Origin of the sequence: Corynebacterium sp. (assembly GCF_030532715.1) — a bacterium.
Classification (GTDB): domain Bacteria; phylum Actinomycetota; class Actinomycetes; order Mycobacteriales; family Mycobacteriaceae; genus Corynebacterium.
Genome location: NZ_JAUNKO010000006.1, coordinates 56215 through 171557 on the forward strand (window position 1 = coordinate 56215; position 115343 = coordinate 171557).

Annotated in this window: 101 protein-coding genes, 9 tRNA genes, 1 other RNA gene and 1 pseudogene (1 of these 112 running past the window's edge); 61 read left to right on the plus strand and 51 right to left on the minus strand. The window is 58.8% G+C overall.

From position 1 onward, the window contains the following. Nucleotides 1-30: 30 nt before the first annotated feature. The 7 genes and pseudogenes from Q4D83_RS10070 to Q4D83_RS10100 form a co-directional block, all read left to right on the plus strand. A pseudogene (locus tag Q4D83_RS10070) lies at nt 31-654 on the plus strand (NUDIX hydrolase); the annotation flags it as partial. Continuing rightward, nucleotides 651-2999 (plus strand): hypothetical protein, encoded by a 2349-nt coding sequence (locus Q4D83_RS10075; RefSeq protein WP_303175183.1) that lies wholly within the window; start codon nt 651-653, stop codon nt 2997-2999. The pseudogene Q4D83_RS10070 and the gene Q4D83_RS10075, both read left to right, overlap by 4 nt. Before the next feature lie 48 nt (nt 3000-3047). After that, nucleotides 3048-5519, plus strand: coding sequence for a murein biosynthesis integral membrane protein MurJ (gene murJ, locus Q4D83_RS10080; RefSeq protein ID WP_303175184.1), 2472 nt, complete (start codon nt 3048-3050; stop codon nt 5517-5519). A gap of 160 nt (nt 5520-5679) precedes the next feature. Then, nucleotides 5680-6216, plus strand: coding sequence for an RNA polymerase sigma factor (locus Q4D83_RS10085; protein WP_303175185.1), 537 nt, complete (start codon nt 5680-5682; stop codon nt 6214-6216). Nucleotides 6217-6256: 40 nt separating this feature from the next. Further along, nucleotides 6257-7174 carry a thioredoxin-disulfide reductase gene (trxB, locus tag Q4D83_RS10090; protein ID WP_303175186.1) on the plus strand — a complete coding sequence of 306 codons (918 nt, stop codon included), beginning with the start codon at nt 6257-6259 and terminating at the stop codon, nt 7172-7174. 4 nt (nt 7175-7178) lie between these two features. After that, nucleotides 7179-7502 (plus strand): thioredoxin, encoded by a 324-nt coding sequence (trxA, locus tag Q4D83_RS10095; RefSeq protein WP_303175187.1) that lies wholly within the window; start codon nt 7179-7181, stop codon nt 7500-7502. 46 nt (nt 7503-7548) lie between these two features. Further along, nucleotides 7549-8715 carry an N-acetylmuramoyl-L-alanine amidase gene (locus Q4D83_RS10100; RefSeq protein WP_303175188.1) on the plus strand — a complete coding sequence of 389 codons (1167 nt, stop codon included), beginning with the start codon at nt 7549-7551 and terminating at the stop codon, nt 8713-8715. Between the two features lie 125 nt (nt 8716-8840). On the opposite strand, the gene Q4D83_RS10105 is transcribed toward Q4D83_RS10100, so the two are convergent. The 7 genes from Q4D83_RS10105 to rpmH all read right to left on the minus strand — a co-directional run bounded on the left by Q4D83_RS10105 (nt 8841) and on the right by rpmH (nt 13495). Then, on the minus strand, nt 8841-9881 hold the full coding sequence (locus tag Q4D83_RS10105) for a ParB/RepB/Spo0J family partition protein (protein ID WP_303175189.1): 1041 nt from the start codon (nt 9879-9881) through the stop codon (nt 8841-8843). A gap of 58 nt (nt 9882-9939) precedes the next feature. Beyond that, nucleotides 9940-10863: a ParA family protein gene (locus Q4D83_RS10110; protein WP_303175190.1), complete on the minus strand. Its 924-nt coding sequence runs from the start codon at nt 10861-10863 to the stop codon at nt 9940-9942. Between the two features lie 45 nt (nt 10864-10908). Next, complete coding sequence (gene rsmG, locus Q4D83_RS10115; protein ID WP_303175191.1) at nt 10909-11583, minus strand: 16S rRNA (guanine(527)-N(7))-methyltransferase RsmG; 675 nt, start codon at nt 11581-11583, stop codon at nt 10909-10911. A 108-nt stretch (nt 11584-11691) separates the two neighbouring features. Beyond that, nucleotides 11692-12648, minus strand: a complete 957-nt coding sequence (yidC, locus tag Q4D83_RS10120) for a membrane protein insertase YidC (protein WP_303175192.1) — start codon at nt 12646-12648, stop codon at nt 11692-11694. A 25-nt stretch (nt 12649-12673) separates the two neighbouring features. After that, nucleotides 12674-12976, minus strand: a complete 303-nt coding sequence (yidD, locus tag Q4D83_RS10125) for a membrane protein insertion efficiency factor YidD (protein ID WP_303175193.1) — start codon at nt 12974-12976, stop codon at nt 12674-12676. Further along, nucleotides 12936-13295 carry a ribonuclease P protein component gene (gene rnpA / locus Q4D83_RS10130; protein WP_303175194.1) on the minus strand — a complete coding sequence of 120 codons (360 nt, stop codon included), beginning with the start codon at nt 13293-13295 and terminating at the stop codon, nt 12936-12938. The genes yidD and rnpA overlap by 41 nt, the downstream gene beginning before the upstream one ends. Nucleotides 13296-13351: 56 nt before the next feature. Beyond that, on the minus strand, nt 13352-13495 hold the full coding sequence (gene rpmH, locus Q4D83_RS10135; protein WP_146325003.1) for a 50S ribosomal protein L34: 144 nt from the start codon (nt 13493-13495) through the stop codon (nt 13352-13354). 744 nt (nt 13496-14239) lie between these two features. Here rpmH and dnaA point away from each other — a divergent pair. From dnaA to gyrB, 5 genes are all read left to right on the plus strand, one after another. Beyond that, the gene (gene dnaA, locus Q4D83_RS10140) at nt 14240-15913 is read left to right on the plus strand and encodes a chromosomal replication initiator protein DnaA (protein ID WP_303175195.1); all 1674 of its coding nucleotides are present in this window, start codon (nt 14240-14242) and stop codon (nt 15911-15913) included. 475 nt (nt 15914-16388) lie between these two features. Further along, the gene (gene dnaN / locus Q4D83_RS10145) at nt 16389-17573 is read left to right on the plus strand and encodes a DNA polymerase III subunit beta (RefSeq protein ID WP_303175196.1); all 1185 of its coding nucleotides are present in this window, start codon (nt 16389-16391) and stop codon (nt 17571-17573) included. Between the two features lie 12 nt (nt 17574-17585). After that, nucleotides 17586-18776, plus strand: a complete 1191-nt coding sequence (gene recF / locus Q4D83_RS10150) for a DNA replication/repair protein RecF (RefSeq protein ID WP_303175197.1) — start codon at nt 17586-17588, stop codon at nt 18774-18776. Then, nucleotides 18776-19315: a DciA family protein gene (locus Q4D83_RS10155; RefSeq protein ID WP_303175198.1), complete on the plus strand. Its 540-nt coding sequence runs from the start codon at nt 18776-18778 to the stop codon at nt 19313-19315. The genes recF and Q4D83_RS10155 overlap by 1 nt, the downstream gene beginning before the upstream one ends. A 128-nt stretch (nt 19316-19443) precedes the next feature. Next, nucleotides 19444-21498, plus strand: a complete 2055-nt coding sequence (gene gyrB / locus Q4D83_RS10160; protein ID WP_303175199.1) for a DNA topoisomerase (ATP-hydrolyzing) subunit B — start codon at nt 19444-19446, stop codon at nt 21496-21498. Nucleotides 21499-21572: 74 nt separating this feature from the next. On the opposite strand, the gene Q4D83_RS10165 is transcribed toward gyrB, so the two are convergent. Together Q4D83_RS10165 and Q4D83_RS10170 are read right to left on the minus strand one after the other, a co-directional pair. Then, nucleotides 21573-22013, minus strand: coding sequence for a hypothetical protein (locus Q4D83_RS10165; protein ID WP_303175200.1), 441 nt, complete (start codon nt 22011-22013; stop codon nt 21573-21575). Nucleotides 22014-22573: 560 nt separating this feature from the next. Beyond that, on the minus strand, nt 22574-22798 hold the full coding sequence (locus Q4D83_RS10170; protein ID WP_303175201.1) for a CopG family transcriptional regulator: 225 nt from the start codon (nt 22796-22798) through the stop codon (nt 22574-22576). 134 nt (nt 22799-22932) lie between these two features. On the opposite strand from Q4D83_RS10170, the gene gyrA reads away from it, so the two are divergent. The 4 genes from gyrA to Q4D83_RS10190 all read left to right on the plus strand — a co-directional run bounded on the left by gyrA (nt 22933) and on the right by Q4D83_RS10190 (nt 26095). Next, the gene (gene gyrA / locus Q4D83_RS10175; protein WP_303175202.1) at nt 22933-25494 is read left to right on the plus strand and encodes a DNA gyrase subunit A; all 2562 of its coding nucleotides are present in this window, start codon (nt 22933-22935) and stop codon (nt 25492-25494) included. Next, nucleotides 25494-25838: a DUF3566 domain-containing protein gene (locus Q4D83_RS10180; protein ID WP_303175203.1), complete on the plus strand. Its 345-nt coding sequence runs from the start codon at nt 25494-25496 to the stop codon at nt 25836-25838. Before gyrA ends, Q4D83_RS10180 begins: the two co-directional genes overlap by 1 nt. A gap of 97 nt (nt 25839-25935) precedes the next feature. Beyond that, a tRNA-Ile gene (locus Q4D83_RS10185) sits at nt 25936-26009 on the plus strand. A gap of 13 nt (nt 26010-26022) precedes the next feature. Then, nucleotides 26023-26095 (plus strand) — tRNA-Ala (locus Q4D83_RS10190). A gap of 91 nt (nt 26096-26186) precedes the next feature. On the opposite strand, the gene Q4D83_RS10195 is transcribed toward Q4D83_RS10190, so the two are convergent. Beyond that, on the minus strand, nt 26187-26777 hold the full coding sequence (locus Q4D83_RS10195; RefSeq protein WP_303175204.1) for a hypothetical protein: 591 nt from the start codon (nt 26775-26777) through the stop codon (nt 26187-26189). Nucleotides 26778-26864: 87 nt separating this feature from the next. On the opposite strand from Q4D83_RS10195, the gene Q4D83_RS10200 reads away from it, so the two are divergent. Further along, complete coding sequence (locus Q4D83_RS10200; RefSeq protein ID WP_303175205.1) at nt 26865-27389, plus strand: peptidylprolyl isomerase; 525 nt, start codon at nt 26865-26867, stop codon at nt 27387-27389. A 145-nt stretch (nt 27390-27534) separates the two neighbouring features. Next, complete coding sequence (locus tag Q4D83_RS10205; protein WP_303175206.1) at nt 27535-28185, plus strand: rhomboid family intramembrane serine protease; 651 nt, start codon at nt 27535-27537, stop codon at nt 28183-28185. 800 nt (nt 28186-28985) lie between these two features. Here Q4D83_RS10205 and crgA read toward each other — a convergent pair. The 8 genes from crgA to Q4D83_RS10245 all read right to left on the minus strand — a co-directional run bounded on the left by crgA (nt 28986) and on the right by Q4D83_RS10245 (nt 38702). After that, entirely contained in the window at nt 28986-29255 is a 270-nt protein-coding gene (crgA, locus tag Q4D83_RS10210; protein ID WP_303175207.1) for a cell division protein CrgA, read from the minus strand. A gap of 127 nt (nt 29256-29382) precedes the next feature. After that, nucleotides 29383-31410, minus strand: coding sequence for a Stk1 family PASTA domain-containing Ser/Thr kinase (gene pknB / locus Q4D83_RS10215; RefSeq protein ID WP_303175208.1), 2028 nt, complete (start codon nt 31408-31410; stop codon nt 29383-29385). Further along, nucleotides 31407-32966 carry a serine/threonine-protein kinase gene (locus Q4D83_RS10220; protein ID WP_303175209.1) on the minus strand — a complete coding sequence of 520 codons (1560 nt, stop codon included), beginning with the start codon at nt 32964-32966 and terminating at the stop codon, nt 31407-31409. The genes pknB and Q4D83_RS10220 overlap by 4 nt, the downstream gene beginning before the upstream one ends. A 7-nt stretch (nt 32967-32973) precedes the next feature. Further along, nucleotides 32974-34410 carry a penicillin-binding transpeptidase domain-containing protein gene (locus tag Q4D83_RS10225; RefSeq protein WP_303175361.1) on the minus strand — a complete coding sequence of 479 codons (1437 nt, stop codon included), beginning with the start codon at nt 34408-34410 and terminating at the stop codon, nt 32974-32976. A 5-nt stretch (nt 34411-34415) separates the two neighbouring features. Then, on the minus strand, nt 34416-35726 hold the full coding sequence (locus Q4D83_RS10230) for an FtsW/RodA/SpoVE family cell cycle protein (RefSeq protein ID WP_303175210.1): 1311 nt from the start codon (nt 35724-35726) through the stop codon (nt 34416-34418). Then, nucleotides 35723-37075: a PP2C family serine/threonine-protein phosphatase gene (locus Q4D83_RS10235; protein WP_303175211.1), complete on the minus strand. Its 1353-nt coding sequence runs from the start codon at nt 37073-37075 to the stop codon at nt 35723-35725. The genes Q4D83_RS10230 and Q4D83_RS10235 overlap by 4 nt, the downstream gene beginning before the upstream one ends. Then, a complete protein-coding gene (locus tag Q4D83_RS10240) occupies nt 37076-37546 on the minus strand; it encodes an FHA domain-containing protein (protein ID WP_303175212.1) in 471 nt (156 codons plus the stop codon). It abuts the gene before it with no gap. Nucleotides 37547-37571: 25 nt separating this feature from the next. Further along, a complete protein-coding gene (locus Q4D83_RS10245) occupies nt 37572-38702 on the minus strand; it encodes an FhaA domain-containing protein (protein ID WP_303175213.1) in 1131 nt (376 codons plus the stop codon). 209 nt (nt 38703-38911) lie between these two features. Here Q4D83_RS10245 and Q4D83_RS10250 point away from each other — a divergent pair. Both Q4D83_RS10250 and Q4D83_RS10255 read left to right on the plus strand, forming a co-directional pair. Next, nucleotides 38912-38994 (plus strand) — tRNA-Leu (locus Q4D83_RS10250). 247 nt (nt 38995-39241) lie between these two features. Further along, nucleotides 39242-39541, plus strand: coding sequence for a hypothetical protein (locus Q4D83_RS10255; protein ID WP_303175214.1), 300 nt, complete (start codon nt 39242-39244; stop codon nt 39539-39541). Nucleotides 39542-39615: 74 nt separating this feature from the next. Here the strand turns inward: Q4D83_RS10255 and thrC are convergent, their stop codons facing one another. Genes thrC through Q4D83_RS10275 form a run of 4 tightly spaced genes read right to left on the minus strand, consistent with a single transcriptional unit; the run spans nt 39616 to nt 42625 of the window. Then, nucleotides 39616-41043: a threonine synthase gene (gene thrC, locus Q4D83_RS10260; RefSeq protein WP_303175215.1), complete on the minus strand. Its 1428-nt coding sequence runs from the start codon at nt 41041-41043 to the stop codon at nt 39616-39618. A 32-nt stretch (nt 41044-41075) separates the two neighbouring features. Then, entirely contained in the window at nt 41076-41744 is a 669-nt protein-coding gene (locus tag Q4D83_RS10265; protein WP_303175216.1) for an anti-sigma factor, read from the minus strand. Next, nucleotides 41741-42310, minus strand: a complete 570-nt coding sequence (locus Q4D83_RS10270) for a sigma-70 family RNA polymerase sigma factor (RefSeq protein ID WP_303175217.1) — start codon at nt 42308-42310, stop codon at nt 41741-41743. Before Q4D83_RS10270 ends, Q4D83_RS10265 begins: the two co-directional genes overlap by 4 nt. 60 nt (nt 42311-42370) lie before the next feature. After that, a complete protein-coding gene (locus Q4D83_RS10275) occupies nt 42371-42625 on the minus strand; it encodes a hypothetical protein (protein WP_303175218.1) in 255 nt (84 codons plus the stop codon). Nucleotides 42626-42906: 281 nt separating this feature from the next. On the opposite strand from Q4D83_RS10275, the gene Q4D83_RS10280 reads away from it, so the two are divergent. Both Q4D83_RS10280 and Q4D83_RS10285 read left to right on the plus strand, forming a co-directional pair. Further along, nucleotides 42907-44565: a cytochrome c biogenesis protein DipZ gene (locus tag Q4D83_RS10280; protein ID WP_303175219.1), complete on the plus strand. Its 1659-nt coding sequence runs from the start codon at nt 42907-42909 to the stop codon at nt 44563-44565. Between the two features lie 10 nt (nt 44566-44575). Then, a complete protein-coding gene (locus Q4D83_RS10285) occupies nt 44576-45091 on the plus strand; it encodes a DinB family protein (RefSeq protein ID WP_303175220.1) in 516 nt (171 codons plus the stop codon). Here Q4D83_RS10285 and Q4D83_RS10290 read toward each other — a convergent pair. Both Q4D83_RS10290 and Q4D83_RS10295 read right to left on the minus strand, forming a co-directional pair. Continuing rightward, nucleotides 45086-46321 carry a deoxyribodipyrimidine photo-lyase gene (locus tag Q4D83_RS10290; protein ID WP_303175221.1) on the minus strand — a complete coding sequence of 412 codons (1236 nt, stop codon included), beginning with the start codon at nt 46319-46321 and terminating at the stop codon, nt 45086-45088. The two genes, Q4D83_RS10285 and Q4D83_RS10290, sit on opposite strands and share 6 nt — an antisense overlap. After that, a complete protein-coding gene (locus tag Q4D83_RS10295) occupies nt 46309-47793 on the minus strand; it encodes a succinic semialdehyde dehydrogenase (RefSeq protein WP_303175222.1) in 1485 nt (494 codons plus the stop codon). Before Q4D83_RS10295 ends, Q4D83_RS10290 begins: the two co-directional genes overlap by 13 nt. 94 nt (nt 47794-47887) lie before the next feature. On the opposite strand from Q4D83_RS10295, the gene Q4D83_RS10300 reads away from it, so the two are divergent. After that, nucleotides 47888-48634 carry an SDR family oxidoreductase gene (locus Q4D83_RS10300; RefSeq protein WP_303175223.1) on the plus strand — a complete coding sequence of 249 codons (747 nt, stop codon included), beginning with the start codon at nt 47888-47890 and terminating at the stop codon, nt 48632-48634. Then, nucleotides 48631-49074, plus strand: coding sequence for an HD domain-containing protein (locus Q4D83_RS10305; RefSeq protein WP_303175224.1), 444 nt, complete (start codon nt 48631-48633; stop codon nt 49072-49074). The genes Q4D83_RS10300 and Q4D83_RS10305 overlap by 4 nt, the downstream gene beginning before the upstream one ends. 8 nt (nt 49075-49082) lie before the next feature. Here the strand turns inward: Q4D83_RS10305 and Q4D83_RS10310 are convergent, their stop codons facing one another. Next, complete coding sequence (locus Q4D83_RS10310; protein ID WP_303175225.1) at nt 49083-50525, minus strand: ATP-binding cassette domain-containing protein; 1443 nt, start codon at nt 50523-50525, stop codon at nt 49083-49085. Next, entirely contained in the window at nt 50522-51715 is a 1194-nt protein-coding gene (locus Q4D83_RS10315; RefSeq protein ID WP_303175226.1) for an ABC transporter permease, read from the minus strand. The genes Q4D83_RS10310 and Q4D83_RS10315 overlap by 4 nt, the downstream gene beginning before the upstream one ends. Nucleotides 51716-51790: 75 nt before the next feature. On the opposite strand from Q4D83_RS10315, the gene Q4D83_RS10320 reads away from it, so the two are divergent. The 3 genes from Q4D83_RS10320 (at nt 51791) to Q4D83_RS10330 (ending at nt 54584) form a co-directional block, all read left to right on the plus strand. Next, nucleotides 51791-52393, plus strand: a complete 603-nt coding sequence (locus Q4D83_RS10320; protein WP_303175227.1) for a TetR/AcrR family transcriptional regulator — start codon at nt 51791-51793, stop codon at nt 52391-52393. Nucleotides 52394-52576: 183 nt separating this feature from the next. Next, nucleotides 52577-53947, plus strand: a complete 1371-nt coding sequence (gene amn / locus Q4D83_RS10325) for an AMP nucleosidase (RefSeq protein ID WP_303175228.1) — start codon at nt 52577-52579, stop codon at nt 53945-53947. Nucleotides 53948-53996: 49 nt separating this feature from the next. After that, entirely contained in the window at nt 53997-54584 is a 588-nt protein-coding gene (locus Q4D83_RS10330) for a nitroreductase family protein (protein ID WP_303175229.1), read from the plus strand. On the opposite strand, the gene Q4D83_RS10335 is transcribed toward Q4D83_RS10330, so the two are convergent. Further along, the gene (locus Q4D83_RS10335; RefSeq protein WP_303175230.1) at nt 54575-55177 is read right to left on the minus strand and encodes a DNA-3-methyladenine glycosylase; all 603 of its coding nucleotides are present in this window, start codon (nt 55175-55177) and stop codon (nt 54575-54577) included. The genes Q4D83_RS10330 and Q4D83_RS10335 overlap by 10 nt on opposite strands. Nucleotides 55178-55215: 38 nt before the next feature. On the opposite strand from Q4D83_RS10335, the gene Q4D83_RS10340 reads away from it, so the two are divergent. Then, nucleotides 55216-55773 carry a gamma carbonic anhydrase family protein gene (locus Q4D83_RS10340; RefSeq protein ID WP_303175231.1) on the plus strand — a complete coding sequence of 186 codons (558 nt, stop codon included), beginning with the start codon at nt 55216-55218 and terminating at the stop codon, nt 55771-55773. Here Q4D83_RS10340 and Q4D83_RS10345 read toward each other — a convergent pair. Further along, nucleotides 55716-56582 (minus strand): MarR family transcriptional regulator, encoded by an 867-nt coding sequence (locus Q4D83_RS10345; protein WP_303175232.1) that lies wholly within the window; start codon nt 56580-56582, stop codon nt 55716-55718. The two genes, Q4D83_RS10340 and Q4D83_RS10345, sit on opposite strands and share 58 nt — an antisense overlap. Nucleotides 56583-56717: 135 nt before the next feature. On the opposite strand from Q4D83_RS10345, the gene Q4D83_RS10350 reads away from it, so the two are divergent. Then, the gene (locus Q4D83_RS10350) at nt 56718-57692 is read left to right on the plus strand and encodes a TIGR00730 family Rossman fold protein (protein WP_303175233.1); all 975 of its coding nucleotides are present in this window, start codon (nt 56718-56720) and stop codon (nt 57690-57692) included. Nucleotides 57693-59497: 1805 nt separating this feature from the next. After that, nucleotides 59498-60226, plus strand: coding sequence for a TSUP family transporter (locus Q4D83_RS10355; protein WP_303175234.1), 729 nt, complete (start codon nt 59498-59500; stop codon nt 60224-60226). Here the strand turns inward: Q4D83_RS10355 and hrpB are convergent. Next, on the minus strand, nt 60213-62489 hold the full coding sequence (gene hrpB, locus Q4D83_RS10360; protein WP_303175235.1) for an ATP-dependent helicase HrpB: 2277 nt from the start codon (nt 62487-62489) through the stop codon (nt 60213-60215). The genes Q4D83_RS10355 and hrpB overlap by 14 nt on opposite strands. A gap of 79 nt (nt 62490-62568) precedes the next feature. Between hrpB and Q4D83_RS10365 the strand changes: the two genes are divergently transcribed. The 5 genes from Q4D83_RS10365 (at nt 62569) to Q4D83_RS10385 (ending at nt 65739) form a co-directional block, all read left to right on the plus strand. Then, on the plus strand, nt 62569-63183 hold the full coding sequence (locus Q4D83_RS10365) for a DNA-3-methyladenine glycosylase I (RefSeq protein WP_303175236.1): 615 nt from the start codon (nt 62569-62571) through the stop codon (nt 63181-63183). Between the two features lie 10 nt (nt 63184-63193). Then, nucleotides 63194-63901, plus strand: coding sequence for an SDR family NAD(P)-dependent oxidoreductase (locus Q4D83_RS10370; RefSeq protein WP_303175237.1), 708 nt, complete (start codon nt 63194-63196; stop codon nt 63899-63901). Next, complete coding sequence (locus tag Q4D83_RS10375; RefSeq protein WP_303175238.1) at nt 63901-64548, plus strand: LysE family translocator; 648 nt, start codon at nt 63901-63903, stop codon at nt 64546-64548. The genes Q4D83_RS10370 and Q4D83_RS10375 overlap by 1 nt, the downstream gene beginning before the upstream one ends. Before the next feature lie 85 nt (nt 64549-64633). Further along, complete coding sequence (locus Q4D83_RS10380) at nt 64634-64924, plus strand: RNA-binding S4 domain-containing protein (protein ID WP_303175239.1); 291 nt, start codon at nt 64634-64636, stop codon at nt 64922-64924. Continuing rightward, entirely contained in the window at nt 64924-65739 is an 816-nt protein-coding gene (locus Q4D83_RS10385) for a VOC family protein (protein ID WP_303175240.1), read from the plus strand. Before Q4D83_RS10380 ends, Q4D83_RS10385 begins: the two co-directional genes overlap by 1 nt. On the opposite strand, the gene Q4D83_RS10390 is transcribed toward Q4D83_RS10385, so the two are convergent. Continuing rightward, the gene (locus tag Q4D83_RS10390) at nt 65740-66579 is read right to left on the minus strand and encodes an alpha/beta hydrolase (protein WP_303175241.1); all 840 of its coding nucleotides are present in this window, start codon (nt 66577-66579) and stop codon (nt 65740-65742) included. Nucleotides 66580-66671: 92 nt separating this feature from the next. After that, on the minus strand, nt 66672-69338 hold the full coding sequence (locus Q4D83_RS10395) for an FtsX-like permease family protein (protein WP_303175242.1): 2667 nt from the start codon (nt 69336-69338) through the stop codon (nt 66672-66674). 263 nt (nt 69339-69601) lie between these two features. On the opposite strand from Q4D83_RS10395, the gene Q4D83_RS10400 reads away from it, so the two are divergent. Beyond that, a complete protein-coding gene (locus tag Q4D83_RS10400; protein ID WP_303175243.1) occupies nt 69602-69766 on the plus strand; it encodes an antitoxin in 165 nt (54 codons plus the stop codon). Nucleotides 69767-69796: 30 nt separating this feature from the next. Here Q4D83_RS10400 and Q4D83_RS10405 read toward each other — a convergent pair whose 3' ends face one another. The 4 genes from Q4D83_RS10405 to Q4D83_RS10420 all read right to left on the minus strand — a co-directional run bounded on the left by Q4D83_RS10405 (nt 69797) and on the right by Q4D83_RS10420 (nt 75720). After that, nucleotides 69797-72418: an ABC transporter permease gene (locus Q4D83_RS10405; protein ID WP_303175244.1), complete on the minus strand. Its 2622-nt coding sequence runs from the start codon at nt 72416-72418 to the stop codon at nt 69797-69799. Next, nucleotides 72415-73104, minus strand: coding sequence for an ABC transporter ATP-binding protein (locus tag Q4D83_RS10410; protein WP_303175245.1), 690 nt, complete (start codon nt 73102-73104; stop codon nt 72415-72417). Before Q4D83_RS10410 ends, Q4D83_RS10405 begins: the two co-directional genes overlap by 4 nt. Then, nucleotides 73101-73631 (minus strand): PadR family transcriptional regulator, encoded by a 531-nt coding sequence (locus tag Q4D83_RS10415; RefSeq protein ID WP_303175246.1) that lies wholly within the window; start codon nt 73629-73631, stop codon nt 73101-73103. The genes Q4D83_RS10410 and Q4D83_RS10415 overlap by 4 nt, the downstream gene beginning before the upstream one ends. Nucleotides 73632-73791: 160 nt before the next feature. Next, on the minus strand, nt 73792-75720 hold the full coding sequence (locus tag Q4D83_RS10420) for a M13 family metallopeptidase (protein ID WP_303175247.1): 1929 nt from the start codon (nt 75718-75720) through the stop codon (nt 73792-73794). Nucleotides 75721-75990: 270 nt separating this feature from the next. Here Q4D83_RS10420 and Q4D83_RS10425 point away from each other — a divergent pair, with 270 nt between their 5' ends. After that, nucleotides 75991-77094 (plus strand): glycoside hydrolase family 25 protein, encoded by a 1104-nt coding sequence (locus tag Q4D83_RS10425; RefSeq protein ID WP_303175248.1) that lies wholly within the window; start codon nt 75991-75993, stop codon nt 77092-77094. Nucleotides 77095-77191: 97 nt separating this feature from the next. Here Q4D83_RS10425 and Q4D83_RS10430 read toward each other — a convergent pair whose 3' ends face one another. The 5 genes from Q4D83_RS10430 to Q4D83_RS10450 form a co-directional block, all read right to left on the minus strand. Continuing rightward, nucleotides 77192-80467, minus strand: a complete 3276-nt coding sequence (locus Q4D83_RS10430; protein WP_303175249.1) for an arabinosyltransferase domain-containing protein — start codon at nt 80465-80467, stop codon at nt 77192-77194. Between the two features lie 16 nt (nt 80468-80483). Further along, a complete protein-coding gene (locus Q4D83_RS10435) occupies nt 80484-82370 on the minus strand; it encodes a galactan 5-O-arabinofuranosyltransferase (protein WP_303175362.1) in 1887 nt (628 codons plus the stop codon). Nucleotides 82371-82472: 102 nt separating this feature from the next. Further along, a complete protein-coding gene (locus tag Q4D83_RS10440) occupies nt 82473-83234 on the minus strand; it encodes a decaprenylphospho-beta-D-erythro-pentofuranosid-2-ulose 2-reductase (RefSeq protein WP_303175250.1) in 762 nt (253 codons plus the stop codon). Nucleotides 83235-83246: 12 nt separating this feature from the next. After that, nucleotides 83247-84713, minus strand: a complete 1467-nt coding sequence (locus Q4D83_RS10445) for an FAD-binding oxidoreductase (protein WP_303175251.1) — start codon at nt 84711-84713, stop codon at nt 83247-83249. A 228-nt stretch (nt 84714-84941) separates the two neighbouring features. Next, nucleotides 84942-85166 (minus strand): hypothetical protein, encoded by a 225-nt coding sequence (locus Q4D83_RS10450; protein WP_303175252.1) that lies wholly within the window; start codon nt 85164-85166, stop codon nt 84942-84944. 33 nt (nt 85167-85199) lie between these two features. On the opposite strand from Q4D83_RS10450, the gene Q4D83_RS10455 reads away from it, so the two are divergent. The 3 genes from Q4D83_RS10455 to Q4D83_RS10465 are packed head-to-tail and all read left to right on the plus strand — an operon-like array spanning nt 85200 to nt 86890. Then, nucleotides 85200-85577 carry a hypothetical protein gene (locus Q4D83_RS10455; RefSeq protein ID WP_303175253.1) on the plus strand — a complete coding sequence of 126 codons (378 nt, stop codon included), beginning with the start codon at nt 85200-85202 and terminating at the stop codon, nt 85575-85577. Between the two features lie 43 nt (nt 85578-85620). Continuing rightward, nucleotides 85621-86427, plus strand: a complete 807-nt coding sequence (locus Q4D83_RS10460; protein ID WP_303175254.1) for a hypothetical protein — start codon at nt 85621-85623, stop codon at nt 86425-86427. A 34-nt stretch (nt 86428-86461) separates the two neighbouring features. Further along, nucleotides 86462-86890 carry a GtrA family protein gene (locus Q4D83_RS10465; protein ID WP_303175363.1) on the plus strand — a complete coding sequence of 143 codons (429 nt, stop codon included), beginning with the start codon at nt 86462-86464 and terminating at the stop codon, nt 86888-86890. 18 nt (nt 86891-86908) lie between these two features. Here the strand turns inward: Q4D83_RS10465 and Q4D83_RS10470 are convergent, their stop codons facing one another. Next, nucleotides 86909-87826: a glycosyltransferase gene (locus Q4D83_RS10470; protein WP_303175255.1), complete on the minus strand. Its 918-nt coding sequence runs from the start codon at nt 87824-87826 to the stop codon at nt 86909-86911. Between the two features lie 200 nt (nt 87827-88026). Between Q4D83_RS10470 and Q4D83_RS10475 the strand changes: the two genes are divergently transcribed. Both Q4D83_RS10475 and Q4D83_RS10480 read left to right on the plus strand, forming a co-directional pair. After that, nucleotides 88027-89097 (plus strand): metal ABC transporter substrate-binding protein, encoded by a 1071-nt coding sequence (locus Q4D83_RS10475; protein WP_303175256.1) that lies wholly within the window; start codon nt 88027-88029, stop codon nt 89095-89097. Between the two features lie 56 nt (nt 89098-89153). Next, the gene (locus Q4D83_RS10480; protein ID WP_303175257.1) at nt 89154-89702 is read left to right on the plus strand and encodes an isochorismatase family protein; all 549 of its coding nucleotides are present in this window, start codon (nt 89154-89156) and stop codon (nt 89700-89702) included. Nucleotides 89703-89768: 66 nt separating this feature from the next. Here the strand turns inward: Q4D83_RS10480 and Q4D83_RS10485 are convergent, their stop codons facing one another. Beyond that, complete coding sequence (locus Q4D83_RS10485; RefSeq protein ID WP_303175258.1) at nt 89769-90611, minus strand: ABC transporter ATP-binding protein; 843 nt, start codon at nt 90609-90611, stop codon at nt 89769-89771. A 20-nt stretch (nt 90612-90631) separates the two neighbouring features. After that, on the minus strand, nt 90632-91576 hold the full coding sequence (locus tag Q4D83_RS10490; RefSeq protein WP_303175259.1) for an ABC transporter permease: 945 nt from the start codon (nt 91574-91576) through the stop codon (nt 90632-90634). A 40-nt stretch (nt 91577-91616) separates the two neighbouring features. Between Q4D83_RS10490 and Q4D83_RS10495 the strand changes: the two genes are divergently transcribed. Then, nucleotides 91617-92852 carry an aminotransferase class V-fold PLP-dependent enzyme gene (locus Q4D83_RS10495; protein WP_303175260.1) on the plus strand — a complete coding sequence of 412 codons (1236 nt, stop codon included), beginning with the start codon at nt 91617-91619 and terminating at the stop codon, nt 92850-92852. Nucleotides 92853-92861: 9 nt separating this feature from the next. On the opposite strand, the gene Q4D83_RS10500 is transcribed toward Q4D83_RS10495, so the two are convergent. Beyond that, nucleotides 92862-93827 carry an NAD(P)H-quinone oxidoreductase gene (locus Q4D83_RS10500; protein ID WP_303175261.1) on the minus strand — a complete coding sequence of 322 codons (966 nt, stop codon included), beginning with the start codon at nt 93825-93827 and terminating at the stop codon, nt 92862-92864. An 80-nt stretch (nt 93828-93907) separates the two neighbouring features. On the opposite strand from Q4D83_RS10500, the gene Q4D83_RS10505 reads away from it, so the two are divergent. Next, a tRNA-Ser gene (locus tag Q4D83_RS10505) sits at nt 93908-93994 on the plus strand. A 10-nt stretch (nt 93995-94004) separates the two neighbouring features. Here Q4D83_RS10505 and Q4D83_RS10510 read toward each other — a convergent pair. Beyond that, entirely contained in the window at nt 94005-95087 is a 1083-nt protein-coding gene (locus tag Q4D83_RS10510) for a pyridoxal phosphate-dependent aminotransferase (protein WP_303175262.1), read from the minus strand. A gap of 81 nt (nt 95088-95168) precedes the next feature. On the opposite strand from Q4D83_RS10510, the gene Q4D83_RS10515 reads away from it, so the two are divergent. From Q4D83_RS10515 to Q4D83_RS10535, 5 genes are all read left to right on the plus strand, one after another. Then, a tRNA-Ser gene (locus Q4D83_RS10515) sits at nt 95169-95260 on the plus strand. A 17-nt stretch (nt 95261-95277) separates the two neighbouring features. Continuing rightward, nucleotides 95278-95350 (plus strand) — tRNA-Arg (locus Q4D83_RS10520). Nucleotides 95351-96142: 792 nt separating this feature from the next. Beyond that, nucleotides 96143-97726, plus strand: coding sequence for a DASS family sodium-coupled anion symporter (locus Q4D83_RS10525; protein ID WP_303175263.1), 1584 nt, complete (start codon nt 96143-96145; stop codon nt 97724-97726). Between the two features lie 121 nt (nt 97727-97847). Continuing rightward, a tRNA-Arg gene (locus Q4D83_RS10530) sits at nt 97848-97920 on the plus strand. A 174-nt stretch (nt 97921-98094) separates the two neighbouring features. Further along, a complete protein-coding gene (locus tag Q4D83_RS10535) occupies nt 98095-99408 on the plus strand; it encodes a hypothetical protein (protein WP_303175264.1) in 1314 nt (437 codons plus the stop codon). A 20-nt stretch (nt 99409-99428) separates the two neighbouring features. On the opposite strand, the gene Q4D83_RS10540 is transcribed toward Q4D83_RS10535, so the two are convergent. Beyond that, nucleotides 99429-100457, minus strand: coding sequence for a prephenate dehydrogenase (locus Q4D83_RS10540; protein ID WP_303175265.1), 1029 nt, complete (start codon nt 100455-100457; stop codon nt 99429-99431). 38 nt (nt 100458-100495) lie between these two features. Here Q4D83_RS10540 and Q4D83_RS10545 point away from each other — a divergent pair, with 38 nt between their 5' ends. From Q4D83_RS10545 to tgt, 6 genes are all read left to right on the plus strand, one after another. After that, a complete protein-coding gene (locus Q4D83_RS10545) occupies nt 100496-101011 on the plus strand; it encodes a tRNA adenosine deaminase-associated protein (RefSeq protein WP_303175266.1) in 516 nt (171 codons plus the stop codon). Between the two features lie 40 nt (nt 101012-101051). Then, nucleotides 101052-101483 carry a nucleoside deaminase gene (locus Q4D83_RS10550; RefSeq protein WP_303175364.1) on the plus strand — a complete coding sequence of 144 codons (432 nt, stop codon included), beginning with the start codon at nt 101052-101054 and terminating at the stop codon, nt 101481-101483. A 100-nt stretch (nt 101484-101583) separates the two neighbouring features. Next, nucleotides 101584-101793, plus strand: a complete 210-nt coding sequence (locus tag Q4D83_RS10555; protein ID WP_303175267.1) for a CsbD family protein — start codon at nt 101584-101586, stop codon at nt 101791-101793. Between the two features lie 66 nt (nt 101794-101859). Beyond that, a tRNA-Ser gene (locus tag Q4D83_RS10560) sits at nt 101860-101950 on the plus strand. A 214-nt stretch (nt 101951-102164) separates the two neighbouring features. After that, nucleotides 102165-104606 carry an MMPL family transporter gene (locus tag Q4D83_RS10565; RefSeq protein WP_303175268.1) on the plus strand — a complete coding sequence of 814 codons (2442 nt, stop codon included), beginning with the start codon at nt 102165-102167 and terminating at the stop codon, nt 104604-104606. Between the two features lie 11 nt (nt 104607-104617). After that, the gene (gene tgt / locus Q4D83_RS10570; RefSeq protein ID WP_303175269.1) at nt 104618-105865 is read left to right on the plus strand and encodes a tRNA guanosine(34) transglycosylase Tgt; all 1248 of its coding nucleotides are present in this window, start codon (nt 104618-104620) and stop codon (nt 105863-105865) included. Here tgt and Q4D83_RS10575 read toward each other — a convergent pair whose 3' ends face one another. The 5 genes from Q4D83_RS10575 to Q4D83_RS10595 all read right to left on the minus strand — a co-directional run bounded on the left by Q4D83_RS10575 (nt 105866) and on the right by Q4D83_RS10595 (nt 109921). Then, nucleotides 105866-106558 carry a queuosine precursor transporter gene (locus tag Q4D83_RS10575; RefSeq protein WP_303175270.1) on the minus strand — a complete coding sequence of 231 codons (693 nt, stop codon included), beginning with the start codon at nt 106556-106558 and terminating at the stop codon, nt 105866-105868. A 62-nt stretch (nt 106559-106620) separates the two neighbouring features. Beyond that, on the minus strand, nt 106621-107514 hold the full coding sequence (locus Q4D83_RS10580) for a hypothetical protein (RefSeq protein ID WP_303175271.1): 894 nt from the start codon (nt 107512-107514) through the stop codon (nt 106621-106623). Nucleotides 107515-107598: 84 nt separating this feature from the next. Continuing rightward, nucleotides 107599-109056, minus strand: coding sequence for a flotillin family protein (locus tag Q4D83_RS10585; protein ID WP_303175272.1), 1458 nt, complete (start codon nt 109054-109056; stop codon nt 107599-107601). A gap of 91 nt (nt 109057-109147) precedes the next feature. Continuing rightward, nucleotides 109148-109654 (minus strand): NfeD family protein, encoded by a 507-nt coding sequence (locus Q4D83_RS10590; protein WP_303175273.1) that lies wholly within the window; start codon nt 109652-109654, stop codon nt 109148-109150. 179 nt (nt 109655-109833) lie between these two features. Then, nucleotides 109834-109921, minus strand: a tRNA-Ser gene (locus Q4D83_RS10595). 128 nt (nt 109922-110049) lie between these two features. On the opposite strand from Q4D83_RS10595, the gene ffs reads away from it, so the two are divergent. The 6 genes from ffs to Q4D83_RS10625 form a co-directional block, all read left to right on the plus strand. Beyond that, nucleotides 110050-110146: signal recognition particle sRNA small type (gene ffs / locus Q4D83_RS10600), an RNA gene on the plus strand. Nucleotides 110147-110328: 182 nt separating this feature from the next. After that, nucleotides 110329-111600, plus strand: coding sequence for an aminotransferase class I/II-fold pyridoxal phosphate-dependent enzyme (locus tag Q4D83_RS10605; RefSeq protein WP_303175365.1), 1272 nt, complete (start codon nt 110329-110331; stop codon nt 111598-111600). Beyond that, on the plus strand, nt 111600-112163 hold the full coding sequence (locus Q4D83_RS10610) for a hypothetical protein (protein ID WP_303175274.1): 564 nt from the start codon (nt 111600-111602) through the stop codon (nt 112161-112163). Before Q4D83_RS10605 ends, Q4D83_RS10610 begins: the two co-directional genes overlap by 1 nt. 29 nt (nt 112164-112192) lie before the next feature. Next, a complete protein-coding gene (locus Q4D83_RS10615; protein ID WP_303175275.1) occupies nt 112193-114478 on the plus strand; it encodes a DNA polymerase III subunit gamma and tau in 2286 nt (761 codons plus the stop codon). Between the two features lie 61 nt (nt 114479-114539). Further along, nucleotides 114540-114869, plus strand: coding sequence for a YbaB/EbfC family nucleoid-associated protein (locus tag Q4D83_RS10620; RefSeq protein ID WP_303175366.1), 330 nt, complete (start codon nt 114540-114542; stop codon nt 114867-114869). 82 nt (nt 114870-114951) lie between these two features. Further along, a protein-coding gene (locus tag Q4D83_RS10625; protein ID WP_303175276.1) for a recombination mediator RecR crosses the window boundary here: on the plus strand, nt 114952-115343 show its 5' portion. 265 nt of this gene lie beyond the right edge of the window; only the first 392 of its 657 coding nucleotides appear in the window; it begins with the start codon at nt 114952-114954; its stop codon lies off the right edge, out of view.

Consider the following 115343-nt stretch of genomic DNA (forward strand, 5'->3'; position numbering starts at 1 on the left):
TGGTTTGATACGATCAGGAAGATGAACGAGAAGGAACGTCAGCAGGACGGAGCTCAGGGTAGGCGCCGTCGCCGTCGGAAGCGTCCGACACAGCAACGACGTCGTTCTCCCCAGTCGCGCGGACGCAAAGCCCAGCGCCGTGCGCCGCGCATGCGCACCACCGACGAAACCTCCGCTGGCGGGCTCGTCGTGTCCGGGCTCGCCGAAGCCGTACAGCCAGACGGTGAGGTTGATCTCAGCCGCATTTATGTTGCCCTCATCGGTCGTCTAGATAGGCGCGGCCGTCTTCTGTGGTCGATGCCGAAGGGGCATGTGGAACCGGGCGAAGGCCGCGACTCCACCGCCGAGCGTGAAGTATGGGAAGAAACCGGGGTTCACGGGCAGGTGTTCGCCGAGCTCGGGGTGATTGATTATTGGTTTGTCTCTGACGGCGTCCGCATCCATAAAACTGTGCACCATCATTTGCTGCGCTACTTAGACGGTGACCTGAATGACGAAGACCCGGAAGTTACCGAGGTTGCTTGGATCCCCGTGAGCGAACTCATCGAACGCTTGGCCTACGCGGACGAACGGAAACTTGCGCGTCGCGCACACAATCTGCTGCCGGACTTGGCGCGCAAGGAACACGCAGAAGGAAGGATGACCCCACAGTGAGACGCTGGATTCCACTGTGTTGTGCGGCACCGTTGCTGGCGTATCCACTCACCGCAGGCGCGCTGCCGGTGCCGACCGCCCCGGAGGACCCCGCCGTTGCCAGCCAGTGGGCGCAACCGAAACTTCGGTCCACGGACGCTGCAGCGAGCGTGCAGGTAGACATTATCGAGGCGACCGTCATTGGCAGCGATGTTCGAATCCATGCGTCGCTGACCAATAGTGCTACCGAGCGCGCCGACGATTTGTCTGTTCGTATCCAGCGCGCCGCCCCGGTACGCAGCGTCACGGAAGCCCGCAAACTGCTGTCCGAACCGGAGTCCAATTACAACGTACGCGCCGGCGATTTCCGCGAGCTGTCATTTTCGCTTGCTCCTGGCGAGAGCAAGGAAGAAACGTGGACGATCCCGCTGACGGATTTGCAGCTTTCGGAACCGGGCACCTATCCACTGCTGGTGAATCTCAACGGACATGTGGGCAACACCCAGGTTTCGTACCTACATTCCAGCCGCGTGTTGTTGACCGTACCTGCCGAAGAAGAGGCTATCGACGCCGCGCCGGGGCTCACCTTGCTATGGCCGATCAGCGCGGATACTGGTCTCGTTGCCGGAGAAACGGGAGAGGCCCCCGGTGCGCCACCGTTGATTCTCAGCGACGAGCGGCTCGCCGGCGAACTCATCGACGGCGGCCGGTTAGACCAATTGATCGACGATGCAATGAGCGCCACCACGAATCCGAACAACAACGGATTACGTGAATCAATGTGCCTCGCCTTGGACCCCGAACTGGTGTCCGTAGTAGATCGAATGAGTAAAGGCTATTCGGTGGGGGCCTCGCGTCCGAGCCCAGTAGCGCAGAAGAAACGGCTGCGGGATAGTTGGACCTCGGATTCAGACACCAACCTCACGCCAGGCACCGCACAGCTGGTGGCGGGGGAGTGGATTGCTAAAGTACGCACCCTCGCGTCGAGCGGTTGCACGGTGGCCTTGCCGTGGTCGGACACAGATTTGGACGCCGTGGCGCGCACCGGCAACCAGTGGCTCATGCGCGAGGCTATCGCCCGCGGCCCCGAGGTGTTAGACAGCATCCTCGGCGTGGAGGTGGAGCGCAACATTGTCATCCCCGGATCTGGCTACGTAACACACCCGAGTTCGCTACTGTATGCGACAACTTCCGACCCTTCGGAAGCGTGGGAACAACAGCAACCTACGGAGCCTACGCAGCCGGTGCCAGAGACCTCGTTAAGCGACCCGCACCTACCTCACCCGATTCCGAGCTTGCCGCCCTCCGAAAAACAGGTGCACGTGCTGGTGGCGGACAATTCCTTACCTCCGGACGCGCCGGGGGTGGCGGCGGTACCGTACCAGGCAGACCTCGCCGCAACCCTTTCCGAAGTGGGCGATAGGCCGCTCACCTTGGGGTTTAGTGAGGAACCCTACCGCTACAACCACGTGGCCGATGGGGAACATGCGCGCAGTGCGATAGCCGCGGCGTCGATACGCTTGGCGCTGGAGCAACAGCAGGCGGTACTCGCGGTGCCGCCGTCCACCCTCGCCTCCCCAACAGCGGGTGCGGCGCTTCTCGACGCCGCCGCCTCAGCGTTGCGGGAAGGCGCGGCGAAACCCCAAAGCCTTCGCAAATACATTGAGAACACGGAAGCGAATACGGGTGAGGGAGTACCGTATTCGGATCCCGGCGCGCCGACCGACACCGAAATTTTGCGGGGTACCCAACAGGCGAACTACATCGACGATTTAACGGGCCTCATGGTCAACGACCCGATGATCGCCATGAGCCGCTATGACTTTACAACCCCGCTGCGGCGCGACATCCTACGCGCGCTGGCCGCCACCACGCGCCGCGAGTCCAGGAACTACCTCGCGGCAGCGGCGCAAGCGGACCTTACGCTCAACGGCAACCGAGACATGCTGCAAGAACTGCGGGCCTCGGTGTCGTTGCTGCCGCCAGGCAATGTGTACACCCGAACCTCGGAATCCTCCCCGCTGCTGATTGTGGCGCGCAACGGGCTACCACTACCAGTGGTTGCGACGATTCAATACACCGGCGACGGCACCATTTTCGTCCCGGAGTCGCTCCGCATCCCGGCGAAAGGTTCCATTACTACCCAAATGACGGCGGACCTTGGTTCCCCGCGGGAACGGGCGGACCTCACCGTGTGGTTAGCCAGTGCCGATAGCGCGGCAATTAGCAACCCCGTGGAAATCAGCGTGCAAACCCGCTCTGGGTTCACTAGCGTGAGCGGTTTGGTTGCGGCGGCGGGGCTAGCAATCGCGTTGGCGGCGCGCATCGTTTTACGCAACCGTCGAAAGTGGCGACGCACCTCATAATGTGCGGGATAATGTGCAAGTCGCCGCGCGATCACTCACAATGGTGGGGTGAACCAGAACGAATCCTGGCGACGTAGCCGCATTATTGCCCCGGCTCCACCAGCACCTGCCGTGAAACCAAAGCCGCAGGTGATTGAAGCGATCGATGAGGTGGAAGAAAATTCCGACGGCGATGTGGTGCGGTCGACCGGCTCAATGGCTATTGCCACCCTGTGCAGCCGTATCACAGGTTTCCTCCGCACCGTTGCCATTAGCTCTACACTGGGCGCGGCGGTTGCCTCAGCATTTAACGCAGCGAACACACTTCCAAACTTGATTACGGAGATCGTGTTAGGCGCCGTGCTCACCTCCTTGGTTGTTCCGGTGCTTGTTCGAGCTGAAAAGGAAGACGAGGATCGCGGCGCCTTCTTTATCCGGAGGCTGTTCACGCTCTCCTTCACGCTGCTGCTCGTAGTCACGGCAATTTCACTGCTCACGGCCCCGCTCATTACCACCCTGCAGCTGGGGTCAAAAGGGCAAGTCAACTTGAGCCAGGCAACGTCGATCGCGTACCTGGTGCTACCTCAGATCCTGTTTTACGGCATTTTCTCCCTGTTTACGGCCGTGCTCAACACCAAGGGGGTATTCCGGCCGGGCGCATGGGCGCCGGTGATCAACAACGTCATCTGCTTGGCGGTGTTTGGGGCGTACTGGATTGTGCCCGGCAAGTTGGACCCGGACCAGCCAGTAAGCATCACCAACCCGCATATTTTGCTCTTGGGGTTGGGTACCACGCTTGGCGTGGTGGTACAGGCACTGATCATGTTGCCTGCAATGCGCCGAGTGGGCATCAGCCTGAAGCCGTTGTGGGGAATTGATGAGCGCCTGAAGCAATTTGGCGGCATGGCGTTGGCCATCGTGGTGTATGTGGCAATTTCACAGGCAGGCTGGATTATTGCCACCCGTATCGCTTCCTTTAGCGATGCAGCCGCGATCACCATCTACCAAGCGGCGTGGCTGCTCTTGCAGGTGCCCTATGGCGTCATCGGCGTGACATTGCTGACGGCAATCATGCCGCGGTTGAGCCGCAACGCCGCCGATGGCGACAACGAGGCCGTGGTGTACGACCTCAAGGTGGCCACCAAGCTCACGTTGATGGCCCTCTTGCCGATCATCGTGTTCTTCACCGCGTTTGGACGGCAGATCGCGCACGCACTCTTTGCGCACGGTCAGTTCGACTCCACCTCGGCGGACTTTTTGGGAGATACGCTCAGCTATTCGGCCTTCACCCTGATCCCGTATGCGCTGGTATTGCTGCATTTGCGTGTCTTCTACGCCCGGGAGGAAGCATGGACACCGACGTTTATTATCGCGGGCATTACCGGCACGAAGGTAGTACTGAGTTATCTTTCGATCTATGTGGCGTCGACGCCGAGCCACGTGGTGATTCTGCTCGGCGCAGCCAACGGGTGCGGTTTTATTTCGGGCGCTGTAATCGGTAGCTTCCTGCTGCGTCGCAAGCTCGGACCACTCGGCACGAGGGAAGTGCTACGGACGTCGCTGTGGGCTATCGGATCCGCACTCATTGGCGCATTGTTCGCTTGGTGTGTGGATTACGGAATTTCCCTGGTGACCACCCCGACGAGCCTGTGGTTCTTTGTGCGTGTTGCGGTCAGCGGCGTCGTGTTCTTGGCGGTAACCGGCGTAGTCCTATCGCGTTCTGGATTGGATGAGCTGAGTTCTCTAGGTGCGATTATCAACCGCATTCCGGGTTTGCGCACCACCTCAGTGGAGGCCACGCAATTGCTGGCACTGGATTCGTTGAGCGCCACCCCAGGCCCCATGTCCGGCGGTCTGGTACACGGCCCGCGCCTCATGGCAGGCGCATTGGTGCTGGGTGGGCGATTCCGCTTGCTGGCCTCACATGGGGAATCAAACGGGGCGCGCTTCTGGCACGCACGACAACAAGACGGTGACCGTGAAGTAGCGCTTGTGTTTGTGGAGGACCCAGACCACGAGATCGCACGGCGCACGGTGGAACTTGGTAACCAAAAGCTGGACGGAGTCGCGCCTATTACGGAGGTATTTACGGACCAATCCACCTGTGTTGTGGTGGCCGAATGGGTGCCCGGTGTGGGATGGACCAGCATTCAGGAAGCCAGCCCACGGGCCGCCGCGCACGCGCTTAAGAGCTTGGCTACTGCGCAACGTCCATTGGGTATTGATAGCCCGAAACGCCTGCGCATTACCAGCGAAGGCAAGGCCATACTGGCGTTCCCTGCAGTGGTTTCTACTGGCCCAGACCAACTAGACAGTGCGCTGCATTCCATCGTGGAAACCGAGAAGTCTGTCCACGAGCTCTTGCAGCTGACCAATGATCACAGCACAATTCACACGGTTGCAGAGCGCACGCCGATGCCGGAAGATCAGGCCGGATTCGGCGATGGATATTCGCGTGTCATGACGATTGTGATTGCAGTAGCTACCGTGCTTGTGGTGTCTATTACCGCCGTTGCAACAATGGTGTTGTTCGGCCCGTAGCTGGGCCGCAACAGCGCCCCCAAAAGAAGGAACAGCTCGAAGTTTTTGGCATCCAGCCTAGAACTCGAGCTGTTTTTCTCGAATAATGGTGGTGTTCGGCAGGGGATAAAAGGTCGGGCACATCATTATCGGGAACAATCGGGGACTCTTTGGGGGACCGTTGAAAACAAATGAAGCAACGTTAATTCGAGATTATTTGGCGGGGGATGAGCAAGCGTTCCGCACGCTGGTGGAAGGACACACCAAAAAGTTGCTTTGCGTGGCTTCCCAGCATGCCCCGCAGCACGTTGATCCACAAGATATTGTGCAAGTAGCGTTGTGGAAGGCTTCGAGGAAGTTGGGATCTTTCCGCCAGGAATGTTCACTAAGTACGTGGTTGTACCGGCTGGTTGTCAATACTGCGTATGACTTCGCGCGGCGGCAGCCGCCGGCAACATGTTTATGCCTTGACAATGTTGAAGATCAAGCGGTTGAGCAAGATATTGAGCTCGGTATCGAGCTGAATCAGGCGTTGTCGTGTTTGCCAGTAGAGCAGCGTGAGGCGTTGCTTTTGGTGGATATCGCCGGCACCACGATCGAACGTGTGGCTCAACGCCAAGGGGTGCGTCCAGGGACCGTGAAATCGCGCCGAGCCAGAGCTCGAAAAACCCTACGTGAGCGGTTGAGAGGGGAATACCAACCCGCAGTGCAACGTTAGATTTTTTAGACACTTTTCTCAATGGACAAGGAAGTATGCGTTGACTGTTCATGACGTTGCAATCATTGGTTCTGGCCCCGCTGGCTACACGGCGGCTATCTACGCGGCACGCGCCGAGCTCAAGCCGATCGTCTTTGAAGGCTATGAGTACGGCGGTTCGTTGATGACCACCACCGAAGTGGAGAATTACCCAGGTTTCCCCGAGGGGATCATGGGGCCCGAATTGATGGAACATATGCGCACTCAAGCTGAGCGCTTTGGCGCGGATTTGCGCATGGAGCTTGTAGACCGCGTTGAGCTGAACGGCAAGATCAAGACCATCTGGGTTGGCGAAGAAAAGTTCGAAGCCCGTGCGGTGATTTTGGCTATGGGTTCTGCGCCCCGCTACTTACATGTTCCTGGTGAACAAGAACTGCTCGGCCGTGGCGTTTCGGCTTGCGCGACCTGCGATGGGTTCTTCTTCCGCGATGAGAATATCGCGGTGATTGGCGGCGGGGATTCCGCGATGGAGGAGGCGCTGTTTTTAACGCGCTTTGCCAAGTCCGTGACAGTTGTGCACCGTCGTGAGGAGTTCCGCGCGAGCCGCATCATGTTGGAGAGGGCGCGCGCCAACGACAAGATTCGCTTTGTCACCAATGCTGTGGTGACGCGCGTGGTCGGCGATTCGAAGGTGACCGGCTTGGAGTTGGACGTGGCTGGAAAACCGGAGACGCTGGAGGTTGCTGCGATGTTCGTCGCTATTGGCGCCGACCCGCGATCCGAACTAGTACGCGACTCCGTAAAGGTAAACGACGCCGGGTATGTTGAGGTGGCGCATCCGTCCACTCGAACAAATCTTCCGGGCGTTTTTGCGGTTGGCGATCTTGTGGATAACCACTACAAACAAGCCATTACGGCGGCCGGTTCCGGTTGCCGGGCCGCGATTGATGCTGAACACTTTCTTGCCACTGAGGAGTAACCCCATGTCCAATGTGATAAATGTCACTGCAAATTCGTTCCGTTCGACCGTTATCGAATCGGAAAAACCCGTGCTCGTTGACTTCTGGGCCGAGTGGTGCGGACCGTGCAAAAAGCTGGCTCCCGTACTGGAGGAAGTAGCCGACGAGCTGCATGATCGCGCACTTGTCACCAAGGTGGATATTCAAACGGAGCGGTCACTTGCGGCTATGTTCCAAATTCTTTCCATCCCCACATTGCTCGTGTTCAAAAACGGCGAAAAAGTCGCGGAAATGGTTGGCGTACAGTCTAAATCTGCGCTTGTGGCGAAGCTAGAGTCCGTTATGTAGCTGGTATCGTAGCCCCCAGTGTGCATGGCAGGAAGAAAGGAGCACCGTGACAGAGGTTTTCAAGGTTGGTGATGAAAACCCCCGCATCGCTGAAGTTCGTGCAGCCCTCGCGAGGTTGGGCTTCATCGATGAATTCAAAGCTGACGCGTCTAGTGTCTGCGACAGGGAATACACTGTGTTCGATGCTCACCTGTCTGAGGCGCTCCGAGCTTTCCAGCAAAGCCGTGGGCTTATCGCTGATGGACAAATTCGGGACGCCACGCTGCGCACATTGCAGGAGGCTTCATACAAGCTGGGCACGCGTGTGCTCACCTACCAACCGCCGGAACTATTAAGCGGCAATGATGTCCTGGAGCTGCAGACAGAACTGCAGGATCTGGGCTTCTATCTGGAACGGTTAGACGGACACTACGGTGAGCTGACCCACCAGGCCGTAGTTGATTACCAATTCAACTACGGGCTAAAAGCCGATGGTGTGTGCGGCCCTGAAACGCTGCGCTCGTTGAGCTATTTGGGCCGTCGCATTACTGGCGGAGCCCCCCATGCCGTGCGAGAGCGTGAAGCTGTGCGTGCCGCCGGCCCGTTTTTGGCGGGCAAGCGGGTGGTCATTGATCCAGGTCCGCATAACAATGTGCCTGGCCATTTGGTGCGCGGACCGTATGGCACGATCACCGAAGAGGACATTTTGTGGGATCTTGCGTCCCGCATTCGTGGGCGCATGAGCATCGCAGGCATGGAGACGATTGTGTCGCGCCCGCGGATGACTAATCCCACGATCAAGGAACGCATTGACCTCGCAAATTCGTTTAATGCCGACTTGATGATTTCGCTGCAGTGCGATTACTACCACAATGAGCGCGCCGCGGGTTGTGCCTCGTTCTATTTCGGCTCGTATCAGCGTTCCGCCCCCATGGGTGAATTGCTGAGCGGGTTTATTCAGCGCGAAATTTGCGCGCGGACGAGTCTGGCCAGCTGTGGCACGATTCCGGCAAAGTGGGATGTGTTGCGTTTGACGCGGATGACCTCAGTGGATGTTTCGGTGGGGTATTTGTCCAACCCACACGACGTTGCGGTGCTGACGGATCCGAAGCAGCGAGACAATATCGCCGAGGCCGTCGTTGTGGCGGTGAAACGTTTGTATTTGTTGGACCAAGATGACCAGCCTACCGGCACCTATAATTTCAGCGAGCTGCTGAAGGCAGAATTGCTCTAAAACATCCCTCAGCGGCCACTAGAAGAACTAAAACGCGCCGCTGAGAGGAAACGTACGTAAGCCCGTTACGGGGGCCAGAAAACGCCAAGTACCTATTGCTTGCAATTCAAGCGATGCTGGCGGCGTCACTCGCGGTCGATGAGCCCTAGGATGCGCTCAAAATCGTCGCGGTCACCGAATTCCACCACGATGCGGCCTTTCCGCTTGCCCATGGTTACAGTGACCTTCGTGTCCAGCCCGTCCGCTAGGCGATCCGCCGCGCGCGTAAAAAACTCTGGGGTTTCCCGCTTGACGGCGGGCTTTTTCTCCTGCGCATCACCGCGGTTTGCCAACATGACGGCTTCCTCGGTGGCGCGCACTGACAACCCCTCGGCGACAATCCGGTCCGCCAGCGCCTCCTGAGCAGGTGCGCCAGCCTTCAGACCGAGGAGCGCGCGAGCGTGCCCTGCGCTAAGCACCCCCGCAGCGACACGGGATTGCACTTTCACTGGTAGCGCTAGCAACCGGATAGCGTTGGTAATCACCGGCCGGGAGCGTCCGATCCGGTCGGCGAGTTCACCTTGAGTCACGCCGAACTCTTCCAAAAGTTGCTGGTAAGCGGATGCTTCTTCAAGCGGGTTGAGCTGCACGCGGTGAATGTTTTCCAGCAGGGCATCGCGCAGCAGAGAACTATCGTCGGTTTCGCGGACGATCGCGGGGATGTGCGTCAGCCCAGCCTTAGCTGCGGCCCGCCATCGCCGCTCGCCCATAATGATTTCGAATCCATCGTCGGCGGGGGAGTGGCGCACAACGATCGGCTGCATAAGACCGAATTCGCGGATGGAGTGCACCAATTCCGCAAGCGCATCCTCATCGAACACTTGGCGGGGTTGCCGCGGGTTTGGCGCGATGAGCGCAATGGGGATTTCTTGGTAACTCGCACCGAAATCCTGGCTATCGTCCGAAACGCTGGCCGCACCGCTTGTCGACGCCGCGGCGTCGTCACGCGGCTTCGTTGCTTCACGCGCTGCAGTTCTAGGTTTTTTCGCTGCGTGATGGCTGCGGTTGCTGCCGCCAATGATGATGTCAGCGGCACCGTCGCCCAACTTGGGGCTTTCGGATGGAGTGCTGGGGATCAGGGCAGCCAGCCCACGTCCGAGGCCGCTTTTGCGCGGTTCTTGTGCCATGAGAGCGTTGAGCCTTTCCTAGCGCAGTGTGTGGAACGAAAGCTCGCGGATAGAAATCCTACGATTGTGGTGCTACACCAATAGTCCCAGATTCTGGGGTGGGCAGGTAATCGCCACGGCGAGCGATTTCCTTCGCGGCGTCCAAATACGCCATCGCGCCGCGCGAACCAGGGTCATACTCCAACACCGTCTTGCCAAAACCGGGCGCTTCGGAGACCTTCACAGAACGGGGAATCAGGGTACGCAACACCACGTCCTTAAAATGCCGACGCACATCTTCGGCGACCTGTTCAGCCAGCTTTGTTCGGCCGTCATACATGGTGAGCAAAATCGTTGAGATATGCAGTTCATGATTCAGGTGTTGACGAATCATCGAAATATTGTTGAGGAGCTGCCCCACCCCCTCCAGCGCGTAATATTCACACTGAATCGGAATGAGCACTTCTCGAACTGCCGTCATTGAATTGATGGTTAATAGCCCCAAAGAGGGGGGACAGTCGATAATGACGTAATCGAAGGCGTTCCGAGCTAAAAACTCCTCGTCGAGAGCGTCCCGCAGGCGGTATTCTCGGCGCACCATGCTTACTAACTCAATTTCCGCCCCAGCAAGGTCAATCGTTGCCGGAATGCAGTACAAGTTTTCGTGCGACGTGGACTGCTGCATAGCTTCATCCGGGGTATGTTCCCCAAGGAGCACCTCATAGCTGGACGGGGTGCCGGTGCGATGTTCAACGCCGAGCGCAGTGGATGCGTTGCCTTGCGGGTCCAGATCAATCACGAGGACGCGGAGACCGTGAAACGCCAGGCCAGCGGCCAAATTCACGGATGTAGTGGTCTTCCCAACGCCGCCTTTTTGATTCGACACGGTAATCAGGCGCGGCCGATCCGGGCGCGGTAAATGCAACGCGTTCGGCGTTTGCACTTGTGTTGCACGCTGGGCAGCTGCCCCGATGGGGGTGTCTTCCCAGTACCGTTCGTCCATGGAGGTCCTTCTCCTTCGTGTTGCTCTGCTTCAACCCTACGGCAGTTATTTCACTCGCGGAATACTCATCAAGGTTGCAGGTTCTTTTAGGTGTTGTTCACCTACTGTAAATATGGTTGCCGCACCGCCACCAGCTTTTCGAATTTCTTTTGCATCGCGGGTGAGTTCATCGGCGACTGATACCCCCTTCATAGCGAGCATTTTTCCGCCTTTACGTGCGAAAGGAAGCGACCAAGTGGCGAGCTTACCCAGGGGTGCCACCGCGCGGGAGGTCACGACGTCGACACGCCCTACCCGGGAACGAACGTCTGGGTCCTCCGCACGTCCGCGCAACACGGTCACGTTCGCTAATCCGAGAGCTGCCACGGTTTCCGTAAGGAAGTTCGCGCGTTTGAGCATGGGCTCGACGAGTGTGACGTGCACATCAGGTCGTGCGATGGCCAATGGAATACCAGGCAACCCCGCACCGGAACCAATATCTACGACCGAAGCTCCCTCGGGAATAGCCTCGCCGATCACTGCGCAATTCAGGATGTGCCGATCCCACAGCCGATCTGCCTCCTTCGGCCCAATAAAGCCCCTGGTTATGGCAGTTTCCAGGAGGCACGAATGGTAAGCGACAGCAAGCGGTGCGCGCTCCCCAAACACCGCCGAAACGGCGGGTGGGACCGGCTGCGGATCTGTAAAAACTCCGTCTTGCTGCGGTTTCACGTGAAACATCCTTCCCAGAACGACATCAGAACAAGCCCCCGATCATTAGTTTCTCACGCTAGCTGACTATACGCGGCAACGAAAAACCCCAACCTTTCCGGTTGGGGTTTTGGGAACTTATTTGCGCTTCCGCTTTTTTGGATTCTGCGGCTTCACGCCCGGCTTCGGAGCGGATGCACGCTTTGCCTCGCGTTTCGCGGCGAGTTCTTCTTCTTCCTCACGGTCCATTTTCGCGAACACATAGTGCTGCTGCGCGTAGGTCCAAATATTGTTCGCGCCCATGTAGCAAAGCAAACCGATGTGCCACAGCACGCCAGTGAACAAAATCGTGGCGGGAAGGAACCACACCATCATTTTGTTCATCATCTGCATTTGCATTGCCATTTGATCGTTGCTGGGGGCGGACGCCTTGCCCGATGCCACCCGCTTATTCTGGCGAGTAATAGCCATTTTCGCGTTGAAGTGCGTTGCTAGCGCAATAATCACAATTAACGGCGCGGCCACCATAATGATGTCAAATTGCGTGAAGTTTACCGGCGCAAAGCCTTGGTACATTTCCTCCGGCATCGTAATGTACGCAGACAACGGCACGCCGAACAACCGCGCATCAAGGAAGGATTGCACGTCCGCAGGGGAGAAAATGTAGTTGGCGGTGTTGCGGTTTTCTTCAATGGACATGCCCAACTGGCCAGCACCGGTACCAGTACGGTTGAAGGAGCGTAGCACGTGGAACAAGCCGATAAATACCGGCATTTGCACTAGTACAGGAAGGCAACCCGCCATGGGGTTGACGCCCATTTCCTTTTGTACTTTTTTCGTCTCCTCCAGCATTTTCATCTGGTCATGTTTATACTTCTCCCGAATTTCCGTCATGCGCGGCTGCATCTCTTGCATTTTGCGCGCCGAACGCATTTGATTCAGGGTCGGGCGAACTAGCAACACGCGGATTGTAAACGTGAGAAACACGATTGACAGCACCCAAGTGATGCCGGATCCCGGGTCCAGCACAAAACTAAATAGTTTGTGCCAAAACCACAAGATGGCCGAAATTGGCCAATATACGAAGTTGAGCACGGTCGGTCAGAACTCCTGATCAAGGTTAAGTTTGGTCATCCTGCGCCGCAGTGCGCGTATTGACGCCGCGCTGAGGCACAGGGTCGTAACCTCCCGGATGCCACGGTCCGCATTTGCTGAGCCGAACTCCGGCCAGCACTACGCCACGAACCGCGCCGTGAAGCTGAACCGCTTGCAGGGCGTATGCACTACACGTCGGTTCAAAACGACAAGTTGACCCCATCTTAAGGGGTGACAAATACTTTTGGTAGCCGCGCACGGCGCCAATGAGCAAGCGCGCAAGCGGACTAGGCGAACGCGTCGAGCCGCTGGAGTGCTCGTTGCACATCACGCATCAACTCCTCGCTGGTTGCCTTCGCAGCGGCGGGTAGTGCCCGCACGACCACATCGAAACGATCTGGCAATTGCGCGGTCAACGCTGCACAAACATGCCGAAGCCGCCGAGATGTGCGGTGGCGCACCACCGCATTCCCGACGGCTTTGGAAACAATAAAGCCGAAGCGGGGACCACCCCAACGGGCGATACCAGCTTCGGCGTTGTGCTCCCACAAGTACACCACCACAGTCCGAGATCCTTTGCGCCGCCCCGTTCGAACCGTGCGAGCGAATTCGCTCGATAAGGCTAACGAATATTGTTGCGGTAACACGCGTAGAGGATTCCTTATTTGGTGATGCCGATGTGTGGGGCACCAACCGCATGGTATTAAACGGTCAGCGAAGCACGGCCCTTACGACGACGAGCCGACACGATTGCGCGACCTGCTCGGGTACGCATACGAGTACGGAAGCCGTGAACACGTGCACGACGACGGTTGTTCGGCTGGAACGTCCGCTTGCCCTTAGCCACGGTGAACACTCCTAGTTGTGAGCGGGTGTGCCGCGCCTGCGAAGCCGCCGAGTACTGGCAGTGTCATCTCCGCTACGGCCACCCTGATTGGATGAATGTGAATACCCAGGCGGCCTTGAAATGAGGCACTCCCTAGGCTCGCAACAGGCGCGACCCGAGCTAGTTTGCGGATCACGCCCAGTGCGAAACAGCACATCTGGGCGACCCTGCAAGGCAAGGCCCCTTTGATGTGCGAGACTCTGCCAGACTACGCGGTCGCGTTATATCAGACAAATCGACACGCCGCCGCTCGCGTAGCACAGCAATAATTACAGCCTTGTAGTTTCGAAAACCTCTACCCATTGCGGAGAAAAGTTGTGCACAGCCCACAGGGCCTGTGGACAACCTAGCCTGTGGATAACTTTGAAGAAACCTCTACCATTTGACTTAATGATCTGCCATTCACGCAGGTCAAGCACTTATGTGGGGAACAAAGAATCTATCCACAGCCTGCCGATTCCACTGTGGATAAGTTTTTTGCGTAAAGTTGTCCACAGCTGTGAGGAACACTGTGAACACGCAGGTTGCTCATGATTCCGGTATTTCACAAGGCCGGTGAAAAAGTTGCGCGGTTTTCCCCAAGCAGATCCCATAACCCCATACCGAGGATGACCTACTCGTTGCGTTTGTGTGCTAGCAACGTGGGTTCGACCCAACGCGGTGGCGAGCCGGCACACAACCACTCACAAAAGGACGTATTCGCGCGTGCAAGATGAAGGACTTCAGGACAACTGGAACCAGGTAATTCAGGAGCTCCAGCGACGATCAGCGCTGCCCGACAGCGGCATTCCGGCATTGACGCATTCCCAAATCGCACAGCTACGCAATGTCCAACCGGTAGCCATTGTCAACGGTTATGCCGTACTCAACGCGAGAAGTTCACAGGCCCGCAAGTTGGTAGAACACGACCTGCGCGAACCGATTATCCAGGTGCTTTCCGCCCGCATGGGCACCCCCTGCAACCTCGCGGTGAGCGTGTCCGGCTACGAGGACCCCCAACCCGAACGCTCGTTTGAAACTCCCGCCGCCGAACCCGCCCCGCCTCACGACGCCCCGCCGCCCCTCGGCACCACCTATCCCACCGCCGAGCCGCAGCCTCGACAGCCCCAGGCGGACCCGCAAAAAGATTCGAAGCCGGTGACGTTTCTGCACGCCCAGGAAGCAACGAGCTGGCGCAATCTCAACATTGAGCAACCAGTCCAGCGTGCGCAGCAAACCAGGGAACACATTAGCCAACACAATGCTCCGTCCGGGCCGCCGCGTTGGTCGATGGGGGCCGGCGTACGCTCAACGGGCAGGCATGCGCTGCTGTCCACGCCGTCGAAAAGCGGCGCTGGCAGCACCGACGAGCGCTCACTCAACGGCAAGTATACGTTCGACTCGTTCGTTATTGGTTCCTCGAATCAATTCCCGCACGCGGCTGCGGTCGCGGTTGCAGAAAACCCCGCGCACGCGTACAACCCGCTATTTATCTGGGGCGGTTCCGGGCTCGGGAAAACGCACCTGCTGCACGCCACCGGCAACTACGCCTGCGAGCTGCAATCCGGGCTGCGCGTGAAATACGTCTCCAGCGAACAGTTCACCAACGACTTCATCAACTCCATGCGCGACGACCGGCAGGAGTCGTTCAAACGCAGCTATCGCAACCTCGACATGCTCATGGTGGATGACATCCAATTCATTCAAGGCAAGGAAAGCACCCAAGAGGAGTTCTTCCACACCTTTAATGCGCTCCACCAGGCAAACAAGCAAATCATTTTGTCGTCGGACCGTCCGCCGAAGGAGCTGACCACGCTGGAGGACCGCCTGCGCACGCGCTTCGAGCAGGGGCTCATTGTGGATATCCAACCACCAGATTTGGAAACCCGCATTGCCATCCTGATGAAAAAAGCGCAGATGGAACGCACGGAGTTGCACCGCGACGTGTTGGAACTCATTGCCAGCCGATTTAAAAACTCCATCCGTGAGCTTGAGGGCGCACTGATTCGCGTCACCGCATACTGCTCGCTCAACCACGTGCCGATCACCACCGACACCACCATGAAAGCGCTCCAGGACATCATGCCGGAGCAGTCCGATGTGACGATAACCACAGCGGCGATCATGGACGCGACAGCGGAGTACTTCAGTATTTCGCTGGAGGCACTGCGCGGTACGTCGAAAACGCGTGCAGTTGCGCACGCCCGACAGTTGGCAATGTATCTGTGCCGCGAACTCACCGAGCTGTCGTTGCCAAAAATTGGGGAGAGTTTCGGCAAAGACCACACCACGGTGATGTACGCGGATCGCAAAATCCGCAACGAGATGAAAGAAAAGCCCGAAACTTTTGGGCAAATCCAAGAATTGACGCAGATTATTAAGGGGCGGGGGAGGGCCTAGCAGCGGCCAAATCGCGAAAACTATCCACAGGCCATTCGAACAGTGACGATGGTCACGTTTTTGGGGGCTGCACAGCTGTGAACAATGGCGTTTCCCCTGTGTACAACTGGGTATCAAGTTGTGGATAGCTTGTGGATAAAACCTGGGGACAAAATTTTTATCCACAACCTGCCCGAGTTATCCACAGTCTATCCACAACGATACTCACAGTACGATTTCGCCCTTGAGCTGCCCGGAAGGCACCTTTTCCACAGTTTCACAGGCCCTACTGCTTTTACTATCTTTTAACCCTTGTAAAGAAAAGAAGAAATAGGGGCTGGGGAAAAATCGGCGAGCGCGGCACGGCACATCGCTGGGATACGCCTCGGCTCGGAACGCGCTAGGTTTAAACTCGGACCCAACTTCGCGGTAGTTTGGTGGTGGTCCAACTACCGAGGAACCCTTCGACGATCAACTTCCTGAGGAGCCCGCGAGCATGGAGTTACAAGCGGTGTCGTTCCGCGTCACACAAGACGATCTGGCGAATGCCGTTGCATGGGTCGCGCGCAGTTTGCCATCTAAGCCCACTCAGCCAGTGTTGCGTGCCATGCTGATTACCGCCGACGACGAAGGCTTAGAGCTCGCTGGTTTCGATTACGAGGTGTCCACCAAAGCTCGAATTCCCGCGGAAGTTACGCACCCCGGCCGCATAGCGGTCGCAGGCAAACTCATCGCTGAAATTACGGCGACGCTTCCGGATAAGCCGGTGGAAGTGGTGGTTGACGGATCCAAAGTGTTGCTTACTTGTGGTTCAGCACGCTTTGAGTTGCCCAGCATCCCGTTGGACGACTACCCCCAGCTCCCGCAATTGCCGGCAAAAACCGGCGAGATTCATCCTCGCCTGTTCGCGGAAGCTGTCACCCAGGTGGCTACCGCAGCAGGCCGCGATGACACGTTGCCGATGCTCACTGGTGTGCACATGGAAGTCAACGGGGATCAGATGCTGCTAGCCGCCACAGACCGGTTCCGGATGGCGGTGCGACACCTGCGTTGGGATCCCGTGGCAAGCGACGTCTCTGCGGAGCTCCTGATCCCCGCAAAAACGCTCCTGGACAACGCTCGCTCGCTTGATGCGGCCGGGTTAGATGTTTTAGACATCGCGGTAGGTTCAGGCGATCAGATCGGCCGTGAGGGGCTGTTTGGCGTTCATGCAGATGCTCGCCAAACCACCACCCGAATGCTGGACGCCGATTTCCCGAATTTCCAACCGTTGTTGCCCAAGACCCACACTTCGCTTGCCTCGGTGGAGATCAGCTCGCTGCAGACGGCAATCCGGCGCGTAGCGCTGATGACGGACCGTAACGCGCAAATCCGCATGGAGTTTTCCCATGGCCAGGTGATTCTGTCCGCTGGTGGCGCAGATGCCGGCCATGCGGAGGAAACGTTGCCGTGTGCGTTTAGCGGTGAGCCCCTGCTCATTGCGTTCAATCCGGGGTACTTGAAAGACGGTTTGAGTGTGATTCACACGGATCGTGTGGTGTTTGGTTTTACCCAGCCTTCGCGCCCAGCAATCCTGATCCCGGAGCCCGCTGAGCTTCCGGAAGCCGGCGAGGACGGTAATTTCCCCACCCCGCAGACGGATTTCACGTACCTGCTTATGCCGGTGCGCCTGCCAGGCTAGCAGAGGGTTGCCATGTACCTCAGGTCGTTGGAACTGAGGGATTTCCGGTCTTGGCCGCAGTTGTCGGTGACGCTGGAACCTGGAGTGACGGTGTTGGTCGGCCGCAATGGGCACGGAAAAACCAATGTGGTGGAGGCGGTGGGCTATTTGGCGCATTTATCCTCCCACCGGGTGTCGCATGATGCGCCGTTGGTGCGCGCGGGGCAGGAAAATGCCCGTATTTCCGCGACGGCGGTGAATCGGGGCCGTGAGCTGACTGCGCATTTGCTCATCCACCCGCATCGCGCGAATCAGGCTCAGTTGAATAGAACAAAAGTGCCCTCGCCGCGGCAGTTGTTAGGCGTGGTGCATACCGTGTTGTTTGCGCCGGAGGACATTGTGTTGGTGCGCGGCGAGCCTGCTGAACGCCGCCGCTACCTCGACGAGGTGCTGGCGATGCGGTTGCCGCGCATCGCGGGGGTGAAGTCCGACTACGACAAGGTGTTGCGCCAGCGTAACGCGTTGTTAAAAACCGCCCAGGCGGCTTTGCGACGGGGCTACGATTCGGCGGATGGGGCGTCTGCGTTGGCAACATTGGATACTTGGGACGGTCAGCTTGCGGCGTTGGGAGCTCACTTGCTTACCGCCCGCATGAAGCTCGTACAGGTGCTCGGACCGGAGGTTGCGGCTGCATATTACGGGTTGGCGCCGGATTCGAGGGCGGCGTCGCTACGCTACCGCTGTACGGTCCCCAATGCAGTGAGTGACGACGTCGCGATCACCGAGGCCGCCATGCTGGCGGAACTGGGGCTACAGCGTCAGCGCGAAATCGAACGCGGAATGAGTTTGGTTGGCCCGCACCGCGACGATCTCGAACTGGTGCTTGGAGATCAGCCTGCGAAAGGGTTTGCCAGCCACGGTGAAACTTGGTCGTTCGCGCTAGCCTTGCGCTTGGCCGTGTTTTCCCTGCTTAAGAGGGAAGGTACGGAACCTGTGCTCATTCTCGATGATGTGTTTGCGGAGCTGGATACCGCTCGTCGCGCGGCGTTGGTAGAAATAGCAAAGACCGCCGAACAGGTGCTTATTACGGCGGCTGTGGGAGAGGATATTCCGAGCAATCTTCAGCAGGTAGTGTCCCGCACTCATACGGTGTCAGTGACGGAGGGTGCGGACGGCCGGATATCGGTGCTCAATGCAGAGCTGGATTCGGAGGTGGAACGGTGATGGAACAACAACCTCGCGACTCAATTTCGAGCGCATTCGAGGCGATTCGCAATGAGGCGCAACGCCGCACCGGAAAGGCCCCAGATCTGTCCAAACAGGGGCAGGTTCGGCGCACTACAACTCCGAAACGTCAGCCGCCACGTGGTCGTGCCACTGGCCCAGACGGGCGCGGCCTATGGCAGCAACCTCAGGCCGCCCCGTTGGGCAGCATTATGTACTCGGAGTTGCAGCGACGTGGCTGGCGGAAGGAGCTCGCTGGCGGTTGGGTCCATGGGCATTGGCACGTGGTGGTGGGGGAAAAGATCGCCGAGCATACGAAAGTGGAGATGCTGAAGGATCAAATCCTGCATATTTCTTGTGATTCCACCGCGTGGGCGACGAATCTGAGAATGATGCAGCGGCAAATTTTGCACACTATCTCAGAGCGGGTGGGGCCGGACGTTGTGACGCAGTTGAAAATATATGGGCCGAAGGTTCCGAGTTGGCGAAAAGGGCCGCTGCACATTCCGGGACGAGGTCCGCGCGATACGTATGGGTAGTGATAAAAACCTCACCCAGCCGTGTGGCAGGGCCGTAGACGCGCCCGACCCCTACCGCCGGTAGGGGGATAAGGGGTGTAAGATGAGTGAGGTCTGTATCAATTCTGAGTGAGGAGTGCTGCACCACCGTGGCTGCCACAGAACATCAGTATGACGCCTCATCCATCACCATCCTGGAGGGCCTGGAAGCTGTTCGAAAACGGCCGGGTATGTACATTGGCTCCACCAGTGAACGCGGCTTGCATCACTTGGTGTGGGAGGTTGTGGATAACTCCGTCGATGAGGCGATGGCGGGGTATGCCGACCGCGTCGATGTGACGTTGCTGGAGGATGGCGGCGTTGAAGTCAAAGACAATGGCCGTGGCATTCCCGTGGAAATGCATCCTTCTGGCGCTCCTACTGTGCAGGTGGTGATGACGCAGCTGCATGCGGGCGGCAAGTTCGACTCGGAATCGTATGCGGTGTCTGGCGGTTTGCACGGCGTTGGTATTTCCGTGGTGAACGCGCTGTCCACCCGCGTGGAAGCGGACATTAAGCGCGACGGGCATCACTGGCATCAGAGTTTTGTAAACGCCGTGCCGGAGGAGCTGGTGCAGGGTGGGCCCGCGCGGGGGACCGGGACGACGGTGCGATTTTGGCCGGACCCGGAGATTTTTGAGACCACCGAGTTCAAGTTTGGGACGATTTCCCGCCGCTTGCAGGAGATGGCGTTCCTGAACAAGGGGCTCACCATTACGCTCACTGACCAGCGCGTCAGTGAAGAGCAGCTGGAGCTGGACGCTATCGCGGAAGCAGGGGAGGAAGCTGAGGCCGTTACCCCCAATCTTGACGACGCCGCGTCCGCCGCCGACCCAGACACCGCCGAGGCTGCGGCGTCGGCGAAGCCGAAAGAGCGCAAAAAGACGTTTTACTATCCCGATGGGCTCAAGGATTACGTCAAGAGCTTGAACAAGTCGAAGTCAATCATCCATCCCACGATTATTTCCATTGAGGTCAAGGGGGAGGACCAAGAGGTGGAGGTGGCTATGCAGTGGAATTCCAGCTATTCGCAGAGCCTGCACACCTTTGCCAACACCATTAACACCGTTGAGGGTGGTGCCCACGAGGAAGGGTTCCGCACGGCGTTGACCTTGCTGATGAATCGGTACGCTCGCGAACATCGCCTGCTCAAGGAAAAAGAACCGAACCTTTCTGGCGAGGATTGCCGCGAAGGTTTGTCTGCGGTGGTGTCGGTGCGCGTGGGGGATCCCCAGTTTGAGGGGCAGACGAAAACCAAGCTGGGTAATTCGGAGGTGCGGACCTTTGTGCAGCGCGCCGTGTTTGAGCATTTCCAGTACTGGCTGGAGGCCAATCCGGCTGAAGCAAAGACGATCATCAATAAAGCTATCGCCTCAGCTCATGCTCGCCAGGCGGCCCGCAAGGCCCGTGATTTGGTGCGCCGAAAGTCCGCCACGGATCTCGGTGGGTTGCCCGGCAAACTGGCGGATTGTCGCTCGAAGGACCCAGTGAAGTCGGAACTATACATCGTGGAGGGTGACTCCGCCGGTGGCTCCGCTAAGTCGGGCCGGGATTCCATGTACCAGGCAATTCTGCCGTTGCGCGGCAAAATCCTGAACGTGGAAAAGGCCCGTTTGGATAAGGTGCTGCGAAATAATGAGGTCCAGGCGATTATTACTGCGCTGGGCACCGGTATCCACGACGAGTTTGATATTGATAAATTGCGTTACCACAAGATCATCTTGATGGCCGACGCTGACGTGGATGGCCAACACATCGCCACCTTGCTGCTTACGCTGCTGTTCCGGTTTATGCCGCAGCTGATTGATGATGGTTACGTGTACCTCGCACAGCCACCGCTGTACAAGCTGAAGTGGGCGAAGGGGGAGCCCGGGTTCGCATTCTCTGATGCAGAGCGCGACGAGGAGCTCAAGACAGGCCTCGAGGCTGGCCGCAAGATCAACAAAGACGACGGCATTCAGCGCTACAAGGGTTTGGGTGAAATGAACGCCAAGGAGCTGTGGGAAACCACGATGGATCCGTCGACGCGTATCTTACGGAAGGTCACCATGGAGGACGCTCAAGGCGCCGACGAGCTGTTTTCCATCCTCATGGGTGATGACGTGGTTGCTCGCCGCTCGTTTATTACCCGTAACGCCAAGGACGTGCGCTTCCTGGACGTGTAACGGCAACGCCCGCCGTCCTGCAAGGTGGAACACGCAGGACGGCGGGCGTTGTTGTGAGCGCCAGTGCGGCTGGGTTAGCCAGCGTGGCGCTGAATGATGCTGCCGATGTTGGCGGCGTTAGCCTCAAGTGCCTGGGCACCCTTGCCGCGGACGCTGCCGTAGATCTTGTTCAGGGTGGCGTTGCCCTCGTCCTGGGCGCGGCGGTCCGTGATTTCCAGGATATCGCTGGCTACTTCGCCTTTGCGGGCATCAAGGAAGGCGCCGAAGTCCTGATCGCCACCGGCGAGGAAGGCCTGCCACTTGGGGTCGAGCGCGTCTGCAATATCGGGCAGCAGGCGGCTAACAACCTTGGAGACGATTTCAGCATCGTACTTCGTGGCGGCTGCCATGGCACCCTTGACGGCGACGCCGCCGACGCCGGACATGTCGCTGACGCTCTTGGTGATCAGGTCGGAAACGTCCGCAACCACGGCGCCTTTGGCCGCGCCCGTGAGCATGGTTTTCAGATCGGTCATCTATTTCTTCCTTTGATGTACGAATGTGTGGATCGCAGACCAGACTATGCGTAACTTCCGCCTACTGGGATATCAATAGTGATTTTCCCAGTTCAATGGGGTGAGAATACACCCTGTTGGGTACCCCACAGCGCGCAAAACGGCCGCCACCAGTCAAGGGAAACATCCTTGCGTGATGGGGGCCGTTCATGGGTTGTGATTCTTCCACCACAGATCACTCTTCACATGAGTTAACTGCAATCACAACAGTAACAGAGTTTACATCTTGTACCGTAATGTCATCAACATTTCGAAGGCGTGTCACGCGTTCAGGCGGGCAAAAACCTCTCCTACCACAGTAGCGAATTCTCTGTTTCTTGCGCTGAGCGGCGCCAATGCCGCTACGGCGTGTTCCAAACTGTGGCGCGCCGACGTGAGGTTTTGATGTACGGCTACCCCCTCGAGTTGCCCCCCTGTTACTGCGGAGGCTGCACAAAATGCAGCAAAGTCGATAACACTTACGCGATATTGGTCACAAAACTCGTCAGCAATCAGCAGTAACTGTTCAGGGCTCAAGTGTCTCACGGGCGTTTCCTCGGTGCCGCCTGCCGAATCCGACGCTCCATTGCCGCGTGCTCGGCGACGCAGGTGCGTGCAAGGTCCCTCACCTCGGCGTCGAGAAGCGAGCGAGTCGCCGCAGCAACAATGGCACGCACAGCTGCCTCGTGCTTACTCGTGCCTTGGGTGGCGGCAAGCAAAGCCAATGCGCGATCCTGGGCGGGGGTCAACCGTAGGGTCATAGCCATGCCGCGATGGTATCACCATGGTGGCACAGTGCGAGGAAAGGGCGGCAAAACGGGCCCCAATGGCCTCTATCTGCCCGCAAAAGCGGCTAGACTGGATAAGTCTCTACAGTGAAAGATCCAACAAAAGGTGAAGAGTGAGCGACGATAATTTTGAGGGCGAGGACCTCTTCGACCGCATTCGGCCGATCGACATCGGCGAGGAAATGCAATCCTCCTACATTGATTACGCAATGTCCGTCATCGTTGGACGTGCCTTGCCAGAGGTGCGCGACGGTTTGAAACCGGTGCACCGCCGCATCCTGTACGCGATGTTTGACAACGGCTACCGGCCGGAACGCAGCTACGTAAAGTCCGCCAAGCCAGTCGCGGACACCATGGGTAACTACCACCCGCACGGCGACTCCGCCATCTACGACACCCTCGTGCGCATGGCACAACCCTGGTCCATGCGCTACCCCCTCGTGGATGGCCAAGGTAACTTCGGCTCCCGCGGTAACGACGGCCCTGCCGCCATGCGTTACACCGAATCCCGGTTGACGCCACTGGCCATGGAAATGGTGCGCGATATCCGCGAAAACACCGTGGATTTCGTGCCCAACTACGACGGCAAAACCACCGAACCGACGGTGCTGCCGTCCCGCGTGCCCAACCTGCTCATGAACGGCTCCGGCGGCATTGCGGTGGGCATGGCCACCAACATTCCACCGCACAACCTGCGGGAGCTTGCCGACGCCATCTACTGGATGCTGGAAAACCCAGAGGCCGACGATGCCACCGCCCTGGAAGCCTGCATGGATTACATCAAAGGCCCAGATTTCCCCACGGCCGGGCTGATTGTCGGTGAACAGGGCATCCGTGATGCCTACACCACCGGCCGCGGGTCCATTCGCATGCGCGGCGTCACCAGCATCGAGGAAGACGGCCAGCGGCAAACCATCGTGATTACCGAGCTGCCGTACCAAGTAAACCCAGACAACCTGATTTCCAATATTGCTGACCAGGTGAAACAGGGCAAGCTGGTGGGCATTTCCAAGATCGAGGATGAGTCCTCCGACCGCGTGGGCATGCGTATCGTGGTAACGCTGCGCCGGGACGCTGTGCCGCGCGTGGTGCTTAACAACCTGTTCAAGCACTCACAACTTCAGACCAGCTTCGGCGCCAATATGCTCTCCATTGTCGACGGCGTGCCGCGTACGCTCCGCATCGACCAGATGGTGCGCTACTACGTTGAGCACCAAATCGACGTGATCGTTCGGCGCACCCAATACCGCCTAGACGAGGCCGAGAAACGCGCCCACATCCTGCGCGGTTTGGTCAAAGCGCTCGACATGCTCGATGAGGTCATTGCCCTGATTCGCGCGTCTGCCACCGTGGAAATCGCGCGCAACGGGCTCATCGACTTGCTGGATATCGATGAAGTTCAAGCCGACGCCATTTTGGCGATGCAATTGCGCCGCCTTGCCGCTCTGGAACGCCAAAAGATCATCGACGAGTTGGCGGAGATCGAGCTGGAAATCGCCGACTTGAAGGACATTCTGGCTACGCCATCGCGCCAGCGCCAGATCATCCGCGACGAGCTCAAAGAAATCGTGGACAAGTACGGCGATGAGCGCCGCACCCAAATCATCGCTGCCAGCGGGGACGTGAAGGAAGAAGACCTTATCGTCCGCGAAAACGTGGTGGTGACCATCACCTCTACCGGCTACGCCAAGCGCACCAAGGTGGACCTTTACCGCAACCAAAAACGCGGCGGTAAGGGCGTGATCGGTGCCGAGCTCAAGCAGGACGACGTGGTCCGACACTTTTTCGTCTGCTCCACGCATGACTGGATCCTGTTCTTTACCAACTATGGCCGCGTGTACCGCCTCAAGGCCTTCGAGCTGCCCGAGGCGGCCCGCACTGCCCGAGGCCAGCACGTTGCGAACCTGCTGGAATTCCAACCGGGCGAACAGATTGCGCAGGTCATCCAGATCCAAAGCTATGAGGATGCTCCCTACCTCGTGCTGTCCACCGCACACGGCAGAGTGAAGAAGACTCGCTTGGATGAGTACGATTCCGTGCGCTCAGGCGGCCTGCGGGCAATCAACCTCAACGAGGAGGATCGTCTGATCGGGGCGGCGTTGTGCAATAGCGACGACGATTTGCTGTTGGTTTCTGAAGAGGGCCAGGCGCTGCGATTCAAAGCCAATGATGAGACGTTGCGTCCGATGGGGCGTGCCACCCAAGGCGTAAAGGGCATGCGCTTCCGCGGCGAAGACCAACTGCTCGCCATGTGTGTTGTGCGCGATGGGGCGTATCTGATGGTGGCCACGACCGGCGGTTACGGCAAGCGCACCCCAATGAAGGAGTACCCCGTTAAGGGTCGCGCCGGCCTTGGTGTGGTCACATTCAAGTACACTCCAAAGCGCGGCAAACTTATCGGCGCGTTGGCGGTTGATGATAATGATCAAATTTTTGCCATTACAACCGCTGGTGGTGTGATTCGGACGTCCGTAAACCAGATTCGCCCCTCGACGCGTCAGACCATGGGTGTGCGTCTTGTTGATCTGCCCAAGGGTGAAGAATTGTTTGCCATTGACCGGAACGTTGAGCGGGAAGAGGAAGGCGACAGCATTGAAACTGCTCCGGAAACTCCCGCTCCACAAGCTCAGGAAGCTGAAATTCAACAAACGCTTGACGAGGGTGAGGATTCCTAATGTCTAGCCGCAATGTCACCGTCCGTAGGGTGTCGCCAATTTCGGTGTTTCGCACGGCATTGGCTTTGTCGTTAGCCGGGTTGGTGGCGTGGATCCTTTGCGTGTGCATTGTGTACTTTGCCATGAGCATCATGGGGATTTGGGCGCAGATGAATGCGGTGATCGGCGGCGCCGGCGGCTCCGAATTCATCACATTCCCCATCGTGTTAGGGGCGGCCAGCCTGTTCGGCGCGATGGCCACATTGTGCACTTCGGTGCTTTCCCCACTGGCGGCAATGATGTACAACGCATTTGTCGATCTCTTTGGCGGCATCGTGGTCACGCTGCAAGAGGACGCTGAATAACGCTCAAAAATCCCTGGTGAATCCCGTGTGAAAACGGAGTTTCACCAGCGGATTTGCCTAAGTGTTGGATGCTCGGTAAAGTTCTATCTCGTTCCCAGGGCCTATAGCTCAGTTGGTTAGAGCGCATCACTGATAATGATGAGGTCGCAAGTTCAATTCTTGCTAGGCCCACTAGGAACAAAAAGGGGCATTAGCTCAATTGGTAGAGCACCTGCTTTGCAAGCAGGAGGTCAGGAGTTCGATTCTCCTATGCTCCACAAGAAAAACCGCCAACCATGTTGTTGGCGGTTTTGTTGTTTCACCCGCGGATCGCGCCGAAACATCGGGCTTGATCCTTGCGGGGAACCGTTACTTGCTGTCCTCGGAGGATGCTGACTCATCGGCGTCATCTACCGGGGTTTCCGTCGAATACACCAGTACGGATTCTTCGACTTCTTCGATGCGGTCATCTTCGTCGGAAGCATCGGGGAAATCATCGACGCGCGGCGGAGTGACCTCAGGTTCCTCGATGGGGGCAAAGAACCAGAACGCCAACGCTGCGATGGCCGCCAATACGGCGAACACGACGCCTGCCTTGGCGGTCTTGGTGCAAGTACCCTTGAGGCGCTTGCAGAACTTTGTTTTCTTGGATTCTGGGGCGACGGGTTGCAACGAGGTCTGCGCCTTGGAAATGACCTTCTGGGCGGCGGCGCCAGCGTCCTCAAATGCGTCGGACAGGGCGCTGTCCAAACGGGTACGTGCAGCGCGGGTCACGGCACCAGCATCATCCATGAACTCTTCAGCGCGTTCAGCGGCGGTGGAGCGGAACTGGTTGGTTGCGGCCGCGGCGTCGGCAAGCGCGTCATACGCCTCAACCGCCTTGCGTTGGCGGTAATCATTGAACGCGCGGACGCCGGCCCGGGAGACCTTAAAAGCGGTCCGAAGCACTGTCGTGTTCATCTAGGGTCCTTTAAGTTGAAGCGAAAAAATGAATTGGTTCACACACAAGCGTAGCGATGTAATGCGGAGTTCACTACGATAGGCGACATGACTCTTAAGACAGCTACCGCGATTCTGCATACGAACCGTGGCGATATTGTCATCGAACTCTTTGGAAATCACGCCCCAGAAACCGTGGAAAACTTCATTGGACTGGCCGAGGGAACCAAAGAATATCGCACCGCTAACGCCGCAGGTGAAGCCACAGGACCATTCTACAACGGTGCAATCTTCCACCGCGTCATTGAAGGATTCATGATCCAAGGTGGGGATCCGACTGGCACTGGCCGCGGCGGCCCGGGATACATGTTTGGTGATGAATTCCACCCCGAACTGCAATTTGACCGTCCATACTTGCTCGCCATGGCCAATGCTGGCCCCGGCACCAACGGCTCGCAGTTCTTCATCACTGTTGCGCCGACGCCGCACCTCAACATGCGCCACACCATCTTCGGTGAAGTGGTGGACAATGACTCCAAGGCAGTTGTAGATGCGATTGCTACGACGGTCACTGACCGGATGGATCGTCCGGTGGAACCAGTGGTGATCGAGAGCATCGAAATCACCAAATAGGCTTGTTTGAAACAACTCTCAGCCCCGCGCCGGCACGCAAGATGCCGGGCGGGGCATTTTTCATGGGGAAAGGTAAACGCAAGTGACCCAATGGTTGCGCAAAGCGCAGCGACAAGCACCAATCACACTCTTGTTGTGCCTGGTAATGATCGTTGTATATCTCATTACCGCGGTGCAGTCAGCATCGCTTTTCCACAACGTCCAGCACAGCCAGCTCGCCGATGATTGGGTGCTTTACCTGCCATATATGGCGAATAGTCCTTGGGGGCCGTTGCGGGCTGTAGGCAGCGCGTTCATCCATATCGGTCCGGTGCATCTCGCGTTAAACCTCATTGTGTTGTTCCTGTTTGGGCGCGAACTGGAACAAGCCTTGGGGCAAGCGGGGCTTGTGCTGTGCTTTTTGGCTGGGACGATCGGGGCTTCGGCCACGATTATTTGGGTGACGCCGCTGGCGCCTACCGCCGGCGCATCTGGTGCGCTGTTTGCGTTTATGGCGCTGTATGTGGCGGTTGCGCGGCAGCAGCAACGAGACCTACGGGGACTGGTGGTGCTGATCCTTGTCAACGTCGGATTTACCATCCTCTGGTCCGATTGGGTGTCAGTGTGGGGGCACTTCGGAGGGCTGGGCGTTGGAATCGCACTGGCGATCGCTACGTTGCTGGTGCGCCCAAATAGGGGGCGTCTTGTGACCTATTTTGTCATGTGCGCAATCAGCCTCGCTGCGGTGTATTGGCGGATTGCGGTGTTATCCACAGGCGCACCGAACTTCACAGTATTGTCAAACCAAATTCTGTGAAAAATGGTCAGGCTGGTTATCCACCGGGGCCGGTGGATAACTCGGGGTTGTGCACAGGGGGTCAAGTAATCCACACAAGTTATCCACATTGTGGATAGTTACATGGGTGTAATTTTTCATCTTCGCACGTACGCCCGTTCGAAATCGAGGTGTAATACGGCGGTAACCTGCGTAATATTCGACGATATGGGCAGTTGGGGATAAGTAGTGCACAGAATTATCCACAGGCTGTGGAAACTGTGGACAACCGAAAAACACGGAAAAAGTGGTGCACGATCCACAGTGTTGTACACAGCCTGTGGATAACTTTTCCCACAAGGGTGTGAGAAAAACTATCCACAGGAAACGCCTCCGCAAACCTGTGAAACTGGGGATTGGCGCAAAATTCACAGGGTTATAAACAGGGGTTAGATAAACTTGTGGAATTCCTGTGGAAAACTCATTGAAACAGCGGTAAACGGGGGTCACTAGTGTTCGAGAAAATCGAACAAACGCGTGATAATCGCAGTTTTCTTCGGTGTTCACTCCGGCCTGTGGATAAAAACCCACAATCCCCCCAGAAACGCAGCTGAAGTGAAACCAAACTCTGATGAAACAACCCCTTCTAGGGGATGCGCGCGCTGTGGATAACTCCGCTCCCGCCGAAATTCACTGGCACGTTTCGGGCCGAAGCTGGTTCGTAGTGGGCCCGCAGCTGTTGCGGGGCGGAAGGGTGCGGCGTCGATAAGCGCATTGCCAAAGTGAAACCCCCAACGGCTGCTGGTCGCAGTGTTGGGGGTTAACCGGTGTTTTGTTCGAGTTTAGCGCCAGCCCATAGTCATGAGGAGGCCAACAATCATCAGGGCAAAGCCGATGGCGTAATTCCACGGGCCGAGATCCATCATGAACGGAATCAGCGGGCTGGCCAGATAATACACAACCATATACAGCAAGCCGGCCACGATGAGCGTAAACATCAGAATCTTGTACCACAGCGGTGTGCTGCTGGTGTTGATTTTTACCGGGGTGCGGTTGGCGGATGCACCCGAGGTAATCGGGGTGGAACTAGGGGAGACCTTTGATTTAGGCAACTTGAGTGCACCTTCCAAAAACTAAAACTACAGTGACGGTCGCGCGGCGAGTAGGCAAGGCAACGAGGCAAGGCGAACCACCACGGGTACTTCCCAACAACTTAGCAGGGACAACCCGAAGTGGAAATTAGTTGGCTCCCAGGAGGTTGAACGTGAACACGCCGACCGAGACCCTGCCGTTCTTTTGCAGGGGGGTTCCTGGCGCCGGGGACTGGTGCGCGATTTTGCCTTGGTCGATGAGGGAATTGGTGTCCACACGTTCTTGCGTGAGGTTGCCGTCCGGTCCTTCCCAACCTGCGGCGCGCAACGCGCCGATCGCCTGCCCAACATTCATGCCCACTAGGTTCGGAGTGGTTAACGCCCGACCATTGGACACCTGTACGGTCAGCTCGGCACCTTTGGAGGTTTGCGTCCCCTCGTGCTCGCCGGCGGGACCGATGACAGAAATTACCGTGCCTTCCGGCTCGGAGGAATCCACATATTCAACGTGCGGAACGAACTCCAGTGCGGTGAGGTTGCTTTCCGCAGTCGCCCAACGGCTCCCAGAAATAACAGGAATGCGCACTTTGGCAATGCCGGTGGAAACCGTCACCGTGATCGTGGTGCCCTTGGTCACTTGGGAACCAGCCGACGGCGACATTTCCACAATCTCGCCCTCGGGCACGGAATCCGACGGCGCCTCCTTAATCACCTCATCGAGCTTTAAGTCGGCCTTTTCCAGGATCTTTCGCGCCTCGTCGGCCTTCTTGCCGGTGACATTAGGAACCTCAGTGACCTCCTTACCGGAGGAAACAAACAGGGTAATGTCGCTACCTTTAGCTACGGAAGAGCCCGCATCTGGGTCAGTATTAATCACACTGCCGCGCGCGATTTCCGGATCTGTTTTCGTCTCTACGGTGACGCTGAATCCGGCTTCCTCTAGGCGCTTCACAGCAGCGGCCTCGCTGATGCCGGTGACTCGGGGAACGGACACTTGATCATTGGCGCTGATCCCGGTGCCGGTGATGTAGTCATATGCGAACACCCCAGCGATGCCCAAGATTACGACTGTGAGTGCGGACACCAGCCACACCACCCACCGGTTGCCTTTAGTATTCGATTCGGCTTCGAGCGGCGCGACCGCAAGATGTTGTGTGGGGGCGTTCGCCGCAAGCGCATGCTCTTCCGGCAGCATGACCGGCGGAATTGACCCTGGCGTGGGCGTCACCGAGATGTCTTGTGCGCTACCCATTTGGGTTGCAGTGGCCGCTAACGTGGGATTGATCGCTATGGCGCTGGTGAGATGCGCCTGCGCCGCGCGGGCTACCGCGTTTCGGCTGACCCGAGAGAAATCCTCCGCCAATTCCATCGCCGTTTGATACCGGTCCGCAGGGTTTTTGGCCATAGCCGTGAGCGCCACCGCGTTGACGTTCGTTGCCATGGTCGGCGAGAGCCCAGGGATGAACTCCGAGGGTGGCGGCGCAGTGTCCTGCACGTGCTGATAGGCCACGGCGAATGCGGTTTCGCCTTCGAACGGCGGCCGCCCCGCAACAATTTCGTAGAACACGCATCCAAGGGAGTAGATGTCAGATCGCGGATCGGTATGCTTGCCGCGTGCCTGCTCCGGGGAAAGGTATTGGGCGGTACCAATGACCGTGGAAGTTTGGGTCATCGCCGAACCCGCATCAGTGAATGCGCGTGCGATGCCGAAGTCCATCACTTTGACGGCGCCGGTGTTGGTAATCATGATATTCGCCGGCTTGATATCGCGGTGCACAATGCCCGCTTCGTGGGAAACCTCCAACGCTTCGCACACCGGAACGAGTACCTTCGCGGCGTCGGCAGGCGCGAGCGGGCCGTCTTCGATAACGATGTCGCGCAAGGTGCGTCCGTGCACCAGCTCCATCACGATGTACGGAACGGCCGTACCCTGGATTTCCGTTTCCCCGGTGTCATAGATGGATACGATCGCGGGGTGGTTGAGGCGACCGGAATTTTGCGCTTCCCGCCGGAAGCGTTCCTTAAACGTAGTGTCGCGCGCCAGTTCGAGGCGCATCATTTTTACGGCGACTGGGCGGCCAAGCAGCGTGTCTGTCGCGGCGTAGACGTCAGACATTCCGCCGCTACCAATGATGCTACCGAGTTCGTAACGATTCGAAAGAAGTTGCGCACTCACTGCTCGCTCTCCTCGGACTGTCCTGTGGACGGCGGGTTAGGGGCCGCGCTGGTTGGCGTAGGAACTTCCATCGTTGTTGGCGTTTGCGAGGGAAGGAACGGCAGCGCCGTAGGGAATGGGAACGTGTTCGAATTCGACGGCACAACGTCCGGTTGGGTTTGAATCGGTTGTTGCGGTTGTTGCGGCGCTACGGGCACCGACTGGTTCGGCTGATTGCTGGGATACTGCTGGCTGGGCACGTCCTCGGAAACATCTTCGGATGATGGCGTGGATTGTGTCGTCGTCGACTTCGGCGTGCTGGTCGGTGTCGAACCAGAGTTCATCACACTGAGCAGCAGCCATATGCCCACCGCGCCGATAGCCAGCACCAAAACCGCAAGCAAGGCGTAGATGCTGTTATTGCTGTTATTCGACTGGTCGTATGTTGGCCGCTGCGTGGAGCGCTGTTGCGACGGCACGCGCTGCCCGCCGGGCCCAGTTGGTCCGCTGGGGCCATTCTGCCCGCCGTGAGTCATCGGCTGTTGCATGCGCCGTTGCTGCAATTGGTGCTGCTGCAAACCACCCGTCGGATGCGGCGGCACGGGCGGCCCTTGGATGGGGCGCTGCGGCATCACACTCGTGCCTTGACGAACGCCAGTTGCAGGTTGCCGTTGTTGAATGTGCGTTTTGCTATTTGCGTTGTTGGTGCGTGGCTCGGGCGGTAACGGACGGTTGCCTTGGCGTACGGAAGCGATAGCCTGGGCTAACGCGCTGCCATCCTGGTAGCGGCGTTCCGGGTCTTTACGCAAGGAAACGCCAATGAGGTCGCGCGTGGGCTGCGAAATCTGCTCCGGAAGCGGGCGCGGCTGCTGGTTGATGTGCGCGATTGCCACCGATACTGAAGAGTCGCCGGCAAACGGTCGCCGCCCAGCGAGCATTTCGTAGCCCACTACGCCCAGCGAGTACACGTCCGTGGCGGCGGTAACTTGCTTGCCTTGGGCCTGCTCTGGCGAGACGTATTGCGCGGTACCCACCACCATGCCGGTGCGCGTCAACGGCACAGCTTCGGCAGCTTTGGCGATGCCGAAGTCAGCGATTTTCACCGTGCCGTCTTCCGCGATCAGCAGGTTGCCCGGCTTCATGTCGCGGTGGACCATGCCCATACTGTGGATCACAGCGAGCCCGTTTGCGGCCTGCTCCAAAATGTCTAGGGTTTCGGATTCATTAATGGATACGTCGTGCAACAGGCGTTCGGCGAGTGTTTCGCCGCGGACGTACTCCATGGCGATAAAGCAGAACGTGTTTCCGGAAGGGTCAGGCAACTCCCGGTAGTCGAATGTACGTACAACGTTGGGTGAGTCGATGCCCTCCGATGCTTGCGCTTCATTGCGGAAGCGGCTGAGGAACTCAGCGTTATCCGCAAACTCCGGCCGGAGCACTTTCACCGCAACTTCCTCATCGGTGCGCGTATCCGTGGCCAGCCACACGGTGGACATGCCGCCGTGACCGATTACATGTTGAAGCGCATAGTCTTCTCCAATGAGCTCTTGCAAACGCACTTGGGAATCAGTACTCATGTTTCACCTATTGCCTTTGCGCTGCATTGAGAACGGCGTGACCGATCGGTGCCGCAACAGAGCCACCGGTGGCAGCCTGACCACGGTCACCACCATTCTTTACGACGACCGCGACGGCAACGTCGGCATCGGGGTTAAACGCAATGTACCACGCGTGCGGATTAGAGTTTCGGGAATCTTCACCATGTTCGGCAGTACCGGTTTTCGAAGCCAAATGGTTCGTGCCGCCCGGCATAGCGCGTTCCGAGGAACGCATCATTTCTGTCAGCTGCCCTGCCACCTCAGTAGGGATTGCTTGGCCCAACTCCTTCGTCTTTGTCGCCCGCAGCTCGCTTAAGTCCGAGCGCAGGATGCGCTTGACCACAAACGGCTGCATCCGCATACCACCATTAGCGACGGTCGCGGCCACCACAGCGTTGTGCAGCACCGACATGCTCACGTCGCGCTGGCCGATCGAGGACTGTCCGCGCGCGGCGTCGTCACTCAAATCGCCGACGCGTCCCTTTTCCACCGGCAACCCGAGGTCGTAGGAGTCCTCCAGGCCGAACGCCTGCGCCGTTGATGTCAACGCGTCCGCGCCGATCGCCACGCCCATTTCCACAAACGCCGTATTACAAGACTTGGCAAACGCGTCAATCAACGTCGTGGTAGCACCAGAACCGCAGGACTGCCCACCATAGTTCTCCAGCGTGGTATTCGTCCCCGGAAGCGTAATTTCCGACGCCGCGGTGACCTGACTGTTCGGCGTGTAATCACCCTGCAACGCCGCAGCCGTAGTAATCACCTTGAACGTCGAACCCGGCGGCAACGTCTCCTGGGTGGCGTGATTCAACAGCGGCGATTCGGGATCCTGCGTCAGCTGCGCCCAGGTCGACTCCGCAGTCGCTGGGTCCACGATTGGTGCCGGATCGTAGCTAGGCGTAGACGCCATGGCCAACACCTCACCCGTGCTAGGGCGCAACGCCACTACTGCGCCAAGATAATTCCGGCTGGCAAGCTCGTTGTATGCCACGTCCTGCATAGCGGGGTCAATGGTCAGCTCAATGCTCGCGCCGCTGGCTTCCTTGCCAGTAATTGCGTCCCACCATTGGGTGGAAATCAGCGATGTGTCCGTGCCGTTGAGAATATCGTTGTAGCTTTGCTCAATGCCGGAGGCGCCATACACGTCCGAAATGTAGCCTTCGATCGGGCCATATGCGATCGGGTTGGTCACATATTCGCGGTGGTAGTAACCGTCTTCGTCCTTGTTGGACCGAGCCAACACCAACCCGCCAGCGGAAATCTGCCCGCGGGGTGTGGACTTCAGCTCAAAGAACTGGCGCCGGTTGTAGGAATTGTGGGCGTACTTTTCCTCTTGGAATACCTGGATCCACGAAAGATTCGCCAACAGCACCACGATCAACAGCAGGGAAAACACTGCTGCATTGCGGATGGACTTGTTCATGTTGATCATGAAGATACCTCCGCTTCCCGATGGGTCGTGTCAGAAATCCGCAGGATAATTGCCATGAGAATGTAGTTTGCCATCAGCGAAGAGCCACCCTGCGACATAAACGGCGTGGTTAAACCAGTCATGGGCATGAGCGCGGAAATCCCGGCGGTGACCACGAAAATCTGGATGGCTACCGTAAGCGCCAACCCAGAGGCAACCAGCTTGCCGTAAGAATCGTTGGTACGCAGCGCTGTATACATGCCGCGAGAAATAAACACGGCGAACAGGATCAACACTGCGGCGATGCCGAACAGGCCCAATTCTTCGGCCACGGCGGCGAGGATAAAGTCGGAAAACACCACGGGAATCAAATGCGGGTAGCCCTGGCCTAGGCCGGTGCCGTCCAGCCCGCCCCAAGACATGCCGAACAGCGCCTGGGAAAGCTGGTAGCCCGCCCCGTTGGGATCCGCCAACGGATCCCAAAAGTTAGACACACGCGCCTGAATCTTGCTGGAAATCTGGTAGACGGCGAACCCGCCGATGCTCACCAAAATAAGCCCAATGATGAGCCAGGAAGCACGGTTCGCCGCCAAGTAAAACATGCCCAACACCGTGCCGAACAGCAGCAAAGCAGGTCCGAAGTCGTTCTCGCCGGCCATGATTAACAGCGCCACAAACCACACACCGAGGATCGGTGCGAGGTCACGAACGCGCGGAAAATCCATGCCCAGGATGGTCACGCCGGCGCAGTCAAAGAGGGTGCGCTTGCTGTTGAGCAGCTGGGCGAAAAACAGCAGCAGCATGATCTTGGAGAACTCGCCGGGCTGGATGGACAGCGGGCCGATGGTAATCCAAATGTCTGCGTCAGCATCCATGTTTGTTGGCCACACCATAGGCAACGCTAAGAAAATAAGGCCGAACAGGCCGAGCACGAACGAGAACTTTTTCAGCGAGCGGTAATCGTTCAAAAAGACCAGTACAAGCACCATGAGGGTGACGCCAACAAACGTCCACATCACTTGCCGCGGCGCGAGGTCAACATTCGGCAGGGTGGCGTCAATGCGGTAGACCATGACAAGGCCAAGACCGTTAAGGATCGCCGCCACCGGCAACAAGATCTGATCCGCGTGCGGTGCCTTCCAACACATCACCCCATGGGCGATCAGGAACACGGTGATAAAGCCACCGATTAGCGTGAGGATATCGCTGGTGAGGTTGCCGCTGAGCGAAATCTCAAGATTAATAACAGCGACCCCCACGATCAGTGACGCGAGGATCAAAAGGCCAAGTTCTAAGCGGCGCATTCGTAGGCGCTCGAGCACAATCATGACGCCTCCCGACAATTCACTCCAGGTTTGTTTGTCTCCGCAGGTTCATTGGGTTTTTGCTTGCACAACGGTAGGGCATCTTCCGCCAAGCGGTTCATCTGGTTAAGAACAGAATTATAAGATCCCGCTGGCAGAGTAGCAATATCTCTGCGCGATTCCGGAAGATCGGTCAGTTTAAATGGGCGGCAGCTCGTGTTCGCAGTGGTGCCGGGGTCAAGCGTGGTCAGGGCGCCACTATCGTTGATACAAGCCGTTTGAAAGTTACTATGCAATGAATATCCAAACACGTCACGGCTTAAGCCTCGTTCAATCACCAACGAACCGTTGCTTTCCGCCACATAATAGGTGTTTCGGATGTGGTTGTAGCCAAACCAACCACCGACAGCCAACCCGGTGATCAACCCGAGGCTGATCCACAGGGTGAGCCTGCGGCCTCTCCGCGGTTTCTCTGGGGCGGGTTCCTCAAACGGTTGTGGTTGTTCTATCGCCGGAGCGAGCGCAACCGCTACACCCGAAGAGGGATGCATATTTGCTGCCCTGCCAGCGGCGGTGTCAGGACGGGGGGATTCCGGCTCACTGGCGTTGAGCGCACCAGCGGTTACAGGAATCGTGGGAACATGTGTTCCGTGAGTATTATCACCGGGCACAATGTCCGCGACCACGACCGTGACATTGTCCGGCCCACCCGAGCGCAAGGCGAGCTCCACGAGGCGTTGCGCGGCGTCGGCAGGCGTGCCTTGCTGCATCGTCTCCTCAATGGTGGCGTGCGTCACTGGGTCCGACAATCCATCCGAGCACAGCAGCAACCGGTCCCCAACCTCAGCATCAAGCACAGACACCGTAGGTTCTACAGGTCGGCCGGTATACGCCTTCAAAATCAGCGAACGCTGCGGGTGCGTAGACACGTCTTCGGGGTCGAGCTTGCCCTCCGCAACCAAGGACTGCACAAAGGTATCGTCCGTAGTGATTTGCTGCAGGACGCCGTGTCGCAAACGATAACCCCGAGAATCACCCACATGGCACAAGCCGAAATTGTGGCCATCAAACATCAGCGCGGTGAGCGTAGTCCCCATGCCATTGGTCTCTGGTGCCTCGCGCACCCGTTTCGCTATCGCATGGTTGCCGTCATCAGCAACCGACGCTAACAGCGCCAACATATCGTTGTCGCCGGGGTGGCGATCCAACTGCTTGACGTGCTGAATCATCAGCTGGGAGGCGATTTCACCAGCGGCGTGGCCACCCATACCATCCGCAAGCGCGAGGAGGTGGGGGCCGGCATATGCTGAATCTTCGTTGTTCCCGCGAACTAAACCTCTATCTGAGGCAACTGCGTAATTGAGTTTCAGCATTTAGGGTTCGAGCCTTACTGTGGTGCGACCGACGATGATATCAACGCCCACATCGACGCGTTCCGGTTGATCAATGCGGTACCCGTTGACAAACGTGCCGTTACGGGAAGACAGATCCTCAACAAACCAGTCCGCGCCACGACGGAACAACCGCACGTGCCGCGCGGACGCGTAATCGTCTTGAATAGGGAATGAACAATCTGGGCTACGGCCAAGCGTCAGCTCATCAACACCGTCAACCTCGACGTACGTGTCTTTCAGCGGACCCTCCGTGACCATCAAAATGCGCGCTGGGCCCGACTTGCTTGACCTGCCAACAGCACGCGGAGGCGATGAACTCGCCCCACCAATAGCGTCTGCCGACGCCGCGAAATGCGCGTCCGCGCGCAGCGCACGCAACGCCATGAAAACGAAGAACCACAGTAAGACCAACAGGCCAATGCGGAAGGCAAACAACACGAAGGTATCCATGTGGGTCTCCTAGCTTTACGTCGAATTAGCCGCTGATACGAACTTCAATGTAGGAATGGCCGACGGCAATGACGTCACCATCAGCCAGCAGCCAGTTTTCCACCGGCATACTATTTACCGTAGTGCCGTTGGTTGACTGCAAATCAACCAGCACCGCATCACGGCCGTCCCACGTCACTTCCGCATGCTGGCGGGAAACACCAGTGTCCGGCAAACGTAAGTCAGCGTCTACACCGCGCCCGATGATATTCGAACCTTCCTGAACTTGGTAGGAACGATTAGAACCATCTTGGAGCACCAATAGCACCGTAGGGAAATTTTGCAGGTGCGGCGCAGGGACAATCTCCGTAGCAGGCTCTTCTTGGACGTGTTGCTGTCCATGCGGCTGATGCAATGGGGGCAACCCCGGAGGTGGGGCTTGCGGCATCGGCGGCTGATGCATCGGCTGCATGGGCTGATGCATCTCAGGTTGAGCCGAATGCTCCGGCTGGTAGGAGGGAGGCTCTTGGTAGGAGGGGGGTTCCTGGTGGAATGGGGAGGGATCCGCCGAAGGCTGATGCATTGGTGGCTGCGCCGGTTGCAGGAAAGTTTCCGGATTCGCCTGATAGCCGCCGCTTGCACTCCCTAAGGAGGGGGATTGCGCACTTCCGTGGACACCAGCGCCTCCGGCCGCGTCAGAATACCCCTGTTGGCCATACTGATGACCATAGGAGGATTGCTGAGGCTGCTGTTGTGAGTCCGATTCTTTTCCTAGAAATCCGCTTGTAACGCCAGGATTTGGATTTGAGGTTGAACGTGCTTTGAGTTGTCCGGTCCGCAAACTGCCGTCCAGCGTGATAAACACAACCACAGGCCCCGCCAGTGACCACCCTTTATTCCTGGCAAAACGTCCCATGCGGTCCGCAAAATCGGCCGGCAATGATGCATTATGCGAGGAAAGGTTGAGGAAGTCCTTAGTACTTACTGAAACTTCGAAAAAGTTTGGAGCGAGGACTCCGCCACCATTGGCTTGAGAAAGATTGTCTTCTGTTTCTTGTTTGAGGAGTTCTTCCAGCTCAGCAGGGACAACCTTGCCTCCAAATACGAAAGCGAAACCGTTGTCCAAGCCACGCTGAAGGGCACTGTCCAGCTTGGCAATTCGGCCCATTACGGACACGTTCAGGCCACCTTTCTTTAGATTCGAGCAGTAGTTGAATGACAAGGTCAATGCGACCAGTATATGTGTTTTAGGCAAGAGGATTGAAGAGGCGACTGAGCAGGGGTTTTTGGGGGGACCTCAGGAAAACGCTATGTGGCCTGCGGATTTGACGGTTTGGAGCAGCACCGTGCTATCGTATTGAAGTCCACAGCGACATCAAACCACTCGGGCGAGTGGCGGAATGGCAGACGCGCTGGCTTCAGGTGCCAGTGTCCTTCGGGACGTGGGGGTTCAAGTCCCCCTTCGCCCACTATGTTGAAGAGCCGCAACCTAGTACTAGGTTGCGGCTTTTGCATTGTCGCTTATCTGCTTGCGGGGGTCGGGTGATCGGATGTGCACTATTGAAATCACATTCGTTTTCAATAAGGTTAAATAAAAATGCTGGTTGATTGGTTGATTTTCAGTAGCGTTTTCAACTAGAGTTCCTTATTGGAATGGGGAAGTGCCCTATTCATGGCAGCCGCTTTAAGGTTGTACTCGAAAGGAATACCATCACCATGGCACACAAGATTCATGAGAATCATGACCACGAGCACGGCGAAGGTTGCGGCCACGTAGCCATCCCGCACGGGGACCACGTTGACTACGTTCACGATGGCCACCTGCACCACAAGCACGAAGACCACTGGGACGAATGCGTTTCCGAAGGGCATCACATTCATGAAAATCATGACCACGAGCACGGCGAAGGTTGCGGCCACGTAGCCATCCCGCACGGGGACCACGTTGACTACGTTCACGATGGCCACCTGCACCACAAGCACGAAGACCACTGGGACGAATGCGTCGGTGCCTAGCGCAGGTTTCGCGGCGTCGATAAGCCCCTTCGCTTAGCTAAGGAAAGCGAGGGGGCTTCGGTGTGCGATGGGCGCTAGGTGTTGGCCTGAATGAACGCCTTCACGGTAGCAACGTCGTTGGGGAGATCCACTACGCGACGCGGGGCCGCCATAATCTCGCGGAAGCGCTCCGGGAGGTCGGGTTCGGCACCGGTAGCCTCGATAATGGTTTCGGTGAATTTCACGGGCAGGGCGGTCTCAAGGCAGACAATTGGGGTATCCACCTGGTCGCGCAGCTGGCGGGCTACGTGGATGCCGTCGGCAGTGTGGGGGTCCACAAGCACGCCGCAGCGGGTGTGGCAATCCCGGATCGTGTTCACTCGGTCCGCGTGGGAAGAATGGCCCGAAAGGAAGCCGTAGGTGGACGCGGCGGCAGGGAACGCGGGGTCGTCGCTCAGTGAGAACCCGCCAGCCTTGACGCGTTCGCCGAAAAGTTCGGCGGTGCGGTCGGCATCTCGGCCAAGAAGGTCGAAGATAAAACGTTCGAAATTAGAAGCGCGAGAGATGTCCATCGAAGGGCTGGAAGTTTCCAAGGTTTCGGCGGAACTGCGCACTCGGTAGTTGCCGGTGCGGAAGAACTCATCAAGGACGTCGTTTTCATTGGTGGCAACGATGAGGCGGTCAATGGGTACGCCCATGGACCTGGCAATGTGTCCCGCGCAAATGTCACCAAAATTCCCGGTAGGAACCGCAAAACTGACGCGTTGCTGGGGTGAATCCGTCGTGCGGATCCAGCACGAAATGTAGTACACCACCTGCGCCACAAGCCGTGCCCAGTTGATGGAGTTGACGGCGCCGATGTTGTGCTCACCTTTGAACACGAGATCGGCGGATACGGCTTTCACTACGTCTTGGCAGTCATCGAATACGCCATCGAGTGCAATGTTGTGGATGTTTTCATCTTGCAGGCCGAACATTTGGGCCTGTTGGAAGGGGGTCATCCGGCCGGCCGGCGTGAGCATAAACACAGAAATTCCAGGGCGGCCGCGCATGGCGTACTCCGCGGCGGAACCGGTATCTCCGGAGGTAGCGCCCAAAATGTTGAGTGTTTCGCCGCGGCGCCGCAACTCATATTCGAACAATTCGCCGAGTAGCTGCATCGCCATGTCTTTAAACGCCGCCGTCGGCCCCATGGACAAATGCCCAATGTATATGCCCGGCTCCAATTCGGTAACCGGCACGATCTGCGGGTCCGAAAACTTCGGGTACGTGTAGGCCCGCTCGCAGATCGCTTTCAGGTCTGGCGCCGGAATATCGGTGATGAAGAGTTGTAATACCTCAGCAGCCAATGCTGCATAGCCCTGGTCGGCGAGCACGCCCCGCCAATGATTCAGCGTTTCCGTGTCCACCTGAGGGTATTCCACCGGTAGGTACAATCCGCCGTCAGGCGCGAGCCCGCCGAGCAGGATATCGGAAAAACTAGCTGGTGTACGGGAAGCATCACGCGTTGAAATGTAGTCCACGCCATAAACCTTACTGAATGGCTTGGAAATGCTTATGCCAGTGTCACCGTTGCCAGCACATCGTCCCCTGGGGACGGGCTGCCCGCCATGGGTTCTTGTGTGACCATCACCTTCATCGTGCCGGGCGGGATCAGCATCCACGCATCCTCCGCTGGAGTTTCGTGCAGCATGCCCGCGGATTCCATGTCTCCGTTTTCCATAACCGCCCACACTTGGGCCGTCATGCCATCGTCGAGGGAAGGCATACCATCTACGGTGAGGCAGCCTTCGCCCATAGTGTCGGATACGGCGACGTGGATCTCGGCGCCCATCATGTTCGATTCACCGTGGCGAACATCACTGGCAGTCATGATTTTATCCATGCGCGCCTTTCCCGGAGACAGCGTCGCGGAACTGGCCGGCGGTGCGGATGGTGAGGCGTGCGTGGTTTCCTTCTGTGGGGTGTTGTTGACGTTTCCGGCCCACCAAACTCCGGCGCCAGCGAGCATGACTACCGCTGCTGCAGCCGCGAAGAATGTGGTGGTTGGCCGTCGGCGCGAGGTGATGGACGCAACCTGGGGTTCGGCGGCAATCCGGTTCATGATTTCGTCGCGGAGTGCGGGCGGAGGCGTGATTGGGGCGGCAGCGTACAATAACGCGTCTTCTGCCTGGGATAACGCGGGTTCATTGGCTAGGGCATCGTCGAATGCATCGCGGGTCATCGTGCCGCTCCTTTCGTGTTCATGATCGCACGTAACTTCCGCAATCCGTCTCGCACTCGGGTTTTTGCCGTTCCGAGGGGGATTTCCAGGTTTTCGGCAAGTTCTTTGTGCGTGAAGCCGTGGAAATACGCCAGCATTACAGCAGTGCGGTGGGGCTCGCCAATACTATCGACGGCCGCGCGAAGCTGCGCCGCTTCCAGCGAAGCGACGGCTTCGTCCTCTACAGACGCGGACCAAGTGGCGTTTTGCAATTGGTAGTCCGCATGGTCACGGCCTTGGGCTGCTCTGTATGAACGAAGACGGTCGATGGCTCGCAGCCTCGCGAGGCGAAGCACCCAGGACTGGGCGCTGCCCCGCGAGGCGTCGAACTCGGCGGCACGACGCCACACCTCAACGAATACTTCCTGCATGACTTCCTCGGCCTGCGCCCGTTCCCGCAGAATCTGGGTGCATAAACCCAGTACGCGGGGCGCGAGCGCGTCGTACAGTGACGCGAACGATGCGGTGTCTCCGCCCGCTGCACTGGTCAAAAGCTGCTCGCAATCGACGGGCTGCATGGATTCCATACTGGCCGAGACTAATGCATGCATGAAGAAAATGAGGATTCAGCGCAGGCGAAGCGCCCGCTACTTCTTTTCCATGGAGTCAGTTTTCTCCATCGAGTCGGACTTCTCCATGGAATCCATCCCGTCGGTCTTTTCCATCGAGTCGGTCTTCTCCATGGAATCCATCCCGTCGGTCTTTTCCATCGAGTCCATGGTGCTGGAAGTCTCGGGGACGGTGGACATCGTGGGGGCTGTGGTTTCTCCGCAGGCGGCGAGACCGAGGCTAGCTACAGCGATGACGCCAACCGCAAGCTTGGTTCGAAGATGAGTGCGCATAATGCTCCTTAGTTACATGGGTTACGCCGGAAACCGGCGTGTTTATGCTGTCGTTTCTTCTTACGGAGACGACCCAAATTTTGGATTGCAATCCGATGGCTGCTTGTGGTCCGTACATACCCACAGATGCTCCGCAGCAACGCGCGAACAGACGCCATATTGTGTGCTTCCGCAGTGGTAAGGGTCCTCAAGCTTCCACATCTATGCAGGTGGCTGGTGTTTTGTTGGGGCGCTGGTGCGGGGCGTCGTCGATAATCGTTGTACGTAGTAAGGATCTTGTTGTGTTTGAACTCGCGGTGATTGGGCTGATTGGTGGCATAGTCACTGGCGTTTCGCCCTGTATTCTTCCCGTGTTACCAGTCGTGTTGGCTGTCACCACAAGCCAAGGACGGCGCCCCCTGCCGGTAGTTGCGGGCATTGCGGTGAGCTTTGCCCTGATTACATTGTTGGGTACGGTGGCGCTCCAGGCGCTGGGCTTGCCGGATTCCACGCTCCGGTGGGTCGGCATCACCATGCTGGTGCTCGTGGGGCTCGGTATGATCGTGCCGCAGCTAGGCAAGCTCATCGAAGCACCGTTCCAGAAATTGCCGCGGTTGACGGCGTTGCAAACCAAAACCCGTGGCAAAGGCGGATTCCTCGTCGGTCTCGCTCTCGGCGCGGTGTATGTACCTTGCGCTGGCCCAGTGTTGGCGGCGGTCACTGTTGCGGGCGCGACTGGGGAGATCGGCTGGAACACGGTGGTACTTACGGTGGCGTTTGCAATTGGTGCGTCGGCTCCCATGCTGATATTCGCAAAGATCGGCGATCGCCTAGGTGCGGGGCACAACACTTCCGTGCACCGTGTGGCGGGGATCGTCGTGTTGGCGCTGGCTGTGGCGCTTGTGTTTGACGCTCCCGCTGCGGTGCAGCGGGCCTTGCCGGACTGGACGGCCGGGGTGCAACGCTCGCTCGGGGAAAACAAAGCTGTTCAAGACGTGCTTACCGGCGCGAGTAGCGCTGCTGAGGGAACGCTGGATCATTGCCGCCGCGGCGAACCAGATCAGTTGCGCGATTGCGGCCCAGCGCCGGAGTTTGAGGGGCTGACGGGCTGGACAAACACCGCGGAACCGATTGGTGTGAATGATGGCAAGGTCACGCTGGTGGACTTTTGGGCCTACGCCTGCATTAACTGCCAGCGTGCGAATCAGCATGTGACCAAGTTGTATGACGCGTATAAGGACGCCGGATTGCAAGTGGTTGGCGTTCACGCTCCCGAGTACGGCTTCGAACGCGAGCTTGCAAATGTGCAGGCCGCTGCGAAGGAGCAGGGCATCAACTATCCGGTGGCCCAGGATAATGATTTTATTACTTGGAAGAAGTACAACAACCGCTATTGGCCCGCGCATTACCTGGTGGACGCTGAGGGTAAGGTTCGGCAGATTCATGAAGGTGAGGGGGCATACGCGGAGACGGAAACGCTGGTGCGGGAGCTGTTGAAGCAGGCCAACCCAAACGTGAAGCTGCCGGAGCCCGTGGAGGATGGTGCCGCGGATGCAGTGACGCGTGACCGCAACCCGGAAACGTACCTTGGTACGCAGCGCGCGCAGTTCTATGAGAACCAGGGCTACACGAACGGTACGCACACGTTTACGGATAACGGTGGTGAATTGGATCGGTTTGCATATCGGCTTAGTGGTACCTGGAACCTTTCCGAAGATGCTATCGAACCAAAAGAAAATAGCGCGAAACTAAAGCTGAACTATCACGCGTCGCTCGTACAGGTGGTCGCATCCGGCACTGGCAAAATTTCCGTGACACGCGCTGATGGAACCAAAGAAACTTTCGAAGTCCCGAAAACCCCTGGTACCGTGGATATTGTGAAGGTTTCCACGGCTCAGGAGGGCGTGCTCACCATCGACGCGGAGCCCGGAATCCGCATGTATTCGTTAACATTCGGCTAAAACGGAAGGTATGAAAGTCCAAGATCTCTTCCGCGACTTCGCTCTTCGCCCAGCGGTGGCGGCGCGTATGCTGCCACCGCTGACGCATCAGCAATTGAATACGCACCTTGGCCAGCACCCGAACAGTATTGCGTGGTTGCTGTGGCATGCGGGGCGTGAGGTAGACACACAGTTTGCCGAACTCAGTGGCGAGGAGGAGGTTTGGACTTCCCAAGGCTTTCGAGAACGTTTTCGGCTCGGACCTATCGGTGACACCATGGGCTACGGGCACACTCGCCTCGACGCTGCAAGGATTGTCGTTGACAACCAAGAGCTCCTGGTCGAATACCTAGCGGCCACGCTGGATCGTTGCGTCGCGTATGTGGATCAGCTCGAAGAGGAACACTGGGATGACGTGGTGGATCATTCGTGGGAGTTTCCAGTTACTCGCGCGACTCGTCTCGTATCCCTCGTCGATGACGCCGCTCAGCATGTCGGCCAAGCGGCGTTTGTGGCGGGCGCGCTCGCCACAGCATCCGATTCATAGTTCCTGGTAGCGGGCCAGCGCGTCGCGCCGTTCCTCAGCATGATCCACAATGGGCAGCGGGTAGTCTGCGGGGAGGTTACGCAATGCATGGATGTCTGCGGCGGGCGTATTTGCTAATTCGGGAACCCAGCGGCGAATATACTCCGCTTGCGGATCAAATCGTTTCCCCTGCGTTTGGGGGTTAAACACGCGGAAATATGGGGAGGCGTCCGTGCCGGTGCCCGCGCACCATTGCCAGGAGTGCTGGTTGCTAGCCTCATCAAAATCTACCAGCATGTCGCGGAAATACTGGGCGCCAAGCTGCCATGGTAGGTGCAGGTCTTTGGTGAGAAAACTGGCCACCAGCATGCGCACGCGGTTATGCATCCAGCCGGTGGCCGCGAGTTGCCGCATGCCCGCATCCACGATGGGGTAACCGGTCGTGCCGTCTTTCCAACACTCAAAATCAACGGTTGGTTCATCCCAACGAAAGTTTGCGAATTTTGGGTTCACATCCTGGTCGGTCGTCTCCGGCCGGTGGAACAGAAAATCCGCGTAAAATTCCCGAAACGCGAGTTCACGTGTGAATGCCTCCCGATCTTCCACGGGCGCGTCCGCGCACTGGCTCAGAGTTTCCAACAGGCCGCGGGGGTGCAGCGCACCCAGCGCGAGTAGATGAGAAATACGCGAGGTACCGTCCAAATCCGGCCGGTCCCGCTGCGTGGCGTAACCTTCTAATCGGCATTGCAGAAAGTCCAGCCAGTGCTCCCACGCGGAGCCGCCCGCGTCGGCGAGATTCGGCGCGTCCCAACCGCATGCGGACCAGGCGCGATAGAACGGGGTAAACACTTTGTAGTGCCCACCGGTGCCGGTACGAAGTGTTCCGGGCGCGACGGCGTAGCCGCAATCCAAGGATTCCATGACGCCCGTACCAAGCTCATCTGCTACGCGTTTATCGCGCCGTAGCCCATCTGGGGTGTAATCCGCCGTGACGATAACCCGTTCGGGTTTCGCGGCGACAATGTCTTCCGGACGCGCCCGCTCGAGTTCCAGCCCACGTTCGCGTAGTTCGATTGCGAGTTCGTTGAGTGCCACCGCGCGAGTTGCCGCCTGAAAGGATGATCGGGGTTTTGGTCCGGCGTAGATTACGCGCAGGTTCGCCGATGCCATGGCGGCCTCCAACCCCGGATGGTCAAAGGCCCGCAGGTCGTTCCGGAGCCACAGGATCGTCAGGTTACTCACAGTACCCATTTGCCCCAGCGCAGCGCGGACGTCATCAGTGCGGCGTAGTTGCTGCGTTCCATGTTCGCAGGACCAGAGATGGGCAGGAAGCGTTGTTCGGCGATGGTCCGCGATTCCGTGTACTTTAACAAGCCGCCGTCCGCGTGCCGACGCCCCGAACCGGATGACTTCCAACCACCCATCGGCGCATCAATGCTTCCGAACGCGGCTGCGAATCCCTCGTTAATATTTACGCTGCCCGCGTGCAGCTGAAGCGCGATGTTCCAGCCGGTGTGCGGGGCGGCAAACACCGCAGCATTGAGCCCATATTCGGTGTCATTGGCCCGGCGAATCGCCTCCTCAATCGACGGGACTTCCTCGATAAACACTACTGGGCCGAATACTTCCTCGCGGTACAAGCGTGCCTCCTGCGGAACCTCCACCAGGATCGTGGGAGAGAGGTAGGCTTCGCCCAGCTCCGGAAGCCGAGTACCGCCGGTGAGGATGCGTGCGCCGAGATTCAGGGCGTCGTCAATCATGTCCACAGCGCGGTCCACCTGCGCGGGCGAGATCATGGAGCCCATGTCCTCGGTCCAGCCGCCGCCACCGATACGCAAGGCCTGCGTCGCGGCGACAAAACGTTCAGTAAACGCCTCAGCGATATCCTCGTGTACGTAAATTCGTTCGATGGAAATGCAGAGTTGGCCGCTGTTGGAAAAGCAGGCGCGAACGGCATCCGCGGCGGCGCGGTCAAGGTTTGCGTCGGGGGCGACGATCAGCGGATTCTTGCCGCCCAACTCCGCCGAAAAGTCGATAAGACGTTCGCCTGCGATTGCGGCGAGTTTGCGGCCTATCGCCGTGGAGCCGGTAAACATGAGGTAGTCGGCCTGCTGGGCGATCTCCGTGCCCACGACTTCGCCGCTGCCTGTGACCACCTGGAACAATTCCAGCGGCAGCCCAGCCTCCACTAATAAATGCACCCCCAGTAGTGCGGTAAACGGCGTTTGGGAATCCGGTTTCAACACCACCGCGTTGCCAGCAAGGAGCGCCGGAATCGCATCTGAAATGGAAAGGGTGAGCGGGTAATTCCATGGTGAAATAATCCCGACCACGCCTTTCGGACTGTGGTCCACCACGGTGCGGGTAAGTCCCGGCAGGGCGCCCTTTGCGCGCCGCGGTTTGAGCAGACGGCCGGCCCGTCGTGCATAATGCCGTGCCGTGATGGCAACATCGAGGACTTCATCAAACGCGCTTGCCCTGTTTTTGCCGGTTTCAGCCTGAATCACATCAAGTAATTCGTTTTGGCGTTCAAGTACTAGGTCGTGGAACCGGAGCATTATTTTGCAGCGGTCAGCTATCGGGGTGGTTACCCATGCAGCCTGGGCGTTTCGCGCGGCGTCGAAAGCCGTGCGAGTGTCGGCGGCGGAACTCGCGGGCACTTCGCCGTAGGTTTCGCCGGTACGGGGATCAGTGACGGTAATGGAGGCTACGGTGCTGGTCATGCCTCACCAGGATAGTCGCAGGGCAGCAACCGGTGCTAGCAAAACCTAGTCACGGCATCCCCACGCTGGGCAAGCCCAACCTACACTGGGTGCTATGCGATCAATCTTTATTTCCGGAGCAAGTGCAGGCATTGGACGAGCAGTAGCAGAGAAGTTTTTGGCGGCCGGGTGGATGGTCGGCGCCTACGATATTCAATCGGTAGATTACGACCATAAAAACCTGGTCAAAGGACACCTTGACGTTACCGATCCGGAATCCTGGGACCATGCCCTCAAGGATTTTGTAAAACACACCGGCGGCAGTATTGACGTGCTGGATAATAACGCCGGCATTATTGCCGATGGCCCGTTAGCCTCGCTCACCCCAGCTCAAGTGCAGGCGCAAATAGACGTGAACTGCGCGGGCGTGACGCTGGGTGCGCGCGCGGCGAAGCGTTACCTGCGGCGCGGATCCACGGTGGTGAACATGGGCTCCGCGTCCGCGATTTACGGGCAGCCCGGAATCTCCGTGTATTCGGCCAGCAAGTTCTACGTTGCAGGTCTGACGGAGGCGCTGAACCTCGAGTGGGCGCGGGATAACGTGCGCGTGGTGGCTATTTGGCCGCTGTGGGCGAAAACGAAGCTTGCGGATGTGCAGGCGCCGTCTGCCCGCCGCCTGGGTGTCCGTATTACCCCGCAGCAAGTTGCGGATGTGGTGTGGGAGGCTGTGCATCCTCGGAACCGGTGGCAGCGCGGCCGCATTCATTACGGCGTTTCCGCGCTCGATAAACTACTGTATTCTTCGCGCAAGTGTTCGCCTGGACGAGTGGCGCGGCTGCTTACCAAGGTGGTTGCGGGATGACACCCTGGTTGGCCACCGCGGAACGCATCGCCCGCGCCGCGCACGCGAATCAACTGGACAAATCGGGCGCGCCGTACATTCATCACCCGGAGCGCGTTGCCCGGATCACCGCTGGTATTACCCCGTCCGAGGTAGCGTGCGCGGCTGCGTGGCTGCATGACGTGATCGAGGATACTGCCGTGACCACTGCGGACTTGCGGCACGAAGGCATTCCTGAAAACGTCATTGAGGTGGTGGATTTGATGACGCACCGCGCCGACGAGGACGTGGATACCTACATGAACCGCCTGCGCACAAACCCCTTGGCAAAGGCCGTGAAGGTCGCCGATTTGATTGACAATTCCTCACCCGCGCGTATCGACGCCCTCCCTCCCGCACTGCAAACCCGCCTGCGGGCGAAGTACCACCACATGTGGGAATTGCTGTTGGGGGAGGGGTAGTTCTCGCGTTATCCGATACGTTTTCCACCTTCAAGGGTGATCAGGCGATCGCATTGCAGGGCTTCTTGCTGGTAATGCGTCGTGATGAGCACGCCGACCCCGCGGGCTGCCGCCACTCGGAGCGTTTTCCACAGCATGGCCCGGGAGAGCGCATCCATGCCGGAGGTGGGCTCATCCAAAATGATCAATTCGGGGTCGTGGCTTAGCGCGCATTCCACCGCGAGGTTGCGTTGCGCGCCCAGCGGCATGCGGTGCACCGGCACTCGGGTGCCGTTGAACAGCGAATCCTGGTGTGGAACTCCGAACACGCTCGTGGTGAAGTCTAGGTTTTCTTGTGCGCTCAAGCTGGGGTACAGGCCCAAGCTTTGCGGCACGTACCCCAAGCGGGCCCGTGTGCGGCGGTCCGGAGTATGACCAAACAATGCCACAGTGCCACTCGTGGGACGATCCAATCCGAGCAGCAACCGGATCAACGTGCTTTTACCCGCGCCATTGCTGCCGATTAACCCCACAATCTCACCGCTGGTCACGTCCATGGATACCCCGTCAAGTGCGGTGAACGTGCCAAACTTTTTGGAAACCCCGGTCACCTCGACGAGGGTGGTCCCATGGGGCAGGGGCGGTGCCGCGTTCGGTGCGTCGGCCGGTGCCGCGTCCGCGGGGGCGTTGCGCAACAGCATGGCCACCGTGGCTAAGTCGAGGTCAAAGGCCGCGTTGGTCATGCCGGCTGGGGCGGGGGCGTCTGATGCTGGGGACCAGTGATACATGGTGGTGCCGCGCCGCCAGGTGCGCGTCGAGGAAGTGTCCAGTACTGTGCCCGTTTCAATCGGTTGCTTCCACAGTGAACCGGGGGCGCTTGCGCATATGTCCGCGGGGGTGCCGGAAGCTAGGCAGCTACCGGCGTCGAGGAGGAATACGGCGTCGGATTGTTCCGCCTCGTCAAGGTAGGTGGTGGCTAGGATGACGGTGCTGCCTTCCTGCGCGGCTTGCCTGATCAGCGCCCACATCGCGGCTCGGCTCTGGGGGTCCACGCCGGTGGTGGGTTCGTCGAGGAGCAGCAGCTGCGGCTGGGGCAGCATTGCCATCGCAACGCCGAGTTTTTGCCGCATGCCACCGGAAAGCCGTCGTCCGATGACGCCGCGTGCGGGAGTGAGGTCCGCAGCGTCGAGGAGCTGCATTGTTCGCTGCTTTGCGACGCCGCCGGGCACGCCATACGCATTCGCAACAAACTCCAGGTTTTCCGCAACGGAAAGGTTCTCCCATACCCCTGAGCTGCTCGGTTGATAGCAGACGTTGTGCCGGGCTAGTCCGCTCTGCGTGGCTAGGTAGCGCAGCAGGCCTGTTTTGCCCGCGCCATCGCCGCCGATCAGGGTGGACACCGTCCCTGGCTCGAATGAACCGGTGAAATTGCGCAGGCCGTGGGGCAACGTGAGGTCGCGCACGGTAATCATCGTGTGGCACCCCCGCGGCGCAGAATGGCGTGCATGCGAAGCGTGGCCGCGCCAAACACCAGTACCGCCATCAACGCTAGGATGGCCACCGAATCGGTGATTTGCCCCAGGGAAGTATTCCGCAGCATGATGCCTTGGGCGGCGTGGTTAAACCAGGTCAGCGGCAAAATGTAGCTTATCCACCGCACCCACACCGCCATGGATTCAATGGGGAAGATCAGTCCGCACAGCAGCACCTGCGGCATGACCAACATGATGGCGAGTTGGATTGCTTGGCCGGTGGTCTGGGACAGGGAGGAAATGAAAATCCCCATGCCAAGAACCACAAACAGGAACAACACGGCCACAACGCCGAAGCGCCACACGCTCCCAGTAAACGGCACATCAAACATCCAGGTGGCAACGAAGGTGATGAGCACGATGTCCAGTAGGGCCAACACGAAATAGGGGAGGATCTTGCCCACGATGATTGCGAACGGCCCGAGCGGCATGACGGCGAGTTGTTCGAGGGTGCCGGTTTCCCGCTCCCTGACCAACCCGATGCTGGTGATGATCACGCCGATAAACGTGAGGATCAACCCGATGAGTCCGGGGACCATGACCCAGGAGGTCTTTAATTCTGGGTTGAACAGCACCGTGGATACTGTCTCGAAGTTGAGGTTTTCCGCGGCGTCGGGAAGCTTTGGCGGTGGATTTCCCTGGCCGGGGTTGAATTGTTCGAAGGCGGTGCGGGCGTCGCTGAGCTTGGCGCGGCCATCTTCAATGATGGTGTGGATCCACGCTTGCTGCGCCGACTGCGCCGAGAATAGTAGCGAACCGTCAATGTACATGTGGTTGTGGGCGCTCAACGCCTCGCCCGCTGTCGGGGTTTCCGCAAAAATCACGGCATTGTAGGTGCGATCCCGCAGCAACCCCTCGATATCCTCTCGAGCAACGTTCGGGTCAACCTTGGCGATGTGGAAATGTTCGGTTGCGGCGGCGTTCGTGTCCATGATCCGCTCGGTTTCCTGCGCGCCCGGCCCCGCGATCAGGATAGTGGTTTTATCCACCGAGAAGTTCGCCGCATAGGTGTACACAATGAGCAGGATCATTGGCACGAGGATCAGCAGGGCTAGAGTACGGCGGTCGCGGGCGAGCTCGCGGATTTCCTTGATGACCATGGCTTTCATAGCGGCCTCCAGATATTTCATCGGCTGTTGAAACTTATCCTAGCACCGATATTTCCACACGCGATGAAATTTTGGGTGTGACGTAGACTGGAGTGCGTGGAAGCAGATAAAACGCTTGGAAAACGCGGGCCCCAACTCGGGCGCAGCGACGTCAAAGGCGAAATACTCGCGGCAGCCCAGATGGAGTTCGCCGAACACGGATTCCGGGGTGCAACTATTCGGCGCATCGCCCGCCGCGCTCACGTGGACCCCAAGCTCATCCACTACTACTTCGGCACCAAATCTGACCTTTTTATGCAGTGCATTCCCTCCGCGGACGGTGTTGCCGATGTGCTGCACGCGCTCAGGCGGTTGCTGGTTACGCCGGAATTCACCGGCGAACATTATGTGGCCATGGTGCTGAGCACGTGGGAATCCTCCAGCTTCGGCCCGGCGTTTTTAAGCTTGGTCAAGGGGATCGGCGAACACGAGGAATCCCGCGCGGTAGTTCGCCGCTTCCTCGTAGGGGAAGTGTCCGCGTTGCTGCGTGCAGACGGAGAAATCCCAAACCTTGAGCAACGCACTGCGCTGATAGGCACCCAGATGTACGGCCTAGTAATGCTGCGCTACGTACTCAAGCATCCGACAATTTGCGCGTTGGAGCGCGCTGAACTGGCAAAACTCGTTGGTCCGGTGATTGACCACTACCGCAGCCTCTAGGAGTGTGGTACTACAAAACCATTGGGCAAAATTTATTTTCGTGTTGAAGAAAGGAGCCAGTGCTGATGAAGCAGAAAGCTATCATTGCGACTCTTCAGGTACTGCTCACCGTGTCCATCTGCGTGTGGCTGTGGGAGTACGCACAAACCCTCTGGTGAGGCGCATGCCGGGTACAGTGGCGTCATGTTGACCTCCTGCGCCACGCCCGAAGCTGCCATCAACCGCCTTATTGAACTTTACGATTCCGCCGCTGCGAAGGCGCGGTCCGCCCTCAGTACCGGTGAAGCTTACGAGGGCGTGGTGTACCCAAAGCTCGTTGTGGATGTTACCGATTGGCATCCCATCGACCGCACCGCCGCTTATGGGTACGTGGATCAGGTGGGCCGCTATTCCGCTGTGCTGAGTCGCCCGCGCCTGATGCGTGCTTACCTGCTGGACATGCTGACCGCCCTTACCGAAAATTACCCTTGCGAAATTTCGGTCGGTCCGAGCGACGTCAGCATCGCCCCCGAATATATTGACGACGCCCCGCCCGCAGCTGGCCGCACGGACGTGCCGAAGCCTTCGCTTGACGACGTCGATGACGCCATCGTGGATTCAGTATGGTCCGCGTTTCACGGCGCAGAGCGTCCGCTGTTCTATTTTTCCCCGCAGCGATTCGATATTGCGTGCCGCAGGATCGAGCATTACACGGGCATACCCGTGGATACGGTGCAGAAATACATCCTGTTTACTAACTATTCCATGCACACCAGCGAGTTTGTGCGTTATGCGCGCGCGGAGCTCGGGCGGCCCGGTAGCCGGTACACGGAACTCTGCCTGCCGAACGGCGCGCGGGTTTCCGCGCCAGGCGATGAGTTCGACGTGGCTAGCAACCATCAGATGCCTCGCTTCGACCTATGCACCAAGGCTGGTAACGGCATCACCATGATCAACATCGGTGTTGGGCCGTCCAATGCGAAAACCGTGACGGATTGCCTCGCGGTGCTGCGCCCCGAATGCTGGGTGATGATCGGCCACTGCGCAGGGTTGGATTCTCGCATGCGTATCGGCGATTTGATCCTAGGCAATGCCTACCAGCGACGTGATCAAATCCTTGATGATCGCATCGCGCTCGACATTCCAATTCCAGCGGTGCCAGAAGTTCAGCGCACACTGGAAGCATCCGTAAACGCCGTGTATGGGGATCACCAAGAGCTCATCCGCACTGGCACGGTACTTTCCACCGACGACCGCAACTGGGAATGGCGCACCGACGCCGACCTGTGGCGGATTTTGCGCGGTTCGACCGCCGTGGCCGTAGACATGGAATCCGCAGCGCTCGCCACCAACGGCTACCGTTACCGAGTGCCCTATGGCACCTTGCTCAGCGTGTCCGACCTGCCCCTGCATGCTGTTCCGAAACTCCCCGCTGGGGCACAGGCGTTTTATTCATCGTCGAAGGAAGCCCACGTTATGTGTGCCGTACGTGCGGTGGAAACGCTGGCGGCAACACCGGAAAAGCTCCACACAAGGAAACTGCGGCGTACCATCGGGGAGGTACCATTCCGATAGGCGCGTGTCGTCGTTGGAGGGAATTGAACGCAGTGAGGAAAAAGAGCCCATGTCACTGACAGTCAGCGAGGCCATAGCCCAGCGTCGCGCAAACCGCCGCTTCCTTGATATTCCGGTAGCGCAAGACGTGTTGGACCGAGTAGTGGCGAAAGCCCTCGAAGCGCCAAGTGCTTTCAACTTGCAATTGCGCGAACTTGTGGTGGTTCAAGATGCAGCGGTGAAAAACGCCATCTACGAGGCCGGATACCGGCAACAAATTTTCCGCGATGCGCCGGCCATCTTGGTAGCCGTGGGGTGTAGCGAGATACTTCCAGACGATGCGACCTCGATTGTCGGGGAGCAGCGCTTACGCGAGATTGCTCAGATGAAGCAGGCCTTGACGGCGCAACGTCGCCGCGAAGACGCCCTCCGGGATGCCATGCTTACAGCCGGCTTTGCCTTGCTTGCCGCTACCGAAGAAGGGCTGGCCAGTTGCCCTTCAAGTGGGTGGGATGAGGAAGGCATCAAAGCAGCAATTGGAATCGGAGGGCGGGATGACCGCGCGATCGCTCTGTTGATTGCTCTCGGGTATTCTGACCAGCAACCCGAGTACCCCGGCCGCCGAGAAAACCGTAGGATCGACAACTCCTATCTGTGATTGTTCCGCACGCTGCGGGGCCGCGATACGGTGGCTTCGCCTGGGATGTAGAACCGCCACGCTGGGTGAGGGTTTTTCGTGATGCCGATGCGGGGCCCTGTGACATATTCCTGCGGGGTTTCCGGCTGCGTAAGTAACAATCCAGCCTCATCGGAGCTGGTCTTGGCATTCGTCGCGTCTCGGATGATGGCGTGGTTATCGCGCAAGTCCCAGCCGATGGCTTGACCGAAGTTCCCAGGTCCCTGCGCCAAGCGGACATCGTCGTGGATACCATGGCGCCGTGTCCGAGCAAGTGTTACGCCTGCGGTCACCTCGCCTGCCCGCAACAGGACAGCGCCCGCTTGACCTTCGGGCCAGCACACAATGTTGCCGGCGTTGTGGATGCCGTAGGAGCGGTAAACGTAGAGTCGGCCGGGCGGGCCGAACATTGCGGCGTTTCGTGGGGTTTTGCCGCGAAACGCGTGCGATGCTTCGTCTTCCGCGCCGAGATAGGCTTCCACTTCGGTGATTCGGATGCTTACGCGGCCGTGGGTGAGTGTGCAGCCCAGCAGCAGCGGGGCTACTTCGCAGGGGCTTGCGGAAAAGTCAATCATGGAAGCATTCTCGGTGGGGAAGTCTTTACACTGGCACTATGCAGCCACTTATTCTTTCTTATCAAGGGAAAACCCCGCGGATCCACGAAAGTGCGTGGATTGCTCCGAATGCGACGATCATTGGCGATGTGGAGATCGGCCCCGATTCCTCTGTGTTTTACGGTTGCGTGCTGCGCGGTGACGTAGCTCCGATCCGCATCGGGGCGCGCACGAACATTCAGGATAATTGCACTGTGCACGTGGACGGTGACGCCCCCTGCACGCTCGGCGATGACGTCACAGTGGGCCACATGGCGCTGTTGCACGGCACCACTGTTGGCGATGGCACGCTGGTGGGAATGAAATCCGCTCTATTGTCTCATTCGGTGGTCGGCCCAGGTGCTCTCATTGCCGCTGGTGCCATTGTGCTGGAGGGGCAAGAGATTCCAGCGCGTCACCTTGCTGCCGGCGTACCTGCGAAGGTGCGACGTGAGCTCAGCGCAGAGCAATCGGAGGCGTTTATCCCACACGCGGCGAAGTATGTGGAAACGGCACGAAATCAGAGTGATAAGGCGCTCGGGCGAGCAGAGGTCACGGTGCGCAGCGGGTCTGTATAGAGTTTTCCGAGCGCTACGGCACGCGCCGCAATGCGTACTGTGTCGCGATGCGTAGGGATCATCCGCAGTTCGGTGTTTTTGACGCTGTCAGCGACAATGGCCCGGTTTTCCCGGATTTCGGTGAACCCGCACCCTGCCAGTACCACGCTGGTTGGCCGTATTTCCTCGACCATTTCCGCGAGGGAGCGTAGTGGCGTGGAATCCTCTTTGATGTCCGCGCCGTCTGCCCAGGCAAGGGCTGCGGTGGATTCGCGGAGCGGCAGGTGGCAGACCAATGTGCGGCGCGCCTTGGTCTCCGGCAGCGTGGCGGATTGCACTTCTGCGGCGGCGAGCGCACAAGCGGTGGATATGATCTCCGCACCGGGAAATTCCAAAGGCATGGTGTGAATGACGGCCACGCCGACGGACACGGGATCGCCTTCGAGGGTGGTGAGGGCCTTGCGCACTATGGAGTTGGCGTCCAAGCCCTCGATTGTGTTGTCTAACAAAATATCTTTGATCGTGTTTCCGCGGGTATCAACTAACGTGGCGTAGGTGACTAAGTGGTCTACGGACACACCAGCGAAGGTTTTTCCCGTGCCGTCAAGCTCGAGGGGGATGGTGGGCCGCCCCGGCCCGTTGGGGTGTACAAGGTCTGGGCGTTCGCGAACGAGGCCAATTTTGCTGAGCGCTGCCACGGCGCGCGTAACGGTGGGTTGCGATAGGCCCGTGGCGGCAGTGAGGTCTGCGCGGACGGAAAGTCGGTGTTGCCGAATATGGTGCAGACACTGTGCCGCCGCAGATACTGGATTGCCGAGCGGAGTTTGCATGCGGATTATTATAGACTGACATGTCTAACTCGAATGTAATGATCATTCTGATTTAGCTAAGAGTTTTGTTCAGCTTTTCTTTTGTTTTTGTGCTGGGTGCGGGGTTCCGGCGCTCCAGGATGTAGCATGGTACGCATGCCAAGTACCGTAGAGATCCGCCCGATGACCAGCGACGATCTAGAGTTACGTGAAGAAGCCGAACAGCGCAATGCACTTCGAGAACAACGCCCACCGCGCCTCTTAAGTTTTGTGCCGGCACGCGGAGATTACGGAATTGTTGCATTCGATGATGTGAGCGTAGCGGGCGTCGCCTGGGCGTCGCGAAGCGGAACGTTGCCGGAAATCACCGTGAACGTCGCCCCAGCACACCAGGGGCTCGGCCTAGGCACGCGGCTGGTGGATGCGCTGGTTACCCACGCGCATATTGCCCGCTGGCCAGGGTTGGCGTTGACGGTGGCGGACACGAACCCGGCGCGCCGCCTGTACGCACGGCTGGGGTTCGAAGCTCGGGCGGACGGTGTCATGGTGAAACCGCTGGCACCCGCCATCAACGCCATTACCGTCTACTGCGGATCTGCGTGCGGCGCTCGCCCCGAGTACGAGCAGGCTACGCGGGACTTCGCGCGGGGGTTGGCGGAACTCGGCGTGGATATTGTGTACGGCGGCGGAAATATTGGGCTCATGGGCGTGCTTGCCGACGCCGCGCTCGCAGCCGGCGGCGACGTTATCGGCGTTATCCCCACCTCGTTGGTGGATCGCGAGATAGCCCATCCCGGGTTGACTGAACTGCATGTGGTGGAAAGCATGGCGGAACGCAAATCCCGTATGGAGCAGCTAGGTGATGTGTTCGTGGCGCTGCCGGGCGGGATCGGCACACTTGAAGAGTTGTTTGAAGTGTTTACCTTGCAATTGCTTGGCCCGGAATGCATGCCTGTAGTGCTGTATAACGTGGAAGGGTATTGGAACTCGCTCGTTGACATGCTGCAACGCATGAGCGAAGAAGGGTTTATCCCTGCCAAATACATTGATGCTCTGATCGTGGTGGAGAGTGTTCCTGAACTGTTCGACGCGCTCGAAGCTTGGCGCGCCCCTGGAATCAAGTGGGAATAGCTAAACCCTGGTGTGAGCATTTTTGTGAGCCTCCTCGCTTGTTAGCTAGGTAACATTGGTGGCGTACCAAGCTTCTTGTTGTAAAGGAGGCCATGATGCGCGCCCGCAAGTTCTACCGGAATGCCGCCATTGCGCTCAGTGCACTGGGCGTTTCCTTAGCCGCCACCAGTGCCTTTCTCAATCCCGCTACGGGCGCAATATTGCTCGCTGCTGGGATCTGCACGCTGGCTGTGGCTGGCAGTTGTTTGCCTAGGTCGCTGGGCTAGCCGCAGTTTCCACTAGAAACAGCGCCCATATTTCGATGGCGGCCACCGGAATAGATTGTGGCCGAAAATGGGAAGCGACGAGCCTTTTCGGTGCGAAAAATGACGGCTATGTATAACCACTTCAGGCGCTAATGGTGCGTAAGAAATCGTCGGTGCGCAAGAAACTTGAACCTTAACGTAGCAAAAGTCCCCAATAATGATGCAAGTGGTTATAAACAATCAACGGTAAGTTGTTGAAGTAACTACAATCAACCGCAAGCCGCCGCAATATAATTGTGGGCGATATTTATAATTATTAGTTTTGTCGGCGGGTGGCTCGCTGGATTCGTGCCCATCACGTTCGTCTGGGGTTTGGGTTCCATGCCAAGGTCTTTGGAGTTTGTCCAGCTGAGGGCATAAAAAATGCTCCCTTGCTGAGGAAAAACCTGACCAAGGAAGCATTGAGATTTATGTATCTGTAACGATACAAATCTGGGGGTCTGCCGCAAGCGGCAGCGCCGACTCTTAGATGAAGAGGTCGAGAACGAATTCCCAGAAGGTGCCAAGAACGTTGAAGGAGAGATCAAACATGTGAATGCCTTTCGGTAGTTTCTGCAGATCAGCACGTGCCGATCAAAGCAGGTGAAGTTTTTTCAGTACCAGCCTAGAGCGTAAAACACTCTGGGCTGGCTCATTGGTGCTAGATCAGTGGGCTGAAACCCTGCAGCTATATGACTTTCCTTTGGCCCGAGGGCTATCGGAAGCCAGCTCCAAGCTGGAGCAGCTACTGGTTCTCAGCGTCCGCCGAAGCTAGAAGCCGAATGATTTAGATGAACAGGTCGAGAACGAATTCCCAGAAGGTGTCAAGAAGATTGACGGAGAGATCGAACATTTCTGTCGGTCCTTTCGGTCTAAGGTACTCGGTGAGCCGCTACCATCTTGGCAGACGTCTTAGTTTCACGTCAACCTGATGGGGTGGAGCGTTAGTGGAAGAGGCTCAAAAAGAACTCGTGGAAGTCTTCCAAGAGGTTGTACGACAAGTCGAACATTTGAGTAGTTTCCTTTCCACGTGCTGCGGGAGGCGCAGGCTTCGAACCTCCCTCGCTCTCAGAATTTAACAGTTGTCTAGGTAAGTTTGAAGCCCCAAAAGTGGGGGCGTAATAAAAGAATGGTCTTAAACGATAGGGAGTTTAAGGCGTATTCTTGAATCTATTGGAAGTGCGCGCGATATTCCCATTATGTAACCATTTCGGGCCACATATCCACGCGATATCTTCGTGTCAGGATGAATTCTATTCTGTGCTTGATGGGTGCCATTTTTTCAGAGGTGGCGCACGGTCTCCTGGCAGGCGGGTTGGGTTGCGAATTGGGCGTATGGAATATGTATGGAACATGTTCACTGGGTCTGTAAACGGCGAAACGCTATCGGGGGTAATTTGCTACCCCCGAGGTGGCTCATGGTGGGGTGAATAAAATTATTTCGTCGCCGCCATTGCGCGCCTCTGTTGTGCCTTGATTGGCACTCCGCTGTCGAGTGGAAAGCTCGACTAGGCTAACCGTATGGAATGGGTGTTCGTAGGCGCTCTTGCAGCTGGGTGGATCGACGCCGTGATTGGTGGCGGGGGGTTAATTCTGATCCCCTTGCTGATGTCTGTAGGCCTGTCACCCACCCTTGCGCTGGGTACGAACAAACTCGCCGGCTGTTTGGGAACCACCTCAGCGGCTGCCGTCATGATCCGCAATATGGGCGCTCCACCAGCACTTTTTCGGTTGATTCCAGTGGCCGTAGTCGCTTCGGGGTGTGGTGCACTGCTGGCAAGCTCGTTGTCTGCCGCGGTGATGCGCCCGCTGGTCATCGCGTTGCTCCTCGCGGCGGGGGTATTTGTGGCAGTGCGGCCCGGGTTTGGCGGCGGTGAAGGCGACAAAGGGACATCGCACCCAGGAGTTGTGATTGCTGTAGTTGCATTGATCGCCGGCTATGACGGGTTTTTCGGGCCCGGCACCGGCATGTTCTTGATTATTGCTTTTACCGCGCTGGTCACGGGCGATTTTTTGCGCTCTTCGGTATACGCCAAGACGGTGAACGTCTGCACAAATCTGGGCGCACTAATTGTGTTCGGTTTCACAGGGCAGGTGTGGTGGCAGCTGGGCCTAGGCCTCGCGTGCGCCACCGTAGTAGGCGCTCAGATCGGGGCGCGAACTGTCCTACGTGGCGGGGCGAAGTTTGTCCGCTACGCGCTCCTAGCCATGGTTATAGTGATGGTCACACGCCTGATTATCGTCGGCTAGTCCGGTTGGTTGCCGCCGTGGCGGTGGCGGACCAAGGATCTTCCGGCCACGGGTGCTTAGGGTAGCGGCCGCGCATTTCTCGGCGCACATCCGCGTACGGCCCAGCCCAGAAGCTACTGAGGTCATCGGTAATGGCCAAGGGTCGAGCGGCGGGAGAGAGCAATTCGAAGACGACCTTTTGTCCGGCAATCAGTGGGGATTGCGCCAGGCCGAAGCATTCTTGGAGTTTTACTGAGACTGTTGCGCGTTCCGGGGAGTATGTCACCCGGTGTCGTCTGCCGCTGGGGACGACGAGGTGTGTGGGTGCCGTTTCATCCAATGTGGCGCTGAGGTCCCACGGCACGAGGTTGCGCAGGTTCATACTGAGGTCGGGGTTGAGCCATTCGGCGATGCGTTGTCGCAATGTGTCATCACTCATATCCGGCCAAGGGTCGCCGAGCTGGGTGTGTAAAAACGCGAGCCGTTCCCGCAGCGCCTGCTGCTCGGCAGTGAGTGGGATTGTGCCTGCGCGGAACCCAGCTGCGACGGCGTCCCAGCGGGTCGCGGCGTCGAGAGGCACGGAGATGCGAGAAAGCTCAATGGCGCCCGCGCGGCGAATTTTGCGGCCCCGCACGCGGCCCTGTGAATCCAGTTCGGCGATGGTGGATTCGGAGATGTCAAGGATGCGCAGCGCGTCAGCTGCGGGAAGCGGAAACGCTTGGCGCACCGTTGCCTTATTGCCAGTGCGTGAGACTTCTGCGATAGCGATCCACTCGGAGTCTTCGCCGGCGGCAATGGCGCGGGTGCCTGAGGCTAGCAGATAGTTATCCCCTTCCTTTTTGGCAATGCGTTCCGGAAATGCAAATGCGGTTACCAGTGCGAGGACTGCTTGCTCTTCGGTGCCGCCTTCGTCGGCGCGGTGCGCTGTGGCATTACCTACGCTGGGAGGAACAAAACGCTCGAACCTGCGGGCTTCTCGCACGTCACCATAGGCGATGGTGGCCACCGCGCGGGCGGCGGGCCGAGCCCCCACAATGGGCGCGGCATCCAGTAAGGCGCGGCCCAGTCGGGGGTCTGCGGGAATGTTGGCTAGCCGGCGTCCCAGTGCGGTCACCCGGCCGTCGTGGAGTGCTCCAAGCTGGGTGAGTGTGGCCCGGGCGGCTTCCATGGCGGCGGCGGGCGGGGCGTCGAGAAGCTCGAGGGATCCCCAGCAGGCCATGGTGAGCGCCGCCTGGGTGAGATCGCAGGTGTGGATCTCCGGAGTCACGTGTGGTTTGAAGTGCCCAAAATCACGTTCGGAATAGCAGCGAATTACGGTGCCTGGCGCCTCCCGCCCAGCCCTGCCCGCGCGCTGTTCAGCCTGCGAACGGGTGCACGATTCGGTGACAAGGCCGGTCATTCCGCGGGCGGCGTCGCGGCGTGGGGTGCGGGTGAGCCCGGCGTCAACAACCACGCGGACGCCGGGGACGGTGAGGGAGGATTCGGCGATGCCGGTGGCCACCACAATGCGGTAACCCTCGCGAAACGCCGCGTCTTGTTGGGCGGGGTGTTGGCGCCCGTGGAGCGGAACGGCGACGTCACCAAGCTTGTTGCATACGTAGTCCACTTCCCGAACGCCGGGGAGAAACACCAGGGTTGGGTGCTCATGGCCTACCGCCTGTGCGCACACATGGTCGAGGAAGCTGCGGGTGGTGCGGAGCCGGTCCGGCGCGGGCGCGTAGTGCACGGCGACCGGATGCGTGTGCGCCGGGGTATCCACGATGGGAGCCTGTAGGAACTCGGCGAAGCGGTGCGCGTCGAGCGTGGCGGACATGGCTACGACGTGCAGATCATCGCGGAGTTCCCGCAGTTCGGTGAGCATGCCAAGCAAGAGGTCCGTGTCTACTTGCCGCTCGTGTACTTCGTCGATGGCTACGGCCTGGACGCCGGTGAGTTCGGGGTCTGCAAGCAACCGACGCAGCAGCACGCCGGGGGTGACAAACTCCACGGCAGTCCCGGGAGTGTGTTCGCCCCGCACACTGTAGCCGACGAGCTCGCCGAGCCGGGAGCCGCTGGTATGCGCCAACCTGCGGGCTGCCGCGCGAACCGCCACCCTCCGCGGCGTGGTGACCAGCACCTTACCGCCGGTGTAGTTGTGCAGCAGGGGTGGGACAAGCGTAGTTTTGCCGGTGCCGGGCGGGGCTTGCACCACGGCCGCTCGGTGGGCGCGCAGCGCGGTTTCCACTTGGGGCAGGGTATTCAGCATGGGGAGGCCGGCGCCGATGCGGGCGAGGGGAAAGCTCATCCGGGCTGCTCCCTCCTTGATGAAATGTATGCCGTAGGCTCGCGGCTAGTATCGGAAAAATTTTACAAGGGGGACTGCCATGAACCTAGATTCGCTTCTCGACGCCCAGCTCAGCGACCTCGGCCTGATCCGCGGCGTTGACGGCCGCATCCGCCCGCGCTGGGCGGAAGGCAACGATCAATTGCGCGACTACTTCGACTACGAGTGGGGCCGAGAAATCCGCGACGAACAAGGCTTGCTGGAGCGGCTTTGCCTCGAAGGCTTTCAAGCTGGGTTGTCGTGGAACCTCGTGTTGCAGAAGCGTGACGCTTTACGCGATGCTTTCCATCACTTTCAGCCGGACGAGGTGGCCGGCATGCAACCCTCGGAAATTACGGCGCTGGCGCAGCGCCCCGAGTTGATCCGAAACGAACGTAAACTATCGGCCGCTGTGACCAATGCCAAGGCGACCATCAAGCTGCGGGAAGAGGTAGGCCTCTCCCAATTGTTGTGGTCGTTCGCACCTGTGGATTGGCAGGTGCCGGAAACCATGGCGCAGGTACCCACACAAACACCCGAATCTCAGGCGATGGCGAAAGAGCTGAAACGTCGCGGATTTACCTTCGTGGGACCCGTGACCTGCTTTGCGTTGATGCAGGCTGTGGGCATGGCGGATTGTCGTGTCCCAGGTACCGCACAATTGTTGGACCTGTAGTCTGGGCCGTATGAATGAACGCGTTGCAGTAGTTACCGGAGCTTCAAGCGGCATTGGGTGGGCGACAGCGGAGGCGCTCGCTGCGGACGGTTGGCACGTCGTGTGTGCCGCGCGCCGCACCGACCGTATCAACGAGCTGGCCACCAAGATCGGCGGCGTAGCAATCACCCTTGATGTGACTGACGCTGCCTCCGTGGCATCGTTCGCCGACCAATTGCCGCGCGTGGACCTGTTGGTAAATAATGCGGGCGGCGCCAAAGGCCTTGATTCGGTGGCGGAGGCGAACCTCGAGGATTGGCAGTGGATGTATGACACGAACGTGCTGGGCACGATGCGGGTCACCCAGGCGCTGTTGCCGAAACTACTCGAGGCTGAGGGGCAGATCATTAACGTGGGTTCCGTGGCTGCCCATGTCCCCTATGTGGGCGGTGCCGGCTACAACGCTGCGAAGCACGGTGTGGCGGCCCTGACCCGCGTGCTGCGCATGGAAACCGCCGACCAGCCGCTGCGCGTCTGCGAGGTTGACCCCGGCCGCGTGCACACCGAGGAATTCTCCCTCGTGCGGTTCGGCGGCGACGCGGACAAGGCCGCCAAAGTCTATGAAGGCAACCTCAGCCTCACCGCCGAGGACATCGCCGAAGCGATCCGGTGGGTGGCGTCCTGCCCCAAGCATATGAACATCGATACGATGCGGATCATGCCCACGGACCAGGTGTAATGGACCTAGCTTCCCTCGCCGCATTGCTGTCCGTGTGGCTTGCGGCTATCGCGAGTCCCGGACCGGACGTGGTGCAGATTACGCGCCTCGGTTCGCGCAGCAAATCTGACGGGGTGGCCTGTGCGTTGGGCATTATGGTGGGCAATACCGGTTGGATCGCCGCCAGCCTGCTCGGCGTCGCAGCATTGGTGAGTACTACCCCCGTGGTGCTCACCGTGATGAAGCTTATCGGTGGTGCCTACCTGCTGTGGATCGGCATCAGTGCGATTCGGGCGGGCCTGGATGCCCCCACGACACCATCCGCAGCCGGGGAGGGAGGGGAGACGCCGGCAGCGAGGCGGCAATGGTGGGCTTCGCTACGCGTCGGGATCATGACAAACCTGTCGAACCCGAAAGCGGTGCTGTTTTTCGGCGCCGTGTTTGCTCAATTCGTGCGGCCCGGCATGACCGGGTGGGTGGCCGTAGGCATCGCGCTGCTGCTAATTATCACAGGTCTCGCGTGGTTTGTTGGGTTCGCGCTGCTGGTGCAAAAGGCAGCGGGTTTCCTGCACCAACGCGCACACCTGATCGAGCTGGTGTCGGGTGGGGTATTCGTCGTCTTGGCGGCCGTGATGCTGGTCGGTGGGGTCAGCGAGCTCGTGGGCTAATCTTGGGGTGGCGTGCGCAGCAATGCGGCAGGAAGCGCTGCGTCTAACAGGGCATCGCGGGGCTAAAGCGCTTACACTTATCTTTATGACCAAACCTGTTGATGTTGTCGTCCGCGATGCGACAATAAAACTTGGACAGTTTATTAAACTGGCCAACCTGGTGGACACGGGGGGCGAAGCCAAAAAAATGATCGCTTTAGGCGAAGTTCTAGTCAACGGTGAGGTAGATACCCGCCGGGGAAAAACCCTGCACGCAGGCGACGTGGTGACGGTAGCTGGGGTGTCCGCGCGCGTGGCCACACATAGCGGCGACGATTTCTTCGACGAGGCAACAGCAGACGATGATTTTGACTACAAGAAGTGGATGGATTTGTAATGCCAGCGTTTATGGCTGAAGGCGGCATGCCGTACTGGATCGACCTTATTACCTCGGATGTGCGGCGTGCCGCACATTTTTATCATCAGCTGCTCGGCTGGGAGTTTGAAGAAACCTCCCCCGGGTATCGCTTGGCTCGGATCCAAGGCTTGCCTGTGGCGGCCATCGTGGAAAAACCCAGCGACGAACAATTGCCGGATACCTGGGTCACACACTTTCTTGCGGATAATCTCGACGCCGAAGTGGCCAAGGCCAATGAGTTAGGTGCGCGAGTGCTTACCGAACCTTCTGAGATTTCCTTCGGCCGGATGGCCGTGCTGGTGGACCCCTCCGGGGCGCTCTTTGGGCTGATTGAGCCCTCGAGCGAGGAGGCGTTTATCGCAGCTGGGGAGCCTGGCACCCCGGTGTGGCACGAGCTGACCTGCACGGTCGCCTACGAAGCCGCCTGCAAATTTTACCAAGAACTGTTTGGCTGGACCACCCACGAAATGGATGGGTTCCCCTACACCACGGCATTGGTGGATGGGTCGCCATTCGCGGGGATCTGGAATGCGCAACAAAACTTCCCGCCGCAGGTGCCGTCGTTCTGGCAAACCTATTTAGGCATCGGCGATGTTGAAGAGGCAGTGGCGAAAGTCGGGGAACTTGGCGGTGAAGTCATTCGGGAACCCTGGGATTCCGAATTTGGCCATATGGTGATCATCGCCGATTCCACCGGGGCCACCGTCACACTGGCGAAAGTGGATCCGCCAGTGGAGGAAGGCCACGAATCCGACCCGCTCGAAGGTATTGACCTGCGGCAGTTCGGAATCTAGCTACTGCGCGTTGCGCAGGAAATCAGCTGCGTCCCGAATACGCTGCCGCGCAACCTCAGGGGTGCACACCAAATGCTCGGCTACGTATTCGCGGACATCCGCAATCCGTTCTGCGGCGTCCCAACGCTGCACCGTCGTATCCTGCAAGCCCACTTGAATGCAGGTAGTGGGCCAATTTTCCGGTGCGGGCAGGGTGGCGTCGATTGCGGAGGCGTCGAATTGGGGGCGGGTGAGCAGCAGGGCGTCGACAAGCGGGGAAACCAGTACCGCTAACGCCGCGCCCGCCGAAGCGCCCCAAGCGGTTACGTGCGTAGCGCCTTCCGCGCGGGCGTAGGCAACGGCGGCCTCGATCGCGCCCAGCATTTCCGAGGTAGGTGCAGGCAACAGGGGGTAATCTACGTCCACAATCGTCGTCCCAGACAGCTCCGCGGCGGCAGCAACCTCTGGGCGCCAAGCGTTATCTAGCGCAATGCCTGCGCCGCGCCGGAACGCGCCGCCATGCAAACTCACCGCGAAACGGCCGGTCGGACGGCTCGGTGTAAAACGCGCCGCACGCAACTCCGGAAGAGCACGCACCGAAACACCGCCCAGCATGGAAACCCCCGGCATGGAATGATCCAACGCGGACCCGAGCACCAGCATTGCGGCGTGCGTCAACCGATCCGGAAGGCGAGCCACCCAACGATCCATCTCCCTATCGTCGTCTGCTTCCGGCAAGGGATAATGCTCACTTATGTACCACGACAACTGGGCCAGCTGCTCCTGCGGGGACAAGCCAGCCTCGTTGCCGCCGATGTGGAAATCGCGCCCAGTCGAATCATCATGCACTACCTCACTCATGCCCCATACTGTAGCTGCTTCCGATGCTGCACAAGAAGGTTTTGTGGGGGTATTTGCTGAACAAGTGGTGAACAATACAGGCTGCACAAGGGCTATAAATGCCGTCGCGTGGGGGTAGCAGATGTGGGAACATCGTGCACGTGTGCGGGGGATGAATGCAGCCGCGCGCCGAACACTAGCCCGGTAATCCAAGACAGCAACGGCACCAATGTGAGCGTAGCCCCAAGGAATAACCAGGGGGTGAGCGTGACACCGTGCCACGATTGGCCCGATGATGTGGAAAGCTCCAGTAGATACAGGGCGTACCCAGCGCCGGCGAGCGTGCCAAGCAGGCCTATCATCAAGCCCTGCGCTCCAGCGTAGTGCCGGAGCATGCGTTGCGACGCCCCGAGCGCCACCATCGTTTCCACATCCCGGCGAGACTCCGCCTGCGCCAGCAGAATCACCAGCAGCACCACGCTGAGGGTTAGTGCCACGGCCCCAGACAGCGGGATTGCCGCAAATGCGAAATCCTCCACGTTATTGCTATCAGGTACCACTTCGCGCAGGGAGAAGGGTTTCTCACTGAAATCTTCAAGGCTGAGTCTCAGGGATTCCACAAATCCCAAATCGCGGTCGCGGGCAAGGCATGTGTTCGTATACGCCGCCTGGAGGTTGAGGGTTTCCAAGGTTTGCGGGGTAATGATGAGCTGAACCTCCGGTGGCCGGTGGTCGTTGTTACCCAGCACCACGCCAGGAATGTCTGCAATAGTGTGCTTGCCGGAGTTCGTCGCGTACACCCTGTAACCGTCGATCACCGTGGAGCCAGGCGGTTGGTCATGTGGGTCAGGGATGACAATCCGGGCTTTGCCGTCACGCAACACGCCTCCGAAGTTGGTGACTATCTTGCCGTCTTCCAGCGCTCGCACAGCCTGATCGACTTGCTCGTTGCTTAACGCGCCTGGGTAAAGCTTGGCGAGCAGCTGTGGGGCGTTGGCATCCATAATGAAAACGGCGCTGGAAACATCGCTGGACGCGGGACCCGCCAGCACATTGAAATCCACGGCGGGGGACTCCGTGAATGTGCCGCTCCCTACGTTTTCCGGAATGGCTAGGTAAACGGGGGCGGTGTTAGGGCTATCGGTCCGATGCGCCCGGTAGCTGTCCGTCCGCAATGTCATGTTGTACTTGGCTTCGAACTCGGCGATGAAGTTTTGGTATGGTGCCGCCGAATCCGTCGGAGTTTTCGCGATGAAGTCTATGGCTCGGTTCCGCGCGGGTGCTTCATCGTCGATGTGGACCTTGGAAGTGATCACCACATTGAACAAGGTGATAATCAGAATTACTCCAGTGACCGCGGCCACCGCCGGAACGGTGCGATGATAGTTTCGAACCGCGTCGCGGGTGGCCATCCGCAGCGGCACCGGAAGGTAGGAGCCCACGCGCGCGACGAGGAGCACGAGGGTGGTGGTGCCGAAGATCGCCGCTATCGCCGCAACCACCAGCCACATCTCGCTGGGCACGATGGTGTCGTACATGGAGAGCCAGCCCGCCACGAGGGTGACCGCTGGGGCGATGACGTGGTGAGCACGCAGCTTGCGGATGCGAATGGACATTCCTTCCTGCAATGCCTGTACCGGGTCGAGCCGGGATGCTTGCACTGCTGGGATCAGCGCGGAGCCTATGCCGCACACCACGGCAATGGTGAACATAATGACGCTGAGATCCCACGGCCACACCAGGTTGCCCGCAGCGGCGTTCCATATCACCGAGGCAAGGATGCCAAGTGCGCCGCCAAGTCCGCCGACGGTGCACCCTTCCGCCAGCATGATGCCAAACAAATCTGCGGGCTTGGCTCCGGTGGCGGAAAGTAACCCCAAGGTGGTGAGCTTCCGGCGCGCCGATACCGCGAACACAGGCCCCGTCAGGCACGCGATAAATAACAGCAATAGCGTGCAGATGCTGAGGATCGAAATCGCGTCCTTCCACGAGGTGACGCTTCCAAAAAGATCTTCCAATGCGTTTGTTGCAGTTACCGGTGGTCGGGTGGTTGTGGTGATGAAGGAAACACCCTGTGCGTTGGGGTGTCGTGGCACGGTTTCCTTGCTGACCCACTCGAGGGAGTGATTCAGCCTAAGCTCCGCAGACACGAGGGCGTTGTTGTCGGGGAGCTGTAGTGGAACGTCGCCGAAATTGATGGTGGTAGTTTGCGCCGCGACCCCCGCAACGCGCAGTGAAACCTCGCGTTCGCCATACCGCACGGCTACCGTGTCACCCACGTGGGCGCTGATAGCGAAGGCTTCGGAATCGTCCAGTAGTATTTCGCCAGGTTGGGGGATCGCGGAGGTATCCGTGCGGGCGGCGGCTTGCACGGCGTCGATAGTTCCGAACGCTGTTGCTTCCGAAGGTCCACGTAGCCGCGCCGTGAATGTTATCTCCGGCAAAAACGTGCTGGCTAGTTCGCTATCGTTTCCTAACGCCGCAGTAATGCGCTCAATGTCGGGGCTGGTGGAAACCCGCTCAAGATCGGCTGGCGGGATGCAATCAAGCTCCGAAAGATCCGCAAGCGAGTCAGCGTCTGGGCAGGGGGAGTCGGAAAAACTTACGGTTGAGGTAGGGCCCTGGGGCGGGACATAGTTCGCTGGCGCCGACGGAATGTCCATTAGGCTGAGAAACGCCAACAACGGCAGCGCAAACAACACCACCGCAAACGCGGTACGGGATTTATGCAGCTGAATATCCCGCCAAGCCAAGCGGAACGCAAGCAGCAGTCGGCTCATAGCTTTCGTTGCTCCAACCGTAGGTGATCCGCGCTGCGGCGCGGCTGCTAAATTACATCCTGCTCTTGTCCCGCTTCGCAGCGGTGTTTGCTCGGGAAACCGAGTGGGGTGCGCGTTACGGGCATGAGCGCAATCTTCTGACGTCGTTTACCAACTTTCCTGAAAACTTACGGGGTAACATCACCTTGAACAAGCGGTTCTACCCGAGTGTGGCAGCTGGGCTACCATCGGAGAAACCTTTTCACGGATAACAAGGAGTAGTTGTGAGTTTTATTCAAAAGGCCAAGGAATTTGCCAAAGCCAACCCGCAGAAAGTCGACCAAGCCGTGGAAAAGGTGGGCGACCTGGTGGATAAGAAGACCGGCGGCAAATATGTCGCCGCCGTGGACAAGGTGCAGGAAACCGTGAAAACTCAGCTGAAAAAGTAACACCGATACGTGCTCATGCCGCAGCGGTGATTAGGTTGGGCGCCGCCTGCCGGTGGTTGCCGCTCGCGTCCGAGCACCAAATACGAGTCCGATAAGCCAGGAGAGTGCCGACATCAGCACTAGCACCGTGGCGATATACGCCCATGGCAAACCGGAAAAATCCGACCAAGAATCGAAATGCAGTGCGGAAACCAACGCCAAATACACTGCATATGATGTGCCAGCGAGGGTGCCTAACAACCCAACAACGAGCCCTTGCGCACCCGAGTACCGGCGCACCAAGCTTGGCGACGCCCCGAGCGCCACCATCGTTTCCGTATCTCGCCGCGATTCTGCCGCAGCGAGCAAAATCACCAAGAGGATTACGCTCAGCGTTAACCACAGCACGGCAGAGAACGCGAGGGACCGGAAGGCCAGCGTGGAGGTACGCGTAGTGTCAATCTGGGAGACCGTCGCGTGTGGTGTTGCGAGGGGGCGGAATTCCACAGTCAAGCTTTCAAGGAAACTCAACGGTTCGTCGCGGGAAACGCGGGTTTCTTGGTAGTAGCTTTTTAGGCCCATCTCTTCGACCATGTTCGGCGTGACAAGCACAGAAATCCAGACTGGGACTTCATCATCGGGGCTCAGCACCTCGGCTTGGAAATCATGCGACGGTAGATTTTCTTGGGCGTTAGCCTCGTAAAACTCCGAATCGAAGCTCAGCGGAGGGGCCACACCAATGGTTACCTTGCCGTCTGTGAGCGCCTTACTGTAGTTGACCACGGCTTTACCTTCGTGAAGCGCCGCCGCGGCCCTCGCCGCATCCGAGGTGGAGAAAACGTCAGGGTGCAATCGCGCCAATAATTCAGGGGCGTTCGGATCCACAACATAGACACTGGTGCCAAATTGGCTCGCATGGTGGTGTCCTAGTGAGGCAAAATCCGTCCGATACGACGTGCCCGAATCCGTGGAAACGCCCTGCGGCAACGCAACAAACAGCGTGGGATCGGAAATCGTATCGGGGTCGTACACCCCATAGGAATCGGTGCGCATATTGAAGTCGAATTGGGACGACAATTCGTCAATTTGTTGATCAAAGGGTGCGGAGGTGAGTGATCGGACTTGCGATTGAACGGCCAATGCTACGTTGCGCGGGGTATGTTCGCTTGCCGGGGACATGCTCAACTCGCTGAGCATGATCGCGATAAGAATCGTTCCGGCGATCGCAGCGACCGCAGGTACCGTCCTCTGATAATTCCGCACCGCATCCCGGGTGGCCATACGGGCAGGTAGGGGCAGGTATGTCGCCGCCTTCTCCGCAAGCAGCACGAGACTCGTCGTGCCAATGATCGCGGCAATGGAAGCGATAACCAGCCACACCTCGCTGGGAAGCACCCAGGCGGTAACCACCCCGATGCCGGCCAAAAGCGCAACGATGGGTGCGGCGATATGGCGCTTCCGCAGCCGACGCATGCGGGTGGATGCCCCCTCGTTCAACGCCTGTATCGGGTCGAGCTTGGCTGTAGTTATCGCAGGAATGATCGCCGCCGCAATGCCACAGGCGATGGAGGCGAAGAGGAGGACAATGGCCACGTCCCACGGCCAGATCATTGTTCCACTGCCATCGCCGAGCAAGGAGGCTGCAATGTTTATGGTGGCGGAGCCAACGATGCCGAATGCTGCTCCGATCACGCCGATAATGACACCTTCGGCGAGCATCAGGGAAAAAAGATCCATGGGGGCAGCGCCGGAGGCTGACAGCAAGCCCAACGTAGTGAGCTTCCGGCGAACCGAAACCGCGAACACGGGGCCAACAATGCAAGCGATAAACAGCAGCAAAAGCGTGGCTATGCTGACCATCGTGATGGCTTCGGTGGCGTTCATGCCACCCGCGACCACATCGAATAACACGGGGTCGGTGATCACCTGGTGCTCGTCGGTGCTTTGGAAATCAATTCCTTGCTTGTTGGGACGATGATTCACAACTTCACCGGATACCCATAAGACCGCAGCGCGGGATGAAAATTCCTCGCTGATGATGTCCTTGTAGTCCGGTACTTCAAACGGCACGTTCTCTATGTGAATCAGATTTGTATACGCGGACGAGATATCGGCCACCCGAAGTTTGACGCTCCGGTTCCCGTGGGTCATGGTGACTTGATCACCAACACCGGCCCCAGTGATAAAACTAGTCTCCTCGTTGAGGATGATTTCCCCGGGATTCGGCAGTTTGGTTTCGTTTCGATGTGTGCCTGGTTGAAGCACATTGATTACAGGTAACGCCGTTTCGTCGGAAGTTCCCTTCACTTCGGCCGAAAATTGAAATTCTGGCCTAAAACTGGCTGCGAGTTTGGCATCATCACCCAGTGCGGTTTGAATTCGCTCTAAGTCCGGGGTTTGGGTAAGTTTTTCGACGTCGTTTCGGGATATGCAATCTGCGGAATCATCCACTTCGTCCATTTCAGCGCAAGCGTAGTTGGTGATCCAAGCGATTGATATGGGCTCATTGCTGTTGTAGTGCGGCCGGTGATCTAATCCCAAATTGATGCCAGAGCTGAGGCCCAGGATAAACAGCAATGGTAATGAAAATAGTACCACCGCGAAACTCGTGCGTGCCTTGTGGTTTTGAATGTCCCGCCAAGCTAGGCGGAACGCGAGGCGCATGCGATTCATTGGGAGGCCCTTTCAATTTGCCCGTCGCGGAGGTACACCACGCGGTCCGCGTAGGCGGCGAATCGGGGCTCATGGGTGACTAAGAGCCCCGCGGCGCCCATATCAACTCGTGTGCGAAGCAATTGCAGGACGGATTCGCCGGTGGTGGTGTCAAGGGCACCAGTAGGTTCATCTGCGAGAATCAATCGACGCTCGCCCACGAGGGCGCGTGCGATTGCAGCCCGTTGGCGTTGGCCCCCTGATACCTCAGAGGGGTACCGGTCCGCGATCTCCGCAAGCCCGATCTCTTGGAGCGCTTCCACCGCATGCGTGCGGGCTTGGCTTCGCCGCATGTTGCCGAGCTCGAGCGGCAATGCCACGTTTTCCGCCACAGTGAGGGTGGGAATGAGATTGAAATCTTGGAACACAATGCCGATATGCTCACGGCGAATCTTTGCGCGCATCGGTGGCTTGAATTTGGAAACATCGATGCCGTCGATAAGCACACGTCCTTCGGTGGGCGTATCGAGGGTGCCGGCAATGTTGAGGAGTGTGGACTTACCCGCACCGGAAGGCCCCATAATGGCCACTAATTCGCCGTACTCGACTGTGAGGTCTGCATGATCCAAGGCCATGACCTTGTTCGGGCCGTCGTGGTGAACACGGGTGACTTGATCAAGCACAAGGGCGGGCTGCGGAGTGGTCATTTGGCGTTCTCCTTCGGAGGGCTCAGGGTTTCAATATGGTCTAACCAGCGGGCTTCTGCTTCCAGGTCGAAGAGGCGACGCTCCAGTAGCAATCGCTGCGCGCTTTGTTCCGGCGGCGTGGTCGCCTTGAGTTTTGTAACGGCACGCAATTCGGCCATCGCCGCCTCGCGCTGTCTCTGGATTAGCTCCGAGAGGTTTCCGCCGACCAGGGCCGCCATTGCTACCTTGATCACTAGTTCATCGCGGTCGTCGCGGCTTTTTATGGTGGGGGAGAGCCACCACTGCACGAGGGCATGCTTGCCCTCCTCGGTGATTTGATAGATTTCTGCATTCCGGCCGGAGGTGCCGGAATCCGTGCCGATATGTTCTATGAGCCCATCGCGGTGGAGACGTTGCATGGTTTGATACACCTGCCCGACGTTGATGGGCCATGTGTTCGCAGTGCGTGATTCAAAGGTTTGTCGAAGCTGGCCGACCCCGCAGGGCTGCTGGCTTAACAAACTGAGTAGCGCGTACTTAACGGACATCCCAATATTCCTTCGGTAGTTACCTAGTAACTTAGTGAATAAGTTACCGAGTAAGTTAGGAATGGGCAAGAGCTCCATGCTTCAGTTTGCAAAGCGCCCTACGATGGGAGAATCCGCCACCCAACCGAAAAAGTAATCCCCCCGATCAGCGCTGCCCGCACTACCAGATGGTCACCCGTTGGTCAGGCTCGATCCACATGTTCCCGTTCGGGTCCACGTCGAATGCCTGATAAAACTCGGCGATATTGCCGCAGATGATATTGCAGCGGAATTCGGCGGGGGAGTGGGGGTCAATAGCCAAGTACTTTTGGGCGAGTTCGGGGCGTATCGCGGTGCGCCACACGCGTGCCCACGAAATGAAAAAGCGCTGCAAGGCGGTGTACTCGGTGCCTTCCATAGCGGGGTCCGAACCTGAAGTATCCACCTGCGCGGTGGGGGCGGAATCGAAATCTTGGCCGCGGTCCGCAAGGTAGCGTCGGTACGCTACCAGCGCAATCCCAAGCCCGCCGAGATCGCCAATGTTTTCCCCGAGGGTGAACTCCCCATTGACGCCGAGACTTTCCGTGCCTGTTAGCACCGAAGGAATCAGCCCCTGGAATTGCTTGACGAGTTTTGCGGTGAGCGTTTCGAACGCGGCGCGGTCCTCTGGGCTCCACCAAGATTCGATGTTGCCTTCGCCGTCATACTGGCTGCCTTGATCATCAAAGCCGTGGCCGATCTCGTGGCCAATCACCGCGCCAATCGCACCGAAGTTCGTCGCCGCGTCCGCGCCGGGGGTGTAAAACGGCGGACGTAAAATGGCCGCCGGGAACGTAATTCCATTGAGCACTGGGTTATAGAACGCATTGACGGTTTGCGGGGTGGTCACCCATTCGTGGCGATCCACGGGCTTGCCCAGTTTCGCCGTTTCATAATCGTGGAGGAACGCGGTACCGGCGCGAACGTTCGCCAAGAGGTCCGCACCAACAGGTGAAAACGCGAGTCCTTCGTAGGAGCGCCACTTGTCTGGGTACCCGATCTTGGCGCGGAACTTCGACAGTTTTTCCAATGCTTTGTTGCGGGTTGTGGGGGTCATCCACGGTAGATTGCTGATTCGCTCCTGGTACGCATTCAGCAGGTAATCCACCATTTCCAACAGTTCGTCTTTCCACTCCGGCTGGAAATGGCGCTCCACGAACAGCTGGCCGATTTCCTCGCCAACTACCCCGGCGGCCAGTTCAATGCCGCGCTTCCAACGTGCGCGTTGTTCGGTGGCTCCGGACAGCTTCGTTTCAAAAAAGTCGAAGTTGGCTAAGGAAATTTCCGGCGGCAGGCACTCCGCGCGGGCCAGCAGGATGTTCCATACCGCAAGCAGCTTCCAATCGGCCAGACGTTCGGGCGTGATGAGGGTTTCTAGGTGCTGCACGAACGACGGCATCATCGTGACAATGCGCCCCTCGGTGACCCCCGCGCCGTCCAAAAACGCCTTCGACATTGGCGGCAGGTCAAGGTCGGGGTTGTAGGTTTTCACGGCGTCGCGCGTGGCTACTACATCCCAATGGCCCGCCGCAATGTCCGTTTCCAGCACAACAATGCGTTCCGCAGCCTCGCTTATCGACGCCCCGCCCAGCCAGCTCGCAGGCAAAAACCCCAGCATGCGTTCCACATGCGCCCGATAGGCCGACAAGGTTTCCGCATGTTCAGGTGCGCGATAGTACGCCTCATCAGGTAGGGCGATGCCTGCCTGGAAGAGGTAGAGGGCTGCGTCAGTACTGCCAGCATCCTTGGCAATCCAAAAACCTAACGGGCCCGCTACGCCTAGGCGATCTAGCTCTCCGCATGCGTAGGCGAACTCGGCCGGGGTAGACGCGGCGTCGATAAGCGAAAAGTCCGCAGTAAGCGGGTCGATGCCCGCGGCGGTAATGCCGGGTACGTCCATAAACGAGCGGTACATGTCGGCGGCGCGCCCAGCGGAAGTTTCAACTATTTCGCGGACGTCCTGTTCGGCCTGGTCGCGGAGCTGATGGAACACTCCGTCGATGCCGCGGTCGGCGGGAATAACATGCGTATCAATCCAAGGGCCGTTGACTAGGCGATAGAGGTCTTTCATGACTTTCCACCTTAAACGAAGTGGGCGGAGGGGTGCGTCGGGGTGCGGGAAGGCTGGGGTAGGCGTGGAGGTCTGACGAATGACCCATCTGTGGCGAATATCACACCTCGAAAGTATTAGATCTTCTGTTTGAATAAAACTGCGTACTTGCAGGTGGGGAAATCTTACATTGTTGTAATTTTCTAGCGCTTGTTCTAGTAAAAAAGATGTTCGGCGTGTTACCTGTGTTGCCACTGTGACTTGTGTGATTAGTGGGGTACATTGAGGCTCATGATGTTTTCCCCAAAAGTCCTCACACGTAATGTCGCCACGCTGTTCGTGGCACTTGCACTCGTGATCACATTTGTCACCACCCCGAAAGCGCAAGCGATTGACCTCGACGCCCCCTCCGGCGTTGACGTCTCAAGTTGGCAGCATCCCGGTGGAGAAGGCATCAACTGGGACTCCGTCAAAAGCGACGGCCACTCGTACGCATTTATCAAGGCCACCGAAGGGGTCAACTACCTTAACCCCCACTTTGCAGCGGACTCCCGTCAAGCCATCGATGCTGGACTCATGATCGGCAGCTATCACCTCGGAAGGCCCGGCGTGAGCGCGACCGCCCAAGCAGCGGCGTACGCGGCCGTGCTGGCAAGCCAGCCTCAACCCTCGCTGCCGCCGGTACTCGACATCGAATACGATGACGGCGTCGGACCTGCGCAAACGCAGGCGTGGGTGAAAGAATTTGTCACCGAAATCGAATTGCTGACCGGCCGGAAACCCATCATCTACACCTACCGCTACTTCTGGGAACAACAGGTGGGCAATAGCACCGACTTTAAGGATTACCCCCTGTGGCTGGCTGCCTACCAAAACACGCCGCCCACCACACTGCCGGGTGGTTGGGAGCAGATGACCTTCTGGCAGCGCTCCAGCACTGGGCGGGTTTCCGGAATCAACTACGACACCGACCTGAACCTCTTTAATGGCAACCAAGCCCAGCTTGATGCCTTTGTAATTGGCAACTACGTGCAGCTCGGCAACATTATCAATCCCTCCTTGCGCTTGGATAAACTTCCAAACCTAGAGGTGATGTCCAAGCAAAACCCCGACCTGGTGAAAGTGATCCTCGCCGTGGCGGCGGGTGCCGTTGCCGCAAACGCGCTGAGCAAAGCAGCCCAAGACGCAGGTTTTGACGCCCGCCCTGCCGAAGAATTTGTCAAACTGGTGCAGGAGCAGGTCGACAGCGGGAAACTCCCAGTCAAAGATCTAGAAATCATGCTGGACGAATCCAAATACACGGTCGGCGATCTAGTCAAACTGCTGGAAGCCGTCCAAGCGCGCCAAGCTGACCAGGCAGATGCGCAGCCGCAGGACCAGCAGCAAGAACAGTAACAGCCTGCCGCCTAGACCACTCAAGAAAGACCTCTCCTAGGGAGGATTCAACAAGCCGCAGCACTTGGGGAAGGTGCTGCGGCTTGTTGCTGCGGAACTACTTGTTGTCGATCTGCATCTTGCCCGGATTCCACAGCCCAGAGCGGGTGACTTCCTGGTAGTCAATCTTCGCGGGTACCGGTTCTTCGCCCGCTGAGTTGGTGCGCAGGGTGTAGGTTTCCAGGGAACCCCAGTCGCGTTCCCAGTTGTTGTTGAGGTAGGTGGGAACTTCCAGGGAGGTGCTGGTCGCCTCGGACACGCCCATGATGCCGCCACCGTTGAAATCCTGCCACGGCGAAAGCGTCACTTTTCCGGCGTGGTCGGGGGAGATCCGGTATTCCGGTAGTTCAGTCACACCAGCGTAGTGGTAGAAGGTTCGTTGGCAGGGGAACTGTAGGGACACGGACCAGTCCAACAATCCGGGGGTGTCGGGGTCGATCACGTTGGTCATCTTGGTCAAGCTGGGCACGCGCGGCGGCGTAAATGCCAACCATTGGTCGGTGTCCAAGCTGCTGTCGGAGGCGACGATGCGAACAACGTCTGCGTCCTCGGGCAGGGAATCCAGCGGAACGCGCAGGTTACGCCATGATGGGCTCGGGCCGATGTCGTATGGCTGAATGGTGCCCATGGACTCCACTTTGCCGTCGCCCTTGCTGCGGCCGTACTCCACGACGAGTTTTTGGCCGTCTTGCTCCACGCCATTAATGTCGTTGTGCTTTACGCGTCCAGCCGCGGAGATCACCAAGATCGGGGCGTCGTCTTTGCGCTCCGGTAGGGAGTACCAAGTGGTCTTCGTGCTTGCTGGGAATTGCGCGCCTACCGTGTAGGAGCCAACCACTGGCACGACGGTGTAGTCGATGTTGTACGGAAGCTCCGCGCGGGAACCATTTACGCCGGGTTCCGAGCGCACACCACCGGTGATACCCGCGGATTGTCCGGCTGCTTCACCGGTGCTCTCTTTATCTTCCTCAGTGGTGCCAGCGATAGAACCAGCGGAGCTGCCCGCGGTGCTTACACCTTCGGTGGTGATTTGCACCGGAACGTTGTTGGCCTTGAAGTTACTCTCTTCGGAGGTGGTCAAGGATTCGCCGAGTTTGCTGCCGTCCGCAGGCTGGAGGAAGGATTCGTTGGTGTTGTTTTCCACCATCACGTCCGAAGCCAAGGCGCAGTGGTCACCGGCGAAGCTTCGCAGGTTGCCTAGGCCGACCGTGTACGCAGGGTATTGGGAGATAAAGCCCTTCGACAGGGAAGCCATGGAAAACAGCACTACCAGCGTGGTGACCACCAAGATTGGGGCATTGAGCGCGCCGTGGGTTTTGCGTCGTTCGGTTTGCACCTCGCCACCGGCGGCGGTCTTGCGGATGTCGTCCACGAAGGAAAGGTAGGCGCCGGCCGCCAAAATCAGCAGGGAGAGCACCAACACCACGGTGTTGGCTTCAATGTTTTTCACCTGGATTGTCTTGTCGTACCAGGGGACGCCGAAGCTGGAAATGTACCACCAGCCGTTGGTGCCGGCCAGGGTGTTTGCGGTGATAAACAGCACGCCACCTGCGGCAAGCACGCGCAATCGTTGAGACTTGGAAAGTTGATGCGCCAACGCCACCGCCGCGAGCCCGGCGATTGCGGAGCCGATGCCGGCGTATACGCCGAAGTGGTGGGACCACTTGGTGGGGGTGAACATCATGAAGAACATGGTGCCGAATATCACCAGCAGCAGACGCCGCGATGGGTCGGGCGCACTACCGGGCACGCTGCCGTGCCGCAGGATGGAAGCCACCACGATGGCCACACCCACGTACATCATGATCACGGCGAAGCGGCGCGTAAACGAACCGTCCACGTTTTGTTGGAGCAGGGTTTCGTAGCGTACCCACTCGTCGTACCAGTGCAGTGATGGTCCCTTGGCGCTACGTACGCGAATGGACTCGATGACGGTGGCCAGGGTTTGGTCACCGAACACGGCGAGCAAAATGGCGGTGCCGGAGGGCAGGAACGGCAGGCACATGGCGAACACATCGCGTTTGCTTTCCGCCCGCCGGACGATAATTCGAATCAAGCCGGAAAGCCCCACGAGCAGGGCGGATACGGCCATCAAACCCGTCGGCCCGGCGCCTAGCGACACGGTGGCAATGATCACGCCTACTGCGCCGGGCAGCAAGCGCTGCGTGGCGATTGCGCGTTCGATGGACACCCAGGTCAGGAGCGCGCCCAAAGCGATCACGGGTTCGGGGCGCAGGCCGTTGTTGTACACCAGCCAGAAGCTGAGGAAGGCGAATGCGGTGGTCCAATGCGCCACGCGACGGGAGTTGATGCCCTCGCCCAGCCGGGGCAGCACTTCACGGCTGAGGATCAGCCAGATCAGGATGCCGGCGATAAACCCGGGCAGGCGCATCCACACGGAAGCGGTAGAGATGCGCGCCATCAACCCCAGCAGGTCGTAGTAGGGGGCGCCGAACGGGGATTCGGGAACGCCGAACCAGCGGTAGTAGTTAGCCATGTAGCCGGATTCGGCGGAGGCACGCCCCATGGTGAGCAGATAGCCATCGTCGGAGGTGTTCGCGCCGATGACGTACCAGAAGGTCAGGATAAAGCCGACGATGGCGTCCAGCGGGCGGAAACGGAACCAGCCTTCCGGGAGGAACGGCAATTTTTCGCCCTGGTGTTTGTCCATGCGCCAAAGCGTCCACAGGGATACGAACAGCATGACAAGGCCGCTGAACATGGTCAGGTACTTCAGCACACTCGGCGACGATGTAAAGCGTGAGTTAATGTTGACCTTGACGCTGAGCCCGGCGTCGATAAGCTCCGGTGCGTTTTCTAATTCGGTGTAAATTCCGGTGAGTTGCGGGCGTTCGTCGTCCTCCGTTTCACCTTTGTGTTTGGTGCCCGGAATCTCCGCCTTGGTGGAATCTTTGGTAGAGGAAAGTTTGAGTACGGCGTCCGCGTCGAGTTTTTCCAGTTCACTCTTGGAAACGCTGAGCGGCACCTGGTCGCGCGCGAGGACGTCGAGGCCCGCATCAGAGTAGCGCACAAACAACCCGCGGGTGGTGGCGTCTTTACTGTCGCCGGGCAACGTGCTCAGCACCGTCGTTTGGCCCTCGCGAAGCTTATCGACGACCGCGAGCGGCACCGTCGCCTCAATCGAATCCGGCGCGTACGAAATTAACGGCGCACTTACGCTATTAATCTTCCCGTCTTGGGGCCAGTTAAACGACGATTGTGTTTGCGTCACCGGCATAAACGGGGTGATGACAAAAAGAATGAAGCCCAATACACCGCTGAGTATGGCGAGGTTCTTCACCCATCCCGGGGTCTGCGACTCTGATGTAGACACATCGATCAATGTTACGTCAGCTCCTCTCGGATTCCCGAGTTACCACGACAAAGGGCCCAACTTGTGTGACATCCCACGTGGAAAATACCTCTGGGTTGAAATACACACCTCGGAAACGAACATTTGGATTATTCGGGTAAATATCCTCAGCGACGTCGTACTTGTAGCCCTTGTCTTTATCGCCGCGGAAAATGAATACATCGGGTGCGCGCCACGGGGAGTCATCCAAGGCAGCTGAGAACTTCGCCGGAGTGTTGAGCGTTTTCCAAGACTTTACAGCCCATTGCTGAATTTGTTCGTTTCGCGTGTCGAACTCGCCGAGAGGATTCGCATAATGGCTGGTAAACGCTTGGAAGCCGCGGTAAGGGTAGTAGGACATGAAGTTTTGTTCGTCCGTAAGTACGACTGTGTCGCGGGGGACCAGTCCTTTCGACGCCAGGAGGTCGTCGATCTCCTTGTAGTACGTCGCCGAATCTGCCGGGAAGCGGTCCGCCCGTTCCCCGTACCCATCAGTGTCCGTATAGGCCAAATCGATGGCATCATGGTTGCGCTGTGGAATCGTCTGGGCGTAGCCCAACCCGCCGGTAATAGTCACCATAATGAGCCCAGCAGTCATGAGCTTGCGGGAACGCTCACTGAATTGCACCGGGTACAGGCGCGAAATTCCGAACAGGCGGATATCCGCCAGCGCGAGGACGCCGGCGGTAGCCAGCTGCATGGTCACGATGGAATCCAAGCGGAAGCCCAACAGCGTGTTGCCCGCCAGCGTGGCAATCATCGACGCCACAATCCAGCAATAAAACACAAACAGTGCGATGCCCATCGAGCGCACGTCCGGATCCACCGCGCGTGCCATGAGGAACAACAGGCCGATCAGACACAATGCGCCGACGAAACTAAACGAAAGCATGGGCAGCGGGATCTGCGTGCCCTCGTACGGCAAGTAGTGCATGGCGGTCGCGCCGGAGCGCGTTTCACCGCGGGCAACTGCCAGCAAGTACGGCGTCCAGACCGGCGCGGCGAGCACCATCGAACCGATGCCCACAATGATCAACCGCAAAATCGGCCACCAGCTGCGCTGCACGAACACCGCGAACACGGTGGCAATGAGGATCACACTCAGCGTAATCGTGGCGGTGTAGAGCGTATACATCGAAGCGGAGACGCCGAGATACACGATCATGCCTGCGATGGCGAGTTTGTGGCCCGCAACAGCGCGATACGCCAATACGGAAGCCGCTGGGGCGCCGAGGGCGACGATGGCTGCGTACGGCTCCTCAGCGGACACTACGAGGGCGATACAAATGCTGACCAAGCCGATGCCGGTGGCCACCGGCAAACTCCCGCAGATTCGCTGCCATACTGGCACAACCATGGAGGCCGCGGCCGCAATAGACACTAGCGACCACGGTTGGAATCCCTCCCAGCCAGGCAGGCCCAATAAGGCAGAAAAACGACCCCCCAGCCAGAACCAGCCACCGGGATAAAACGACGGCATGTCTATGTAGTTCATGTCGTCCAGAATCGGGCTGTCCGTGAGCCGCGTGAGGAACTGGGTGCGGAACCCCTGATCTACGGTAATGCCGTCTAAGTAGAGCCGGGTGGCAGATAGCGGGATCGCCGTGGTGGACACCACGAGCGCCGCCGGCGCAAGGTAGGACACCACGATGGTGAGCCACACGCGCCATTTCGGCGCGGAGCCTCTGAGCCACAGGTAAGACAACACACCAACCGCTATCAGCACCAAAAAGGTTGCGCACGTTGCGATGGCGCGGGACATTAACGACCCCCCAAAGGCTGGGAGGTTGGTTTGCTTCAACACAAACCAACACAGCAACGTAAACAATGCGCCGCCCACCCCAGCGCCCAGAATCGAGAAAATAGTCGCCCGATCTGAGAGCATGTCCTTGGTGAACGGCACTTCAGATGCAGGGACGGGAAGCTCCACCGCGTCCCTATCGGTTACCTGTGTCATGCATTCCAGTTTGGCATACGTTGCTACAAGTTAGATGGGTAGTCGCCGTAAGATTCCCTTAGGCAGGTGCTGGAGTACCATCATCACGTACTTAAACATTGGGTGCACCCAAAGCGTATCTTTGCGGTCTAATGTTGCTTGGACCACCGCTTCTGCTACATCCTCGCGGTTTACCGTGAACGGTGCTTCCTTCACACCGGCGCTCATCCGGGTGCGAACCTGGCCGGGGCGGACCACCAAAACGTGGGCACCGGTGCCGCGCAGCGCCTCACCAAGCTGGGTGTAGAAACCGTCCAAACCGGCCTTTGCGGAACCGTATACAAAGTTCGAACGGCGCACCTTCATCCCCGCCGCCGACGACATGGCAACGATGGTGCCGTGGCCCTGCTCCTTGAACTTCTGCGCTAACAACACACCCACCGACACCGCGCCGGTGTAGTTGATTTGTACCGCGTCTACAGCCTTGGCTTGGTTTTGCCACTGCTCTTCGTTGTCTCCCAACACCCCGAAAGCCACAATGGCCACATCAACGTCGCCCTGCGAAAACGCGAGATCAATTACTTCAGGGTGTGTATCAAACGCACGGGCATCAAAATCGATGACCTCCACAGACGATGCGCCTGCGGCCTTTAGCTTGGCCACCGTGGCGTCGATAAGCTTGTCGCCCTGGAACGTGGCGAGGGTGACATGGGCGGGGCCTTTGGTCAGAAACTCTTCAACAATCGCGTTGCCAATCTCGGAGGTGCCGCCGAGCAGCAAAATATTTTGGGCCTTGCCCACAGCGTTCAGCATGGTAAATCCTTCTTAGTGCAATTCGAGACGGCGGGACATATCGGAAGCAAAGACGCCAGTCGGGTCAATATCATGGCGGGTCTTCAACCAACCCTCCATGCCGGGGTACATCGCGTGGAAACGCTCAGCCGGCGTGCGCGATTCCTTGGCCAAGTACAGGCGGCCGCCGAATTCCATCACGCGGCGGTCAATATCGTCGAGGAAATCGCCAAGGCCCCGCTTAATCGGGAAATCTACGCACACGTTCCAGCCCGGCATTGGGTAGGACAGCGGTGCGCGGTTGCCCTCGCCGAACAGCTTAAATACGTTGAGCGCGGAGTAATGCCCAGACTTTTGAATGTCCCGAATAATGTCTTTAAACGGGTCCACTGCCTCCCGCGGCACCACGAATTGGTACTGCAGGAACCCGCGGGAACCATAACCGCGGTTCCACTCGCCGATCAAATCGAGCGGCTGATAGAACTGGGTGAGGTTCTGCACCTTGTTTTGGTAGGTGCCAGACTTCAACCACCACAGTTCGCCGATCGCCATCATGCTCAACTTGTTCATGGTGAACGACGGGAAAATGTCTGGCACGGTCACCAATTGCGGGGCGTTAAACTTCAACGGATCCTTGGCCAGCTTCGGCGCGAGCTCCTCAAGTTGAGCCAGCGTGGCCAAGGAACCGCGCGACACCGCGGAGCGGCCCAGCTTCGGCTCGGGGGAAATAGCGTCGAACCAGGCGGAAGAATAGGTGTAGTTCTTCTCCGAACCGTCCGAGTGGAACTCGATGGTCTCATCCAGCGAGGACGTCAAATCACCGTCGGCGATGAAGTAAGCGGTCTCGGTGCGGGTCATCCGAATCTTGGCGCGCACAATAATGCCGGTGAGGCCCATGCCTCCGACGGTCGCCCAGAACAGATTGCCTTCGGGGTCGTCCGGGGTGCCTTCCGGCTCAAGGTGCAGGATGCGCCCGTCCGCAACCAGCAGCTCCATAGAAACCACATGGTCGCCGAAAGAACCCGCCGAGTGGTGATTCTTGCCGTGAATGTCCGGACCGATGGCGCCACCGATGGTCACCTGCCGGGTGCCGGGCAGCACCGGAACCCACAGCCCATAGGGCAGCGCGGCTTTCATGAGTTGGTCGAGGGTGACACCGCCTTCCACATCAACAATGGCGGTGTCTGGATCAATGCTGTGAATTTTGTTGAACGCCTGCATGTCCACAACAAGGCCGCCACCGTTTTGGGCGCAGTCGCCGTAAGAGCGACCCATGCCACGGGCAATAACGCCGCGCCGTAAATGTGTGGGTTTGTTCTCGTTTTGCTCAGCAACGAGGCGTACCGCGTTACAGATTGTTTCTAGGTCTGGTGTGGACAGAACCTCAGCTGTGGTGGGGGCGGTGCGGCCCCAGCCGGTGAGGGATTTGGCTTCTGTGTGGAGGGCCCCAGAAGCACCGGTCGAAGCAACGGTGCCGGACTTGCCCTTATCGCTCGTCATCGTTTTACCACGGTACCCCTATTTGCGGGTTTGTCGAGCTCTATCAGCGTTTCGACGTCCGCGCCCACCCGTGTGATTCGTCACGCTTGGCGCCGCTGTGCTGCACCTGTGAGGCAAACAATGCTGGTCCACGCCGATGCGTTGCCTCCCGCGTAAATCCGGAGTGCCCAAGATGAGAAAACCCGAAGCGTGGGGGAATCTTAGGGTGTGTCTGGGCGTGTCGCGGGGTTAAAGATCCATAAGTTGGCGGATTTCTTCCGGCAATTCCTCTTGCGAGGTGATCTCAGGGCCGTCATATTCATTGAGGATTTCGTAGACCCGCACACGGTCCTTACTATCCAGCAGCGGCAGTTCTTGGGCCATCAGCATGGTCATGAAATTATTCAGCGGTGTGGTGGTGTTTTCTGCGGCGATATGCGGCGCGGGAGCCTTTTTTTTGAACAAGCCAAACATGGCCATAACACTACCTCGACTATCGTGGCCAATATGAACACAACTCGTATCGCTGGAGCAGGGCTTGCAGCCGTCATCACAGCACTTCCTGACTATGTTCACAACGCCTGGGTGCGGCGCGCGCTGACAGCATCGCTGATCGCCGGCGGCATCTACATGATCAACACTGATGAAAACCCAGACAACGACATCACCTGGGATCGCCTCGAACTCGATGGCACCGAGGACGGGCCGGTCACCACGTGGCTGAAAATTGGTGGCGTAGCTACCGCGCTGTATGCCTCCGCAAAGGCGGATGCGATGCTGGCGAAAGGCCTGCGTAAGGTAGGTATCCGCAAGCCGTACACCGTGCTCGGCCTGGTGGCGGGTGCTGTGGTCTACGATGCGTCGGCGGCATTGGTTGCCAAGTAGCGCCTGAGACACCTTGGGCGAGAAATTTACTACCCTGGCTTGTATGATGCGCCGCGCACCAAGAACCGCGCTGCTCCATGCGGAACTTGTCCACCACGATGGTGCAATTCAACGCACTGTCGGCGTAAATGATTCGCTTACGCTTGCCGAAGTCGCCGGCATTTTGCGGATTTGCTTCAATCTCGCAGGGAATCCGCCGTGGTCATTCCACGACGCTTCTGAAGTGGTGGACCCCAATAGTTGCCTTTCCGCCTACCCAACACTGCGTTTTGTGTGGGGGCTGTGGAACATCGAGCTGGAAACGCTGGAAACGTACCCGCGTGATCAAGGCACCCCACGCGCATTGTGCATCGCCGGCTCCGGGGCACTTGCCGGGGGCTTCAACCCTAGCGAGATCAACGAGCTGCTCACCGGCAAAGCCACCACTGAGGCCGTTCTGCGCCGCGTGCACCCCGAGGTTGCTTCGGTAATTGAGCGCTCCCGTATCCGGGACTTTGTGTCCCTCTTGCAGGCCCTTGACCTCCCTGCGCCGAACGACGCCGCGGATACCCGGTCCAGTACGCTGCCGTTGGAGGAAGACGCCGCAGGCCGAGACGCATTCTGGTCACTGATCTTGGCCTTGAGTTGCTTGAGCGGGCCGCAATTGACGGACCACATTGCGGAAACCACGATGGAGGCCCTCGGATGGGTCGACGACGATGATTCACGGCTTTCCGCGGACGGCATTCGCGCATTGTGCGCCGCCTCGTTGCAGGAATTACAACGCATTATTGGCGGCTCTGTGGTGGAACGCTTGGATTGCTACCGTGATCTGCTGCGCGCACCGCATAGCGCGGCGGATTGCGGCTGAACGTGTAGCATTTTCAGGCGTGACCGAAGTTTCAATGAGCAACCCGCCCAAGGAGTTAGGCGCCCGCACCCAAGCAACACGGTTCATTATCTCCGGCGGTATCGCCGCGGTAGTGGACCTGGGTCTGTCGTACCTGTTCCAGATCGTCTTAGGTTTCGGCCCTGGATTGTCTCGCACGGTCGGGTTTATCTTCGGAACGCTCACCGCTTATATGATCAACCGCCGGTGGACTTTCCAGGCGGAAGCATCCTCGAAACGCTTCCTCGCTGTGGTGCTGCTCTACACCATCACGTTCTGGGTCAACGTCGGCGGCCACAAGTTGTTGTTCTACCTATTGGACGGCACACTCAGTGAAAAAGCGGCGTTTATGCTGGCGTTTTTGATCTCCCAAGGCACCGCTACGGTGATTAACTTCCTCGTTCAGCGCCTTGTGATCTTTAAGGGATCCAGCCGCCAAGGCTAGTCGCGTGCGGGAACCCAACTACGGCCGGTCGAAGCGCTCTCGGCGCCCCATGCGGTGAAGTTTCAGCCATTCGCGGAAGCCCGCGATGTCGCGACGCTGCACGAGGAAAAACCACGCAAACCGGGCGTATTCCTGCGGTAGCAGCTGGCGCATCCCCGGTTGGTTCATGAGGTAGCCCCGGTTACGGTAGGTGAAAAAGCGCTTGTTGGGGTTGTCCGGGTATTGGGTATGCATTCGCCCGCCCAGAATAGGTTTGAACTCGTCGGAGCCGTCCGGGTGCAGGTACGCCGTGGTGAGGCATGTGCCAAAGGGGAGCCCAGAGCGCACCAGTCGGCGGTGGTATTCCACTTCATCGCCGCGGATAAACAGCCGGAAATCCGGCACCCCGATACGCTCCATGGCGTGGGCGCTGAGTAATGCCCCATTAAACAAAGAAGCGATTCCCGGCAGGAGATCGTCGTTCGGGTCCGTTGGGTTCACCAGTTCGGAGCGCCACCTGCGCCACGCCACCCCGCGCCGTAGGGGAAATGCCAATCGCTCTGGGGTTTCGAGGTTGCAGACCACCGGGGAAACCTCTTCAAGGCCGTGCTTTTCCGCGCAGTGTTGCAGCGTGGCCAGTACGTTTTCGTCCTCTGGGCGGCCGTCGTCGTCGGCGCACCACACGGCGTCTGCGCCGAGCGCGAGCGCGGTGAGGAAGCCGTAGGCAAAGCCGCCCGCCCCGCCCAAATTGTGCTTGGAGGGCAGGTACACGGCGCGGTCTCCGGCCACTTCGCGCACCAAGGTTTCCACTGCGGGTTCGCAACCGTTATCTACGACGATGATCCAGTGCACTGCTCGGGTTTGCGCCGCAAGTACACGCAGCGAATGCTCCAGCAGTTCAACGCGCCGATGCGTCACCACGACCGCCGCAACCTTATCAGTGGAGGAGAGAGGCATGCGGTCATTGTCCCACACCCCGCTTTTCGACGCCGCGCCACGCCCCCGTGCGTCCGCTACCCCCTCGCTTTCCTCGCTCGGTGATCCCCAACAACGCAGGACAAAGTGAATTTTGCACAACCTGTGGGGTTTCTGTGGGCACCCCCGTTGCTGGCTGTGAGCATCGGCTCAGAAATTTGTGCTCTTTACACTAGGTTCCCATGAGGGCAAACACTGTGATCAGCCGCCGCGGGTTCCTGCGCACCGCGGGGACGTTCGTGTTGCTTGGCGGGCTTGGGGCCTGCGCCCGCAGCCACGTGGAAGATCGGGTTGCCAGGCCCACTTCTGAAAGCAACGCTCTCACCGTATTTGCCACTACGGCATTTCTTGGGGATATCGTGCGCAACGTTGTGCCCGAGGCGGATCTGACGGTCATGGTGGGTTCGGGCGGCAATGCGCACACGTATGAACCCAATACTCGCGATCTCGCTGGCATCCAGTCCTCGAAGGTAGTGCTGTGGATGAGCCCGCAGCTGGAGTCCTTGATGGACGAGCAATTGGAGGCTCAAGATCCCCGCCAGTTCGCGGTCATGCAAGCGGTGACGGATGTGGACGCGTTGTTGTTGCCCACCGAGAAGACGTGGCTGGGTGACACCCGAAGCCAAGCCTTGGTGGCGGATCCGCACGTGTGGATGAGCCCGCCGATGTGGAAGCCCGTGGTGGAGGCTGTTGCCGAAAGAATCATTGCCGCCGCCGATCCGGGAAAGGCGGATTCGTACCGCAACAACGCTGACATCTATCTGCGGCGTATCGATGAGCTCGACACCTACATTCAGGACCAAGTCGCGGCCATCGATGAGGACTCTCGTGTGCTGATCACCGGCTATGACGGCTTTCAGTACTTTGGCAAAACCTACGGCTTCGAGGTGCACTCGGTGCAGCCTTCCGTGATCGAACGCACCGATGACACCGCAGCCACCGCTGTCGCCGTTACGTCCACGACGCCCGCGCCGGACGCGGCGCCGATGAGTGAGCGGGCTAAGGCACTCAGCGACCTAGTCATGGACCGCCACGTGAAAACCCTGTTCGCGGATAATATCGCTGGCAAGGAAGATGTTGACGCCGTGCGGCAGGCGGTCCGCGCCCGCGGCGGGCAGGTGGCGGTGGCGGATCGTGAGCTCCTTGTCGGGTCATTGGGGCGTACGGCACCACTCGACGGATACATTGGCGCTTTACGCTACAACGCCGACGTGTTGCGGGCCGGACTCGAGGCGAAAAAGTCGCACGCTTAGCAAGTTTATTTCGCGATTATGTACACGAGCTGGTAAGCGCCCCCATAATCGTAACTATGAGTACCGCATTGCTTGTTATCGATGTCCAAGAATCCTTCCGCAATCTGCCGAGCTGGGAAAACATCGCGGACCCAGATCTGGCCACTAAGGTCGCTAAGCTGGTCGAGCACGCACGCATGAAGAAGCACTTCGTGGTGTGGGTGCTGCACGCAGACCTCGGCACCAAAGGGCCGTTCGACCCCGCCAGCGGCTTTGTGCAATTGCAGCCCGGGCTTGAACCCACCGGTGGGGAACCTGTGATTACCAAAACCAGCCATAATGCCTTCACCACCACGAACCTGCAGCAAATGCTGACATTCCGGGGCATTGACACCATCCAAGTTGCCGGAATCCGCACCGAGCAGTGCGTAGAAACCACCGCGCGGCTCGCCTCCGACTTGGGCTATGAGGTGGAGTTCATCCGGGATGCCACCACCACACACCCCATCCCAGTGCGCGGACAAGAGGATCCAATCTCCGCGGAGGAAATCATTGAAAGAACCTGTGCCGTATTGTCCGGCAGGTTCGCCAAAGTGGTTACTATTGCCGACGTTTTGGCTCGTTAAGCCTGGTTAAGTGGTGCATAAGAAGGGCATTCAGGTGGCGTTGTGCCAAATCCCCAGTGCCCTTGTTTAGTCGCTCTCCAAAGTGGTTTCGTTGGGGGCTTTTGATTGGCTCGTTTCCAAGCGCTCTTCTTCCATGCGCTGCATGAGCCGCCGCACGTGGTCAGCGGCGCCTTTACCCTCATAAGCCTCAACAATGTCATCCACTGCTCCCGCCTGGCGGATTTCCCCGTGATCCACCCACAAGGCGGAGTCGCACAACTGAGCCAAAAAGTCATTGGAGTGTGAGGCGAATACCAGGATGCCGGAGCGTTCCACCAGCTCCTGCAGCCGGGCCCGAGCCTTGGCCATAAACGCCGCGTCTACGGCGCCGATGCCCTCATCGAGCAATAGGATTTCCGGTTCGATGGAGGTGACTACGCCCAGGGCGAGACGGATGCGCATGCCTGTGGAGTAGGTGCGCAGCGGCATGGATAAGTATTCGCCCAGCTCGGAAAACTCCGCGATCTCATCCATTTTTTGCTTCATTTGTTTCCGCGTCTGCCCGAGGAACAACCCACGGATAATAATATTCTCATACCCGGATATTTCCGGGTCCATGCCCACGCCTAAGTCGAACACGGGGGCGACGCGGCCGTCGATAAGCGCGGAGCCGCGGGTGGGTTCGTAAATGCCGGAAAGTAGCCGCAGCAGGGTGGATTTGCCTGCACCGTTGTGCCCGACAAGCCCCACGCGGTCGCCTTCCCGCAGGTGAAGGTTAATATTTTTCAGTGCCTCCACAACAACAACGTTGTCTGCGTTACGGCCGATCACGCCGCCAGCCGCGCCGAGGAACGCCTTTTTCATGGAGCGGGACTTCGCATCAAAGATCGGAAAGTCCACGCAGGCGTTGTAAGTATCAATGGCAACCATCTGAGTTGTTCCTCCGTACACTAAACCCAATAACTGACGCGGAAACGCCACTGCTTCATGGCCAGCAACGCCAACAATAAGCCGAACGCGGTGCAGCCGAGAACAACCCACCAGTGGTATGCGGGCAAGTCAACACCAATGAGTGGGGCGCGAACTACCTCCATGTAGTGGTACAAGGGATTCAGCTCCGCGAGGCGGGCCCGCGACTGAATTTCGCCACCTTGTTCCTTGAGGGTTTGGGTGGTCCATACGATGGGGGTGACGTAGAAAAGTAGCTGCGTCAGTGCCTCCAAAAGGGGGGATACGTCGCGGTAGCGTGTGGCGATGACGCCAAAGAACATCGCCACCCAAACCCCGTTCAAAATAAGCAGGAAAAGTGCCGGGAATGCGAGAAGTACCTGCCACCCCAAGGCTCGCGGGAACACTAGCATAAGCACTACCCAAATAACCATGTTGTGTGCCAAGAAAAGGGTTTGTTTCCAGACCAGCCTGTACACGTGAACAGACAGTGCTGAGGGTAATTGTTTAATCAGCCCTTCGTTGTCTATGAAAATGTCAGACCCTTCTTTGATGGCGCCCGAGATAAAATTCCACATGATCAAACCAACGGTCACGTGTGGAAGAAACTCTGCTACCGGAATTTTGAACAGTACCGAATACAGCAACCCGAGCGCCAACGCCATCACACCGGTGGCGATAGTAATCCACAGGGGTCCAAGAACACTTCGGCGATAACGTTGTTTAATGTCCTGCCAACCTAACTGCAGCCACAACTCATGCTGTCGAAAACCATTCACCAGGTCTGACCATGCGGCATGAAAAGTCTTTGATTGGGATGTGGGTGCGTGAGCAGGATCGATCTGCGTAATTCGATCGATGTCTTCCTGCCGAAACCTCGGCGATGCTAGTTCTGACACAAAGACCACCCTAGCTGGATAGTCGCGCAAATCGAGTGAAGCAGGCATACTAGGTGGGTATCTTCGCACGGCAAGGAGTGAGTAACAGATGGTGTTTGACGTGGCCCGAGTACGCGGGCTCTACGTCTCCTTGAGTGACGGTTGGACCTACCTCAACGCTCATGAGAGCCCCCAGATACCTGAAAAGGTTTCCGGCGCTGTAGCGCGATCCTTCCGTATGGCTCCGTCTGTTGCGCAGGTTGAGCCTTCCACAGGGTCGCATTCTCGTTCGCAGGAACGGGGGCGACCGCTGGGTAAGAGTTTCGCGGCGTCGGCACGCTGGGCAATCGCTGATTTGGTCGGGGCTTCCGCGGATTGCGTGGTGCTGGGCCCCAGTTTGGAAGTGCTGTACCGCTCGCTTGCCGACGCCCTGCCCTTCCGCTCCCACAGCGTCGTCCTCTCGCAGGCAGACTCCCGCATCTTGACCAATCCGTTTCGGCGGTCCGATACCCAAGTATCTTGGGCGCAACCCGACTTGGGGACCGGGGATTTGCCGGACTGGCAATTCCGCAGCCTGATCACTGGGGGTACTCGGCTGGTGTCGTTCGCCGCCGCGCACCCCTACGTCGGGGCCGTGGTGCCGGTGGAGGAGATCAGCAACATCGTCCACGAACGTTCCCGCGCGTGGGTCTTGGTGGATGCCACCGCCGTCATTGGCTATCGGCCAATCGACATGGATGCCTGGGGTGTGGATATCCTCGCCTTCGACTGCGCCGCAATGGGCGGGCCGAACGTCGCCGCCTTGGTGTTCCGCGACACCTCCATGTTCCCACGCCTCACGGCGCTGCAGGATGGCCTAGAAGGTCCCCAAAAGCTCGAACTCGGACGAATGTCGCCCGGACTGCTCGGCGGTGTAGCAACCCTTGTGGATCACATGGCCGATTTGGATGAAGACGCGCTCGGGAAACGCCGGCGTCGACTGCACGTGAGCATGCAGGAACTGAACTCCTACCTGAGGTCGCTGAACAACTACGCCATTGAATCGCTACGCGGCCTGTCCCGCGTGCACCTCGTGGGCATCTCCGGCGAGGCCGCCGAATACGGCGACGTAGGTCGCATCGACCGCGTACCTCGCCTCACCTTCGTGGTGCACAACGTGCCCGCTGATACGGTGCAGCAACGCCTCGCAGCCAATGGTTTGGTCACCACCGTCAGCCCCAGCGACCCCCTGCTCAACGCAATGGGCGTGGCAGACGCGGGTGGCGCCGTGACCATCGGGTTGGCGCCATTTAACACCACAAACGACATCGACCAATTAACGCGGGTAGTCGCATCCCTCGCGTAAGCCAGGGTGTTACCCCTCGGTCACCGATAAGATGACCTTGCCCGTGACCTCGCCGGACGCGAGCGCGGCGTGGGCAGACGCGGCGTCGGCAAGCGGGTACGTGGCGTGAATGTGATGGGTAATCGTGCCGTCAGCAAGTAGCGGCCACACGTTTTGCACAGTCTCCGCCACAATATTCGCCTTATCCGACAAATCTCGCGCCCGCAATGCCGTCGCGGAAATCGAACCACGCTTCGTGAGCAGGCGCGCAATATTCAATTCGCCTTTCACTCCGCCCTGCATCCCGATGATCACCAAGTGCCCATCCATAGCAAGCGCACGCACATTCGCGTCCAAATATTTTGCGCCCATGATGTCCAAAATGACGTCAGCCTTATTTTTCATCACCTCGGCGAAATCGTCCTCGCGGTAATTGATCAAAATATCCGCGCCTAAACGCCGGCACGTTTCCAGCTTCTCCGCAGAACCGGCAGTTACCGCCACCGTGCAACCCAACGCCTTGGCCAACTGGATGGCAAACGTGCCGATGCCGCCCGCGCCGCCATGAATCAGTACCGTTTGCCCATGGCGCAGATTCGCGCGCATGACCAGGTTCGACCACACCGTGCACGCAACCTCCACGATGCTGGCGGCCTGTTCGAACGAATACCCCTCCGGCAACGGCATGAGCTGCCCCTCCGGGACGGCCACATACTCCGCGTAACCGCCGCCAGCCAAGAGGCAAGCCACCCGATCCCCCTGAGCGTAGGCAGTGGTGCCGGGGTTTTCGATCACGCCGGCACACTCCAAACCCATGATCTCGCTCGCGCCAGGTGGTGGCGGGTAATGGCCGGCGGCCTGCAACAAGTCACCACGGTTCACGCCGGCGGCGTACACCTTGACAAGTGCCTCGCCCTCCGCGAGCTGCGGAGGGTCTACCTCCGTCAAAGTGAGAGAAGTTTTGTCACCGGGGTCCGCTAAAGTAATCGCCTTCATGGGTACCAGGCTAGGTTAAAATCGTGCACTCCGGGGGCAATCAGGTAAACTAAAGCGCGCTGCCAAACAACGGTAGCGATGGAAGTATGGCAGAGCGGCCGAATGCACTCGCCTTGAAAGCGAGCGTCCCGTGAAACGGACCGGGGGTTCAAATCCCTCTACTTCCGCAAACACTCCCTAGGGCAGTGGTGAACTGGGGATGGTTGTGGCGTGGGCGGACTCACCGGAGGTGATTGCTTCCCATGCGGCGATGAGCTGGTCCATTTCCGTCGGCGTGGTGACCGTGACGCGGATGCCTTCGGGGAAGCAGCGCACGAGGATTTTGTGGTCCGCGAAGTACTCGGCGATGTCCGCCGGGCTTTCTGGTAACGAGGCGCTAGGTAGCCAAACGAAGTTTGCTTGAGAATCGGGGGTTCCTAGCGCCGTGGATACACGATCGCGTTCGAAAATGACTTCGTTGGTGCGGTGAAGAATTTCGTCATAGGCGTCGAGGGAAGCGAGTGCTCCGGCCTGGGCGATGCTGTTCACCCCGAACGGGATGGCCACTTTGTTCAGGGCGGACATGATGTTTGCAGGGCCAAACGCGTAGCCCACGCGAGCGCCAGCCAAGCCGAACGCCTTGGAAAAAGTTCGCAGGCCTACAAGGTTTTTGTGATTGCGAATCAGGGTGTGGGCAAGGGGAGTATCCGTAGTGCGAAGGTACTCAAAATACGCCTCGTCCAATGCCACGATGACGTCTGCGGGTACCGCAGCCATGAATTCCTGAAACTCCGCCTCGGTAACAACCGTGCCCGTGGGATTATTTGGATTGCACACGAAAATCAAGCGAGTGTTCGAGGTAATGGCGGCGGCCATTGCTGCGAGATCCATACGGTGATCCGAAGTCAACGGCACTGGTACCGGGGTAGCGCCCGCCACCTGGACGAAAATGGGGTAACCCTCAAAGCTGCGCCACGGGAACACCACCTCATCGGAAGCATTCGCACAGGTGATCTGGACTAGTTGTTGGCACAACGCCGAAGACCCGCAACCGACGGCAACCTGGGAGGCGGGCAGGTCGAGGCGGGAGGCGAGGGCGTCGATAAGCGCGGTGGAGGTCATATCCGGGTAGCGGTTCGTCTGCGTCGCCGCCGCCTGCATAGCCAACACTACGGACGGCAGCGGCTGGTACGAAGACTCATTGCTAGACAGCTTCAGGGCACCCTGCATGCGGGAGCCGGGCACATAATCAGGAAGGGCGGCGAGGTCAGCGCGAATCATGCTGCAACCATACCGCGTGGCCTTGGTATTTGGTGCTGGCTGGACCCGGTGGGTAGGATGATGAAGTCTCGCATTGAGCATGGAGGCGTGCCAGAGCGGCCGAATGGGACTCACTGCTAATGAGTTGTCTTCTTAACCGAGGACCGGAGGTTCAAATCCTCTCGCCTCCGCCAACATCAATGTGAGCAAAGCGCCCGTAGCTCAACGGATAGAGCATCTGACTACGGATCAGAAGGTTAGGGGTTCGAATCCCTTCGGGCGCGCAGATTCCAACCCCAACTTTGACGCGAGTTTGAGTTGGGGTTTTGTGGTGTGTAGGGGAGCTCTTCAGTTCTAGTGACCAGTAATCAAGTTCTTTGGGGAAAGCCTCCGGGGATCGCGCTGATGAGCTGGCTAACTATGTGCGTCGATACATTGTGCCGCGGCTTCACTGTGGGCGAGGGCAGCGTTAAGTTCGCGTGAGCACGTGGCTGAAATCCATCAATGTGTATTGCACTGCGCAGACTATTCGGAAGGCCCGCTTCGTGGGGTTTCGTTGTGCTCCGGTGAACGATAGATCGCTTGCAACCCGTCGCTGCTGAGAAGTGTTTCGATCGCTACCGCAGGCAGTCCAAGACGGCTAATGTGGGGATTCTCAGGGCCGTGGTTTCGGGTTTGCCCGCGCAGCCTCCCCCCAATTAGGGGCGTATTATGTGGTTCTTCGGAAGCCATCCGCACCCCGCGCGGGCGGGTGTGGCGCACGTGCCTAAGGCCAAGGCGGCAGAAAACAGGTGGTCACGGGCATGGCGGATGCCAACTGTACTGCGAAACTAATGTTACTTGCATCAACGTGCTGGTATCACGTCGGTGAGGCGAACAGTGAATTGATCATATGGTCCGACCACGGCAATTGAACGTTGTAATTTTGAATTAGGTTGCGCTGTCCAAGGGTATACGAAGAAGTTGTTTGGCTGCACTTGAGGCGGCGCTACCAAGGCTTGGCCAAGGTGCCTACCCGGCAGCGTATGAAGATTGCTCGGAAAGGCGCCCGCAAGGAACCAACAGAGGAAAAAATTATGAGTACAGAAGCAACTAGTGAATCTCCCACGATTGACGCGGACAAGCTTGAGGACGGTTCCCATGATGTCAGTGCGTGGCCGCGCCAGGCGGCGGGGTTAATCGGCGGCATTATTGTCGCCTTGTTGGTGTATTTTTTCTTTCCAGCTTCCGCAGCGGATTTGGTGAATCAAGCGGCTAACGACTCAGAAGCTTCGTTTAGTTATGAGGCGATGCGCATTACCGCGGCGACGGCCGTATTGATGGGCACGTGGTGGATGACGGAATCTATTCCGCTTGCTGCCACGGCGTTGGTGCCGCTCGTGGTGTTTCCCGTCCTCCAGGTGGTGAAGTTTGATGAGATTGCCACGCCGTACGCTTCGCCGACGATTTTCCTGTTTATGAGCGGTTTTATCCTCGCGCTCACCATGCAGAAGTGGAATTTGCACCGCCGGCTCGCGTTGTTGGTGGTGCTCGCGGTGGGGACGAAGCCGCGCCAGCTTATTGCTGGGTTTATGTTGGCTACGGGATTTTTGTCCATGTGGGTGTCCAATACGGCGACTGCTGTGGTGATGCTCCCTATCGGTTTGTCCGTGCTCAACCTCACCGCCGGCATTGTCGGCGGCCACGACAAGCAACGAAACTTTGCGACGTCGCTCATGCTCGCCATTGCGTATTCCGCGTCGATCGGCTCCCTCGGCACGATCATTGGTACTCCGCCGAACGCGTTGTTGGTTGCGTACCTTTCCGACAATCATGATGTGCATATCGGGTTTGCGCAGTGGATGCTTGTGGGAATCCCGCTGGCTGTGGTGTTTATGATTCTTGCCTGGTTGGTGCTCACCACTGTGTACAAGCCGGAGATGAAGACGATCCCCGGTGGGCGCGAAATCATCCAAGAGGAGCTGAACAAGATGGGCTCAATGAAGCGGGGGGAAATTCTCACCGCGATTGTGTTCTCGCTGGCCGCGTTATCGTGGATTTTCATCCCCATCGCGTTGAAGCTTACGGGCTCAAAGCTAAGCATCGCCGACTCCGCAATCGGTATGACGGCCGCGATCCTGCTGTTTATGATCCCCGTGGATAAACAAGGTCACCGCCTCGTCGACTGGCCGACTGCGGTGAAACTCCCTTGGGATGTGTTGCTGCTCTTCGGCGGCGGCTTGGCACTTTCAAAAATGTTCTCCGACTCGGGGCTTTCCCTGTACATCGGCGAGTTGGCCAAGGGTCTCGCTGTGTTGCCGATCATCCTGATTATCGTCGCGGTGACCACCCTGATTATCTTTCTTACGGAGTTCACTTCGAACACGGCAACCGCAGCGGCGTTCCTCCCGATCATCGCTGGTGTCGCTGTCGGTATCGGGTTGACCGCGAATGGGAACACCCAAAATGTGCTGATCCTGACCATCCCCGTCGCGCTCGCCGCAACCTGTGCGTTTATGCTCCCGGTGGCTACGCCGCCGAACGCAATCGCATTCGGTTCCGGCTACGTGAAGATTGGCGAGATGATTCGGGGCGGCCTGTGGCTCAACATCCTCGGCATCGCGCTGATCACCATGGCTACCTATCTGCTGGCAGTGCCAGTGTTTGGTCTCGTGCTTTAGCGTGGTAGGGTGCGCGCCATCTGGCGCGCACGGGGCTGGGCAACCGGCCCCTGACCTGGTAATTTGTTGGAGTTCCCAGGTCAGGTGTAATGTGATTTCACGTTGCACAGCGCAACGGCAAGCGCCCGTAGCTCAACGGATAGAGCATCTGACTACGGATCAGAAGGTTAGGGGTTCGAATCCCTTCGGGCGCGCAACCATCACCCCCACGGAAGCATTTTCCGTGGGGGATTTTTGTTGCTCACCGGCGCCACGCAGACTCAGCCTTCGGTCCTTGCGCCTCCAAGTCCGACTATGCTCGGTGATCCGAGTGTTCAGTTTGCTATTTGCTAGTTGGTTGCCGAGTGAGGAGTTCTTAGGTTATGGGCGTGGAGGCAGAACTATTTGATCGGGTGCGTGCCCTGCAGGGGAAAACGCTGACGGTGGAGGATACGTGGCAGTTTTTGCGTCAGGCCGCTGAGTTGTTAGGTGGCCCGCCGTTGAAAGCGGTGGGGCCGAGAGTACGGTTCCGTTGGCTTGTGGGCGAACGTGTGATCCAGATTGGGGTTCGTCAAGCGTTCCGGAGCTCTTCGTTCGAGATCACCGTGGAGGCGTTTTGTTACGAAAACTTCATTAGCAATGAGTTTTCCGACCGTGAATGGGCATATCAATTTGAGGGGGACGCGCCGTATTGGTGGGAGAAAGAGATTGGGGATGTGCCGTCCCACCACCAGTTCTATCCAGGTGCGCCAGTCGTTCGCGATTGGGAGCAGTTCGATCAAAGTATCGGGGAGATTTTGCAGTATCTGCCTACCGATATTGCGGTGGCGCCACCGGAATGGTGGGAGGGGCTCAAGGTATTCAATCCAGAAAATGAGCCCTTGGACATTGTGTTTCAGTATGTGTGGAATATGGCGGAAGGGAAAAGCCCTTGCCTCGGGGTAGTGTTTTCGGCTTCGCGCCATGGCATAAGAATTGGTGCAGCTAGAAATTGCCGGCCGTTCGATGTGACCATTCCGAGGCGATTATTGGAATCCGGCGAGGTGCAGATGACGCGGGTGGTGGCAGGGTTTGCCGGCCCCGACACCACCGTAGATGAGATGAGGTTTTTCTGCGCTAGCGGTTTTGATGGGGCGTATCCGGTGACTCTCCGCGAGGGGCATGGGCCCAGTGGAGCACCGCACAAGAACCCGCTGCCAATCGATGATTTGGTCGAACTCATTGCGCAGTCCGAACAGGAACAACGGACTCCAGACGCTTCATCAAAGTCCCGCGTTCCGAAGTCCAAGAAAACGCATCGATACGCCCTCGCCCCCGAACAGGCTGCCGATTATCTGTTGGCGTACTTGCGGGATGGTGAATTTGAGCAGGGTACGCAGGGCGCGGGGTGGACCGTGCGCAGTGACCGTCGTCGTGGGGTGGAATTCGAAGTTTTGGCCGAATCGCTTGACGACGCCGCCCCAACTACAAGCGCCCCAACCGCCGGCGAGATGACTTCGTCGGAGTATATCGAGCGGTTGTTGGCGCGGTTAGAGCCGGAGTCGAATCGGGCGGAGGGGGTGTTCCATGTAGGCAGCGATTCGTCGGTGTCGGCGTTGCTGAAGTTTGACAAGCAGGGGCTATCGGTGTCGAGCTGGTTCGATGGCGACATTCGAATCAGTATTGATGAATTCGACTATTTGTGTTCCTGTCAGTTCACCTAGTGCTCCCGCCGCATCTGTGGTTAGAAGACCTCGATGCGGGCGCCGAGGTCCTCGGCTTGAATGAGTTGGTTGATCCAGCCTTTGCTGCCGGGCTGGAAGCGGATGACTGGCCGGTGGGATATGCCTTGGCCGCAGGTACGTCCAGGCGCATGCCCATTGCTGCGTCCACCGGATCGTGCCTCATAGCGGATGCGGGACCGGTAGCCGGCGTCGACGAGTTCTTCCACGCTGGGTTTTGCGGCGGCGAGGTTGGCGCGGGCGTCAACAAGCAGGGTGATGGCTTCGTCGATGGCGGTCAAGAGCGCGGTGTGGTTGGTTTCGCACATTGCGCGGACGAGGGAGGGGTTGGAGCCGGCGACGCGGGTACCGTCGCGGAAGCTACCCGCGGCTAGAGAGAGGGTGAGGGCGCCGCCGTTGTCGCCGATGATCGCTAAGGTTTCTGCAAGTATGTGCGGAAGGTGGGATATGCGTGCGACGGCGGCGTCGTGGTTGGCCACCCGGCAGGGGATCACTTCGGCCCCAACGCGCACAGCCATGTGTACGACGTCTTCCCAGAGACGTATCCAGGATTCGGAAGGCTCGCCGTCGATAGCGTGGTCGAAGGTGACTACCCACGCGGCGTCGCAAAAGAGGTTGCGTTGAGAGGCGGACCAGCCGCTGTCTGCGGTGCCCGCCATGGGGTGACCACCAACGTAGCGGTCCTCCATGCCGCGCTCGCATACGAGCTCATAAACCTCGCCTTTAACACTCACAACGTCCGTAAAACCGCACGTAGGTGCGTACTTATTCAGGGAGTCTAAGAGCGCCGGAATCGCTGGCATGGGGGTGGCTAATACGACGAGCGCGCCCTCGCTCTCGGCGCGGGCTAGGGTCTCCGGAAGGTTCGAACTTACGTCGAATCCTTCGTCGATTGCAACGCGCGCGGCGGAGGGGGAGCGCTGGAAACCGTATGCTGGGTGGCCGGAAGCGGCGAGGTCGCGCAGGAGGGATCCTCCGATCAAACCGAGGCCGATTATGCAGACGGGGCGGGAAATCGTAGTAGTGGTCACCTGACAAGTGTGGCACACACAGGCTACGGTTACGGATTATGAATGAGACCGAGACCCTCCTGGAACAGGCGTCGGAAGTGAATTTCGCGGTGACTGTGTGCCGCGTCCCCTCAGGCGCCTGGTTCGTCGCGGGTTTGGACACGGATTTTTCCAACATTGACGCCACGCTGGCCGCCGCCCGCACCGCGTGCGAACTTGGACATGTGTTCACAATGAGCTGCGTCGGTGAGGACTATTTCGTGCTGGCGCGCTATACGGAAAGCGGCGTTGAAATGTTGCTTTCGGATGCCTGCATGGCGGTAACCTGCCCGTACGCCGCTTCCGTATTAGAGAAAACGGGCGATTGCATTCCGGAACTTGGGGAGTGTGATTTCGCTGACCCTTACCCCGTGGGTAACCCCGCCCTGCTCGCTGACCTGGGCCTTTCTGCCGATACGATGTGCGCAATCGTAAACGACAACGAGCTGCTGCCCAGCGCGCAATTGCTTTGCGTGGCCGCGGAGCTTGGGTTCGCCTCGGAATTCGCACAAGCAACCGATTTGAACCTTGACTAGTTTGCCGCGCCCAGCCGCCGATCTTCGCAATGAAAGTGCGATGCGCCGCGCCTTGGAGGTCGCCCGCACCACCCCGCCTCTCGACGTCCCCGTGGGTGCGGTGATCTTCGCGCCCGACGGCCGCGAGCTAGCCGCCGCCACGAACCGGCGGGAGGCTGATTGCGACCCCACGGCCCACGCTGAAATCCTGGCGATACGGCAAGCGGTGCGGCTGCTTGGCGACGGCTGGCGGCTCACCGGTTGCACCATTGCCGTCACGCTGGAACCGTGCGCGATGTGCGCTGGCGCGTTGGTGGGCGCGCGCATTGGCACGATCCTATTCGGCGCCTGGGAGCCCAAGACCGGTGCCTGCGGCAGCGTATTCGATGTGGTCCGAGACCCTGCGGTGCTGCACCCCGTTGAGGTGCGCGGCGGGGTCCTCGAACAGGAATGCGCTGGTTTGCTCGCCGAATTCTTTCACCGTCACAGGTAACAAGCCGATATCAATGTGGAAGGATCCTTGGCGGATGCCGCGCTGCCTTCTCTACGCTGGGTGGTCCATTCTTCGATGAACTACTTGCAAGGAGTGTTCCATGGGCAATTTTGAAAACAAGGCAGAAAAGCTCGGCGGTAAGGCCAAGGAAACTTTCGGCGAGGCAGTCGGCGACGAGCGGATTGCGGACGAGGGCCGCGCGGACCAAACCAAGGCCGACGTGAAGGAGAAGATTTCGGAGGCCGGCGAATCCGTCAAGCATGCCGCCGACAAGGTGCTCGGGGCGTTCAGCAAGGATGATAAGCACTAGTTTCCACGCTGGTGATGTGGCCTGCTGATTTGGCGGAGCCGATGTCTGCCCGTTAAGCTACGTGGCGGTGGCGTGTCCGAGCGGCCGAAGGTGCTCGCCTCGAAAGCGAGTGTTGGGTAATCCCCAACCGGGGGTTCAAATCCCCCCGCCACCGCCATGCTGTTGAAGCACGCACAGCCCCCAGTGAGCGCAAGATGCTCGCCGGGGGCTGTTGCCGTTGCAGAAATAGTGCTGCAGGCGAAGCTTCGAACGGAGTAGGCTTTCGCTGTAACGGCCCAGTGGGGGCGCTGAACGCGTTGGTTGCTCCTACGTGTCGCTAGACTGTGAACGTTGTATTGATGCTGTCGAGTACCTGAGGAGTTTTCTTCGCCGTGGCCAAGCTGCTGTTCCGCATCGGCCGGTTCTCGTATCGCCGGAAATGGGCTGTCCTTGCATTATGGGCCGTTATTTTCGCCGCGATCGCTGGTTCGGCCTCGGCGTTTCAACGTGGCTTTGATGATGTGTTTACCATCCCAGGTACGCCTTCGCAGCAGGCTGCGGAATCCTTGGTGGAGTTGTTCCCGGACCAGAAGAATCCCTTGGAAGCTTCGGGTGTGAACCTCGTGTTCGCGGCTCCGGAGGGCCACCGTTTGGATGAGCCGAAGTATTCTCGCGCGATTGACACGGTGGTGCAGAAAATCGAGCAGGACTTGCCGAACTTGACGGATACCCGCAGGTTTGGCAATCCCGTGAAGGTCAGCCCGCAGTTGATGCAGGGCGTAATCGAGCAGGAGACCCAAACGGGGATGCCGCTGGCCGTCGCGGAGAAGGACGCCTATAACCTGCGCTTAGTTAGCGATGACGGACGCATCGGTTATACCTCCTTCGGTATCGACGTCCCGCGTCCCGCCGCCGTGACCGACGAGCATCGCCGCGTGATCAACGAGGCGATGCAGGCTGGCCGCGATCAGGGATTGCAGGTGGAAGGCGGCGGCGCCGCGTTCGGTGATCCATTGGTGATCAAATCCACCAGCGAGGCCATTGGCCTTGCCGTGGCGTTCCTAGTGCTGATTTTTACCTTTGGTTCGTTGATTGCCGCCGGGTTGCCGCTGGTAACGGCGGTGGTCGGCGTCGGTATTGGTAGCGCTTCCATTATTTTGGCCACTGCTTGGGCACCGTTGAACAACACCACCCCGGTGCTGGCGGTGATGCTTGGCCTTGCCGTGGGCATCGATTACGCCTTGTTTATTGTGTCGAGGTTTCGGGCGGAGTATCAACGCGCCCCCAGGGATGAGGCCGCCGGGATGGCGGTTGGCACGGCGGGTTCGGCGGTGGTGTTTGCCGGTTTGACGGTAATCATCGCGCTGGTTGCCCTGACTATTGTGAATATCCCGTTCCTTACCTACATGGGTTTGGCTGCCGCATTCACCGTGACCGTTGCGGTCTTGGTGGCGTTGACGTTGCTGCCGGCGTTGTTGGGCGTGGCGGGCCAGTACGCGTTTGGTGTGCGCCTGCCGGTGAAGCGTCGCCGCACCAAGCGCAGCGGTTTAGTGCGCCGGTCCAAGGGGCGCCTGTGGGTGGGGTTTGTGCATCGTTTCCCGGCGCTCGTGCTCACGGTGGTGGTGTTGGGTTTGGGTGCGTTAACCATCCCGGTGACGCGCATTGAACTAGCCCTGCCATCGGACACGATTTCGAATCTGGATACGACGCAGCGGAAGTCTGCGGATTTGATGAAGGAAGGTTTCGGCCCCGGCGTGAACGCCCCCTTCCTGCTGGTGGTGGACGCCGCCGACGTGGATACTGAGGCGCAGTCCCTGGCGCCCCTGGTGGGTATTCTGCGGGATGAGGCGAACCGCAAAGAGGAGCCTTTTAACAAAAAGGAGGCAGCGGCGGTCGCTTCCTTCCAGACGATTGTGCAGCAATTTGCTACGCATCCCGGGGTGAAGCACACGCAGATCATTGGCATTAGCGAGCCGGGGACTGCGGCGCAGATGCTGCTTACCCCGAATTACGGGCCGGAAGACCCGATGACCAGCCAGTTGATGTCCGCGTTGCGTGCCCGCGAGCATTCCATTGAGGATTCCACCGGGGTGCGCATTGGCATTACCGGGTTGACGCCGATTCAGCGAGACGTTACCCAAAAGCTCTCAGACGCCATGCCGATCTACCTCGCCATTGTGGTCGGCCTTGCCATTATTTTGTTGTTGGTGGTGTTCCGTTCGGTGATGGTGCCGGTGGTAGCAGGCTTGGGCTTTTTGCTATCGGTGGGTGCGGCGTTCGGCGTGACGGTGCTGTTTTGGCAGGAGGGCCTGTGGAACATGGTGAACACGCCCGGCCCGCTCATTTCCTTTATGCCTATCTTCCTGATTGGCGTTACGTTCGGCCTAGCCATGGACTACCAAGTATTCCTTGTGTCTCGTATGCGGGAGCACTACACCAAGATCGCGGGGCGCACCACGCACGCGGAGTACAACGTGGTGGAGGAGTCGATCATTGAGGGCTACACGCTTGGCGCCCGGGTGGTGACCTCAGCAGCGTTGATCATGATCGCCGTGTTCGTTGCCTTTATTGATCAACCGCTGCCGTTCATCAAGATTTTCGGTTTCGCCCTCGGCGCCGGCGTGTTTTTTGATGCGTTCTTTGTGCGCATGGGTCTCGTCCCAGCGGCGATGTTCCTGCTCGGCCGCGCCACCTGGTGGATCCCGTCCTGGCTGGATCGCATCCTGCCCGTGGTGGATGTGGAGGGCGCCGCGTTGGAAGATGAGTGGGAGCGGCTGCGGCAAGAACGGCAGCGAGTGGATACGGAACGATTGAGGGCGTTGCGGAACGGCTAGACTCGTTGTCCATGACCGAAGACACCACCTTTGAGCTGCACACGCGCCTCGATGCTTCACCGCACGGGCGTACGGGGATTATCCATACTCCGCACGGTGATATTGCCACGCCGGCGTTTATCCCGGTGGGCACGAAAGCCACCGTGAAAACTCTCACCCCGGAGCAGGTGCGCTCCACCGGGGCGCAGGCGGTGTTGGGGAACGCCTACCACCTGTATCTGCAGCCAGGGCCCGATATTGTGGACGCTGCTGGCGGGCTCGCGGCGTTTCAAAACTGGCACGGCCCCACGTACACGGATTCCGGTGGCTTTCAGGTGATGAGTCTCGGCGTGGGTTTTAAAAAGGTCCTCGCTATGGATACCAAGGGCCTCACCGAGGGCGACATACGTGCGAAACGTAAAGACCGCATGGCCAAGGTGGATGAAGACGGCGTGGATTTCCGCAGCGTACTCGACGGCTCAAAGCATCGCTTTACGCCCGAGGTTTCAATGCGCATCCAACACCAATTGGGTGCGGACATTATGTTCGCATTCGACGAGCTCACCACCCTGGTGGATACGCGCCGTTACCAGGAGGATTCCGTCGCCCGCACACACCGGTGGGCGCAACGTTGCCTTGACGAGCACCAGCGGCTCACCGATGCCCGCCCCGGCAAACCGTTGCAAAGTCTCTGGGGCGTGGTTCAGGGTGCCCAATACGAAGATTTACGACGCCGCGCCGCCCGCGGCCTCGTCGAACTTTCCGACGCCGCGGAGGCCGCCGGGCGCCGTGGATTCGGCGGCTACGGTATCGGTGGTGCGCTGGAAAAGGAAAACCTCGGCACCATTGTCGAGTGGGTGTGTGACGAACTGCCGGAGGATCGACCCCGCCACCTGCTGGGAATTTCCGAACCCGATGACCTGTTTACCGCTATCGAGGCAGGCGCCGACACCTTCGATTGCGTGGCGCCTACCCGCCTGGGCCGCCACGGCGGCGTCTACACCCTCGACGGCCGAGTGAACCTCACTCGTGCGGAATTCAAACGGGATTTTTCCCCAATTGACCACGAGGTCGGCGGGTATGTTTCCCAGAATTACTCCCGCGCCTACATCCACCACTTGCTACGCGCTAAGGAATACCTCGGCGGCACGCTGTGCACTCTGCACAACCTGCACTTCCTAGTGGGGCTTGTGGATAATATCCGCGCCGCAATCACCGGGGGCTATTATCAGGCTTACCGCGACGAATTCCTCGGCCGTTACTACGCCAACAAGCGCTAATTATTGGTGCACGGGCTCCGGCTGCTGCGCGGCCTGTGAGTAGTATCCTTCGCGGCGTTTCACCCACCGGATCGCCGCGTAGGTTACCGGCATCACCATGATCTCCACGGCGGTCTTCCAGAGGAAACCAAACAGCGTGTAATTCACGGTATCCGCAAACGTGCTAATGCCGATCGCGGGCGCCGCAATCAGGCAAAACACCAGGGTGTCCCCAAATTCACCGACCACCGTGGAGCCCAACAATCGAGCCCACAGGGAAGACTCCCCAGTTTTCTCCTTGAGCTTCACCAGCACCCACGAGTTCAGCAATTGGCCCACCAGGTAGCCCGCCAAGCTGGCCAACACGATTTGCGGCACCAACCCCAGCACCGCGCTGAATTGTTGCTGCTGCTCATAAAATTCGGCGGCGGGGAGCGCGATGGCGATGTAAAACGACACCACCGCCACAATGGTGACCACGAAACCCGTCCAAATGGCGCGGCGAGTCGCGCGGAAGCCAAAACACTCCGCCAGCACGTCGCCCACCACATAGGCGAGCGGGAACAAGAAGAAAGCGCCGTCCGTAATGATGGGGCCCAGCGCTACGGCCTTCGTGGCGGTGATATTGGAGATCACAAACACGGCCACAAAAAGCGCAAGAAGCACTGGGTACACACTTTGTTGTACTGGGATAAAACGCGCACTGCTGGACATAGGTGTAGATGATCCCACAGTGAGGCTAGCCAACACCACTCTGGTGACGGCTCCGCAGCAAGCTAGTCTTCGAGCACCAGTTCGGCGTCGGTGATGGCTAGGGGTTCCGCATTGCCCATCGCAAGCGGATGGAAATGCTGCGCGTTTTCGCCGACGGGGACGGCGAGCGCCTGGGCGTCGCTAATAAAGGTCAGTGCCAACAGCGACGCAAACTGGTTGAGCAACACCGTCGCCTCAAAGTGGTCAATATCGTCGGCCTCGGGAGCGTCCACCGTCAACAAACCGTACAACTTATCAGCGCTGCTCACAGGCATGGTGGCAAAGCACTCGTAGGCAAACTCCTCGCCTTTAAGCTCGGTGGTGTCGGACTCGTAGCGGCCCTCGTTGAGCCGCATAGCTAGCCGCAGTGACTCGTCGGCGGGCGTAAACACGCGATTCGAACGTTGGCTCTGGCGGCTGTCGTGCGCCCACGACGCGGCGCGCAACTCAACGGGGTCCGTATTGGTAACCAAAAATAGGTTTACCCGCACCCCGTTGCCCGGTCCCAGCCGGTCCTTCACCATGGCCAAAATACTGCGGCGAACGTTATTCAAACGAATTTCCCGCAACGTGTGGTCTTTCACGCTCAGCGTATCGCCCACATCCTGCGTTGCTTGGGTAAGTTCGCGCACAATGGATTCCAGCGCCGCCATCTGGGAGGCGCGCCGCTCCTGCTCCAGAACCTTCTTACGGCTATCCCGCAGGCGGCCCAACACCAATCCAAAAAATGCGACAACGCCGCACAGGATGGCAATGGGTAGACGCTCCGCGCCAGCGATCGCGGCCGCGGCGGAACCGAAAACCACCATTGCTTGGAACAGGAGCGGGTGAATAGTAGAGATGCGTTTCGCCCACTTTGGTTCCGGCAATACTGGGTCGTACGCCGCGCTTATGGTCTTAGGATTTCGGTTAAACATAAGCCCATAAGTAGCAGCGGCGCAGTCCAGCGGCAATAGGGGGTAGCCGTTTACTGAAGGTATCGTGAGCGCGCAATAGAGAAACTATGAATTGCGCACTTCAGGAGTGATTGTTGCAGTGTCGGTAGTGGTTGCGGGAGTGCGGTCCAAAATCTTGGAAATATCGTAGCCGGTAGCGTCCTTGACCAACTGCAAGGTTTGCGTCAGGTTATCCGTAACCTGACGGGGAATAGCGCTCGCGCCCTCCGTGGACACCACGGTCAGCTTATCGATGTTACCCATCGGTGCAGCGACCTTCTCAGCGATCTGCGGCAGTACCTCAATCAGCATTTGCAGCGTCGCTGCCTCGTTGTAGTGCGCAAAGGCTTCCGCCCGTTTGTTCATGGCTTCGGCCTCGGCCTGGCCAATTGCAAGGATGGCCGCGGCTTTCGCTTCACCTTCTGCACGGGTGGCCTCCGCCTCCGCGATACGGCGCGCCTTTTCTGACTCACCGCGCTTCGCACCCTCAATGGCGTTCGCTTCCGCGAGTGCAGAGCGGCGAGACTTTTCACCCACACCTTCGAGACGGGCTTTCTCCGCGTCCGCCTCCGCGTTCGCAATAGCGGCGGCCTTGCGGGCTTCGGCGTCGAAAATCGCCGAGTTACGACGCCCCTCCGCCTCCGTTTCCACCTGGTACCGATGAGCGTCGGCAGGGCGGCGAACCTCTGTATCCAACTGCCGTTCCTTCAGCGCAGCCTGTGCCACGGCGACCTTTTCCTGCTCCATCAAAATCGCCTGGTCGCGGTCCGCTTGAGCTAACGGCCCCGACGCCGCAGCACGAGCCCGCGCAGCATCCGTTTCAGCCTGAATCTCCGCCTGCTTCAGCACCAGAGCGCGGCGAGAAATAGCAACCTCCTGCTCCGCCGCAATCTGCGCCTGCTGCGCCTCCCGCGTAGCCTCCGCTTCCGCAACCGCAGCGAGCCGGCCAACCTTCGCCGACTCCGGGCGGCCCAAATCGTTCAGGTACGTGCCGTCATCCGTGATGTCCTGAATCTGGAACGTATCAAGCACAAGACCCTGGCCCGTGAGGGAAGCCTCCGACTCATCCGTCACCCGCTGCGCGAACGCCGCGCGGTCCCGAATAATCTGCTCCACCGTGAGCGAACCAACGATTGAACGGAGAGAACCAGCGAGGGTTTCCTGCGTAAACGTTTCAATCTCGTCCTGCTGTGCCAAGAAGCGCTGCGCCGCGGCCCGAATCGAATCCTCGTTCCCGCCAACTTTAACGATGGCGACGCCCTCCACGTTGAGCTTGATGCCTTGACCCGACACCGCATTGCGGATCGTCACCATGATGCGGCGGGACGATAAATCAAGAATATGCAGCCGCTGGATAAACGGGATCACAAACACCCCGCCACCCATGACCACCTTCTGGCCACTCAAATCCGTGGAAATCAAACCAGTCTCCGGATTGTGAACCGCTTTGCCGCGGCGGCCAGTGATAATAAACGCCTCGTTTGGCTTTGCCACGCGGTAACGGCTGGCAATAAGCAAACCCACGAACACCATAACGGCAAACAGGCCTACTATAGCTACAATCGCATCCAAAATAATGCCTTTCGTAATATGAAGATATGTGTATGTGAGGCTTTCAGGGGAGCGTGTTGAGCGAAACTACCTCGACGGCAGTAGGTGAAACAATCGATACAACCCACACTTCAGCACCTGACGAAACAGGCTCCGAGGAACGCGCCGCAATCTTGCGCATGTGACCGCCGACGCGAATCTTGATTTCCCCATAACCATCGGCAGGGATGGCAGTAATTACACGGCCACTATGGCCAACCATGGAATCGGAGCGGAAACTCACCTCGTCCTCACCGGACTTCAGTGCGCGGGTCAACCGCAGTGCGCCCGCAGTTGCAATCGCGCCAATGACAAAGCCAATGATCGAAGCCCACGTCACGTCGCCGGTCAGCGACAACCCAAGGGCGCCGCCAAATCCAAACGCGCCCAAAAACGCGGCAACACTGGATACTGAAAACAGATCATTATCAATTACATCTAGGTTCAGCAGGCCATCCAGCAAATCGCCGACGAGCAACGAAACAATGACCAAGGCGAGACCAATGCTGCCAATGATGATGAATGTGGTCACACTTGCCCCCTTTCGGCACCCCTAATTATATGGAAAACATACGCTTTTTCCATATAGTCCTCAGAAAGTTACCCCCTGGTGACGGTAAAGTTGGGGGCACAATGTGGTTTTGATCTTGGTTGCCGATTAAACATGAGCAAACCCCCAGCAGGATGTTGATCCTGCTGGGGGTTTGCAAGTGGCGGAGGATAGGGGATTTGAACCCCTGAGGGATTGCTCCCAACACGCGTTCCAGGCGTGCGACATAGGCCGCTAGTCGAATCCTCCAGTAAACATGACACCCAAGCGGGCGTTGTGTTCCTCAAAGACTGTACACGTCGGACTTTGAAAACGCCAAACTACTGGTGAGGGGTGGTTGTCGGGGGCGTCGATAGGCGGGGTGTGCTAGAGTCTTCCGCAGGACCCCGTGCGGCGTGAATCTTGTGAACTCCCCCAGGGCAGGAATGCAGCAAGGGTCAGCGAGCTCTGACGGGTGCGCGGGGTCCCCTTACTTTACGTTCAGCCTCCACGCGAGTGGGGGTATTTTTGTGTGTTGTGTAGGGCTAGTACTGGGGTGGGGTTACAGCTACAGTAGGTTGAGCATGGCTGCGCTGGGGCACGGGCACCTGCCACCTGCACCTGCGGAGCTGAGCGCCTATGTTGACTCGACGCTTCACCGTGGAAGGTGGCCTACATTGCAGTTGCAGGATTTTGATTCGACCGCCCTCGCCGAATTCAAGGCGGAGATTGAAAAGGAATACGGGGAGCTGAAAGCCCGGAACCTGAAGCTAGACCTCACCCGCGGGAAGCCTTCCGCGGAACAACTCTCCATTTCCAATGCGCTGCTGTCCTTGCCTGGGGAGGGGGACTTCAAGGCGGCGGACGGTACGGATTGCCGCAACTATGGTGGGCTGACCGGTATTGAAGATATCCGCAAGATTTGGGCGGAGGCTATTGGTCTGCCCGTGCAGAACGTGTGGGCGGGCGACGCGTCCAGCTTGAACATTATGTTTGACCTGATCAGCGCTGCTTGGATTTGGGGCACGCAGGATTCGCCGCGTCCGTGGTCGAAGGAGGACGAGGTGAAGTGGATTTGCCCGGTGCCGGGCTATGACCGCCACTTCACCATCACGGAGCATTTCGGCATGACGATGATCCCGGTGCCCATGACGGATGAGGGCCCGGACTTGGATGCGGTGCGCGAGTTGGCCAAGGATCCGAAGGTGAAGGGCATGTGGTGCGTGCCTATTTTCGGCAATCCTACTGGCGTTACTTACTCCGAGAAGGTTTGTGCGGGGTTGGCGGGTTTGGAGGCTGCGGCCCCAGATTTCCGCATTGTGTGGGATAACGCGTATGCGCTGCACACGCTTACTGAGGAGTTCCCCAAGGTGGTGAACGTGTTGGAATTGGCGGCACAGGCGGGGAACCCGAACCGGTTCTGGTGCATGTCCTCCACCTCCAAGATCACCTTCGCCGGCGCTGGCGTGTCGTTCTTTGCTTCCTCCGAGTCGAACCTGCAGTGGTACGGCTCGCACGCGGGTGTGCGCGGTATCGGCCCGAACAAGATTAACCAGTTGGCACACGCCAAGTTCTTCGGCGATGTTGCGGGTCTGCGTAAGGTGATGCAACAGCACGCGAAGTCTTTGGCGCCGAAGTTCCAGCGCGTGCTGGAAATCCTTGAGAATCGCCTTGGTAAGCACGGCGTGGCCACGTGGACGAAGCCCACTGGCGGGTACTTTATTTCCCTGGATGTGGTGGACGGCACCGCGAGCCGCGTAGTGGAGTTGGCGAAGGAGGCCGGCATTGCGCTCACCGCCGCTGGTTCTTCGTTCCCGTTGAAGCAGGACCCGAACGATCGGAACATTCGCCTCGCGCCGTCGCTGCCGCCGGTGGATGAGCTTGAGGTTGCCATGGACGGTGTGGCTACCTGCGTACTGCTGGCTGCCGCGGAGAAGTATTCGAAGTAGTGAATCTTAAGGAGACGGCCTTTTGGCTCGACAGCGTGTTCCCCTGTTCGTTGAAGTTTGAGCAGCGGTCGGGTTTTCACCTAGCCACTGCCGAATTGGGCGCGGGGGAGTCGCTTGCGTGCTCGGTTGATTTCGCGCACGTGGACACCGGGCTCCAGCTTGTCGACGCCGACGTCTCCGTCCGTTGCGAAATTTTCTGCGTGTCCCGCGCAGACCCCGCCGTGGTGGCATCGTTGGTCACCATGGCGGCTACCATGCTGGTGGATACGAACACGACGAGTGCGTCGTTTCCGGCGCAGCCCGGTACGTTGTTGCCGGGCATGGCCGCGTATGGCCCGGCCGAAGTGACGGCTGATTTGTCAGTGCGGCATGGGTTGTTGATCGCACCGTTTGTTTGGGAGCAGGGGGTGCCCCAGGTGCGTGAGGAGGATCGGCTGACTACCTTGTGCCAACTCATTCCGCTTACCGACGATGAGTTTCTGCACGGCCATACCTATGGGGTGCCTGCGTTGCAGGAGGCGTTGATCGAGGAAAACGTTGACTTGATGAACCTCCACAGGTGACATGCCGCAACGCAGGTAGGCTCTAATCCGTGGCTCTTTATCGCAAATACCGTCCCGCAACGTTTGGCGAGGTTGTCGGCCAGGAACACGTCACCCGACCATTGTCAGTGGCGTTGGACACCGGCCGAATTAATCATGCGTATTTGTTTTCCGGACCTCGCGGCTGCGGCAAAACGTCCTCGGCACGCATTTTGGCGCGCTCGCTGAATTGCGAGCAGGGGCCGACCTCCACCCCGTGTGGGGTGTGTAATTCGTGCCGGAGTTTGGCGCCCGGCGGTCCCGGCAACCTGGACGTGACCGAGTTGGACGCCGCCAGCCATAACGGCGTGGAGGATATGCGCGAGCTTCGCGATCGTGCGTTTTACGCCCCCGCCGAGTCCCGCTACCGGGTGTTTATTATCGACGAGGCGCACATGATCACCTCCGCTGGATCGAATGCGCTTTTGAAGATCGTTGAGGAGCCGCCGGAGCACCTGATTTTCATTTTCGCCACCACCGAGCCGGAAAAGGTCATTGGCACCATCCGTTCTCGCACGCATCATTACCCCTTCCGTTTGCTCACCCCGTTAGCTATGCGTGGGCTGCTTGAGCGCACGTGCGTCGCTGAGGGTGTGCGGGTGGAGGAATCGGTGTTTCCGCTGGTCATCCGTGCCGGAGGTGGCTCCCCGCGCGATTCGCTTTCTGTGCTCGATCAGCTGTTGGCCGGTACCGGGCCAGAAGGGCTGACTTATGATTTGGCCGTGCCATTGCTCGGCATTACCGATAATTCGCTTATCGACGCCGCAGTAGAAGCGCTCGCCGCCAGTGACAGCGCTCAGCTCTTCCTCACCATCGATGATGTGATCGAAGCGGGGTACGATCCGCGCCGGTTTACTATGGACCTGCTCGACCGGCTCCGCGACCTCATGTTGCTCCAAGTGGTGCCGGACGCGTTGGCGTTAGGGCTGGTGGACGCCGTGGCGGATCGCGCCGAGGTGCTTACCCACCAGGCCCAGCTTTTCGCTCCGGGAGCGCTCAGCCAACTCGCCTCCTTGGTGAATGCCAGCCTGCCTGACATGCGTGGTGCCACCAGCCCCAGGCTGCTGTTGGAGATTCTGTGCGCGCGGATGCTGATGGGCGCGGCGTCGAAAGGCGATTCGGTTGGGGAAGCAGCAGCCCCGACGATTACGCCGCAAGCCCGGAAGTTTGAACGCAAGTCGCGCCGGTTGGCTCGCGAGGCGGCGCAACCAGCGTCTGCCCCAGCGCCCGCCCCAGCCTCGCCGAAACCAGCAGAGGCGGCGCCGCAGCAACCCACAGAACCCCCGAAAGCTGCGAAACCCGAGCCAGAGGCGGCGAAACCCGAGCCACAGGTGGTGCAACCACCGCAGAAGGTTGAGCAGCCTGTTGACCGTATTCGCCGCAAGTGGGCGCGGGTGCGGGAACTTGTCAGCAAGTCGAACGAGGTTGCTGCAATCATGTTAGCGGAGGCGAAAGTCCTAGGCGTGCGCGATGACACGTTAATTATTGGCCACCACACCGGGGCGCTCGCCGCACGCTTGAACGACGAACGCAATAACCAAAGCATCGCCAAGGTAGTGCAGGAAGAACTCGGCTATAACTTTGCCGTGAAATGCGTGGTGGGTACGGCACCCACGGATGCAGGGTTCACTGAGGAACCCGCCGTGCCCGAGTGGAAACCGGAAGCGCACAGCCCCAAACCTGCGGAAATGCAATTGCCGGCGCAACATCAAGTGCCGCAGCCGAAGCCCGCTGACCCCGTGGCGCCCGCGGATGCCGCCGCACAGACGCCTCCCGCACCGCCTGCACCACCTGCGCCTCCCGCACCGCCTGCACCGCCAGCGCCTCCCGCGCCGTCCGGATCTGTGTGGGAGGAACCTGCCAAGCTTGGCGGTTCGGATCCGGTGCCACCGCAGCCGAAGCAGTCACAGCCGAAGCATGCGCTAGCTCAACCCTCGGAACCTTCCGCACCGCAGTCTTCTGTGCCGCAGCCTTCCGGACCGCAACAATCTAGCGCGGATAAGCCTGCGGAGCAGCCGAGGCCGCGGAAGCGGTGGGAGGAAGCGGCTGCTCGTGGCAATGAATTGCTGCGGAAGAACCCGCAATTCTCTGATGGTGTGCCGTTGCCACCGGAGCCTGCGGATCCGTATGGTGTGCCGCCGGAGCAGGAGCCGCCTTCCGAGGGTTTTTCTCGGGATGAGGAGGAGGAAGCGATGGTGCGGGAGGCTGCCACGGGTACGGGTATGCGGGATCATCGGGATGCGCGGACGGTGGCAATGGAGATGCTGGAGCGGGAGTTGGGTGCGCGCCCGTTGTAGTTTTCGGCGTGGTGCTTGCTGAGACTCGGCTACACTTGGGCGGAGAATCTTCAAGAAAGGCATTTTGATGACACAACCTGATATGGCTCAGCTCATGCGTAAGGCTCAGGAAATGCAGGCGAAGTTGCAGGCCGTGCAGCAGGAAATCCTGCAGACCAGCGTGACTGGCGAGGCTGGCAACGGCTTGGTGAAGGTAACCATGACTGGCGGCGGCGAAGTTACGGACGTGGTGATTGACCCCCAGGTGGTCGATCCAGACGATGTGGAAACGCTTCAGGATTTGGTGACGGGCGCTTACAATGACGGCCACCGCCGTGTTGCTGAGTTGTCGCAGCAGAAACTCGGGCCGATTTCCGGTTTCGGCGGGGACCCGCTGGGCTCCATGTTCTAAGCTTTTGCTTTTCGACGCCCCGGCTGAACCCCAGTAGCCGGGGCGTCGCTCGCGCTGTGCACCGAATGAAGAAAGTGATGTCGTGTTTGAAGGACCCTTGCAGGATCTTATTGATGAGCTGTCGCGGCTGCCTGGCATCGGTCCGAAAAGCGCGCAGCGCATCGCGTTTCATCTACTCCAAGCCGAGCCAGATGATATTGCGAGGTTGAGCGGGGCGCTCAACGCGGTGCAAGGCGGCGTGGTGTTTTGCCGCATCTGCCACAATATTTCGCGAGATGAAGTGTGCAGGTATTGCGCGGATTCCTCACGCGACGCCGGGTTGATCTGTGTGGTTGAGGAACCAAAAGACATCCAAGTAATTGAACGCACTGGTGAATATCGGGGGCGGTATCATGTGCTGGGTGGGGCCCTGGACCCGCTTTCCAATATTGGGCCAAAGGACCTCAATGTTGCACCGCTCTTGCAGCGTATCGG

Coding starts and splice junctions, on each gene's coding strand:
- Q4D83_RS10275 (WP_303175218.1), bottom strand. CDS start 42,625: ATGCGCACTCATCTTCGAACCAAGCTTGCGGTTGGCGTCATCGCTGTA.
- Q4D83_RS10110 (WP_303175190.1), bottom strand. CDS start 10,863: ATGGACGAACGGTACTGGGAAGACACCCCCATCGGGGCAGCTGCCCAG.
- Q4D83_RS10340 (WP_303175231.1), top strand. CDS start 55,216: ATGCAGCCACTTATTCTTTCTTATCAAGGGAAAACCCCGCGGATCCAC.
- Q4D83_RS10380 (WP_303175239.1), top strand. CDS start 64,634: ATGACCAAACCTGTTGATGTTGTCGTCCGCGATGCGACAATAAAACTT.
- Q4D83_RS10345 (WP_303175232.1), bottom strand. CDS start 56,582: ATGCAAACTCCGCTCGGCAATCCAGTATCTGCGGCGGCACAGTGTCTG.
- Q4D83_RS10475 (WP_303175256.1), top strand. CDS start 88,027: ATGAGGGCAAACACTGTGATCAGCCGCCGCGGGTTCCTGCGCACCGCG.
- Q4D83_RS10420 (WP_303175247.1), bottom strand. CDS start 75,720: ATGAAAGACCTCTATCGCCTAGTCAACGGCCCTTGGATTGATACGCAT.
- Q4D83_RS10305 (WP_303175224.1), top strand. CDS start 48,631: ATGACACCCTGGTTGGCCACCGCGGAACGCATCGCCCGCGCCGCGCAC.
- Q4D83_RS10180 (WP_303175203.1), top strand. CDS start 25,494: ATGTCTAGCCGCAATGTCACCGTCCGTAGGGTGTCGCCAATTTCGGTG.
- Q4D83_RS10155 (WP_303175198.1), top strand. CDS start 18,776: ATGGAACAACAACCTCGCGACTCAATTTCGAGCGCATTCGAGGCGATT.
- Q4D83_RS10470 (WP_303175255.1), bottom strand. CDS start 87,826: ATGCCTCTCTCCTCCACTGATAAGGTTGCGGCGGTCGTGGTGACGCAT.
- Q4D83_RS10170 (WP_303175201.1), bottom strand. CDS start 22,798: ATGGCTATGACCCTACGGTTGACCCCCGCCCAGGATCGCGCATTGGCT.
- Q4D83_RS10510 (WP_303175262.1), bottom strand. CDS start 95,087: ATGATTCGCGCTGACCTCGCCGCCCTTCCTGATTATGTGCCCGGCTCC.
- yidD (WP_303175193.1), bottom strand. CDS start 12,976: ATGTGCAACGAGCACTCCAGCGGCTCGACGCGTTCGCCTAGTCCGCTT.
- Q4D83_RS10350 (WP_303175233.1), top strand. CDS start 56,718: ATGCCAAGTACCGTAGAGATCCGCCCGATGACCAGCGACGATCTAGAG.
- Q4D83_RS10500 (WP_303175261.1), bottom strand. CDS start 93,827: ATGAAGGCGATTACTTTAGCGGACCCCGGTGACAAAACTTCTCTCACT.
- Q4D83_RS10105 (WP_303175189.1), bottom strand. CDS start 9,881: ATGGCACAAGAACCGCGCAAAAGCGGCCTCGGACGTGGGCTGGCTGCC.
- Q4D83_RS10235 (WP_303175211.1), bottom strand. CDS start 37,075: ATGCTGAAACTCAATTACGCAGTTGCCTCAGATAGAGGTTTAGTTCGC.
- Q4D83_RS10195 (WP_303175204.1), bottom strand. CDS start 26,777: ATGAACACGACAGTGCTTCGGACCGCTTTTAAGGTCTCCCGGGCCGGC.
- dnaN (WP_303175196.1), top strand. CDS start 16,389: ATGGAGTTACAAGCGGTGTCGTTCCGCGTCACACAAGACGATCTGGCG.
- Q4D83_RS10450 (WP_303175252.1), bottom strand. CDS start 85,166: ATGTTTGGCTTGTTCAAAAAAAAGGCTCCCGCGCCGCATATCGCCGCA.
- Q4D83_RS10225 (WP_303175361.1), bottom strand. CDS start 34,410: ATGAACAAGTCCATCCGCAATGCAGCAGTGTTTTCCCTGCTGTTGATC.
- Q4D83_RS10445 (WP_303175251.1), bottom strand. CDS start 84,713: ATGACGAGCGATAAGGGCAAGTCCGGCACCGTTGCTTCGACCGGTGCT.
- Q4D83_RS10165 (WP_303175200.1), bottom strand. CDS start 22,013: ATGACCGATCTGAAAACCATGCTCACGGGCGCGGCCAAAGGCGCCGTG.
- Q4D83_RS10580 (WP_303175271.1), bottom strand. CDS start 107,514: ATGTTTAACCGAAATCCTAAGACCATAAGCGCGGCGTACGACCCAGTA.
- recF (WP_303175197.1), top strand. CDS start 17,586: ATGTACCTCAGGTCGTTGGAACTGAGGGATTTCCGGTCTTGGCCGCAG.
- Q4D83_RS10490 (WP_303175259.1), bottom strand. CDS start 91,576: ATGCCTGCTTCACTCGATTTGCGCGACTATCCAGCTAGGGTGGTCTTT.
- Q4D83_RS10460 (WP_303175254.1), top strand. CDS start 85,621: ATGATGCGCCGCGCACCAAGAACCGCGCTGCTCCATGCGGAACTTGTC.
- Q4D83_RS10555 (WP_303175267.1), top strand. CDS start 101,584: ATGGGCAATTTTGAAAACAAGGCAGAAAAGCTCGGCGGTAAGGCCAAG.
- Q4D83_RS10455 (WP_303175253.1), top strand. CDS start 85,200: ATGAACACAACTCGTATCGCTGGAGCAGGGCTTGCAGCCGTCATCACA.
- Q4D83_RS10480 (WP_303175257.1), top strand. CDS start 89,154: ATGAGTACCGCATTGCTTGTTATCGATGTCCAAGAATCCTTCCGCAAT.
- Q4D83_RS10335 (WP_303175230.1), bottom strand. CDS start 55,177: ATGATTGACTTTTCCGCAAGCCCCTGCGAAGTAGCCCCGCTGCTGCTG.
- Q4D83_RS10465 (WP_303175363.1), top strand. CDS start 86,462: ATGAGCAACCCGCCCAAGGAGTTAGGCGCCCGCACCCAAGCAACACGG.
- Q4D83_RS10405 (WP_303175244.1), bottom strand. CDS start 72,418: ATGAATCGCATGCGCCTCGCGTTCCGCCTAGCTTGGCGGGACATTCAA.
- Q4D83_RS10365 (WP_303175236.1), top strand. CDS start 62,569: ATGAACCTAGATTCGCTTCTCGACGCCCAGCTCAGCGACCTCGGCCTG.
- Q4D83_RS10285 (WP_303175220.1), top strand. CDS start 44,576: ATGAAAGTCCAAGATCTCTTCCGCGACTTCGCTCTTCGCCCAGCGGTG.
- Q4D83_RS10230 (WP_303175210.1), bottom strand. CDS start 35,726: ATGATTGTGCTCGAGCGCCTACGAATGCGCCGCTTAGAACTTGGCCTT.
- Q4D83_RS10330 (WP_303175229.1), top strand. CDS start 53,997: ATGTCACTGACAGTCAGCGAGGCCATAGCCCAGCGTCGCGCAAACCGC.
- Q4D83_RS10545 (WP_303175266.1), top strand. CDS start 100,496: ATGAATGAGACCGAGACCCTCCTGGAACAGGCGTCGGAAGTGAATTTC.
- Q4D83_RS10425 (WP_303175248.1), top strand. CDS start 75,991: ATGATGTTTTCCCCAAAAGTCCTCACACGTAATGTCGCCACGCTGTTC.
- Q4D83_RS10205 (WP_303175206.1), top strand. CDS start 27,535: ATGATCGTTGTATATCTCATTACCGCGGTGCAGTCAGCATCGCTTTTC.
- Q4D83_RS10265 (WP_303175216.1), bottom strand. CDS start 41,744: ATGACCCGCGATGCATTCGACGATGCCCTAGCCAATGAACCCGCGTTA.
- amn (WP_303175228.1), top strand. CDS start 52,577: ATGTTGACCTCCTGCGCCACGCCCGAAGCTGCCATCAACCGCCTTATT.
- Q4D83_RS10240 (WP_303175212.1), bottom strand. CDS start 37,546: ATGGATACCTTCGTGTTGTTTGCCTTCCGCATTGGCCTGTTGGTCTTA.
- Q4D83_RS10315 (WP_303175226.1), bottom strand. CDS start 51,715: ATGAAATATCTGGAGGCCGCTATGAAAGCCATGGTCATCAAGGAAATC.
- Q4D83_RS10485 (WP_303175258.1), bottom strand. CDS start 90,611: ATGGTTGCCATTGATACTTACAACGCCTGCGTGGACTTTCCGATCTTT.
- Q4D83_RS10395 (WP_303175242.1), bottom strand. CDS start 69,338: ATGAGCCGACTGCTGCTTGCGTTCCGCTTGGCTTGGCGGGATATTCAG.
- Q4D83_RS10385 (WP_303175240.1), top strand. CDS start 64,924: ATGCCAGCGTTTATGGCTGAAGGCGGCATGCCGTACTGGATCGACCTT.
- Q4D83_RS10390 (WP_303175241.1), bottom strand. CDS start 66,579: ATGAGTGAGGTAGTGCATGATGATTCGACTGGGCGCGATTTCCACATC.
- Q4D83_RS10200 (WP_303175205.1), top strand. CDS start 26,865: ATGACTCTTAAGACAGCTACCGCGATTCTGCATACGAACCGTGGCGAT.
- Q4D83_RS10440 (WP_303175250.1), bottom strand. CDS start 83,234: ATGCTGAACGCTGTGGGCAAGGCCCAAAATATTTTGCTGCTCGGCGGC.
- Q4D83_RS10255 (WP_303175214.1), top strand. CDS start 39,242: ATGGCACACAAGATTCATGAGAATCATGACCACGAGCACGGCGAAGGT.
- Q4D83_RS10575 (WP_303175270.1), bottom strand. CDS start 106,558: ATGTCCAGCAGTGCGCGTTTTATCCCAGTACAACAAAGTGTGTACCCA.
- Q4D83_RS10550 (WP_303175364.1), top strand. CDS start 101,052: ATGCGCCGCGCCTTGGAGGTCGCCCGCACCACCCCGCCTCTCGACGTC.
- Q4D83_RS10295 (WP_303175222.1), bottom strand. CDS start 47,793: ATGACCAGCACCGTAGCCTCCATTACCGTCACTGATCCCCGTACCGGC.
- Q4D83_RS10525 (WP_303175263.1), top strand. CDS start 96,143: ATGAGTACAGAAGCAACTAGTGAATCTCCCACGATTGACGCGGACAAG.
- Q4D83_RS10495 (WP_303175260.1), top strand. CDS start 91,617: ATGGTGTTTGACGTGGCCCGAGTACGCGGGCTCTACGTCTCCTTGAGT.
- Q4D83_RS10300 (WP_303175223.1), top strand. CDS start 47,888: ATGCGATCAATCTTTATTTCCGGAGCAAGTGCAGGCATTGGACGAGCA.
- Q4D83_RS10415 (WP_303175246.1), bottom strand. CDS start 73,631: ATGTCCGTTAAGTACGCGCTACTCAGTTTGTTAAGCCAGCAGCCCTGC.
- Q4D83_RS10355 (WP_303175234.1), top strand. CDS start 59,498: ATGGAATGGGTGTTCGTAGGCGCTCTTGCAGCTGGGTGGATCGACGCC.
- Q4D83_RS10220 (WP_303175209.1), bottom strand. CDS start 32,966: ATGAGTACTGATTCCCAAGTGCGTTTGCAAGAGCTCATTGGAGAAGAC.
- trxA (WP_303175187.1), top strand. CDS start 7,179: ATGTCCAATGTGATAAATGTCACTGCAAATTCGTTCCGTTCGACCGTT.
- Q4D83_RS10270 (WP_303175217.1), bottom strand. CDS start 42,310: ATGGAATCCATGCAGCCCGTCGATTGCGAGCAGCTTTTGACCAGTGCA.
- Q4D83_RS10310 (WP_303175225.1), bottom strand. CDS start 50,525: ATGATTACCGTGCGCGACCTCACGTTGCCCCACGGCCTGCGCAATTTC.
- Q4D83_RS10435 (WP_303175362.1), bottom strand. CDS start 82,370: ATGCTCTCAGATCGGGCGACTATTTTCTCGATTCTGGGCGCTGGGGTG.
- hrpB (WP_303175235.1), bottom strand. CDS start 62,489: ATGAGCTTTCCCCTCGCCCGCATCGGCGCCGGCCTCCCCATGCTGAAT.
- Q4D83_RS10375 (WP_303175238.1), top strand. CDS start 63,901: ATGGACCTAGCTTCCCTCGCCGCATTGCTGTCCGTGTGGCTTGCGGCT.
- Q4D83_RS10410 (WP_303175245.1), bottom strand. CDS start 73,104: ATGACCACTCCGCAGCCCGCCCTTGTGCTTGATCAAGTCACCCGTGTT.
- tgt (WP_303175269.1), top strand. CDS start 104,618: ATGACCGAAGACACCACCTTTGAGCTGCACACGCGCCTCGATGCTTCA.
- rsmG (WP_303175191.1), bottom strand. CDS start 11,583: ATGTTTCACGTGAAACCGCAGCAAGACGGAGTTTTTACAGATCCGCAG.
- Q4D83_RS10290 (WP_303175221.1), bottom strand. CDS start 46,321: ATGGGTACTGTGAGTAACCTGACGATCCTGTGGCTCCGGAACGACCTG.
- Q4D83_RS10370 (WP_303175237.1), top strand. CDS start 63,194: ATGAATGAACGCGTTGCAGTAGTTACCGGAGCTTCAAGCGGCATTGGG.